Here is a 113305-nt window from a genome sequence, read left to right as displayed (position 1 = left end):
AGGTCAATTCGGGGGGTACCTTTTTTCCCGCCTTTTACCTCTATTTCTGCCATGGTTGTATTTGTTTAATTGAGTTAAAATTGAATGTACTCAGGCTATTCTGCAGGAGCAGGCTGGCCGGCTCTTTCCGCAGCGAGGGCGGTACCCGGAGGTACGCCTTTCATATCGGTAATGAAGCTGAACCGGAAAACCTTTTGCTTGCCCAGCGTGCTGATCACCTTGCTGATATTGGGATAGGAAGCTTTACCATCCGCTTTGATCGCGATACGGCCTTTGCCGTTGTCCACGTGGTAGCGGGCGGTTTGCACCCAATAAGCCAGCTCGTTGGTAGTAAAGTCGCCGGTAGTATCGGTAGGGATACCGGGCGCTTTCTTATCATATTCCGCACGCTGGTTAGGTGCCAGGGCGAGGTAAGACTTCAGCTGGGAAAAAGGAACGCCCACACCGGAGCCGTTCACGAAATTCTGCTTTTCAATATCAGAAAGGCCCAGTTTTTTATCATCATTGATCTGGTTGATGATATCTCTTTTGGCATTGACATTGTCTACAGCAAAGAATACGCGTCCGTCCTTATCCAGTGTGATCTGCATAAAGCCCTCGGGAATCTGCTTGGTGGATGTGGACGCAGGCGTCGTCACCACTACAGGCTCGTCGGGTTTGAATTTGGTAGCCAGCATAAAGAACGTCAGCAGCAGGAACGCAACGTCGCACATCGCGGTCATGTCTATATGCGTGCTTTTACGCGGCAGTTTAATCTTAGGCATCTTCTGGTAAATTTAATGTTAGACGAAGAAGGAAATCATTTCCACAAAATTTTTCCGCTCTTATTTATAAGAGGCAGCAAAGCTTTGTGTTAATGTAAATCCGCTTTCATCAATGCTATAGTTCACACCATCGATCAGGGTGGTGTAGAAGTTATAGGCCAACATTGCGCAGAAGGAAGTACCGATACCCAGTGCGGTATTGTACAGAGCTTCGGAGATACCGGCAGCCAGACCACCTGTATCAGGAGCACCGGCATCAGCCATAGAAGAGAATGCCGTGATCATACCTACAACCGTACCCAGCAGACCCAGCAGGGTTGCAGCGGAAGTAATGGTAGACAGAAACACCAGGTTTTTCTCCAGCATCGGCAGCTCCAGTGCGGTAGCTTCTTCGATCTCGTTCTGGATGCTCAGGATCTTCTGATCGGTAGTGAGCTCGGTGTTGGTGATCATTTCTTTGTACTTATGCAGGCCGGCTTTCATTACGTTACCTACAGAACCGCTTTGCTTGTCGCACTCGGCCAGGGCAGCATCGATATTTTTGTTGGCCAGGTGATATTGTACTTTACGTACGAACTCACCGCCGTTGATCTTGCCTTTAGCTTTTATTACTGTAATTCCTCTTTCGATAACGAAGGAGAGCATAACCAGGAACATGGCAATCAGGAAGGGAACGATGTAACCACCCATGTACATGTTACCCAGGAAGTTTTTCGGGTGATGCTTTTCTGCATCCGAGAAGTTGTCGGGATTGCCCAAAACAAATATCCGGATACACCAACCAACGATAACGCACACCAGTACTATCACTAGATTGATCCAAAAGTTGTTTGAATTTTTGGGTTTACCCGCTGCACGAGGAGGAGTACCTGATGGTCTTGCTGTGGCTGTTTTTACGTCTGCCATAATCTGATTTTTTACAATTGTTGTTTTTAAAAAATTGATACTTAAAATAGTCGCGGCAAATTTATGTTTTTGAACAAAAAAAACAAATGTCAACCTGAAAATTTACCACTAAGTTAATTTAACGTCAAATGTAAGGGTATATACGTCTATCCCCAAATTGAATCTAAATGAATTATTCATAATAAATTTTCCAGTCCTTCCCGTGGCAGCACGGTAAATACACGCGCCCCGTCGGGTGCGTATTGTGGCTGGTTGCAGGCAAACAGCTCGTCTATCAGCGCCCCGGCCGCCTCTGCCGATAGCAGGCCGGGTTGGGCCATGCGCCGGGCCACCGTGCGCAGCAGGCGTTCCTGCTGCTGATCCTTAAGCTGGGCCTCATGCTTCAGCTGTTCCAGTATTTCCTCCAGCAAGGTCTGCTCCCTGCCGGCCGGCACATCGGGCGGCGCTCCCTGTACTGCGTAGGTATGACTCCCGAAGGGCGAAATGTCATAACCCAGCTTGCGGAGAAATGGAAGCAGCTCTTCCAGCAGCGCTGCGTCGGCAGGGCTCAGCTGCAGGGTAGCAGGGAACAGCAATTGCTGGGTGACCGTATGTTCGTGGTTGATCCTTTCCAGTAGACGTTCATATTGTATCCGCTCCAGGGCACGCTTCTGGTGCATGATCAGCAGTCCCGATTTCATGGTGCTGATCAGGTAGTCGCGCCATTGCAGCACCGGCTGCTGATGGTTAATGCCCTCGTCAAATGACAACTCACTTTGCATTTTCCCTGCTTCGGTATCCGCGCCGGGAGGCATTTCCGGCAGATCGGGCAGCGAAGGCAAAGGACTGAACAGCTTCTCCCGCTGTTCCTGCCACTGCCGGCGGTCATCGCTTTTCTCCAGGAAATGCGCCTTGCCGCCCTGGCTGAAGGACTGGTAAAGATAGCCCTCTCGGGTATTGTCCTTTTGCGCGGGGCTTTGCGGCAGGCGCAAGGCTTCCAGGTTCTGGATCTCGGTATTGAGCGTAAAGTCCAGCGATGGTGCGATATTGAACCGCGCCAGGGCATGCTTTACTGTCGATTGTAAATAGGCATAGATGAGCCGGTCGTCGTCAAATTTGACCTCCTGCTTGGTGGGATGCACATTGACATCCACGCGCTCGGGATTCAGCTCCAGGAACAGCACATAGAAGGGAAAGGCCTCTTTGTCGATCAGCCCTTCAAAAGCGGTGGCTACAGCATGATGCAGGTAGGCATTGCGGATAAAGCGCCCGTTGATAAAGAAGAACTGGTTGCCGCGGGTGCGCGCCGCCGATTCGGGCTTGCCGATAAAGCCATGTATGCGCAGCAGCTCCGTATCTTCTTCTACCGGGACCAGCATCTTTTCTACCTTACTGCCCAGCAGCTCTACAATGCGGGTCTTCTGGTTGCCGGCCGACAGGCGGAACTGTTCGGCATTGTTGTGGAACAGCCGGAAGGCGATATGGGGAAAGGCCATTGCTACCCGCGTAAACTCATCGATGATGTGCTTGTATTCCGAGGTATTTGACTTCAGGAATTTCCGCCGGGCAGGCACATTGTAGAACAGGTTGCGGATGGAAAAGCTGGTGCCGGGCGGGCAGGCTGCCGGTTCCTGCTTCAGCACCTCCGAGGCTTCGATCACCAGGTGGGTGCCCACCTCATCCAGTTGCGGCCTGGTTTTGAGGTCTACCTGCGCTACAGCCGCAATAGAAGCCAGGGCTTCGCCGCGGAAGCCCATAGTACGTATGGAGAACAGGTCGTCGATATGCCGGATCTTTGAAGTAGCATGCCGTTCAAAGCTCATGCGGGCATCCATAGGGCTCATGCCTTTGCCGTTGTCCACAACCTGGATCAGCTCTTTGCCGGCATCCTTGATGATCAGCTGGATCTCTGTTGCCCCGGCATCTATAGCGTTTTCCAGCAGCTCTTTTACGGCGGAGGCCGGCCGCTGGATCACTTCTCCTGCCGCGATCTGGTTGGCCAGGTGGTCGGGCAGCAATTGAATAATATCGGGCACTGATCAGAATTTAAAAAAAGGATAAATAAGATTCCGCTTTCTTCTTCGGGAATGCGGAAAGCGAAATTAAGAAAAGCCGCACAAAGCGCTCAATAAACCAGCCCTAATCTTCTGCCGGCGGGCGGTTGCTGATATTGACTTCGTTTATCGTCCCGCTCTGTACAATTTCCTGCTGTACTACCGTAGCGCCTTCGGCTTCGCCGGGCGACGAAGAGAACTCGAGACGATACACTTTAATGAGCAGGATGAAATAGGCCAGCAGCAACGGCCCGAAAATAAGGCCCATAATGCCGAACAGCTGCAGACCTACGATTACACCAAATACGGTGATCAGCGGATGCACATCACCAATCCTTTTGAGGATCGTAAAGCGCAGCACGTTATCGATATTGGATACAACGACGGCACAATACAAAGCCAGGCCGATACCCATGCCCACTTTGCCGCCGGCGATCACCACGATACATATCGGCACCCATACGATCATCGTACCCACCATAGGAATAATAGAGGCCACGCCGGTGAGCACACCCCATATCAAAGGCTGCTTCACCCCGAATATCCAGTAGCCGATCACGGCAATAAGGCATTGGCACAGCATCAGCACCGGTATGCCGATCGCGTTGGAGATAACCATGTTCCGGGTCTCGGACCAAAGCGAATTGATGTTGGCATCTTTAAGCGGCAGCAGGCGCACCATACGGCGTTCCATTTCCCTGCCGCTCAGCAGCATGAAATAGAGAATGAAGAAGGCTGTCAGTACATTGATCATCACGCTGGTGGTCGCATTAAGTGTAGCGGAAAGAAAGGTGGGGACGACCATCGCCGCGCGCTGAATGCCTTGCTGGATCTGCTGATCGTCGATCTTAAGCCGGGGGAGGTATTCTTTTACCAGCGACAGGAGGCGGTTGCCCTCCGCTACCAGCTCACCGGAATGCTGGAAGGCGTAAGTGAACTGGGGAATCAGTAGTTCGACCAGCAGCCATATCGGCAGCACAAAAACGATCGCGCAGGTAAAGATGAGGGTCACGGCAGCTACCCATTTTTTCCAGCGCCGCTTGATGGTAAGCCGGAAATAATACTGCCGCAGCAGGATGTACAGGGTGATCGCTCCCAGGAAGCCCGGGATAAAATATTGCAATTGCCATATCAGCACAATGCCGATAAAGGCGATAAGCAGCAACAGGGTTACCTGTTTCAACCCATTTGTCTTTAAGATATCCATAAGCCGGTCGGAAAATTGTTTGCTATAACCATGAAGTGCTGCAAAAGTTGTACGGTTGCCAGCGATGTCTCTAAGATAAGAAGAATATTTATTAGCCGGATTATCCTATCTTTACTTGCCGGCGGCAGTTAATATTTTGTTCCGTACAGACTGCGGTCTACACTGGTTAAAGTGAATGATCCGTATGCAAAAGGCTGGAGGCGGCGATATCCCGGCGATCCCTTGTGACGGCAAGGCATTGACATGATAAGCGGTTGCCAGCTAAGGGGTTATGAATTTTGTCGCAAAATGATAAGGTTTTATTAAAAGATACGGGCTTCCGAACAATCTTGTTTGAAGATTGTAGTTTTGTCTGTAGTCCAATTCAAAAATTTCACAATTAAAATCAATTAGTTATGGCAAACAATGCAGGAAAAACAGTAGCGACTTTGTTAATCGGCGCGGCCGTTGGCGCTGCCGTAGGCTATGTTCTGGGTACCGACAAGGACAAACGCCAGGAGCAGGTCGACCGCCTGAAGAACAGCATCGACAGGCTCAAAGCGAAGCTGGGCCGCAAAGCATCTGATATTGAAGACGAAATTTTCAGCGCTTAAGTCATATAAAACAAAAGCATTTTGAAGAATCCTATCAGTTCGCTTAAGGAGAAAATAACCCAATACATACAGTTGCGTTTCGAGCTTGCCCGTTTGGAAGTTATCGAGCGCCTCGTGAATGTAATGGGTTATTTCGCCTTTATGATCATTGCCATTTTCCTGGTTTTCCTGATCATCTTCTTTGTCTTCCTGGCTCTGGCTGAGCTTTTCAATCAATGGTTCAACAGTTATGCGCTGGGGTACTTCTGTACCGCCATTGTGATACTGATCTGCTCTGTGTTCGTCTTTATGGCCAGCAAGTCTATTATCCGGTTCTTCGCCGGTAAGCTGGCCTGGTTGCTGACCAAGCAAAAGGATGAAAAACGGATGAGAGACGATGCGGATGGCAGCAACGCTTAACGGCTGCGGCTTCCGGTGTTTTGCAACGACAATGATCCCCCTACAACTATGGCTAGAAAATATACGCGGAAACATGTGAACAGTCTGAAGGATCTGGACCTGGAGCAGGAACGTATTAAGTTGAAGATGCGGCGCCTGGAAGACGATGTGCTGGGCATTGTTAACCCGCAGCAGCTGGCCATTTCGTTGATTGGAAGCTGGCTGAAGCGTCGGGGTAAACGGTCATCTACCGAACCCGCTTACCTGGCGGGAGATGTAAAAAGGAAAAAGCTGAAAAAGACGAAGAGTGGCGTAAGCCGTTTGCTGGCAAAGCCAGCAGTCAAAAATACCGCGAAAAAGATCGGCATATCCTTCCTCCGCTGGCAGGCCTTTAACCTGGCCTGGTTCCTGGGAAAGAAGCTATATACAACACTGAAACATAGAAAAAGAGCCCCGGCCCGTCTACCTGGATAGGCTAAAATGACGCAATACTTATCTGCCGGCTGAATAGCCGGTTTTTTTATGCCGATCAGCCGGGCGAAGACAAGATTTTTCTGGGATCAAGCGTAAAAATTGGAGAGGATACAATATAAGTATGCTCTGAGGAAGTCCGGAGCATCGGTTCAGAACCCAGAGGATGGAATGCTTCAGTACTTATGGGTGAGTTTGTACCGCAGCTGCACGGCCAGGTCGGTCGGGGACGTGCAACGGCCTGAACGGCGGCTGGATGCATATCCTTTTCAGCAACCCTCGTTTTGCTCCTACGGAGCAAAGCTATGTTTGTTCCTGCTGGCGCTACAAACCTTTGGCTCCTACGGAGCCTATAGCGCGGGTAGCTATAGGATCTTCTGCAGGCCTTCCCGATCCTGTGGGGCCGGGAAAGTTTGAGTATAAGCAGTACAGGCCCGGACTGCGCTGTCTTGTCCTATCGTATGATTGAAGCTCTCATAGCTCATTCCGTACACCTCCTGTAATCCCCCATATTTTCCACTTGATCCACAATTTTCTGAAGATAGCTACGGCTGCATTGTACGTTCTTCGCTCCTCCGCCCTGCGTTCCCTCCCAAATGCACGATTAAAATCTCATCACCGGGCCGCTGCATAGATAGTGCAGTGGTGGCCGCTATATTTGCATTTAACTAAATCCCAAACGCAAAAGCATGAAAAAAAGAAACATTAATCTCAGAAAATTAGCCCTGAACAAAGAGAACCTGGGTAGCCTGGATGCCGGTCAGCAAACCAAGGTAGCTGGCGGCGCCCGTACCGATGTTCCCCAGGATTCCATCTGTGTTTTCTGCACACCGACATTCACGCAGCAACCTGTGGATTCGCTATGCGTTTTTTGTACACCCACTTCTACGCAACCTGGCTATACCGTGTGCTAAAGTCGCGGCAGCTAAGCAGAAAAAGAGACCGCCTTCTAACTATGAGGCGGTCTCTTCTCTTTGTGCACAAACTTCCTTCGCTGGCGTACGTCCTTGCGTGTGCCTATTGATATTATTGCGCATAACGCGACGCAGGTTTTGCCCCTACAGGGCAGTTTCATAAATTGTCATTTATTTACCTACAAACCTTTTGCCTCTACAGGATAAAGCGACTACGGAATAGTTATAAAACACCACTTCGCGTCTTTGAGCCTCTGTGAGTAAGCCTGTCACTGTTCAGATCGCTATCGCGCTCCAACCGATCCGCTGCGTCGCTGCTGGAAGGACAAAAAAAGTCCTTCCGCCGGAAAGCAGAAGGACAAAGATATCTTAAGCCGGTAATGCCGGCTTTTGCTGTGCCAGGCGGCAGGCGCTAGCGTACGTGATGCTTCACAAAGTCGCGTATCTTGCGGGTATAATCGAAATACCCGGCTTCCATACGCAGCCAGAAGATAACGAAGATCAGCAGCCCTACTCCGATCATGGCCAGGGAAGGCCAGTAGCTTTCCGAAGGGTTCATAACATAGAAGAGGCTGGCGCCAAGAATGCAGAACAGGCAGAAGATGATGATGAGGTAGGGGCCGCCTACATCGATCTTCCTGGGCTTGGAGGTAACAATTACCTTAGTGCCGGAAGTGCCCATGCCCTGCATTTCCACATGTGTAATCGGTAAGGTCTTAATGCCGTTGGCATCCTCGGCGTGAGGGATGATCTTCAGCATTTGTTCCCTTTCCAGTATCTCAAAATCTAAATGATGAACTTGTATATGCTTTCCTAAAAGACGCTGCCTGATGTCTTCCGCAGAAAGCGGAGTATTGTAACGGTAAGTACGTTGAAAGAGCATAGTACATTTTGTTTAAGAGTGAGTAATGTGTACTGCAATTAAAGAACAAGATAAAATTTAATATTTTTAAAAACAAAGAATATCTGTTGTTTTTTTCTAAATTGTACTTACCACTATCCTCCTATTAAAAAGACCTGTCTTTTCAGGCGGGGGTTGGGGTCGAGATAGTTAATAACAGTTAATATTAATTAACGCCTGAATTTGTATTTTTAGTACTCAAATCCTTACTGGCCAAGGTTTAACTACGATTTATGAGAAAGATTTTTACGCTGGGTTTAACATTATGTTTTTCACTCTCCGGCTTATGGGCCCAAACCCTTGCGCCAAGGGAGCTCAGGTTGCAGCTGCCGGGACGAAATATCCCGCTAGCGAAAGACAAGGTGATGCTCCGCCAGGAATTGCAGGATGGACTGAAGGAAAAGGGGAGTGTACAGCTTTACCTGCACTTTGACCGGCCGCCTGACCGGAAGCTGCTGACGGCGGTGGGCATAAGTCTTGAATGGCCAGTGCAGGCTAATGTCTACCTTGCGGTCTGCACCAGCGCCATTCTACCCGAAACCACGGGCATCGACGGCTGGGCTGTTGTTGCGCCAACCGATAAAATTCATCCGATGCTGCAGCCCCGCGGGAATTACGGCGCCGGCCTGCAAACCGTTCTGATCTCTGTCTTGAAAGGTACAAGTGAGGCTGAGCTGAGGGAAAAGCTTTCCGCCTATGGCTTACATCCCGATGCTCAGCAAAGCTGGCGTGCGCAGGACCTGTGGCAGGTATCGCTCGCTGCAGATCAGCTGGCGGCGTTGGCGACGGAACCTTTTGTCCGCTTCATCAACCCTTTATTTACCCCCCAGACACTCAATAACCAGGCCATAGGCTTTACCAATGCGCAGCTGATGCATCAGCCTGTGGCGCTTGGCGGGCGCGACCTGCACGGCGAAGGCGTTACCATAGGTGTAGGCGATAATTCTGACCCCGATCATATCGACTATATCGACCGGATCAGAAGCTTTAATCCTATTATTACCACGACGCATGCTTTTCACACGACCGGTACCACGGCAGGTAATGGCATCAGGGATGAGCGGTATAAAGGCTTTGCCCCTCGCGCCGACCTGGTGGAAGATTTCTTCAGCCAGATCATTGCCAACGGCGCTACCTATAACCAGGATTTTGGTATGGTCACCTCCAACAACTCCTACGGTAATATCCTGGGCGATTGCAGCTATGCCGGCACCTACGATGTGTACACGCAATACTGCGACCAGCAGATGCGCGATATGCCCGAGCTGCTCACCATCTTTGCCGCAGGCAATGACGGTAAAATGACCTGTAGCCCTTACCCTACGGGCTATGCAACCGTGGCCGGCTCATACCAGGTTTCGAAGAACGTGCTGACTGTAGGCGATATCGGCAAAACGCCGCTCCTGGAGCACCTCACCAGCGCGCGCGGACCGGTAAAGGACGGGAGGCTGAAGCCCGAGATCACGGCAGTAGGGCTCAATGTGATCTCCACGATCGACAACAACAACTACCAGACCAACTCGGGTACCAGCATTGCCTGTCCCAATGTCACCGGCGCCGCAGCGCTCCTGTACCAGCGGTACCGTCAGCTGCACAGCGGCACCAATCCTAAAAGCGCCCTGGTCAAAGCCCTGTTGATGAACGGCGCCACCGATCTTGATATCCCCGGTCCCGACTTCCGCTATGGCTTCGGCCTGATGAATGTGGGCCATTCGCTGACCATGATGGAAGGCAATCAATATTTCTCAGGTACCATCAATACCACCCAGGAGCAGAGCTTCACCGTCAATATCCCTGCAGGCATCAGCAAAGCGAGGATCATGCTGTACTGGAATGATCCCGCAGCAGCCCCGCTCAGCGCCAGCAACCTGATCAATGACCTGGACCTCACGGTAACCACGCCCTCGTCGGCCACAGTACTCCCGCTGGTGCTGAATTCCGCACCCGGACAGGTAACAGTACCTGCTGCACCCGGGGTAGATCGGCGGAATAACGTAGAGCAGGTAACGCTCGATAACCCTGCTGCCGGCGCTTATACGGTCAAGGTAAAAGGCTTCAACGTGCCGGAGATCAACCAGGAATTTTTTGTAGCTTACGACTTTATTCCCGACGGCGTCACTTTACAATATCCCTTTGGCGGAGAAGCCATCGATGCCGCCGATTCCATGCGCATTTACTGGGAAGCTTCCGCTGGCGCTGATCCTTTTACCTTGTCCTACTCGACCGACAATGGCGGCAGCTGGAATACGATCGCCAATAATATCGGCGCCGGTATCCGGAACTACGTCTGGTATCCGCCTGCCGGTATCGCCTCCAGCCAATGCCTGGTAAAGGTACAGCGCAGCAATACAGCGCAGCAATCGCAGAGCAGGGCCTTTACTATGGCCGGGAGGCCGGTAGCCACGCTAAATCCGCAGAGCGAGCAATGCCCGGGTGCGATTAAGATCAGCTGGAACGCCATTGTCGGAGCCGGTGGCTATCGTATCTATAAAAAATCGGGCGTGGACATGATACCGTTAACTACGGTGACCGCCACGAGCTATACCTACACGGGCCTGGATCCCGATAGCGTCTATTGGGTGGCCGTAGCCCCGCTGATCAATGGCAGCACGGGTATCCGCTCCGTAGCAATCAACCGCAGGCCATCCGACGGGCAATGCACCGGAACGACAATCCACGGCGACCTGCGGCTGGCGCGCATACAAGCGCCGGGCAGCGGAAGGCAATTCACCGCAAGCAGCCTGGGCGCCGCGCAGCCCCTGGTGGTGCTGATCAGTAATCTTGACGATCAAATGGCTAACCAATATCGCGTAGCTTACCAGTTGAACGGCGGCGCCTGGCAAAGCCAGGTGTATACCGACCCCATAAGCCCTGCCGGGAACCGGCAGATTACCCTGGGCAATATCGATCTGTCTGCCGTAGGAAGCTACCAGCTCCGTGTCGCGGTAAGCAACCTGGCCCTGGCCGATCCGGTGGCGGTTAACGACACTGCGGTCATCTCCATTAAACAGATCGCCAACCCGGTAATGAACCTCAGCAACGGCTATGACGAAGGGTTTGAAGCAACCGGCAGCCAGTCCGTTACCGGCCGCAGTATCATGGGCATCGACGGCGCCGACAAGTGGGACTTCACGCAAAGCAAGCCCAAGGGCCGTCTGCAGACCTTTGTGAACAGCGCCGTTACCATATCGGGTAACCGCTCGGTCAGCATGGACAATGCCGGCAACCAGATGTACGATATTGCCGGCAGCAGCTACAACACCCTGACCGGCACTTTTAACCTGAGCCAGTACACTACGAGCAACTGGGAAGTGCGCTGCGAGTTTGACTACCTGCTGCATGGCGTACCTAAATTCGATACCGGTAACAAGGTATGGGTACGGGGCAGCGAAAACGATCCCTGGCTGCCTTTGCTCGACTACCAGATCGATACCAATAACCTGGGTATGGTATACCATTCGGGATCGCTTTCCCTCACAGATGTGCTGTCTGCCGGCGGGCAGAATTTTTCATCCGGCACGCAGATCCGCTTTACCCAATATGATACCTCCCGTATCGCCGCTACCTATTTTGGCAATGGCTTTACCATGGATAATTTCAAGCTCTACCTCGTAACGGATGATGTGCAGCTGCTGGCAATAGATTCCCTGTATCATTACAACTGTGCCTTAGGCGACCAGGTGCCCATGAAGATCAGGGTGCGTAATGGGGTCAACAATACGGTATACAATGTTGCCGTATTTTACCAGGTGGATGGCCAGCCTGTAGCTTCCGGTCTTATTGATTCGATAAGAGGAAAAGATACGGCCAGCTACACCTTCAGCCAGCCGATGAATCTGTCGGCTACAGGCACCCGTTATAACCTTTCTGCGTGGATCTATGTGGCCACCGATACCTATCGTCTCAACGACAGCATTATGAATTTTGGCGTTCGCAATCAACCTGTGATCGCGGCTTTTCCTTACCTGCAGACCTTTGAAGACAATGACGGCAACTTCTACGCTGAGGGCCGGAACAGCAGCTGGGCCTACGGTACCCCTTCATCGCCGCTGATCAACCATGCAGCGAGTGGCGCCAAAGCCTGGAAAACCAACCTGAGCGGCAGCTATAGCCGGTTGGAGAACGCCTATCTGTACAGTCCCTGCTTCGACATCTCGGGTATGGCACAGCCGATGCTGAGCTTTAACCTGGCTACGGATATAGAGGATCCCGATGGAAACAATATTTTTGATGAGGCTTATGTAGAATACAGCAATGATGGACAGACCTGGAAAAGGCTGGGCGCTTCGGGGCTGGGCACCAACTGGTACGACAACGAAGTGGCGCAGGCCTGGGCCCGTTCCCGCCAGGACTACTGGCATGTCGCCACCATACCGCTGCCAAAAGACGGGCCGGTGATCTCTATCCGCTTTGTGCTGCAATCCGACCAGGGCACCGAACGGGAAGGCATAGCGGTCGACGACATTCATATCTACGATCTGCAGCACCCGATCTTTGACCAGCAACAATTTCCCGTCGCTATCAGCAAGGACATTGCTGCGGGCCAGCAGGCCGATTGGATCAGCGGCACCGCTATAGGGTTAGGGCTCGTCAACGGCACCTCAGCTTTGGGCAGCACAACCGTGCAGGATTATAAGCATACGCAATTCATCAACGACGACAGCACACAGTATTACCTGCCCAGAAATTTTGTGGTACAAACCGCACAGGCGCCAGGAGACAGTGTACTGCTGCGCTTCTATATACCTGACGAAGCCATGGGTATCATTCGTGATGATGAGCAATGCTACTCCTGCAGTAAACCACGGGAGGTGCAGGCGCTGGGAATCACCAAGTACGATGATCCGGATAAAACGGTTGAGAACAATACCCTGACCGATAACCAGAACGGAAGCTATACTTTTATTGCCAAAGAAAAGATCAGGTGGGTTCCTTACGATATCGGCTATTATGCGGAGGTCAAGGTGAAATCCTTTTCTGAGTTCTGGTTCAATGACGGAGGTCCTACCGGCGATCAGCTCCTGCCGGCCAACCTGTTCGATTTTGTTGCCCAACACTACGGCGCCCGCCAGGCGCTGCTCAGCTGGACCTCCTATATCGATGTACAAACAGTACGCTACGAAGTGCAGCGCGCCGATGCTACGCTTGCGTTCGAAACCGTCGCTACCGTTAATGCGGTAGGCCAGAACGGTCAGGGCTACAGCTATATCGACACCCCGGTGCTCAACGGTCCGGCGGCATACTACCGCATCCGCTACACTATGCAGAATGGCAGGCAATATGTAAGTCTTATCCGCAGGGTGGACTGGAGCGATGCCGATGGTTCCGTGATCGTATATCCTAACCCTGTACGCAACGGTATTCTGAACCTGGACTGGTTCAAAGGTACCGGCGATGGTCTGCAATGGTCGCTCTTTACATCCGTAGGGCAAAAAGTATACTCGGGCTATGCCAACGACAATAACTACAGCGGCAAGTACAGCTTCGATCTGTCGAAGATACCGCTGACACCGGGGTTGTATATATTGCGTGTAGTGAGCGGTAAGGACAAATGGGAGTTTAAGGTAGTCTTCCAGTAGCCTGAAGGATACGCATAGCGAAGGGCCCGCTTAGCCGGGCCCTTCGTCGTAAAGAAGGCAATAAACGAGGTAATGGCGCGTTAATAAATCAAAATCCCCTCGTCCATGAATCCTAAAATGCTTATAGCATTTGTGGCCGCTTTCGGCTGTCTGTATGTTTCCTGCAAGCGGAACAATCCTGCCCCTGAAGAGACCTATGAAAGTTATGCGGCGCTGAAAGCGGGCAACTATTGGATCTACCAGATCTTTGATGTCGACAGTTCCGGTAACGGCAACCCCACAGCCGAATACGACAGCTGCTATGTCGGCGACGATACGGTAGTAAGGGGGCAGACGTATCATTACCTGGGATCTGTAATGGGGCCAACTGGTGGTTATACCTGTGGAAAATGGCTACGGGACTCGCTCAGTTTTATCATCGATATAGAAGGACGTATCTGGTTCTCTTCAGAAGAAAATCAATCTCCTTTTGCCTCTTACCCCATACAGCTGGGCGGAAGCCCGGATACGGTGGCCTGGGTCACCGACCAGATGGACAGCGCTTATCGTACGACAGCGGTGCCTGCAGGGCTTTTCCTTACCCTCGATTGCAAAAGAACAGTGGAAATATGGCCCCTTGTTAATGGCACTGGAAAAAAGCTTTATGCGCACCGGCGTTACAGTCTGCATGTCGGTATCGTTTCCGAAACCCTGCCGGTTTATCTTATCGCGACGAGCACTTTCCGGGAAAAGCGCCTGGTGCGGTTTCACCTCAATTAAGACTGCAACAGCATTTCAAATATCTTGCTTTCCTTGATCTCTTCAAAGCCGAGCCTCCGGTAGAACCGGTGGGCCTCAATCCTGCGTACATTGCTCCGTAGGCAAACCTTATGGCAACGCCGGTCGCGGCACCATTGCAACGCGGCGTTCACCAGGCTTTCGCCGGCCCGTTTGCCGCGTTGCTGTTCATCTACCACCAGCCCTGCTATCTCTGTGAAGGTGCCGGCTTCGAGCCAGGTGATCTCCAGCGCATGCAGCCAGCCGATCACGGTATCCCTATCGGTGGCTACCAGCAGGCAATGTGTTTGCTGCGGCAACAGCCGGGCGATATGTTGTTCCGTTGCTTCGATAGTATCCGGATAGCCCAGCTGCGCTGCCAGCCGGTTAACGGCGGCAGCATCAGACATTTGCATGGGTCTTATCTCGATGCTCATGAGTGGGATAGTTGAAACTGCTGTAGTTTACGGAGCGCTTGTCGTCTTACTTTATTTTTCAGGAAGGGCGACCATCCCAGCAGCCATCCGGGCAGTCCCAGCGCCTGCTGCGACCAACGGTAGAAATTGAAATGATCGGTATGCCTGATGATCTTGCCCTCACGAAATACAAAGGACGCCTCGACCCGGTTCACAACCGTTCTGCCCGTTTGGCTGAAGCGGTAATGTGCTTCCCAGCGTGCGCCGCCTTTATCACCTTCGGCCCACACATGGTCAAAAACAAGCTGCAGCCCCGGATTGACCAGCATGCGCCACATATCGCCGGCAGCTGCTCCTTCGAGCCGGCCGAAAGCCGGATCCTGGAAAACGATATCCGGTGCATAGCAGGCCACCATGCCTGCTGCATCGGCCCGGGCAAAGGCCGAATAGAATTGTTCAATCAGTGTCTTGTGGTCCATAGGAAAAGATAAAGCGGAAAGCATTGTCTATGCGCTATTGCAAAGTATACTTATTGCCATGGTATGAAGTTAAGAGAAACCCGGATAATGTGATAAGGCTGCAGCAGCATAATTTACCGGATTCCGGGTATAGTTCATTCTGGCGTGGCGTCCTAATTTTACCCTGTAAAGCATAGGCGTGTCAGCCTGGTGCAAGCTGAGCAAAGCATTGCAACGAAGCAGGAGGTATGTGTACAGAGGGCAACTGTTTGGTTTTAGGAAAATGCATTTTGTACAATGCCTGTTGCAATGCAAGCTATGCCTTTACAATGTGCAGTTGATTTGTGTATATTTCCCTGAAGTGCTGAGCAGGAGCGCTTCGGGGAAATTTGTTTTTGGTGGGATCCATCGGAACATTTGGGGAATTGCATTGTTTACGCCGGTGATAACACCGGCAGTAGCGGATAGGGTTTTGAGGGCGGAGGTATATAGCATTTACAAAACATAAGCTTGCTCCGCAGGAGCAAAACCAGGAAGGCTAAATAATAGCTGCAGCCAGCCGATGTTCAGGTCTTTGGAAACTTTATTGCCGGAGGCAGCTTAAGTATCTTCCGGGGAAAAAATCTTCCTTAACTTCCCTTGTCAAGAGATAATGCCCAGAAATAAATTTCATGAAAAAATATCATTTAGTACGCGCAGCTTTAAGCCTGGCCTTAATCACCCAATACGCCTGTGTACATCGTCCGGCCAGGGTAGCTTCGCAGGCGACGACAGTGGCGGGCGCAGAAGAACGGCTTAATATTCAGACCACTTCATTCGAGGAGATCGGCCACAGCGGAATACTGATGTTCCACCTGGGTATGGGCGAGCACGTGCGCAAAGGCGGCAGTGCTTCTTACAAAGAGATGCCTTATGCTACAGACTGGAACCTGCTCTTCCTGGATACCCGGACGAATACGCATCATCTGCTCGGCGATCACAAAATGCTGATCCACGGCGTATATACCGGTGAGGGAAATGGTACAGCAGATAGCGCAGTTCCGCCCTATATCTTCTACCGGATCACGGCCGAAGATCACGATACAGATAAGTTGTTTACGGATAAGGACCCGGTATCCCTTTTCTTTACCGACAGGGAAGGTTATCATATGCGCCGGGCTTCTCCGGCCGGAGGCCATGTGATCGGCTGGACATATATCGCAGCTTCCGGTAAGGTCTTCATGACGGTGCAGCAGGATAGTAATCACGATCTTGTTTTCGACGAGGATGATGAGGTCGCAACCTATGCCATCCGGCCGGAAACGGATAGTATTCCCTATGAAGTGTTTCCCGCAGCTGTAAAAGACTCCCTTAAAACGCGCTATGCCCGCGATTGGCGGCGCTTAAAGAAGTGATGCGCCGGCGGGTATGCTGCCCTGCCGTTAATTACTGCAAATGGCAGTTCTCCGGTGTGAAGCAGCAACAGCAGCGGTGCCGGGCTTTACCTGGTCCGTATACAGCAACCATGAAAACCCTTGAAAACGCAGGATTAATATCGTAATTTTGCCACCCGGACAAGTCATTTCTTGGTCAGTTTTTGTTTTTATGTCATATACGCCTCAAAATAAGATTCGTATTGTTACCGCCGCGTCGCTGTTCGATGGCCACGATGCTGCCATCAATATCATGCGCCGCATTATGCAGGCCAATGGCGCCGAAGTGATCCATCTGGGACACGATCGCAGCGTGCAGGAAGTAGTGGATTGCGCCATACAGGAAGATGCCAATGCAATCGCCATGACCAGCTACCAGGGCGGTCACGTAGAGTATCTTAAGTACATGTACGACCTGCTGAAAGAGAAAGGTTGCAGCCATATCCGCATCTTTGCCGGTGGTGGCGGCGTCATCCTGCCTACCGAGATCGAGGAGCTGCATGCGTATGGTATTACGAAGATCTACTCGCCTGATGACGGCCGTGCTATGGGCCTGGAAGGCATGATCATCGACCTGCTGCAGAAGAGCGACTTCCCTACAGGCAACCGTCTGAACGGCGAGGTGGGGCATATCTACGATAAGAATCCCCGCGATATCGGTAAGCTGATCTCTGCCGCCGAGAACTTTTCGGAGCTGCCCGAGACACAGGCTATGCTGAAAAAGATCGATGAGCAAGCCAAAGAAAGCAAAACACCGATACTGGGTATTACCGGTACCGGCGGATCGGGCAAAAGCTCGCTGGTCGACGAGATCGTACGCCGTTACCTGCTCGACTTTAAAGACAAGACCATCGGTATTATCTCTGTCGATCCTTCCAAGCGGAAGACCGGCGGCGCCTTGCTGGGCGACCGCATCCGCATGAATGCCATCCGCAATGAGCGCGTATACATGCGTTCCATGGCGACCCGTCAAAGCAACCTGGCAGTATCTAAATATATTCACGATGCGGTGAATATCTTAAAGGCCGCTCAGTACGATCTCATCATCCTGGAAACCTCGGGTATCGGTCAGAGCGATACGCAGATCACCGACTATTGCGACCTGAGCATGTATGTAATGACGCCTGAATACGGCGCTGCCACCCAGCTGGAGAAGATCGACATGCTTGACTTTGCTGACATCGTAGCCGTAAATAAGTTTGACAAGCGCGGTGCTATGGATGCCCTGCGCGATGTGAAAAAGCAATACCAGCGCAACCATAAGCTATTTGATAAAGATGCTGACAGCATGCCGGTGTACGGCTCCATCGCTTCCCAGTTCAACGACCCGGGCACCAATACCCTGTACCGTGCGCTGATGGATGTGATCGTAGCCAAGACCGGCGCCGATCTGAAATCCGACTTTCATCCCAGCGAAGAGCTGAGCGAGAAAATCTTCATCATTCCGCCGGCGCGCACCCGCTACCTGAGCGAGATCGCGGAGAACAACCGTGGTTACGATAAAAAGGCACAGGAGCAGGCCGATATCGCGCAGAAGCTGTTTGGCATCCGCAAGACTATTGACACCCTGCAAGCTGCGCAGATCGAGGATAAGGACCGCCTGGTGAAAGAGCTGGAAGAGCTCTATACCAAAATAACCCTGGAGATAGATCCTAAAAACCTGCAGCTGCTGCAGAACTGGGAGGCCAAGAAGCGCCACTACCAGGATGAGTTCTACGTCTTCAAAGTAAGGGATAAGGAGCTGCGCATCAAAACACATAGCGAATCCCTGTCGCATACGCAAGTGCCCAAAGTGGCCGTACCCAAGTTTGAAGCCTGGGGTGAAATATTGAAATGGGCGCTGACTGAAAATTTCCCCGGCGAGTTTCCTTATGCCGCCGGTATCTATCCTTTCAAGCGCGAAGGTGAAGATCCTACCCGGATGTTTGCCGGCGAAGGTGGCCCCGAGCGTACCAACAAACGATTTCATTATGTGAGCAAAGGTTTGCCCGCCGCCCGTCTCAGCACAGCCTTCGATAGTGTGACCCTCTACGGTCAGGATCCCGACCATCGTCCCGACATTTACGGTAAGATCGGCAACTCAGGCGTAAGCGTCCCCACACTGGACGATGCCAAGAAGCTGTATAGCGGCTTCAACCTGGCCGATCCGAAAACGTCAGTATCGATGACGATCAACGGTCCTGCACCTACAATCACCGCCTTCTTTATGAATGCGGCCATTGATCAGCAGTGTGAGCTGTACATCAAAGCCAATGGCCTGGAAGAGGAAGTGAATGCGAAGATCGATGCGATCTATAAAGAGAAAGGCGTGCCCCGTCCTTATTACAGCGCCAATGTAGGCGCCGGTAAGCCGGCCGAAGGTCAGGCGGGCACATTGCCCGAGGGCAACAATGGCCTGGGCCTGATGCTGCTGGGTGTTACCGGCGACCAGGTATTGCCTGCCGACATTTATGCAAAGATCAAGACCGATACCCTGAAAGCCGTACGGGGTACGGTTCAGGCCGATATCCTCAAAGAAGACCAGGCACAGAACACCTGCATTTTCTCTACGGAATTCTCGCTGCGGGTAATGGGCGATGTGCAGCAATACTTCATCGACAAAGGCGTACGCAATTTCTATTCGGTATCCATCTCCGGCTATCACATTGCTGAAGCCGGCGCCAACCCGATATCGCAGCTGGCCTTTACGATCTCCAACGGGTTTACTTTTGTAGAGTACTACCTGAGCCGCGGTATGCATATCGACGACTTTGCTCCTAACCTGTCTTTCTTCTTCAGCAATGGTATTGACCCTGAGTACAGCGTGATCGGCCGTGTGGCCCGCCGTATCTGGTCCAAGGCAATGAAGCTGAAGTATGGCGGCAATGAGCGCTCGCAGATGCTGAAATACCATATTCAGACTTCGGGCCGTTCCCTGCATGCGCAGGAGATCGACTTCAACGATATCCGTACCACACTGCAGGCCCTGTATGCGATCTATGACAACTGTAATTCCCTGCATACAAACGCCTACGATGAGGCGATTACTACACCTACTGAAGAAAGTGTGCGCCGGGCTATGGCCATACAGCTCATCATCAACAAAGAGCTGGGCCTGGCCAAGAATGAGAACCCGCTGCAGGGCTCTTTTATCATTGAAGAGCTGACGGACCTGGTGGAAGAAGCGGTATATGCCGAATTCGACCGTATTACCGAGCGCGGCGGTGTGCTGGGGGCTATGGAAACCATGTACCAGCGCGGCAAGATACAGGAAGAAAGCCTGTACTACGAAATGCTGAAGCATACCGGTGAGTTCCCTATCATCGGTGTGAATACCTTCCTGAGCGCCAAAGGCTCACCTACGGTGATCCCTTCGGAAGTCATCCGTTCGACCACGGAAGAAAAGGAATTCCAGATACAGAGCGTACAAAGCCTGTGGACCCGCAGCGGCGACCAGGGCGCGGAAATGCTCCGTAAGCTGCAGCAGAAAGCGGTACACAATGAGAATATCTTCGAAGAGCTGATGGAGACGGTGAAGTACTGTTCCCTGGGACAGATCACCAAAGCCTTGTTCGAAGTCGGTGGTCAGTACAGGAGGAATATGTAAGATGAAATCTTGAAGTTGAGTAAAGCTACCCGGCCAATGGCCGGGTAGCTTTTTTTGTGTCTTTCCGTAATTGCTCCGATAATTTCGGACTTTCAAAAAATATGCTCCATTTTTATGTAGTATTTTTATTTTTATTTCTAAGCAAGTTGTAATTAGCTATTTGTTAATAATTTAATTACATAAAATATGTTCACGCTTTAAGGCGCCCCGCTATTTTTGCCCCGATATTTTTTTCAAACACTTAAAACTTTTACAAAATGAAAATCAAACAATGGTTAATTACCGGCGCATTGCTGACCGGCGGCAGTATGGCGGCACAGGCGCAAAACCCTGCATTAAACTGGAATACAGGTGGCACCGAAGGACCATGGACGTCAATATACTCTGCTAATGGCCGGAATCGTCCGGTTGCTATTCCGGCGGAGTTGTATTTATACCACTATTCTCAGAACCCATGGGTCAGCACAGTTGATCCTACGTTAGCTAATTATCGGTATGTGTTTAAATACGACGGTTTTTATTCGCAAAAACCGATCTATGCAAGTGGCGTTATAATATCAGATAGTCTAAGGTCAAAATATACAGCTGTTGCACAGTACTTTATGGGCGATAGTCTTAAGATTACAGGTAAGATAACTGGTAAAAGTCTGGTTGCTGATAGCATTTCAATTCAGAAATTTAACTTAACTGGTAATCTTGGTTTGGGTATGCCGGCAGATCTGTCCGGAGCCACAACCAATACGCCTGATGCCGATATCGATCGTCTGGCCGTCAGAGGCAGCCTGATCGCCTACCTGGGTACTACTGACGCGGCAACAAGCTCTTCCTACAAGATGCTGAAGCTGCATAATGCCAAATCGGGCACTACAGATTCCTGGCACATTGGCTTTTCGGCTAATACCAATAATACCAACGGTACCGGCTATCAGGAGCTGGTCCAGCTGCGTACAAAAAAGACGGCCACAGGTACTGTATTTGCTATCGCCTCCGATGCGTCCGGTACTATGACCGATCGCCTGCGCGTGCTGCAGAACGGCAATATAGCCATCGGCCTGGATACCGCTGTAGAAAAGCTGGCCGTAAACGGCAGAGTAAAAGCAACCGGCTTTGTGACCGACGCCTCCTCTTTCCCCGATTATGTGTTTGCTCCTTCCTATAAGCTTCGCTCCATCGATGCCCTGGCGGGCTTCGTGCAGGAACATCACAAGCTGCCCGGTATGCCTTCAGAAAAGGAAGTGCTGAGCAAAGGATTGAACCTGGCTGAAGTGAGCGTATCGACCTTGGAAAAGGTGGAAGAGCTGAGCCTATATATCATCCAGCTCAATGATCGGATCAAGCAACTGGAAGCGAAACTGGCTGCTGCCGCACAATAATCCTCACCTTCTTAAAAATAAGATCATATGAACTATTTTGTATATCGCGTCAGCCTCCTGCTGATGCCGGTATGGCTATGCCTGTTCGTGCTTCCGTCGGCCAGTGCACAGACCGTACCAGATATTAAGTTTCCGGAACTATATCCCGGCCAGCAGATCAAAGGCCTGGTCATTATACATAGGAATGTTGCGAAAAGTGCCAGAGCGCCATTTGTTGGTGATGAAGTTTTAACCAATGAGCATTTTGATGAAAGTACCCATCATTACATAATGTTCAGAAAGCAAAATGCCAGTTACATCCCCCTGCAATACCAGCTTTGGTTCCTGGTCCAGGATTATAACCAGGGGGCTTTTGCATTAGTTAGCGCGGCGGATAAAAATTGGATAGGTTTTGCCGATGATAATCAGAATGGCCTTCCGCACAATGCCAGACTTTACGAAGCTCCTGAATTGGACCAGAATGGCTATGAGACCAATCCGGGGGTGGCCCATTATCTGAACTTTTTGATACCCCGTTACAACATGGTACACAATATCGGGCCGGCAGCCAGCGATTCCGCTTCGGTCGATTGGACCATTCCGGGACGAAAATTGTGCGCTTTTTCCATCGCATCCAAGCCCGGTCATTATCTCAAAACAGCAGATCAGATGCCTCTCGTATGGTGCTATGATTGTGATCTTACCGACTTTGCGGCAGGAAGTCAGCAGGAAGCAACTTATAGAGTAGAATCCTATAGTTATCCCGGTGGCATCAGCCCTTTTCAGTCAGTGCCCTTCCAGCCCTCAGCTTATCATAATATTGTGCTTAGTTTAAATGCAGGGGAGAAGCTTACCCGGATCAGCCGGAATACACAAGCCGGTAATAAGGCTAAGGATGTGCTGCTTTCTTATCATGCCTTCGTGCGGGACCTGAAGAACGATACCCTGCTGAAGGTGGACCTGTCGGGAGCCGATAATGCCTATATCGGCTGGCTGTCGTACGAAAAGGTGACCTATAGCCAAAGCACGCTGCAAAACAATATAGGCGACCGGGCGGCTTTGCCCCGTTTCGGTATCGGGGTAGCCAATAACAAAGTCTATGCTATAAAAGACGGCTTTACCGATACGCTGAGCACAGCCGGTACTTTCCTGAAAAACTATCCCCTGGTCGTATCTGTAGAGGGCGGTAAGATGAAGGTGAGCCAGTCGGTCAGCGGGACCACCTCCTCTACGGTCTTCTACGATGTGCCGGTGCACAGCATCATGTCGGAAGGCCTGGGCAGCAAAGCCGGCCTGGTAGCTCGCTTGCAGATTCAGGATACGATACTGGTCGGCTATAAACCTGGTAACTGGCTGTTCTCCAATAGCACGGCGGGTACCCAGGCGCCCTTCATTACCGCTACCAATCCCGATCTGCCGCTGTCGCCTGATGCCGGAGGCATGATCAATAACTTCGACTGGCGGTCGCAGACCTATAAGCTGCGTTACAAAGCGAATGGTACTGCGGTAGCCGAAACGGTGAACAGTCCTTTCTTCAATAATTACCCCGAATTCAAAGGTATATCGGCTCAGTACAATGCCTCCGGTAAACACCTGGGCGGTGAAGGCAATAATCCCTATTCCGGCTGGGAGCTTATCAAGGCCGACCTGGGCTATAAGAACGACGGTTCGGAGATCGCAGTCAACAACCTGAGGGCAGAGCCGTATATGATCCTGTATAACCGCTACCGGGGTACATTGCGGGTATTCGTCTACCTGAACAATAACTCCATTGCCAACAATTACAAGCTCACGCTTTCGGTAGCGAACCTGGGCATGTACGGCGACAATGGTAACGGAACCAATGGTAAATATAAACCCCCTTTCCTCTGGAGCAGCTACCTGCAGGGCAAGCCGCTTGATGATATAGCGTTGACTGCACCAGACTATTATAAGGCCCAGCAATTGAATTCTACTTCGTCGGGCCGTTTCTATTATACCGATTTCCAGATGAACTACGATCCCTGTGTGGCCTTCTTCGAATCGGCCATACAGGTAAAGGTCGATAAGCTGACGCAGGGCACGATGTCGATTGTAGGCCGTTCGCTGGGTGGCAGCATTCCCGGTAGCGCTGCCATCAATGACTGGATGTCGAAGAACGGTAATTTCCTCGCGGGAGCGCTCAATGGCACTTACGGCAACCTGAGCCAGTCCATGGGCGATCTTACGTTCAACAATTACCGGCAATGGGGTATTGACAGTATGAAAAACTATGCGCGGTTTACCCTGCCCGGTAAGAAGGTATCGCCCTGGGAGCGGGAAGAGGCTTATCTGAAATGGACCAGCGAGTCGGTTAAGGCTACCGGTACTTTTATCGTGGCCAGCGGTACGCTCATCGGCGGCCTTGGCGAAATGGCGGATGCGAGTATGGGACCCTTCTCCCTGTTGACCGGAGGCAGTCCCGGAAAAGCGATGAAGGCTGCCGGAAAGTTAGTGGAAGCTGCCGGAAAATATACGGAGGCCAGTGGTACGGCGATGTCGGCCCGATCATTACAGCTGCGTTATGAGAACCTGAAGGATCAACCGGACCAAAACATCCGGGTCAGTATGCCCGATCCCCAGCCAAGCCTGGTCTATTCGGATCTGGCGCTCCAGGGTACACTCAGCATCCAGAGTCCTGTCTTCAACAATGTATTCTTTACTACACCAGGATCTAAAAATGCGAAGTTTGCGCCAGAGTTCCGGCCGGGCAGCGGGGCTAAAGGCGACTTCCCTATGTACAACGAACCCATGGGCCTGTATAACCTGCTGACGACACCTGTGGCAGGTCTTGCTGTGTCAGGACATACCGCACAGGTAGCGCTGAAAGAATACCCTGTAATTGCAGCCAATAGCCGGATTGCCGGGGCCTTACAGATGATGCCCGGCGTACAGCTGGCGGTTACTACCTACGATACCGGCGGTGTGGCCCGGAATAGCGGCGCCACGCGTGCCTATGTGCTCAGCAACAGCGAATCGGCCCTGGATAGTTATGATCGCCTGCCCGCAATATCGGATGTGAGTACCCTGGTAGACTGGGAAACCATCGACAGCAATATCGTAAAAAGCGGCGGCAACCTGAGCGACGCACAATACACGGCCAGGCTGTCTAACTGGATTAAGGTAGCGTTGGTCGTAAACTTCAGCCTGCTTGCAGGCAAATCGCCCGACGGCAATTATGAAGGCTCCGCTACGACCATGAGCTTTCCGGCGCAAATCACGATCAGGGCCAGCCTGAATGGCGCGACACCGGTGGAAACGCTGGCGGCACAGTTTAATTACAGCCGTGTTAATAATACGTTTTTCGGCAGTAATCACGTACTCAACGGCAGCGATACGGCAGCGGCTATCAGAAGCCTGATGAATACCTATTGTAATACCCACCAGCCTGGTCAAATCAGTTCGGTCGCGAATACGTCGGGCCGGCCTGCCGCTCCCGCCGACAGCAGCGAAACTGTGTCCGGCAAGGTAACGGGCATCAGTGTTGCCGAAGGGATGAAGTTGTATCCCAATCCTACGCAGGATGAATGTAAGATGGTTTACCATGCCAAAAGCAAAGGCCTTATCCTGATCGAGCTGTTTGACCTCAACGGCCGAAGCCTGGTACGGCACCGCGATAGCGCTGCACAGGACGGCGAACTTAAAGCGGCCACGATACACCTGGGACCCTTGCCTCCCGGAGTGTATGCTGTGAAAGTTCTTTTCAGCAATAATACCTACTATACGGGTAAGATCGTAAAGCGGTAATGACCCTTGGGCAGAGACATACTTCAACGGCAGCGCATCGTTGCTGCCGTTTTAGCTGGTACCTGCCGCCGATGTAAAGCGATGCAATGTATACCGCAGACTGTGTTTTGTATTCCTGCAAAAGAATGGCTATTTTATCCCGAAACGGGATGCTTCGCGTGAAGGAACATCCTGACTGTTCTATAAATATTTCCAGGTAAGAAATAAAGAAGCGCTCCATGTTGGAGCGCTTCTTTATTTCTATAGTCTAAAATCTGATATCCAGCTGTTAAAAAAACTAGCCCCTCCCCATGTCCCGCAGGAAATTGACATGTGCCAGCACGGCTTTGCGCATGGTGGGATATTCGATGTATTCCAGCTTGTATTCCTGGCATACTTTCTTCACGATCTTGCTGATCGCAGGGTAGTGAATATGAGAAATCTTGGGAAACAAATGGTGCTCGATCTGGAAGTTGAGGCCACCCACAAACCAGTTGATGATCTTATCCTTGGTGGCAAAATTGGCTGTGGTCTTGATCTGATGCGCGGCAAACTCATCGGGCATCTTATGGGTCTCCTGGTCAGCTACGGGAAAATGCGCATCTTCCACGGTATGCGCCAACTGAAAAACGATGCTGAGGATAAAGCCCCCCACCAGGCTCAGTGTGAGGAAACCGATCAGCCATTCGAGCCAGCCCAGCACGATGATCGGGATCACCACGAATACCGCGGCATGCCACAGCTTCACGATCCAGAACCGCAGGTGATCAGCTGCGGACATCTTTTTTAAAGGCATATCGCCGATCTTACGGGAAAAATATTTGTTGTAATCGCTGAAGAACACCCAGAAGATATACATCCACATGTACAGGATTACAAAGTAGATATGCTGGAAACGGTGCAGCTTATAGTGCTTCTGCGTAGGCGCCATGCGCATCAGCGCACCGATCTCGATATCATCGTCCACACCATCGATATTGGTGTAGGTATGATGGATCATGTTGTGCTTCATGTTCCACATGAACTGGCTGGCGCCCAGCATGCTGCTCGACCAGGAAGCGATCTTGTTGATCGTCTTGCTCTCGCTGAAGCTGCCGTGTCCGCCGTCGTGCATCACGTTAAAGCCGATAGAGGCAATAATGCAGCCCAGCACAGCACATTCGAGGATGCCCCAGTACCAGGCCGGCTGGAAAATGAGCAGGTGCAGGTACAGCGCCACAAAGCCCAGCACCAGCACGATCGCTTTATGCCATAGCGCGAAATTTCCGGTCTGCTTCAGGTTGTTCTCCGTAAAGTACTGCTGTACACGGTGTTTCAGTTCCTGATGCAGGGAATGCTTTGTGCCTGGAAATTTAGGAAGCGCGTTTGTTGTGCTCATGAATACGGTTAACCTGGAATTAATTTTGCGGCACGAATGTCGGAAAAATTTCCCGTAGTTCCTCATTTACATGCATCGAATATTCATATAGCCCAACGGTAATCCCTGTTATTGATGGCGGGCATCAGCTATCCCCTGCCACTACCGTAATGGTCAGCGAACTGGATAGGGCTGGACAATAATGGTCTTTGTGCTGTCGCTGCTCCTGTAAAAAAGAGTATCGCTTTTCATGGTAATGTATTTGCCTTCGTAATACGAATAACCCCGGCCTGTGCTGTCGTAAATAACCGACCTGCAACGATGGATGCGGCAAAGGGAATCGCGCATACGGCTTTCATCCAGCTTATCGGGCTCAGTAAGCCGGCATTCGGCAATCAGGGCTTCGACATAGCTGTCGGTAGAAAGGTCACCTGCCTGGCAGGCCTGCTGTACCAGGGGCAGACAAGCCTTCAGGTACTCCGGCTTGTCGAGATTCAGGATCATCGACATTTGCTTTTCTGCTGCCGGGCCGATCGCAGATCTGGTGAACAGCTTTTGATTGTCCTGCAGCAGCGCCATAAACTGGCCGGACCATTCGTTCATGGCTTCATGGTAGCGTTCTTCAGCCTGCGGCAGCTGTTCTTTAGGCAAATGCTTTTTCTCGTAGGCATACTGGTCGCGGCATCGCTGCAGCTGCTCATCCAGCAGCATCAGCTTCAGGCCGGTGCTGCGTTCGGGATAGTAATCCAGGGACCGGTAGTAATCCGATAGCCGCATTGTGATCAACCGGTTCAGGAAAGTATCACCGGCCAGCGCCGGCCCGAAAGTATAATCGCGGAGCATGTGGAAGGGATCGCCTCCGCCGCCGCTGAGCTTCATGATGTAGTCCGCGCTGTTCTGTACATAGAGGTAAGCAGTAGAGCGGTCGTTCTTGTACCAGCAGGCAGTAGCCAGCGCCAGCTCCAGCGTGCTGTAATCCAGAAGGCTCTCTTTCCGCGCCCGGTTGCAGAACCGAATGGCCGAATCGTATTGGTGAGCGGAGAACAAGGCATTCAGCTGCGCGATGGCCTCGTTCTCTTTTTTGTAGCGGGCTTCATCCCGCGACACCACGTAGCGTTTGCCCTGGAACGCCAGGCACATACTTGCAACGATCAGCAGACCGCATAGCGACAGGCTTTTTGTCATGGATAGGTGTGATATTGCCAGTCCAATTTAGGAAAATCCGGTAAGCAAATAAAAACTACTTTTGGATTTCGTCGTGATGGCGCTCATGAACCGGTATCTGTTATTTTTCCTCCTGGCAGTCTGTCTGCATTGGCCCTCCGGCGCATCTGCCCAGTCTGTGAAGCTGGTGCTGGAAGCCGTGGATACACCCGTGCTGTCGCTGGATAAAAAGCCGGTACCAGCGCAGCAGTATTTTGACAATGCTGCCGAGGCTTATGCTTATCTCAGAGCACTGGTGCCCCGCATCCGGGAACAAGGTTACCTGGCCGCTTCGGCCGACAGCATCATTTATTCCGATAGCGCAGCTCATGTACGGCTATACCGGGGGCCTTTGTACCGCTGGGCCCGGCTCTCCTTCGATAAAATACCGGCTGCTTTGCTGACCGATATGGGCATTGCGGCCAGGGACTGGGAAGGGCGGGCTATAGGGCCCGGACGCCTGACTGCGCTCAGCGAGCGCATGCTGAAATACTGCGAAGACAATGGATACCCTTTTGCCTATACGACCTTCACCGATATAGAAGGCCGGCCGGGAGAGCTGAAAGCCTCGATGCTGCTGGAGCGGGGGGAGCCGGTGCGCTACGATACGCTCATCATCGAAGGCGATGTGGATGTGTCGCGCGAATTCCTGCAACAATACCTGGGTGTGCGGCAGGGTGACCTGTACAACGAAAGCCAGCTGCGCCTGCTGAGCAAGCGCTTGAGTGAGCTGCCTTACCTGCAGGAGTTGCGTCCCTGGCAAATGGAATTCAGTGTGGTCGGAAATAAGCTGTATCTCTACCTGAAAGAAAAAAAGGCCAACCAGCTGAACGGCCTCATCGGCCTGCAGCCCAATACGGTAGAGACCGGTAAATTCCTGCTGACTGCCGATGTGCTGCTTGCGCTGAAAAATGTGCTGGGCTATGGTGAAAGCATTGCGGCGACTTACCAGAACCTGCAATATAAATCGCCGCGCTTTCATGCCGATGCCGGCGTGCCTTACCTGCTGGGCACGCCTTTCGGGCTGGAGGGAAGCTTCGACCTGTTCAAAAGAGATACGACATTCCGACGCACTTCCTTCGACATCGGTATCCGGTACCAGTTCAATGCGACGGATTACGTCAAGGTGGGTTACCAGACGTTCAGCAACCGGCTCATTACGGCCGATACCAATTATGTACGGCTGAATAAGAAATTGCCGGAGAACCTGGATGTGACCACCAAAGGTGCCATCGTGGAGTTCAATATGGATCGTACCGATTACCGGCTCAATCCCAGCAAAGGATGGCAGGCCAGGGTTTCCGGATCTGGTCTCGTACGCTCCGTATTGTCCAATGATGCCATAACCGGTATCAGCGACGGTTCGGGATTTAACTATGAAGGGCTCTATGATACGGCCAATACGGATAAATACCAGTACCGGGTTTCGGGTTCGGGGAGCTACTATTTCGCGCTCTTCCGGAATGTGAGCCTGAAGCTGGGCTATAGCGGCGGTTACATCAGCGGCAAAAAACTTTTCCTCAACGAGCTGTACCAGCTGGGCGGCTTTAAGCTGTTGCGCGGTTTTGACGAGCAAAGCATTTATGCCAGCCAATACCATGTAGGTACCCTGGAGCTGCGGTTGCTGCTGGGGCGCAATTCCTGCTTCTACCTGTTCAGTGACAATGCTTATATCCAGGCCATTTATAATGATCTCCGGCGCGACGATTACCCGGTGAGCTTCGGCGCGGGGCTTACTCTTGAGAACAAATCGGGCATCTTCAATATAGCGATAGGCCTGGGCAAACGCAGCGGCGAGGATTTCCAATTCCGGCAGACGCGGCTGCATTTTGGCTATACCGCCTTTTTTTAGCCGGAAAAAGGAAAGAGGTTGTATTGACATAAAGGGCTGCCGGGAAGCCCCGGCAGCCCTTTATGTAGCGGGATGCAGCAGTCTTTAATTGATGCCCAGCAGTTCTACGTCAAAGACCAGTACCGAGTTGGGGCCGATATCGCTGCCCATCTGGCGGGCGCCGTAGCCCAGCGCTGCCGGTATGAAGAAGCGGTATTTGCTGCCGAGGCTCATGAGCTGCACCCCTTCCGTCCAGCCGGCGATCACCTGGTTAAGCGGGAAAGTCGCGGGCTGGCCACGCTGTACGGAGCTGTCAAATATCCTGCCGTCGATCAGGGTTCCGTGGTAGTGGCAGGTAACCCGGTTGCTGGCGCCGGGCTTCGGGCCTTCACCTTCCTTCAGCACCAAGTATTGAAGACCGCTGGGGAGCGTTACCACACCCTCTTTGCTTTTGTTCTCTTCGAGGAAAGCCTCTCCGGCTTTCAGATTGGCTTCCGCTTTTTCCTTGTTTTTGGATGCCAGTATATCTGCTATACCCATATAGATGTTTTGCAGCGAAAATAAGCAAAATGCAGCATCGGCGGGCATGTCAACCAGTACCTATGTGTTCCCGTGGCGATCCGGTTAACATTATCACAGCTTTAACCAACATCTTTGCTCCTGAGCTGTTGTATATAAGTATTCAGTGCGACAACGCAACCTGGTTGAAAGATACTGGCAGCACCGTAATCCAGTAGAGTTGTTTTGTGATGCGTTTTTTTTAGCGGTGCTGTTAGTGTTTTGATTGTGAAAGCCCTCGTTTCTTTTCAGGAACGGGGGCATTTTTGACTGTTTGACAGAATTGCCGGCAGCCTGTATCTCCTGTAAAAGCAGTAAGGATCGCCTTTGGCGATCCTTACTGCTTAATATGCGCGATGAAATTAATCTTCGCTCTTGTCTTCTTTGCTATCTTGCTCCATTTCCTCTTTCTCCATGCGGCTGCCATGATTCATTTTCATGTGGTGGCCTTTGTGGCGGCGACCGCAGGCGAAGTTCTTGGATACGCCGATGTTCATCTGGTTGCCGAAGGTCAGCCCGAAATGAGTGCTGGTGCCTTTAACACCGGAAACCTTCATGGTCTCAAACTCTGCTCCACCGAAGGAGAAGTTGAGGGCAAAGCCTTTATGTACCATGATCGCGATAGCGGGTACTACATTTGCTTTAAAGCCATTGCTCTTGATCGATTTGCTGCCGGAAGCAGTGCTGCCGTCGCTTTGTCCCTGGTACAGGGCTTCTGCCTGGCTGTAGAAGGCGAAGATCTTGCTGATGGGCATAGTGTAACGGCCAAAAACGCCGGCAGTGTAGGTATTGCTGAAACCCCATTCCTTAGCGCCTTTGGGCTTGGACCTGTTGGTGCCGAAAGAGCCGGTAACGCCTAATGTCCAATGGTCGTCGAACTGGTAGCCGACACCGGGATGGATGTTAAAGCCGAAAGATTTATTGTCGTTGGCATCTTTGGCGGTATTAATGCCCAGGTCGCCGAAAACGAGTACACTGTTGGCTTGCGCCTGCGCAGCCACTGCTGCGCCTCCGATCAGTAATGCAGAAAGGATAATTTTCTTCATAAAATTGAGGGTTGTTAAATGTATTACGCCGTAATATTGGAATTACGGCGTAATACTACTACGAAGATTTGGATTTTAATAGCAAGGTGCATGTTTTTTTCTCGTTAATGCCCTCGTATTCATAGTTTTGCTTAAGTTATTAGCTTAATTCATTTTCTATAGCAGTGTCATATTGCACTTTCCATTCAGGTATAGTGCCCCATCCGGCGCCGTCTATCAGGATATCGCCGGCGGTTACCGTGCCCAGGTGCTCCATGGGATGATCGCCCACGACAGCCTCGAACGCCTTCTGCTGATCGGGGCGTACGCTTACCACTACGCGGCTCTGCGCTTCACCGAAGAGAAAGGCATCTTTACGCAGGTCTTTATGGAGCGCAATGGAGAATCCTTTGCCGTTTACAGCCGCACTTTCCAGCAGGGTAGGGAACAGGCCGCCTTCGCTTACATCATGCGCCGAACGGATCAGCTTGTTCTTAATGAGTTCGGCCACCTTGTTTTGCAGCGCTGCTTCTTCCTGCAGGTCGAAGTGCGGTGCGGGGCTGTGCGTAACGTTGTGCAGCTTGAACAAGTATTCCGACCCATTGATATCGTTGCGGCTGCGACCCAGCAGGTAAATATGATCGCCTTCATTTTTGAAATCCAGCGTCATGGCGTCGGCGATATTATCCAGCACGCCTACCATGCCGATTGTCGGTGTAGGATATACCGGGCCGTCTTCCGATTGGTTGTAGAAGCTCACATTACCGCCGGTAACCGGTGCGTCGAACTGGATGCAGGCGTCGCTCATGCCGCGAAGGGCATGTACAAACTGGTAATAAACTTCAGGATTATAAGGATTACCGAAATTGAGGCAGTTGGTTACGCCCACAGGCTGGCCGCCGCTGCAGACGATATTGCGGGCCGCTTCGCTCACGGCGATCATACCACCCACATAAGGATTGAGGAACACATAGCGGCTGTTGCAGTCTACGGTTACTGCAAGCGCTTTTTCTGTACCGTGGATCCGCACGATAGCCGCATCAGAAGGATTATTGGTAGAAGCGTTGGCAGTACCTACCATTGAATCGTATTGCTCGTATACCCAGCGCTTGGACGCGATATTGGGCAGGCGGATGATCTGCTCGGCAACCGCTTTAAGATCTTGCGCCTCGGGAATGCTGTCCTGGTCAAAAGCATTGACCTGCGCAAAATAGGCGGGTTCTTTATACTCCCGCTCGTATACCGGGGCGCCGCCGCCCAGCACCAGGCTTTCTCCGGGCACATCGGCCATCAGTTCGCCGTTGAGGTAGTATTTCAGACGCTCTTCCTTGGTCACCTCGCCGATCTGCTCGCAGTGGATATCCCATTTGTCGAATATTGCCTGCACTTCTGCTTCCTTACCTTTTTCGATCACGATCAGCATGCGCTCCTGGCTTTCGCTTAGCAGCATTTCCCATGCTTTCATATTTTCCTGCCGGGTAGGCACCTTGCTCAAGTCGATCTTCATGCCGTGCTGGCCTTTGGCGCTCATCTCGGAAGTAGAGCAGCTGATACCGGCCGCACCCATATCCTGCATGCCGATCACCAGGTTTTTGCCCACCAGCTCCATACAGGCTTCCAGCAGCTTCTTTTCTTCGAAAGGATCGCCTACCTGCACTGCAGGCAATTGCTCGGCGCTGTCCTCCGTAATATCGGCAGAAGCAAAAGAAGCGCCGCCGATACCGTCCTTACCGGTAGCAGCGCCCACGATGAATACCGGGTTACCTTCGCCATAGGAAGTTGCGGAAAAGGTTTGTCCCACCTTTACGATGCCCACACTCATGGCATTCACCAGGGGGTTGGTCTGATAGCAATCCTCAAAATAAACCTCGCCACCTACGGTCGGTACGCCGAAGCAGTTGCCGTAGTGGCTGATGCCTTTCACGATGCCTTTCAGCAGGTGCTGGGTTTTGGGATGCTTCAGGTTGCCGAAGCGAAGGGAATTGAGCGCTGCAACGGGACGTGCGCCCATGGTGAAAATATCGCGGTGGATGCCGCCTACACCTGTAGCCGCGCCCTGGAAGGGTTCGATGGCCGAGGGGTGGTTATGAGATTCGATTTTGAACACTACGGCCAGGCCATCGCCGATGTCGACCAGGCCCGCGTTTTCTTCACCGGCCTTTACCAGCAGCCGGCTGCCTTCGCGGGGAAGCTTCTTCAGGTATTTGATGGAATTCTTGTAGCTGCAATGCTCGCTCCACATCACGGAGTACATCGCGGTTTCGTTGAAATTGGGCGTGCGGCCCAGGATCTTCTTTATTTCTTCAAATTCTGCTTCCTGCAGTCCCAGCTGCCTGGCTTGTTCGAGTGTTGCTTCCATTATGGAATGTGCGGATTGCGATTAAAGAATTACGGTAGCCCGTACCGTATTTTTTGGAATTGCAAAAGTAGGTTAAGAAACGAAGAATTTAAAATGCAAAAGTAAAAAGCGGAGTGTTCCGGCCGTGATTTTCCCTTCAGCAGTGTCAAAAGCGGGAAGGCCCGTAGCAGGCTCTGCCGGGAAGTGCCGGGGGCTGCTGCGCCAGTACTTATCCTATCCGGGGTCAAAAAGAATCAGGCATAAGCTTCAGGAGCGCAGACGCTGCTCGATACGCCGCGCCTCCTGCTCCAGCGCGCCATCGGGGTAGCCCACGGTAAGGCATTCCTTGAGGTACTGTTCCAGGAAAGCTTCGAAGCTGCCGAGGCGTTCGTATTGCATGGTATGAACGAGCTCATGTATGAGCAGGCCACGGTCGTGGCGCCGGTCGTTCCTGATGAAGATGCCGTAGCGGAAAGTAGTGCCCGCCGTGCCCGACCACAGCAGGCCCGAGCGCTCCGTGGCTGCTTTCAGCTCAGGTAAGGCCGGTTCCGGAGCCTGGTCGGCATACCAGAGCCGCACTTTTGTGATCTCTTTTACGCCGGCCAGGTAAGCGTCGATCTGCTGGTCCTCGTTCAGGGGCGTACCCTTATCGAGTATCCAGCTCTCCTGCTGCTTTGCCCAGGCGCAGGCCATCGGGAATATCCTGATGAATTCTTCATTCGTCATAAAGCGCAGATGTTCTGTTGCTACCGGTATAATAAATAAATGAAGGCAGGTAAAGGTTCATGAACGAACATTATAAGCTGATAACCAGGGAGGTCAGGTCTTTCTAAAGCACCAGGGCTGCCCAAAAGGCAGCCCTGGTAAAGATACAGCGATACACTTTAGCCGGCCAGCTCATTCACGATCTCCAGCACATTGGTCGTAATGTAATTCAGCTCATCGTCGCTCAGCTCGGTATGGATTGGCAGGGAGAGCACGCGTTTGTTCAGGTAGTCGGTGATCTCCAGGTTATAATCTGCTCCACCCAGGTCAGCAAACATCTTCTGCTTGTGGCTGGGTACGGGATAGTAGATCATCGAAGGAATACCTTTTTCGGCCAGGCGGCGCTGCACTTCGTCGCGGTCTACCTGGTCCAGCTGGATCGTGTACTGGTGAAAGACATGATGGCTGTAATCGGCACGATAGGGTGTGGTGACCAGCTCATGCCCGGCAAAAGCGCGATCGTAATAATCGGCGGCGATACGGCGGGCATCGCAATATTGGTCCAGCTCGCTCAGCTTAACGCGCAATACGGCAGCCTGTATCGAATCCAGGCGGCTGTTGCAGCCCACCAGCTCATGATAATACCGCACCTTCTGGCCATGGTTGGCGATCATCTGCATTTTTTCATACAGGGCGCTGTCATTGGTGAAGATCGCGCCGCCGTCGCCGTAGCAGCCCAGGTTTTTCGAAGGGAAAAAAGACGTGGTAGCGATCGTGCCCATGGTGCCGTTGGCTTTACGCTGGCCGTCGGGGAAAGTATAATGGCCACCGATGGCCTGCGCATTATCTTCGATCACCGGGATCTTATACTCAGCCGCGATGTCGAGTATCTCTTTCATATCAGCGCTCTGGCCATAAAGATGAACCGGGATGATGGCTTTGGTCTGAGGCGTTATGGCCGCCCTTATGGCCACAGGGTCGATCGTGAATGTACGGGGATCTACTTCTACAAAAACGGGTTTGAGGCCCAGCAGGGCTACTACTTCCACAGTAGCAATAAAGGTGAAGGAAGGGGTGATCACTTCATCGCCGGGCTTCAGGTCGAGGGCCATCAGCGCGATCTGGAGAGCGTCGGTACCATTGGCGCAAGGGATCACATGCTTTACGTCGAGATATTGCTCCAGCTCCTGTGCAAACAGCTTGACATCTTCACCATTGATAAAGGCGGTGCTGTCGATCACGCCTGCGATCGCTTCGTCGATCCTGGGCTTTATTTTCTGGTACTGGCGTTTCAGATCCACCATTTGTAAGGGTTCCATATACTGCGTTGAATTAGAAGGTAAGCGGTTATTTTTTTGTGTTGCAGCGGCTGCAGGATAGAAAACGGCTTTTTCGCGGGAATAGTATGGCGGTTGCGGATTTAGCTCAGCGCTTCTTCCTTTTTCCCGGCAAGCAGGTACAAAACGGCCATTCTTACAGCTACGCCGTTCTGGACCTGGTCCAGGATAATGGATTGTTTGCTGTCGGCCACGTCGCTGTTCAGCTCCACGCCGCGGTTAATGGGGCCGGGGTGCATGATCACGATCTCTTTGTTGAGCGAATCGAGCAGCGCTTTATTGACGCCGTAATACAACGAGTATTCCCGGAGCGTGGAGAACAGGGGCTTGTTCTGGCGTTCGAGCTGTATCCGCAGCACATTGGCTACATCGCACCAGGCAAGGGTTTCGCGTACATTGTACGATACCCTTACCCCCAGCTTCTCAATATGCTTGGGGATCAGTGTGGGCGGGCCGCAAACGGTAACCTCGGCGCCCATTTTGGTCAGCAGGTAAATATTGCTGAGCGCTACCCTCGAGTGCATGATGTCGCCCAGGAGGGCTACTTTTTTTCCTTCAAGGCCGCCCAGCCGCTCTCTTATGGAAAAAGCGTCGAGCAAGGCCTGGGTGGGATGCTCGTTGATCCCATCGCCTGCATTAACGATGCTGGCATTGATGTGCCGGGACAGGAAATGCGGTGCACCGCTGGCCGAATGCCGCATCACCACCATATCCACCTTCATGGAAAGGATATTGTGTACCGTATCGATAAGCGTTTCTCCCTTAGACACAGAGCTGCCCGAAGCTGCGAAATTGATTGTGTCGGCGCTGAGTCTTTTTTCTGCCAGCTCGAAAGATATGCGGGTGCGGGTAGAATTTTCGTAAAATAAATTAACTATGGTAGTGTCGCGGAGGGTAGGGACCTTCTTGATGGGGCGTTGCAGCACGTCTTTGAACTGATCTGCCGTACGGAGTATCAGGTCTATATCTCCCGGCGTCAGATCTTTGATGCCTAACAGGTGTTTTACGGATAATGACACTATACTGTTCTGTTTTTATTGAGCTTTAATGATGGGTGATCGCTAATCCAGCATCACCACTTCGTCCTTTTCATCTTTTTCTTTCCACAGCACTCTTACTTTCTGCGTCGCTACTGAATCTACCGTCATGCCCACATAGTCGGGCTGTATGGGCAGCTCGCGGCTGAAACGGCGGTCGATGAGCACCAACAGCTCTACCGACTCCGGCCTGCCGAAATCAAGCAGGGCGTCCAGGCCTGAGCGGATCGTGCGGCCGGTGTACAGCACATCGTCGATCAGCACTACCTTCTTATTTTCCAGGCTGAAGCTGATATCCGTTTCCTGGGCGACATGCAGCTCACTGGAGGTATTGAAATCGTCGCGGTAAAAAGTAATGTCCAGCTTGCCATAGGGGATATGCGCCCCGGGCAGCAGGGCATTCAGCTTCCGGTGAATGCGGTCGGAAAGATAAATACCCCTTGGCTGAAGACCGATCAGCACGGTGTCGGAAAAGTCAAGGTGATTTTCCAGCAACTGGTGGGCCAGACGCTCTATCGTGATCTGTAGCTGCTGCTGGTTGAAAAGCGATTTCATAATATCGGTTATGCAGCGCTGCCGGTTTTGATGGCAGGTTGCAGGTAATAATAGGGTTTAGGGTGCAATACGGAATTTTTCCCAGGGGCCATAGCCGGGCAGGGTATCTTCGCCATTGTCGGTCTCCGGCTCTCGGAAAAATACGATACGGTCGTGAAGACGGTTTTTGCGGCCCTGCCAGAATTCGATCTTCTCCGGGATCACTTTATAGCCACCCCAGTGTTCCGGGCGAGGTATTTCGCTTTCGGCATATTGTGCTTCCAGCTCCTTCACCCTGCGCTCGAGCTCTTCCCGGCCGTCGATCACCTGGCTTTGCGGCGATACAGCTGCGCTGACCTGGCTGCCTTTAGGACGGGAATGAAAATAGGCGTCTGAATCGGCGGCCGGAATTTTACGGGCTACCCCTTCGATCCGCACCTGGCGCTCCAGCTCTTTCCAGAAGAACAATAAGGCTACGGAATCTTCCTCGGCGATCTGCCGGCCTTTATCGCTTTCATAATTGGTAAAGAAGGTGAAGCCTTCCTCGTCGAGACCCTTTAGCAGCACAATGCGTGCTGAAGGAAGGCCCCATACATTGGCCGTAGCCAGGGTCATCGCATTGACTTCTGTAATGCCTGCCGCTTCGGCTTCGGTAAACCACTTTTGAAAAAACAGAAGCGGATTGTCGCCCACTTCTGTTTCATTCAGCATTGCCTTCTGGTAGTCGGCACGTATTTGTGCAATATGTCCGGAGATATCAGTCATTCAGATCGGAAGTATTCAGGTATTTGAACATTACCCAGATCCATACGATCGCCATCACAATAACAAGGGTGTAAGTTGCGATCTCTCCGATCTTATTACCGGCATCATAAACGTTGAGCAGTACAGCGGTCATATAACAGTATTTGTTTTTTCAGACTTTGATTTAATGTTGGCAAAGGTATTACAAAACCGGTTACGATCAAAGCCGGCTTCCGAAAACAGCTGCCGGATAATGGAAATCCGTGATGTGCCAAAATCCGTGAATTCCCTTAGCAGCCGGAGCGGTCTTCTTGCTACCTTGTGGTCTAAATCAAACCAGCAATGAAAAAGAAAAACCAAAGCCCCAAGCTCGATCTGGCAAAAAAGAGCCTGTTACCCTTAACCGCCCGCGGCCTTATCGGCGGCGCGGGTTCAGCAGCCTGTAATAAGTACACTGCCGTTAATTGTTTGACGGTAATCGAGATCGCCTGCGGCATCACCTTTATGTGTATTGAGACCCGCAATCCCAAATGTTAAGCCTGGCTATGCAATAAGCATAGTGTACGGTGCCGGATCACAAACGGTCCTGTCAAGGCATCTGTTTGTGATTTTTTGCATATCCAATTCTTAATTAATGCAAATGTTGGATTAAGTGATGTGTAGCCGTATTATATTTGTTTTTAGTTTCAACATTGGCTTTGATACGGCCAGAGTTCTTCTGTTTTCTGTTTCGCTCCGGTAGTTCTACCGGAGCTTTTTTATATGATTACCCTGCGTGTAAGCAAAAGCATTATATCCGCTTTGGAAAAGGATACGATCAGGGCGGGCGCGGCGACCAAATCCACCAGGCGGTCCTTCCCAGCCTTGCGGTCCTTGTGAGCTGTCGCAGGTAAATCTTACGCTGTGCCTGCAGAACAGTTTTCCCGATTGGTGCGTCCAGACAACACAAGGAGCAATGCCCTTAAATCGGCATGGGCGATTGTCAGCAATGAAGATATTACCGTGTACTACCTTGTAAAGAAAGTAATACCGGAAAAGGTTCTTCAATTTTTTAATGGTTGCTATAATGCTTATAGCTTTAGTGTCAATTTCATGTTCTTCATCAGTAGTGAGAGTGTTTTTCCTGAATAGAAAGGAGAGCTCAATTATGGTATTAGAAGTGAGCTCCAGAATGTGTTTTTTGTATTGCCACCAAAATCTAAATCCATTAAATGAACTGAAGTTTTCTTTAGCCTTGTATTCTATAGCAGGGAGGTTGTCAGGAGCATTAACAAGCTTTATCTTACCTGATTTATCTATATCTATAAAAGGTCCAGGCGCGCTTTCCCATTTGACTTCATGAATCTCATAGATTACATCTGCTTTTTGTAGTTCTTGCGCCCAGGCATCAAAATGTTTCAATTCCATTTAGCTTTCACTTTGTAGCAAATTAAATTCTTTTATTCAAAATACCTTACCTACCTTACCCAATAAGGTGTATATAGATAAGGTAGGTAGGCTTTTGTATAACAGTGAAAATGTTGTATCTTTTATGAGAAAATTTTGCAGAATGCAATCAGATTTTGAAAGTCAACTAAGTTTATTTGAAGTAGCATCTCATTCTCTTTTATAATGCAGCTGAATTCACTAAAGGGAAAGAGAATTAGATGATTTTCATAATAGTTTGAATGTTTTTGTTTCCACTCTTTTATTGCATTAATACATAAATGCTCAACTTGAGAATATTCATGCATAGCCACTTTACAGTATACTTCATGCTGGTAATATTCAACCAACCTTCTAAAAGATAAAATAAGGTTGTAAAAAGCTACTTTTTCGGCTGGATGACTCAGCCCATAAACCTTTATAGGAAATCCTTCATTCTTTGCTAAAAGGTACTGCCAGTAATATGTGTACTTATCTAGCCAGCTTTCAATAAAAGAGATTGGAATTGGTAACCTGTGTTGTTGTAGTTCCTGAATGGCTATTTTGTAAATGGGAGGCATTGTTGAACTTCCTTATTTAATATAAAAACTTATTGGGTTTTGAATTTACATTCTAATTGATGATTCTTTTTATATTCATCAATCACCTCTCTAAAGAATGCAAGTGGAATACTTTCTCCAAATTCATATTGTTCAAATCTCTTTTCCCAATGTGAGAAATGATTTATATTTTTTTGTATCCACTTTACCACATCTGGATACCCAATGTAAAACCAATCTGGATTTCCTGGGGCTCTAAAATCTTCTTCTGAGAAATACTTTTTAAAGGTTGGTGATGGTCTGATTGGAATTATACTTTCTAGGTCACTATCATGTTCATACCCTGAATGTGGTCTCCATAGGGACATAAGTTTGTTATTAGCCCTGTTGTTTTCCATATACAGCTCAAAATCAATATTATCCTTAATGAAAAATCCATCTATAACCCTCTTCATATAAGCTGATGATTCTTCTCCCCATTGTATCATCCATTGTCTTTTGTTGCGATTAAATAAAGTGCTGAAAAGTCCCATAATGAATATTTTAGAGGTCACCTGCCATTGCTTTAGCAAGCTGGGTTTTGAGTTGCTTAATATTGTCCTTGAATATTTGATCACTATCTGCATACTTGCTTCTTTCAATAAATTCTTCTAAGGGAAAGCTTAATATCCTAGCACTGCTATTGGGGGCTGTGGCAGAATTGATATGCCTTTTTGCTATAGGTTCTCCTGCGCCAACAAACTCTTTGACAACAAAATCTGTAAATACATATCTGTATTCCTGGTCTTTTACATAAATCTTATAAGAGAAGGTAACAACAAACCTTTGTTTTCCTCGATATTCGAAATCAAAAAAACCATTACCAAAAATCTTGCCTTGTTCCTCATCCTGATATGTTATGGGAGTGGTTATTACAATGGTTGTATAAAATACTTTTCTCATTTTGGTTTTAGTAGCAACTTCTCGATTAAAATTCTGGCTAGCGACAAATTGTAATCCATATTTAAAAAGGTTGTGTTGTGTGCCTGCTACTGTTTTTGTTTTTTCATAGGTTATCTTTCCTGTTTCTTTATCTACAGGGTAATTGTACTCATTGTCTTGGGCTGATGCTATTACTGCCCCACATAAAAGAGCAATAAGAAGCTTTAAGGTTTTCATTATAGGTTTAGTTTTTGTAAGCAAATGTATTGAGTAAATCAAAATATAGCAAATTTGCTATGGTTTTAGGCCTGCTAAAGTATTCATTTTGGCAGGTGAGTTACTATAAAGACATAAAAGGTATGAAAGCTGTGGGAGAGAGGCTAAGGGAACTTAGAAAGGCTAAGAATCTTTCCCAGGAAGAACTAGCTAATCTTTGTGATTTGCCTCCCTCCCAAATCAGCAGGATTGAAACTGGCACTATAAATACCAGTATAAGTCATATTTTTCTTTTGGCTGAAAAGCTAAAAGTGCATCCTAAAGAGTTTTTTGGTTTTATTTTCCCTTTTGAAACTTAGCTAATGAAATTTAGTCAGCGAACTGGTTTTATCCCTGTAGGAAAAGATATTCAAATTGAATCGATTGATAGTGATCTTAAGAATACACTATGGAATGTTTTTGACATTTTTGTTGTTGGTAGGCTAAAATTGGAAAAAAATATCACAGTTTTTTACAGAGACTATTTGTGGTCTGAGTATTTTAAGAACACTATTGATACTGCCCCTAGGACCCTTTCTCAGTTAATAAATCACATAAGAAACTATTTTTTTTCTTGTCAATGGTATGAACTTTATGACTTTATAGAATTCACTGTTTTTCAGCTTGGGAGTGAGCACTTTGATAACTTCTTCGAAGTTAAGGGTATGGTTAGTATGTTTAATAGAGCTTTAAAGAAAGAAGCTTCAGGTTATAGATTTGTAAATAATAAAATAGCTCCTATTGCTAATACAGAAGAGATAAGCGAATATGAATTGGCAGTGGGACAGACTATTAGCTATACAGCTTTGAAGGGTGCCAATATTCATTTAAGAGATGCAATGCAAAAATTGTCAGATAGGAAAAATCCAGACTATAGAAACTCCATCAAGGAATCTATTTCAGCAGTGGAATCTTTAGCTAAGGTCATATCCAATGGTGCAAAAGATTCACTTGGTGGAGCTTTAGATAAGATCAAAGGAAAGATTAAACTTCACCAGTCTTTGGAAAGAGGATTTAAGCAGATATATGGTTATACTAGTGATGGTGATGGTATAAGGCATAGCCTAAGTGATGAACCTAATTGTGACTTTGATGATGCAAAATTTATGCTAGTATCATGTAGCGCATTTATTAACTATTTAATTTCAAAATCAATTAGAGTGGGGGTTGACTTTGCTAGAGCAGACACTTGATATAAGTTGTTGATTAAAGTTTTCTATAGTAGTCTTCTTTTAATTTTATACCACATTGAATTTCTCTGATTTTAGGATGATTCAGTACATAATTATCGAAACCAATCCACTTTAAAATTAACATATTTAGGAGAGTATAAAATCTCATTGAGGCATAGTATAGGTCTTGATTTATTCTATCTAAAGATCTTGTTGCACCTTCGTTGGTGAAGTCAGGGACTCTTCCATGCAAGAAATCATTTCTACTTTCTAAGACTTTTATATCTTCTGGTAAAAGAGATATTCCTAGTTTTTTAAATGGAGCTCTAAGCCTTTCCTTATTTGTTGTTTGGTTTATTTGCTCTATTCTACCTAGCAAAACTTTTAAATCTTCGCTTGAAATTGATGCACTGTACTTTTGAACTACGTCAGTACATTCTTTTCTAATTGTTTTGCTAAGATTTTTATCTTTTATTGGTGCTAATTTAAGTTTATCATCAGCCATAATAATGTCTGATAGATTTTCCAAAACAATTGCAAACCCTCCAGGCATGAATAGGAGAGTTGCAAGGCAAGACTCTAACATTAATAAAATTGCTGATGAAAATTCTAAAGAATCATAAAGCCTTTGGCACAGAATGCTAAATTGATGAAAAGAAACAGGCTGTAGGGTCTTATTTTTGTAATATTTTTCAGCTAGGTTCTTCTTTTTATCTAAATATCCATAAGGGTTTGTATGCAGAGGAGTGTAAATGCTTCTGATAGGTGGCCTTATATCATGGTAGCCATAGTATTTTGGTATTTCCATCTTTTGTTTTGAATATACAAAGAAGTAACCTTCTCCTCCTGCTAGATGTCCACATAAATAACCAATCCCCTTTTGAACAGCAAAAGCTTTATCACTGAATTCTTCAAATGTCTGTTTCAGCTGAGATTCAATAGATAGATAATATCTCTTGGGGCTGCCTTGATGAATTACATTTGCGTATATAGTCTCACTATTAATTAGTGCTTTAACCCCAGTTCTAGAAACATATCCTAAGTCTGTGTTGAATGTGCAGTCCTCTAGATTAAAGTGAAAAGCTATTTCCTTTTCTAGAGGGATAATTAGTCTATGGTAGTAAGCTTGCTTCACTGTAAATCCTTTGGAGTAAAAGGCATTAATTGCCCCTTCATAATCCCCATCAAGATTCGTACTATTTAGAAAAAGACTATCAATTATAAAAGTGTCTTTCTTTTCTATAAATTCAACCTTTTTAATTACTTCACCAACAAGATTGGAAGTAATTGGCCTGTTTAAACTGAATGTTAATTTGTAGCCTTTATTATTATGGATAAGCTTAGAATTTAGGTCAGTTGCTAAAAGACTTTTTTTGTTGATTTTGCCATTCACGTTCTTTCTGAAATACTCAACTATCTCTAGTGGTTTCTTGTGGAATAGCAGAGGTTTCAGATAAGTTGGTATGTGCTCTTTCTTTTTCATTCATAGTGATTTAATAGGGTTATAGATTGCCTCTGTCAGTTTAAGACAAATTTAAAATAGTATTTACTTTATCCATTTCATTTCCCAACTTTTTCAATTCGACTTGTGCATAATGCTGCTCTGTAATTAGTACAGAACTATGTCCCATAAGCTTGCTTACTACCTTCATGGGTACATCATGAAATAATAGGAAGGAACCAAATGTTTTCCTGGCTACTTTATGGGATAAAGGGCTTATTGATGCTTACAATTTCTGCAATCTCTTTTAAATAGCTATTGATTTTCTGGTTGCTGAACCTGGGAACAATTTCATCTGTTGTGCTATATTTCTGCTTAAAAAGCAAGATCAGCTTTTGAGTCCTTTCTAGTATTGGAATGTGAATTTCAACATCTGTTTTTTGTCTTGTATAACAAATCCAAAATTTCCCATCTACCCCTTTAATGATATTGCTGTTTCTAAGGCTCATGGCATCCATATAGTGCAGTCCTGTATATACAGAGAACAGGAATATATCCCTAACTAAAGTAAGTCTGTCTTGGGCAAATTTGTAGTGCTCCAGTACAGCCAGTTCATCCATAGTAAGAAATATTACTTTAGGCTTTTCATGCTTGAATCTGTGGTTAGGGAATGCAGGCCTTTGAATTGTCCCATAATCAAAAGCAAGCTTCATCATTGCCTTAAGTTTCTGTATAGTCTTATTATAAGATGCTACAGCCATATTCCTGTCTGACTTTAGATAAAGCTCAAATTCATTAAGAAATTTAGTGTCTACCTTGGTTACTGGAATATCATTAATGCCTTTTACCTTTTTCAGAAAATTTCTTACTGAATTTTGCATTTGGACACATTTTATTATAGTAGATGTCTTGTATGCCTTTCCTTCAAGTTCTTTCATCTGCTTATACTTGTAGTCATATACCTCCATTAAAGTTCTGAAAGGAGTGTTATTCCTGTTGAACAGCCTGTTTAATATATCATCAATGGAGTATTCTTCTTGATCTTTTATAAGTTGTGTTTCTATGGTTTGAATTTTGTTGGTTAGCTCCTGAATTTTGGCATTGACAGAAAGGGATAAGGGAGATTTGCCAGATACCTTTTGTTTATCCTGATGCCATATATGTTTGGGGATTGTAATTCCTACAGAAAACCTTTTCTGTTGTTTATTGAGGGTTAACCTGCAATGCAATGGTACTTCTCTTTCTTTAGTTGCTCTTGAACTAAGTACCATAAATAGTATTTTTAAATTTTGTGTTGAATGCATTAGTTGCTGATTTTTAGCAACTTAAAAGGTTAAAAATGGCACCTCTTGATTTTATGTCATGGCACCTGAAAAAGCACCTGTGAGGATTATTAGAGTAGATAAAAGTTTTTATAGTAAATTTTGAGGAAATTGGCTCAAATGCAGCAACATCAACTGTTTCAACAATAAAAAAACACCTGCATTACTGCAAGTGTTTACATTGTTGTGTCCTCGTAGGGACTCGAACCCTAGACCCGCTGATTAAGAGTCAGCTGCTCTACCAACTGAGCTACGAAGACAGGGACGCAAAGGTAAGAAAACCTGTAATTAATCAAATAGTAATTATTGAATCACGGATAATTTATTTGCGACCAGCGTTGTCAACGATCCGATAACTTTTGGGCCTTAAATGCATCGAACTGCCTGCGGAAATCGGCGAGGGTATCACAGACGATAATGCGGTAACCGCTGGAGTTGAACATATTCGAATTCTTCCTGCCTTTATTCTGACCGATGACCACGGCAAAGCGCTCGCCGAGAAACAGGGCTTCAATATTGATCACGGGTTGTTTACCTGAAAGGAAGTAATATATTCTCGCCGGCAGGCCAAACTCCTTCTTCCATTTAATATAGCCGCCGATACTGGTAATCACCTTGCAGATATCCCGCTGAAGTGCTGCTGTATCCATAATGACTGATGATTAAAAAGCGTTGCAGGCCGGTCTGTGTATGCCTGTGGCTTCTAAACGCCTAATGTACAACCTTTGTTCGTAATAGAGGTGTAAGAGAAAAGATAAAGCTGGCCGAGGGTAAAAGCAAAATTCAAATTCCGGGAATCAAGTTCCAAATTCCAGAAAACCAAAATCCAATTTCTAATATCTAATGTCTAACATCTAATGTCTAACATCTCAATCACTCCTTCCACAAGAAGGGGAACAGCACGGCTGCGAGACTGACAATGAGGGCGTCCAGTCCGAACATGACCCAAACCATGCTCCACCAGCCTTCCTGCTGCACCGAGGCGACAGCGCCCAGCGCCAGGTTGCTCAGGACCATCAGCAGGGGAATGGCAATAGGAAACCCCAGGATCGCCATCAGCGCCGCATTTTGCCTCGCCTGTGCGGCAATAGCCGACAGGAAGGTAAACAGGAGCGACAGGCTGGTAGCGCCCAGGCAGGCCACACCGATAAAGGTACCCATCCTGATTACAGGGCTGCCGAGCAGCAAGTGGAACAGCAGCAGGGAGATGAACATCATCGCGGTCATCAGCACGAGACTGTAGACCATTTTGGCCAGAATATACTGCACCGGTGCGACCAGTGTGAAGTAATAGCGCATGCGGGCCTCGCCTTCCTGCAGGAAACTCTTGGCCACGGTATTTACCGTGACGAACAATTGTGCCACCCAGAACAAGGCGTTCCAGATGCGGCTTTCCGGCTGTCCGGCCATCATGTACAGCACAAACACCGTGCAGCCCACATAAAGGATGACGCCGAAAAAGGTATGCTTCTGGCGCCATTCCAGCAGGAAATCTTTACGGATGAGGGTCAGTATCTGTTTCAGGTACATGTGCAATGGTTTCGGAACTGCCCCGGAAGAGGACAGTTCCGTTCAGGGCTCAGGCCCAGACAATTTTTTCAGTAAGGGGGATATTACGCACCGCCTCTTTGCGGGGCTGATCGCTGTAACCCAGGTACAGGAAGCCGACCACCTGGTCTTCTTCCTGTAGCTTCAGGTAGGTTTTCATAGCCGGCTTCAGCGCCATGCCGCCCGTATTCCATATGGCGGCCATACCACTGGCTTCAACCGCCAGCAATACATTCTGTATCGCAGCTGCCGTCGCAGCATATTCCTCCATAAGGGGGATCTTGGTCTCCGGTGTTCGGCGCATCACGGCGACCACCAGGTGCGAGACCATATCCCCTGCATGAGCCAGGTTCTCAAAGGTCTGCTCTTTGCGGTTTTCTTCGGCCGTATGATCCCAGTAAAGCTGTGCATGATCCTGGCAAAACTGCTTCAGGCCGGCGCCGGTGAATACAAAAAAGCGCCAGGGCTCGGTGCGGCCGTGTGTGGGCGCATAATCGGCCAGCTGTAAAAGTTGTTCTATTGCTGTATCCGGAATGACCTGCCCGTTCATGGCAGCAGCCTTGGTGGTACGCCTGTCTTTGATGATCCGGGCTATGGTTTCGAAATCCTGGTTCATTGATCCTGTGGTTTTAAGCTTTTGAGAATAACGGCGCAAAAGTACTAAAGATTGAGCGGGTTTCTGATTAATTGCTATTTTTGACCATTCGCAAACATTCCGATAAATATGAATCAAAGAATCGCTGATATCATCGAGCAATCCATAAAAGTGAAGCAGCAGGTATTGGCCGACGAGCAGCTGATCGCCACCGTGAACGAAGTAACTGAGAAAATAATTACGGCGTTTTCTTCCGGGAATAAAGTATTGTTCTGTGGCAACGGCGGCAGCGCTGCCGATGCGCAGCATCTGGCGGCCGAGTTTTCGGGCCGCTTCTATACCGACAGGAATCCTTTACCCTCCGAAGCCCTGCATTGCAACACTTCTTACCTTACTGCAGTGGCCAATGATTATGGCTACGAGCTGGTCTACAGTCGCCTGCTGAAAGGTATGGGCAAAGCAGGAGATATCCTGGTAGGGCTCAGCACTTCTGGCAATTCAGCCAATATCCTTAAAGCATTTGAGCTGGCAAAGGAAATGGGTGTGATCACGGTTGGCTTTACCGGCGAAAGCGGTGGTAAGATGAAGCCGCTTTGCGATTATCTCATTAATATTCCCAGCAACGATACGCCCAGGATACAGGAATGCCATATCACCATCGGTCATATTATTTGCCAGCTGACGGAAGAACGTTTGTTCCTCGTTTCCTGAAGCGCTTTTCTCCCTTATTTTCAGCGAAACAATGGAGTGTATTATTCTGGCCGGCGGGCTTGGTACGCGGTTGAGCGGTGTGGTAAACGATGTGCCCAAGTGCATGGCGCCGGTGGCCGGAGTGCCATTCCTGTCGCATGTATTGCAATACCTGGAGCAGCAATTTGCCGATCACGTTATTTTCTCGCTCGGTTACAGATCCGAAGCGGTAATCGAATACCTGCGGCAGAAAGCATACACCTTCAAAACCAGCTGGGTGCTGGAGCCCGAACCTTTGGGCACAGGAGGTGGTATCCGCAGGGCATTGATGAAATCCAAAGAGCGTGAGGTCTTTATCCTGAACGGCGATACGATGTTTGCTGTAGACCTGCGGGCGATGAATCAGGCCTTCGATCCCCGGCACAAAGCGATGCTGGCCCTGAAGCCCATGCGGGATTTTGAACGCTACGGCGCGGTGCAGCTCGATGCGGCTGAAGAAATTACCGCCTTCGAAGAAAAGCAATTCCGGGAAGCAGGCCTGATCAACGGGGGCGTTTACCTGCTGAACAAGGGGCAGGCTAACCTGGCCGCCTTTCCTGAAAAGTTTTCTTTTGAAAAAGAATTCCTGGAACCGGAAGCGGGCAAGGGAACTTTGCAGGGCTTTGTAAGCGACACCTATTTCATCGATATCGGCGTGCCCGAAGATTATTATAAGGCACAGGAAGATTTTAAACAGTAAAGACATTATGGCATCGGCATTATTCCTGGACCGCGACGGGGTCATTAACGAAGAGAAAGACGGCAGCTATATTTTTCACAAAGACGAGTTTGTTTTCTATAACGGTGCAGTACCAGCGCTGGTGCAGCTTTCAGCCGCTTTTGATTATGTTTTCATCGTAACCAACCAGCGCGGAGTAGGTCGCGGCTATATGACCGAAGCTGCCTTGCTGGAAATCCACGATCACCTGACAGAAGCAGTGGTGCAGGCCGGCGGAAAAATCGATCGCATCTATTTTGCCCCCTCGGTCGACAGCAACCATTCTCACCGCAAACCCAATACGGGTATGGGGCTCGATGCACAAAAGGATTTCCCGGATATCGATTTTAAGCAGAGCGTGATGGTGGGCAATAACCTCAGCGATATGCAATTTGGCAGAACACTGGGCATGAAAACCATTTTTCTGCATACGACGCAGCCTGCCTTCGATCTGCCGCATCCCCTTATCGACGAGCAATACGACTCTTTATCCTCCTGGAGCCACAGCTTCAGGAGTTAAGCGCAACCTTATAAAATAGTAGGCTTGCAGCATACCTCAACCTTATACCGGGTTATCTTTTCCGGGATTTGTATCCTGCTTACTGCGACGACCTTAAGCATCTACGCCGGCTATCTGCAGGGCTATCTTACATTACATTATTCCTTCTGGCTGGAGCTGGGTATGGTCTGCGGACAGCTGCTCTTTCAGGCCCTGTGGCTGCTGAAGTCGTCCTGGCAGCGCATCGTTCAATACTGGGGTCAGCTGCTGACGGTGTCGTTGATCGGCTCTGTGCTGCTATGGCCCTATATCGGGCTGCGGCAATGGCTGCAGCTGCCGGCGCTATCCGCCCTGTGCTGGTTCTTTGCCGTGGTCGCCATTATGTTCCTGGAACACCGGCGCAGGGTTGCCCGTTTGTCGCTGCCGGCTTACCTTAGCTATACCTGGATCGGCTATCGTTTACTAATCCTGGCATTTATCATATGAAAAGAGAGAAAGTTGTCCTGGCGGGTGGCACCGGCTTTATCGGGCGGTACCTGGCCGCCCGCTTTGAAAGCGAAGGATATACAGTGGTTATTGTCTCACGGACTGAAGGTCTGTCCTGGAACGATGCCGCCGGTGTCCGCAATGCCCTGGAAGGTGCAGCCCTGCTGATCAACCTGGCCGGTAAATCGGTCGACTGCCGGTACACACCCGCCAACAAGGAGGCGATCATGCGGTCGCGGACGGAAACCACGCAGACCCTGGGGGAAGCCCTGCTTCGCTGCGAACAACCACCGCCCTTATGGCTCAACTCCAGCACGGCTACCATTTACCGGCATGCAGAAGACCGCCCGATGACAGAAGCTGGCGGTGAGTTGGGCAGCGGGTTCTCGGTCTCTGTAGCGACTGCCTGGGAAGATACTTTTTTTGCTTTCGCCTGCCCGCAAACGCGGCAGGTAGCCTTGCGCATCGCTATTGTGCTGGGTGAAGGAGGCGGTGCGATGCGCCCTTACCGGAACCTGGTGCGCTGGGGTCTTGGCGGCAGGCAGGGAAGCGGCCACCAGCGCTTTAGCTGGATCCATATAGAGGACTTGTATCGTGCGATCCGTTTCATTGCGCAGGAAGCGCACTTGCAAGGACCAGTCAATTGTTCCGCGCCTTTCCCAGTCACAAACAGGCAGCTGATGGCATCGCTGCGGCGGCAGCTGTATATGCCTTTTGGTATGCCTGCGCCGGCGTGGTTGCTTAAAGCCGGAGCGCGGCTTATTCATACCGAAACGGAACTGGTATTGAAAAGTCGCTGGGTGCTGCCGGAAAAGCTTCTGGCAAGCGGGTTCCGCTTCCGGTATCCCCGCCTGGACGCAGCATTGGCACAGATCATCAATGGCTGGCCGGCGACGTCATTGCCGGAATTGTCGTAAATTTCTGCTGCAAATGCCGAACATGCAGCCCAAGGCACGACAGGGCTGCTTTTACCAAACACCTGAAACAAATGAAAAAAGCTAAAATGAACAGGGGCCGGCTGCAGCTGGCCCGGCAAAAGATCGCCAACCTGACGTAACTCAGCGGCGGCAATGATACCGTAGGCCACAGCTTTACGATCACCCGCGAATGCGAACTCCAGAGCGGCCATCCCTGTGTCGTGGTAACCGGTACCTGTGCCCGGAGCATCGGCGCCTGCACGCTCAACCCGGCCTACTCCGGCTGCTAAGCTGCACTGGATTTAGGAAAGTCAAAAGAGCAAAGCCGAGTCTGGCTTTGCTCTTTTGTTATATGGCTGTACCGGTCAGGCCTTTAGGGGCGACAACAGGTAGTGCTGCGATACGGTCATCGCATCGCGCCATACCTTATTCAGCTCCGTATCGGAATCGAGTATGCTCATGCCGCAAAGCGGGTATAGGGCGTTGATCAGGTCACGGGCGCTTCCGGCAGCGCCTTTGGCGATGTTGTCAAAAGTGTTCTGCACTTCCGGAGCGGCTTCCCTGCCCGCTTCATAAAGCCGCCATATTTCCCCTAGAGCAGCATACATCTCAGCACGTGCGGCCAGGAAGGCCTTGCCCCGGCATTCGTATACTGAGCGGGCTGCGGGATTATTCCATAGCAGCTGGTCGCTGTGCAGCGGCTTTTTTCCAATGGCCAGCGCTTCGTACAGCTCCATAAAGCGCAAGGCAATACCGGTAAGCATGCAGGCCATGTCGATCACGGCCAGCCGGGCAAAAGGAAAACGGTACAAGGGCCCGCCGGCGAAAGCCGAAGCCTGCTGCAGGTTGAATACCTGCGCATCGGGGACGAATACATCCTTGATCTCGAAATCGTTGCTGGACGTGCCCCGCAGGCCTATGGCGTTCCAGTTGCGGTGATTCAGCGCCTGGCCCGCAGGTACGATAAAGGAGCGGAACGCTGGCTGTCCTTCCTGTTCTATAGTCTTTCCCCCCTCATCGAGCAGCCAGGCGTTGGCCGTAAAATGCGTGGCGTGATTGGCACCGCTGGCATACTTCCAGCGACCGCTGAGGCGGTAGCCGCCTTCGGCGCGTGTGGCCCTGCCCGACACAGCGCCGCTGCCGGCGCAGCAGGTATGCGGATCGCTGAAAATGCTTGTTGCTGTAGCGGCATCGAAATAGCCGGCAAACATATTGGCGCCGGCGCCCAGGTTGACGCACCAGCCGGTATTGGCTTCGGCCCAGGCCAGCGCTTCGAACAACTGCACGGCTTCCGGGAGGCTCGTCTCCAGCCCGCCACAGGCACGGGGAACCATCAGCTGAAACCAGCGACGCGCATAAATAAGATCCAGCACCGCAGGCGGCAGGCTGCGGTTATGCTCGGCCTCAAAGGCGAGCGACCTCATCAGGCGCAGGCTCCCGGTATCGATCAGGCCGGCCGGGTGCGCCATAGCCTGCTCTGAGAGAAAGGAAGAGCTTGTCATGCTAAAAGCGGATATTAAGCGCTAGCAGGAAATTGGTGCCAGCTTGCGGGAAGTAATAATTTTCGGTGGTCAGCGTACCATCGGCTTTATAGCTGAAGGTATAGCCGCTGCTTTCATATTTTTTGTTCAGTACATTGTTGAGGGCCAGCGAAAGACCGATCTCTTTTACAAAAGAAGGCTGTATCGTATAGCGCAGGCGCAGGTCGCAAAGGCCATAGGGATCGATGCTGCGGTCTTTATTGGTCGTGTTGTCGAGGTACTGGCGGCCTACATATTTACCGATCACATCGATGTAGAGCTGCTGCTTTTGCAGCAGCTTGCGCAATGGCTCGAAGGTGGCTGTGCCGCCTGCGATCACCGAAGGCGCGAAGGCAATATCGGTCTCTTTGTAGCTGTTTTTGATCTGGATATTGGTATCGTAGTCATCGATGTATTCTTCAAAATCCAGGATGCGGTTGCGGGAGAAGGTGGCGTTGGCTTGTATTTGCAGCCAGCCGGCCGGTGTAGCGGCAGCCATCAGCTCGATGCCGGCGCGATAGCTTTTGGGCGTATTGGTGCGGGTAGCAGTACCCACATCGTTGATCTTGCCGGTAGGTATCAGCTGGTTGTGGTAGTACATATAATACAGGTTGGCGCCAGCCTCCCATTTCTTGCCCTGGTACTGGTAGCCCAGCTCGCCGTCGTACAAGGTTTCCTGCCTGGGCGCCTGGGCAGGTGAGGCTTCGAAGTCGTCGCGGTTGGGCTCTTTGTTGGCTATGGCAAAGGAACCGTAGATCTTGCTTTCGGCATTATTGGCATGGTTGAGGATATAGCTGAGCCCTGCTTTTGGGTTAATAAAGTTGAAGTCCGTACGAGGCATCAGGTCCGGGTTTTTGCGGAAGCCGTTGATCTCGTAGCGCACGCAGCGGTATTGCAGATCGCCAAAGACATAGAGATGCTCGCCGACCTGCTGTTGCAGCTTGGCATAAATATTGAAATCGCCTTTGAAGGAAGTAAGGTTGTACCAGCGGTAATCTACCGGTACACCGTAATCGGCCCAGGTCACGAAGCCGTAATGCTTGCCGTCGTAACGGGTGTAAGCGCCGCCCAGTATGAATTGTGTCTTTGCTGTTTTATAGCTTAGCGAATAAATGCCGCCGTAGTAATAGTTGTCCAGCCATAGCCTGCGGGTCAGGTCTGTGGTGCCGAAGGTGTCGCCTTTCGGCGTAATGAATGGCGGGCGATTGTATTCCGAAAGCTTGTCCTGGAGCCGGTATTCATTGTAAAAGCCTTTTCCGCGGGTAAGGAACAGGCCGGCATGAATGCTCCAATGCTCGTCGAAGCGATGATCGAAGAACAGCTGGTAATAATCCTGCTGATAATTGTCCGTTTGGTCATTATAATAGCTGCCGTCCGCCATCAGTCCCAGGCCATTGAAGCGACGATTGGTCTTCAGCGAATCCTTCGGGATCCCGTTCCAGGCCTGCTGTGTACGCTCGGTGCCGGTAAACAGGTTGAACTTAAGCGCCGTCCGTTCATCTTTGGATGTCCATCCGGCAATGAACTGCAGCGCCTTCAGGTCGGAAGCTGAACGGTCCACATAGCCATCCGAGCCAATCTTCGAAGCCCGAACATCAAATTGGAAGCCGCCTTTCAGCAGGCCGCTCCCGGCCCGTACCGTATGTTTCCAGGTGTTGTAGGAGCCATAGCTGTTGTTGACTTCTGCATAGGCTTTCTTTTCCTGCAGCAGGTTGCTCAGGTTTACCGATGCCCCGAAAGCCCCGGCGCCATTGGTTGAAGAGCCCACACCGCGCTGTATCTGAATGGAGTTGGTCGAGGAAAGCAGGTCGGGAAAATCAACGAAGATCGCGGCCTGCGACTCCGCATCGTTTACCGGTATGCCGTTAATGGTGAAATTGATCCGGGAGTCATCAGTGCCCCTGATGCGCATGCTGGTATAGCCAATGCCCGCACCGGCATTGGAGCTGATCACTACCGAGGGCGTCAGGTTCAGCAGGTAAGGGATGTCCTGGCCCAGGTTGGCGATACGGATATCTTTTTCTTTCAGGTTGGCTACGGCAAATGGCGCTTTATCGCCTACTCTCACCGCGCTTACTTCCACCGGGATCAGCTCCTGGACACGGTTCAGGGAAGAGGCGCTGTCGGTTTCCTGCGCGCCGGCTGTAAAAGCGGTGCAGAAGCAGCTCAGCAGGCAAAGGTTTCTGGATCGGATGTTCATTATGGTCACAAATTGATATACTTGTTCTCCCTTCCGGCAGCCGGAACGGTACTCACAGCCCATAGTGCATGGTGCAGCAAGGGCGGGATACAATAAGGTAAGTTGTGGGAAAAACCTTCGGCTTACCTTTCCTAACCGGCATTATCCGGTCCAGGTTCTACGGGTATAATCTCAGCCTGGTTAGTAAGGCACCCCGAGGTTGCTCAAGAGCAAGTAGAAAGAACAGGTATCCTGTTCCGCTGCAAAAATAGTATTTCCCGGCCGGGAATTCAAATCAACAGGCACAACAGCCGGATAGGAAACAAGTACACTCCCGTAGGGTTATTTATTGAATGAATGGCAATGGTGCTTGCCCCGAAAAGACTTCCGTAAGTATCAGGCTGCGTTCCGGCCCATAGCAATGCGTTTGCCGATACGGTAGGCCAGGTAAGAGAGCGGAATTGCAGCCACGACGTCGACGGTGTAATGAACGTGCTGTACCAGCACCAGGGAGCCGACAATGATGGTAGAGGCCAGGGCCAGCTTCTTGTCCAGCGGTTTCAGCAGGCAGAGGAAATAAAGGAACTGCGATGAAACATGACCTGAAAAGAAAAGATCCTTGGTCACGAACGAGCTTTTGTTACCGTAAAAGAAATTGGACAAAGGATCGACCAGTGGAATAAGGCCGTGAGGCGGGTTGAGCGGAATAAGCGATATGGTCAGCATCCGCATCAGGGTGAGCACGATAAAGCCGTAGAGGCCTACCAGGAACAGCATCGGGTTGCGGATGCAGCGGAAGATCATGAGGAAGGTAATGCCCCAGATACAGACGAAGATCGGTACGGATACGTCTGCCGGTTTCACATGATCGACAATAAAATCCTTCAGCAGATAGCCATCCCTTTGTTCGATATGCTGGAAGAAGAACGGGAAAAAAAACAGTATGGCGGCGAAAACAAGGGAGATCACGATCAGCCTGGTCTTAAAGCGGTCTTCTTTAACCGCTTCTTTCCAGGTTAGGGCCGGTAGGGTATTTCCTTTAAACGATAACATGCGACACACAGGATGCTTCACTTACGGACAGCTAATATTATGTCCGTATTAAATTTTAGCATGCAAAGATGCAACTAGTTTTTCAATGTTGACTGATAATATTTGCAGGCCTGCTGCAAACCGCATTGGCTGCACTTGGGATTGCGGGCGACACAAATGTATCTGCCATGCAGGATAAGCCAGTGGTGGGCCTTGTGTATTAATTCTTTAGGGAAAAAACGGATCAGCTGCTGCTCGGCCTGAAGGGGTGTTTTGGCATTGAGCGTAAGGCCGATACGCGCCGAAACGCGGAAAACATGAGTGTCTACCGCCATATTGGGTTGCTGATCAATAACCGAGGTGATCACATTGGCCGTTTTGCGGCCCACACCGGGCAGCCGTATCAGTTCGGCAACGGTAAGCGGCACCTCGCCATGATAATCGCTCATCAGCATTTGCGCCATGCCGATGAGGTGTTTGGTCTTGTTGTTGGGATAGCTGATGCTGCGGATGAGGGGAAAAAGCTCGTCGAAGGTGGCTTCCGCCAGGCTTGCGGCGTCGGGGTAGCGGGCAAAAATAGCCGGTGTGGTCATATTGACCCTTTTGTCGGTGCATTGCGCCGACAGGATCACGGCAACGAGCAGCTGGAAAGGGTTGTCGTACAACAATTCGGTCTCCGCTTCCGGAGCAAACTCCGAAAAGTAATCGATCACAAACTGGTAGCGCTCTTTCCTGGTCATTATCGAAGCGGGTTGAGGTAGCGGTCGCTGTCGAAGCGACCTGTGTTCCGGTTCGTCCTTCAGGCAAGCTCAGCGACCAGTTGGTTGCGGCTGCTGAGCTTGCAGGGGGCGACGATTTATCTTACAAGCGTACCTACATTTTTGCCGGTCACCACATCAGACAGGTTGCCGGTCTTGTTCATATCGAATACAATGATGGGCAGGTTATTTTCCTGGCACAAGGTGAACGCGGTCATGTCCATTACCTTCAGCTCTTTGGCGATCACCTCGCTGAAGCTGATGGTTTCGTAACGGGTGGCATCGGGGTTCTTTTCCGGGTCGGCAGTGTAGATACCATCTACCCTTGTGCCTTTAAGGATCACATCGGCATTGATCTCGATGGCGCGCAGTGAGCCTGCCGTATCGGTAGTGAAATAAGGATTGCCTGTACCGGCGCCGAAGATCACCACGCGACCTTTTTCCAGGTGGCGTATGGCACGGCGGCGGATATATGGCTCAGCGACCTGTTCCATTTTGATCGCGCTTTGCAGCCGTGTCTTTACACCCACTTTTTCCAGCGAAGCCTGCAGGGCCATACCGTTGATTACGGTGGCCAGCATGCCCATATAATCGCCCTGGGCCCGCTCGATGCCGGTCTCGGCTTCATTCATACCCCTGTAAATGTTACCACCCCCGATTACTACGGCTACCTGCACGCCAAGGTCGGCTACCGCCTTGATATCGATCGCGTACTGGGTCAGCATCACCGGATCAAGTCCGAAGCTGCGGTCGCCCATTAAAGATTCTCCTGAGAGCTTAAGTAGTATTCTGTTGTACTTTGGTAACATGTGCGTAAAAAAGTCTGAATCGATTAGGTTAAGAAAGATATACGTTATAAAAATTTGTCGCCTTTGTTGCGTTTGACCTCGGCCAGGTAGTCTTTGATCTGCTGCTCTTTGCTGCGCTCGCAGATCAGCAGCACTTCCGGGGTGTCGATTACGATGTATTGCTCCAGTCCCTGCAGGATCACCAGCTTGTGATCGGGTGCTTTGACCATGCTGCCCGAAGCATCTATGATCATGACGTTTTTGCCGTAAACTGCATTGCCCAGGTAGTCTTTTTCAGAATGCTCGTAGGCCGATTCCCAGGTGCCCAGGTCGCTCCACCCGAATCTGGAAGCCAGGACATACACCGTACGTACTTTTTCCATGATCGCATAATCAATGGAAATATTGGTGCATTGGGCATACAGCATTTCCATGGCCTTAGCCTCCTTGGGGGTATTGAGCACATCGCGGGCCTGGATGAACACATCGTTCAGCTCGGGCAGGTGCTCGTCCAGCACTTCCAGGAAGGTCTTGATATTCCAGGCAAAGATGCCCGAATTCCAGAGGAAATCGCCGGAGCGAAGGAAAGTGCGTGCGATCTCGAGGTTAGGCTTTTCGATAAAGGTCTTTACCTTATGAAAAAGCTCCTCGCCATCGCCGGCCTCATACTGGATATAGCCATAAGTGGTATCGGGCCGGGTGGGGCGGATACCGATAGAAGCAATATGATTGTTCCTGGAAACGAAATCCAGGGTTTCGAATACCTGGCGTTCAAAGGTGCGCTCGTCGGTGATCAGGTGATCGGCAGGTGTCAGGATAAGATTGGCCTGCGGGTTCAGCGCATAGATCTTATGGGAAATATAAGCTGCGCTGGGCGCGGTATTCTTCCGTGATGGCTCCGCTACGATATTGGCAGCGGGAACTTCGGGTAGCTGCTGCTTTACCAGGTCGGTGTAAGACTCAAATGTAACCACGTAAATATTTTCCCTGGGGCATATATCCTTAAACCGGTTATAGGCGTTCTGTAAAAGTGTTTGCCCCGTACCCAACAGATCCAGGAACTGTTTGGGTAGCTTTTGCCGGCTTTCGGGCCAGAAGCGGCTGCCTACACCTCCTGCCAGTATGGCAACATAGTTGTTGTGAATACTCATTAGCCGATATTAGTAATGCTGGCCGCAAAAGTAACAAGATTTTTCGTAACAGCCGGAAGCCCACCGGTAAAGGTGGCCGGCGGCGCCATACCCGGGCGATTTAATTTGGCATCGCCGCCGGAGCGCCGTATTTTTGCATCGCTTTTTTTAAATGTATGCTGTACCGTTTATCTGATCTTAAGTCCGGCTCCAGTGGGGTGATCCAGCAGTTTGACGACAACGAAGCCAAAGTAAAGCTGATGGAAATGGGATGTATTCCCGGCGAGCCTGTGTCGATCGAGGCCATAGCGCCGCTCGGCGACCCCATTGCCATACAGGTTTCCGGCTATTGCCTCAGCCTGCGCAAGAATGAAGCCCGGCACATCTGGGTGGAGATCGCCTGAGCCCTGAACCGTATTTGCATATTTCCCGTAACTGTTCCCGATACATGAACATAGGCCTATACTTCGGAAGCTTCAATCCCATACATACCGGTCACCTGATTATCGCCAACCATGTGCTGGAGCATGCCGATCTCGATAAGATATGGTTTGTCGTATCGCCCCACAATCCGCTTAAAGAAAGCCATAGCCTGCTGAATGAGTACGACCGGCTGCACCTGGCCGAGCTCGCGATACAGCACAACAATAAATTCCGGGTAAGCAATGTGGAGTTTCACCTGCCCAAGCCTTCCTATACCATCGATACGCTGACCTACCTGAGCGAAAAATTCCCGCTGGAGCGCTTTACGGTGATCATGGGCAGCGACAGCTACCAGAACCTTCCCCGCTGGAAAAATTATACCAAAATACTGGAATACTACCGGATCGTCATTTTCGAGCGCCCGGGTTTTCCTGTAGCGTCGGAAACCCTGCATGCTAACGCATCGTTATTGAAGGCGCCCCTGCTCGAGATATCCTCTACACACATCCGTACCCAGGTCAGGGAAAACAGGTCGATACGTTACCTGGTACCCGATGCGGTGATGGAATGTATTGCTGAGAACCGCTATTACCTCAAATAATTGCTGTCGGTGGAGAACACATCTTCATCGCGCCCCCGCCCGGTAGCTGCTGTTTGGTACAGCAGCATTATAGGGAGTATTGTGTTGTAGATACGTTGCATTGCAACGTATCTACAACACAATATCTGGCGTAATAACACATTGCAGTGCATCGTTCTTCCATCTTGTGTCCTTTTCATAGTTTTGCGGTAATATAGGATCTATGTCGCCGGATAAAACAAACATACTCATCATTAATGGTTCGTTGAGGGGCGATAAAGGCAATTCGCAGGCCCTGGCGGAGCAGGCCCGGTCTCTGATCGCTGCCCGACCCGGTGCTGCCGCAGAAATACTGCCGCTTGCCGGTCTGCAAGCACGTGTGGAAGTAGTATACAGGCAGCTATGCGGCTACGATGGCTTCTTAGTGATCAGCGGTGTCTATTGGAACAGCTGGAGCTCGCCGCTGCAACGCTTTCTGGAGGTGGCCACCGCCTTCGAGCTTTCCCCGGCCTTCTGGGGAAAGCCAGTCGCCTGCGCTGTCAGCATGGACTCTGTAGGTGGCAGCGATGTTGCTGCGCGCCTGCATGCTGCTTTTTCGGGGCTTGGCTGCTGGTGCCCGCCCTGCGCTACGCTGGTATTGTCGCGCGTTGGCCAGGAGGCAATAAAAGCTTCTGAAGGGAAGGCAAACAATCCCAATGATGATGTATGGCGGCCCGACGACCTGGAGATCATCGTTGCCAACCTGGTTACAGCAGCCGCAAAAGACAGATCGGTTTGGCAGCAATGGCCGCATCTGGGACTGAAAAGTGCTAAGGGCGATTGGCCGTCACAGGGGCCGCTGGATCTGGGGGCGCCCGTGTTCCTCCCATAAACGGAATGGAGTTGATCAGTAGCCGTACTTTTCTTTCCAGCATTGGCGCAGGTATTCTCTTTGGCGCTGCTCTGCCGCATTATTGCCTGGTTCATACAAGGTGGTGCCGGTAATCTGTTCGGGCAGGAATTCCTGGTTCACAAAATTGCCCGGAAAGTCGTGCGCGTACTGGTAGTTGTCGCCATAGCCCGCTTCCTTCATCAGCTTTGTAGGCGCATTCCGGATGTGCAGTGGTATAGACAGATCGCCGGTCTGCCGTACCAGGGCCTGGGCATTGTTGATGGCCATATAAGCGGCATTGCTTTTTACAGAAGAAGCCAGGTAGGTTACGGCTTGCGAGAGGATAATACGGCACTCGGGGTAGCCGATCAGCTCAACCGCCTGGAAGCAGGAGGTTGCCAGCAGCAGGGCATTGGGATTGGCATTGCCGATATCTTCGCTGGCCAGGATCACCAGCCGGCGGGCAATAAACTTAGGATCCTCACCGCCCTCGATCATACGGGCGAGATAATACACGGCTGCATTCGGATCGCTGCCCCGTATCGATTTAATAAAAGCAGAAATGATATCGTAATGCTGCTCCCCGCTTTTGTCGTACAGGGCCATTTTCTGCTGCACGATCTGCTGCACCCTTTCGTTCGTGATCTCTTTTTGTCCCTCCGGCAAGCTCTGTACCACCAGCTCCAGGAGGTTTAGTATCCTGCGGCCGTCGCCGCCGCTCAGCTGCAGCAGGGCGCCCCATTCCGTTATCGTTACCTGCTGCTCCTTTAGCCATGCGTCCTTTTCCAGCGCCTGTCGGATAATCTGCTTCAGCTCTTCTTCACTGAAAGCTTCCAGAATATATACCTGGCAACGGCTCAGTAAGGCGCTGATCACTTCGAAAGAAGGATTCTCCGTAGTAGCGCCGATTAAAGTGATAATACCCTTCTCTACCGCCCCCAGCAGGCTGTCCTGCTGGGCCTTATTGAAACGGTGTATCTCATCAATAAACAAAATAGCCTTACCCGCTTTCCTTGCCAGATCGATCACGCCGCGTACTTCCTTTACGCCGCTTTCGATCGCGCTCAGCTGAAAAAACTGCATGTCCATCTGGTTGGCAATGATCTGCGCCAGCGTGGTCTTGCCTACGCCGGGAGGCCCCCAGAAAATAATAGACTGCAATTGCCGGCCTTCGATCATCTGGCGCAATACTTTGCCTTCGCCTACCAGGTGCTGCTGGCCGATAAAATCGTCCAGGCTGCGGGGGCGCAGCCGCTCGGCTAAGGGGATGTTATTCTTTGAAGAAGACGGCATCGAATCGCTTGTTTTACTGTACATTTGGAACCGTAAAGTTCGAAAAGCTCTGTTTAAATAACCATTCCCGATGAAAAAAATATTCTTTGCCGCAGTCTTATTGCTGACCACGGGTGCCTTTGCCCAGGAGCAGGATGCTCAATCGGCCTATCGCAATGTGGGTTCGGCTATACCGGCATTGAAAATTGTCGATACTACAGGAAAGATCTACACCGACGAAACGTTCCGGAATAATAACCATTTTTTTATGTTCCTGTTCAATCCGACCTGCGGTCATTGTATAGAGATGGCCAAGCTGGTCGGAAAAAATATCAGCCTATTTAAAAAGAACGCTGTGCTTTTTATGGCCGGTCCGGCTATGCTGCCCTATATGGGTAGCTTCTACCAGGCCAGCGGTATCGGGCACCATCCCGAAATAAAAGTGGGCGTCGACAGCGCGGGCGCTGTCGATAAGCTGTATACCTACAGCACCTTACCGCAGATCAATATCTACGACAAGGATCGTAAGCTGGTCAAGATATTTCATGGTGATACTCCCCTGGACTCTTTAAAGAAATACATACCTTAAACCAGTATCGCATAAAAAGGCCCGCAGCATTGCGGGCCTTTTTATGCGTGGTGATGCGATGGCGTAAAACCGCTATTGCTCGTAAAGGAATTGCAGCAACGTTTGCCCTACTGCTTTCAGCGTTGCCTTGTCGATCACGTTCATGTTGTCGTTATGGGTATGCCAGTGCGGCGGAAAGCCGGTGGCCGACCCGGCAGGCAGGTGGATAATATCGATGGTCGGTATCTTAATGATCTCGTTAACCGGCACGTGGTCGTCGGTAATAGTGCCGCCATTTTCATAAACAAAGTAGGACGAGTAACCGGCCTGGCTGGCAGCCGTCCACACTTCTTTCTGCAGGCCCGCGGCAAATTTCTGGGAGTTGCCTTCGAGCGGGAAACGGGCATTGCGGCCGCCGACCATATCGAGCAATATACCGCCTTCGGCCTTATAGCCCGGTACATGCGGATGCTGCGCCCAGTATTGCGTACCTAAAGCATAGGAGTTATCGCCCCATTCCGATTTGCCATAGTCTTCCACATCGGTCAGCAGGATGTCTACACCAAGATCGGGATTGCCGGGTGGCTGGCTCTTCAGCACATTGGCCAGCTCGATCAGCACACCTACACCGCTGGCGCCGTCGTCGGCGGCATCTACAGGCTTGTCTTTATCCGTAACATCCTGGTCGGCCCAGGGGCGGCTGTCCCAGTGCGCCAGGAAAAGGATGCGCCTTTTTGCCTGCGGCCTTATCGAACCGATAATATTGATGCAGCGCAGCTTTGTCTTCTTATCGCCCGCCGTTACCTGTGTTTCCTGGCGGTAAACCGTATCGCAATATTGTTTTAGCTGTTCCTGCATCCAGGCAGCGCACTTCAGCTGCGATTCGCTGCCCGGGGTACGCGGGCCCATGGCTACCTGGGTGGCCACATGGTTATACGCGTTGTCCGCACTGAAGGACGGGACCTTTACCTGGGGCTCCTCCGTAGTGGCAGCGGTTTCCTGTGTTTGTTCGGTAGTATCGGAATGGCAGCTGTAGGTCAATGCCATTAAGCTGAGCGAGCAGATGCCGAGGGCAATTTTTTTCATTGTAGTCAGGATACAGTCTTTGCAAATAAAAGGTGTACAGGAGCGCCTTGCGCAGCTCCCGCTTTATGCAAAGTAATAGAATTGTTGGCTAAAAAAAACATGCTGCCCAAGAACGGCTGAAAGCGTACCGGTTTAAGCAAAAAAGCGAAATAAAAAAAAGGAATTTCTTGTTTTTAAGCCACGACCTTTTTTTATTTTTGCCTTTTCGCATTAAAATTTCAACATGGTTGACGTATTAATTGGTTTGCAGTGGGGCGATGAGGGTAAAGGAAAAATAGTAGACTACCTCGCTGCAAATTATGATATTATTGCCCGTTTCCAGGGCGGCCCCAATGCCGGGCATACTTTGTATGTAAATGGCCAGAAGGTAGTGCTGCGCACGATTCCCTCAGGTGTGTTCCAGGAGCAGACCCTGAATCTTATCGGCAACGGTGTTGTTATAGACCCGGTTACCCTTAAGGAAGAAATCGAGGGGCTGAAGCGCCTCGGTGTACAATTGGAGGGGAACCTGTTCATTTCTCATAAGGCACATCTGATCCTGCCTTCGCATCGTGCATTGGACGCGGCTTCTGAGCATGCCAAAGGAAAAGAGAAGATCGGTTCCACGCTTAAAGGCATCGGTCCTGCTTATATGGACAAAACGGGCCGGAACGGATTGCGGGTAGGCGACATTATGGCGCCCAACTGGGACGAACGTTACCTGCGCCTGAAAAGCAAGCACATGGATATGTTGCGGCTCTACGAGGAAGTGCCGGAATGGGAAGCCTGGGAGGCCGATTTCTTTGAAGCGATCAACTACCTGCGTTCTTTGAATATTGTCAATGGAGAATACTGGCTCAACGATCAGCTGAAGCAAGGCAAAAAAGTGCTGGCCGAGGGTGCGCAGGGCAGCATGCTGGATGTGGATTATGGTACTTATCCGTTTGTGACCTCATCTAACACTATTGTCGCCGGTGTGTGCACAGGGCTGGGCGTAGCGCCTTCCAGAATCGGTGAGGTATATGGTATTACCAAAGCTTATTGTACCCGTGTGGGTAGCGGTCCTTTTCCCACAGAGCTACACGACGAGACCGGCGAACGCCTGAGGGCCGCAGGACACGAATTCGGCGCTGTAACCAAGCGCCCGCGCCGCTGCGGCTGGATAGACCTTGTTGCTTTGCGTTATGTTTGTATGCTGAGTGGTGTTACACGCCTGATCATGACCAAGGCGGATGTGCTTGATGATTTTGAGGAAATCAAAGCCGCCACTGCCTATGAGATCGACGGACAGCAAACCGAAGAGTTTCCTTTCGATATCTGCGACCGGAATGTAGTGCCGGTATACAGCACGTTCAAAGGATGGGACACTCCGATCAGCAGCTGTGCCAGCACAGAGGCGCTTCCCGAAACTTTTAAGAAGTATTACAGCTTTGTCGAAGATTATCTACAAACAAGAATTCAATTTATCTCAAACGGAACAGGTAGGGATCAATTGCTGACTTTGTTTTAAATTGCGTCGGCTTGACCAACCGACGAGGCAGAATAATTTTTTCAGAAAAATTTTGCCAAACCAAAAAACTGATAAAAATTTACACTACTAAATTATAGAACCTGTTAACAGTTCGTGTGTTATGAAATCTAATTCAGAAAAAAAAACAGCGGCGAAAAAGGCCGCTCCTGCGAAAAAAGAAGCTGCGCCTAAAAAAAGCGCCAAGGTAAAGAAGGAAGAGGACGAATTGGAAGATGGAGAAGAGGGTGAGCTTTTTGAGGATGAGGCCCCCAAGAAGAAAGCGGGCGCCAAAGCAGCCAAGGCTGCACCCAAAAAAGCCAAGCGCGATGACGATGAGGATGACGACGACGATGATGAAGATGATGATGACGGAGATGATTTTGAAGATGATGACGATTTCAATAAAGATGAGTTTGCTGATGAAGATCCGGATTTCGAAGAGTTTGATATTCCCAAGTCAAAGAAGAGCAGTGGCAGCACAGGCGCCAAGAAGAAAAGCGGGGATGACTTCGATGACGATTTCAGCGACCTCGGCTTTGACGATTTCGGCGGCGGTGGTGGTGGCTTTGACGATGACGACGATGACGATTTTTAATTTTTTTGCTTTAAGATAATGACTGCACGCACTTCCGTTACTTATTCTTTTGCGGAAGAGGACCTGCCGCTACTCAAGAATAAAATGCTGAACTGGCTTCGCCCGTTCAGCATTTTTACTTATCTGGATAACAATGGCTATAAGCATGCGCCGGTGCGCTACGAATTGCTGGCCGGCGCGGGAACAGCCGCTGTCTGCGACCATGTGCCGGAAAGTACGGCAGATTGGTATTTCGGCCATTTGTGCTACGATTACAAGAACAAGGTGGAGCCGCATTTATCCAGCAATCATCCCGACCGTACCGGTTTTGATACCGTCTTTTTCTTTTGTCCCGAGACTGTAGTTTATATCCTCTGCGATAGCTTTACGCTGCATATAGAAACGCTGCATGCTGATGCCGCGTCCATACTGGCGCAGATACTGGCCATGCCGGCAATGATCGCCGCTGAAGCAGCTACTTTGTCGCCGGTGCGCTGGCAATACCGTTTTAGCCGGGAAGACTATCTCGGCAGCATCGGGCGCATCAAGCAACATATTGAAGAAGGGGATTGCTATGAGCTGAACTTTTGTACAGAGGCTTATGCCGAAGTGCCACAGCTTGATCCCGTCTATACCTTCTCCTGCCTCAATGCCGTGAATCCCGCGCCCTTTGCGGCCTTGTACCGTAACGATGCTTCCTGGCTGCTGTGCACCAGTCCGGAACGTTTTTTGCACCGGGAGAAAGAGCAGCTGCTCTCGCAGCCCATCAAAGGAACAACACGCAGGGACGCAGATCAGGGTGCTGATGAATCCCTGAAGCAAGCCCTGAAGGCCGACAGGAAAGAACGTGCTGAGAATGTAATGATCGTAGACCTGGTACGCAACGATCTGGCCCGCAGCTGCAAGCCTGGCACGGTCACTGTACCCGAGCTTTTTGGCGTCTATACTTTTCCGCAGGTGCATCAGCTCATCTCTACCGTAAGCGGGGAATGTCTGCCTGGTAGCACCAACAGGAAGATCATTGACGGCGCTTTCCCTATGGGTAGCATGACCGGCGCGCCCAAGGTGATCGTCATGGAACTGATCGAGCGGTACGAACGTTCGCGGAGAGGCCTGTACGCCGGCACGGTAGGCTATATCAGGCCGGGAGGGGATTTCGATTTCAATGTTGTGATCCGCAGCCTGCTCTATCATGCGGCCGACGGTTACCTGTCTTACCAGACCGGCGGAGCGATCACTTATGAAAGCTATGCGCCGGCCGAATGGGAGGAGACCCGGCTGAAGGCAAAGGCCATGGAACAAATTTTTTTATAACAGTTTCGGGTTACCTTTGTACCCTGCATCCAATCACAAAAAACCAAATTGATGAACGCACAGGTCAAGACCATCCTGCTTACCATCCTTACCCTGTCTCTTTTTACCATCGCCATTATCGAGCTTACCGGTGTCAGCTCCCGTGCTTTGTTCAATAAGTATGGCATAGGTACGTCGCCTGCACATGCAACAGAGCTTGAAGAGCGGAATGCCCGGAGCGAAGAAGTGAAGAAAATGCCCGAGACCACCATGTCCTTTGCCGAAGCGCACTACGATTTCGGTAAGGTCAAAGAGGGCGGAAAAATAAAGCATGCCTTTAAATTTAAAAATACAGGGAAGCAGCCGCTGATGATATCAGACGTGATCACCTCCTGCGGCTGTACCGTACCTTCCTTCTCCAAAGAGCCGGTGCTGCCCGGGCAGGAAGGAGAGGTGATTGCGGAATTCAATACCAAAAAACGTGTGGGTAAGAATCATAAGAACCTGATCGTAGTATCAAACGCAAACCCCAATAGGGTTTCCTTGTCTTTCGAAGCTGAAGTGACTGAATAAACAGCCAGTCTTAATAAAGAAAGTATCATGAGCAATACACAAGCTATGCCGCGGCAAGCCTCTCTTATTGGCAAGTATCTTTCGCTGGTTAAGTTTAGCCATACCGTATTTGCCCTGCCCTTTGCGCTGATCGGGTTTACCCTCGCGGTTGCCTATGAGCGGCAGACTTTTCATTGGCATTTGCTGGGGCTGATGCTGCTGTGCATGGTCTTTGCCAGAAGCGCTGCGATGGCCTTCAACCGTTATCTCGACCGTCGTTTCGATGCGTTGAACCCGCGTACCGCGATCAGGGAGATCCCGGCGGGTGTGATCGCACCGCGTCATGCGCTGATCTTCACTATCGTCAACTGTGTCCTGTTCGTGGCGGCTACTTACTGGATTAATATGATCTGTTTTATGCTGTCGCCGGTGGCGCTGTTCGTTATTCTTTTTTACAGCTATACCAAGCGGTTTACAGCCCTATGCCACCTGGTGCTGGGTGCAGGGCTGGCGCTGGCGCCCATTGGCGCCTACCTGGCCGTGACCGGCTATTTCAGCCTGCTGCCCCTGCTGTTTTCCTTCACGGTTTTTACCTGGGTGTCCGGTTTTGATATTATCTATGCCCTGCAGGATGAAGAGTTTGACCGTGGACAGAAGCTGCATTCCATACCTGCAGCCCTGGGCAGGCGTAAAGCCTTATGGGTATCTAACCTGCTGCATGTCTGCTCTGCCTGTTTCGTTATTGCCGCCGGCGCGCTCGGGCAGTTCGGTATCCTGTACTGGATCGGAGTCGCCGTGTTCTGCGGGTTACTTATCTACCAGCACCTGCTCGTTAAGCCTGATGACCTGAGCAAAGTGAATATGGCCTTTGCCAATACCAACGGCATTGCCAGCATTGCCTTTGCTGTTTTTACCATACTTGAGCTATTGCTCTGATGCGGCGGCTAGGAAACGGCAAACTACAATGCTTTTATCATACGGAGGAAACAAAGTTTCCTCCGTATTTTTGTCCGCTCCGGCTGAAGAAATAACGAGATGAACCCGATCAAAGACCTTTTACAGCAATACTGGAACTACAGCAGCTTCCGTCCTTTGCAGGAGGAGGTGATCGGGACCGTGATCAACGGCGGCGATGCCTTTGCTTTGCTGCCGACCGGCGGCGGTAAGTCCCTGTGCTATCAGCTGTCCGCGCTGGCACAGCCGGGTTTCTGCCTGGTGGTAAGCCCGCTGATCGCGTTGATGCAGGACCAGGTGATGCAGCTGGACCGGCGGGGTATTCCTGCTGCTTTCCTGCATTCGGGTATGTCGGTCCGGCAAATGGATACGGTGCTGCAACAAGCCGCGGCAGGCGAGCTGAAGCTGCTGTACGTTTCGCCCGAACGCTTGCAAACAAAAGCCTTCGGGCAATACCTTGGCGATTTTGAGCTGAACCTTATCGCTGTGGACGAAGCCCACTGTATCTCTCAGTGGGGACACGACTTCCGGCCGGCCTATCGCCGTATAGGCCTGTTGCGGACAAGCTTTCCCAAAGTGCCGGTACTGGCGCTCACGGCTTCGGCCAACGAGGAAGTGCAGCTGGATATCATGCGGCAGCTGCAGCTTAAGGAGCCTGCGGTATTCCGGCAGAGCGTTGTGCGCGATAACCTGTTTTATCATATCCGCTATACCGAGAATAAACCCGGCGATACGGAAGCCTGGCTGCATAAGGTGACCGGCAGCAGCATCCTGTATTGCAGGAGCCGCAAGCGTTGTACGGAGACCGCGATCAGGTTGCGGCAGGAGGGATTTGACGCAGGCGTTTACCATGCCGGCATGTCACGGGAAGAACGGGAGCAGGCGCAAAAACAATGGATGGCGAGCGGACAACGCATCATGTGCGCCACAACGGCCTTTGGTATGGGTATCGATAAGCCTGATGTACGTACAGTGGTCCACTACGATGCTCCCGAGCATATAGAGGCTTATTACCAGGAGGCCGGGCGAGCGGGACGCGACGGGCAGAAGGCGCATGCGGTCTTGCTGTATGATCATAAAGACATCAGCCGCCTGCAGGAGTCGACGGAGATCAGCTATCCGCCTGAAGCGTATATCCGCAAGGTGTACCAGCTGGTGGGCGATTACCTGAAAATGCCTGTGGGCGAGGGAATGGAGCAGCTGCAGGCTTTCGATGCCGTGGCCTTTGCCCATGCCTTCGGACTGGAAACGTTGAAAACGCTGAGCGCTATCCGCCTGCTCGACCGGGAAGGCTTCTGGCAGTGGCATGAAAATGCCAATATGCAAACCCTGGTCCAGTTTACAACGGACCGGAGGACCCTCAATTATCTTGAGCGCAGCGAGCCTAAGCTGGCTTACGTAGCCACAAGCCTGCTGCGGCTGTATGGCAGCATCTTCCACTATCCTACCGTGATCCGGGAGTTTGAGGTCAGTAAGCTGTTGCGTATCGAAAAAGAGCAGCTGGACCGTGCACTGCAACGGTTGTCGGCACTGGGTATTATTGCTTATCAGCCCGCTGTTGCCGGCGGTACCCTGTACTGGATGCATCATCGTTTCGCACCGGCGCAGCTGCGCCTGGATACCCGCCATATCGACCAGCTGAGGCAGGCGCATGAACGGCGGGTAGAGCACATGATTGCCTATGTACAGGAAGAAGAGGTGTGCCGCAATATACTGCTGGCGCGCTATTTCGGCGAAGCGGAGCCGCAAGCTTGCGGCGGCTGCGATGTATGCCGGCGTAAAGCACAGCAGCCGGGTACGAAGGATGTACGTGACGCCATACTTGAATTGATACGCCGGCAGCAGCAGATCAGCGTTGCAGACCTTACTGCTGCTTTCCCCGGTGTGGCGGCGGCGCATGTGATAGAATATGTGCGGCTGCTGCACGATGAAAGTTTGTGCCGCGTTTATCCTACAGGAATTATATTTGCTACTTGATTACCTTTGCCTGTAAGCCTGTTTGTTATGATTATTGGTGTAGCCGGTCCATATTCAGCGGACACTGAAGCGCAGCGGCAGGCCAACCTGGACCGGATGACTGCTGCAGCAGTGCAGTTGCTGAAAAAGGGGCACACGCCTGTGATCGGCGTACATGCCGCACTGGCTATTGCCGATCAGGCCGGGCCGGACATCGACCGTTACCGGGCCATCATGGATATTTCCCTGGCAGTGATCGGTAGCTGCGAAGCCTTGCTGCTGCTGGCGGAAAGCCCGGGCGCCAACAGGGAGCGCGACCTGGTTGCAGGCAAAGGATTGCCGGTCTATACTCATATCGATGAGATAGCGCCGGCCTGAATTGTTTAAACCGCCCCCAAGGGGCAAACCGGAATAAAACCGAATGATAAAATTTGCCATAGTAGGATATGGGCATATCGGTAAGCGACATGCCGAACATATACTTAATAATACAGAATGTAAGCTGGTCGCCATTTGTGATGCAGATACCGCTACCGTAGACCAGCTGCCGGATAAGGAAATTTCTTATTACCCCAAAATAGAAGATCTTCTTTCGGCTACTACAGCCGATGTGGTGTGCATCTGCACGCCCAATTACCTGCACTGCGCTCATGCCGTAGCGGCGTTGAATGCGGGGAAACACGTAGTGGTAGAAAAACCGATGGCCCTTAGCGAAGCGGAATGCGACGAAATGATCGATGCGGCCAACAGGAACCGCAGGATCGTCTTTGCCGTCAAGCAAAACCGCTATAATCCGCCGGTAGTGGCTGTCAAGGAGCTGATCACTTCGGGCAGGCTGGGTAAAATATTTATGATGCAGGTGAACTGCTTCTGGAACCGTAGCGACAACTATTATGCGCAAAGCGACTGGCGGGGAAAGAAAGATAAGGATGGTGGCTGCCTGTTCACCCAGTTCAGCCATTTCATCGATATCCTTTATTACCTGAATGGGAATATAGCAACGGCTTCGGGCACACTCGCCAACTTTGCCCATCACCACAATACGGAATTTGAGGACAGTGGCAGCTTCATCCTCAAAGCGACGAACGGGGCGGTGATCAACTTTAATTTCTCGACCTGCGCTTACGAGAAGAATATGGAAGGGTCGATCACGATCCTGGCCGAGAACGGAACGCTCAAAATTGGCGGACAATACCTCAATACGCTGGAATACCAATGCATACAGGGAGAAGAGCTGCCGCAGATCAATATTGTAGCCAAGGAAAATGATTACGGGCTGTACAAAGGGTCGATGAGCAACCATGATAAGGTGATCCAGAACGTAGCCGATGTGCTCAACCACAACCACCCGGTAATGACCGGCGCCGAAGAGGGCAGGGAAGTGATCCGCATTATTGAAATGATGTACGCTGCTGCCCGCTAATGCTTACATTCGTATCATGAACATTCAATATGTTTTTGAGCTGGTCGGTACCGGCTTCTTCGCGGTATCCGGTGCGCTGGCTGCCAACGAGAAATCCAACCCTGATTGGTTCGGCGTGACTTTTATCGGCTTTATTACTGCGATCGGCGGCGGTAGCATCCGGGATATGCTGCTGGGCAGCTATCCCCTGGTATGGATCGGCAATGTGCAGTTCCTGTATGCAATACTGATCGGCGTGGTGCTGGCGAGCCTGTTGTACACACAGCTCAGGAAGCTGCGCAAGACCTTGTTCATCTTTGATACTTTTGGTATCGCCCTCTTTACGATATTGGGTACGGAAAAAGCGCTGATCCTGGGCGTGCATCCACTCATAGCGGCCATTATGGGCATGTTCTCGGCGATTATGGGCGGCGTGATCCGCGATGTGCTGACCAACCAGACGCCCATCCTCTTTCATAGGGAGATCTATGCTACAGCCTGCCTGGCCGGTGCATTTGCCTACCTGCTGCTGGATCATTTCGGGCTGGACCGCAACCTTAACTTTCTGCTATCGGGTCTGTTGATCCTCGTTGTGCGCGTGCTGGCTGTAAAATACCGACTGAGCTTGCCTAAGTTCAGGGAAGAATAATATACACCAGGGCAAAACAAATCAGCCGGGTCCATATGGCCCGGCTGATTTGCTGCTATCGTTTTGTATCGCGTCTTATATTTTCATTGCATCCATGATACGCTCCAGGTCTTCATCATTGTAGAAGTCGATCACGATGGTTCCTTTGCCATTCTTCTTCCTGTCAAGGGATACTTTCGTGGCGAAATGGGAAGCCATGCTGTCCTCGATACGCTTGTAGGCCGGAGGTAGCTTATTGGCTGCCGGAGCGCTTTTGTCCAGGGGTTTCTTTTCCTGCAGCATGTTTTTCACCAGCTGCTCCACCTGCCTTACCGATAAGCCTTTCTGCGTGGCTTCGCGGTAGGCGTAAAGCTGCTCTTCCACATTTTCCAGGCCAATGATGGCGCGCGCATGGCCCATGCTCAGCACGCCGTCGCGTACTGCTTTCTGGATATCGGGGGGAAGCTTGAGCAGGCGCAGATAATTGGTCACTGTGCTGCGCTCTTTCTTCATTCTTTCAGCTACCTGCTCCTGAGTGAGAGCGCATTCGTCCATTAGCCTTTTATAGCTCAGCGAGATTTCGATCGCGTTGAGATTTTCCCGCTGCAGGTTTTCCAGCAGCGCCATTTCCAGCAGCTCCTGGTCGTTGGCCGTGCGTACATAGGCCGGGATATCTTTAAGGCCGGCCATTTTGGAGGCCCTGAACCGGCGTTCGCCGGAAATCAGCCGGTATTTGCCGTTCGCCATTTTGGAAACGGTGATCGGCTGGATAATGTCGTGCAATAAAATACTTTCCGAAAGCTCTTTCAACGCCTGCTCATCGAAGTCGTGGCGGGGCTGCTTGGGATTTACCTCGATCTGGTCGATCGGGATGCGGCCGCCCACTGCTGCTGCCGTCTTGCCCGACGCGCTGGGTATGGCTTCCGCTGTGGCTTTCAGCTCCTCATCAATGTTGTTGAGCAAGGCTTTGATACCCATGCCCAATGCCTTCTTCTTATTGTTGGAATTTGTCATGTTCGCGTTTTCTTTCCCCTTGTCAACAGTACTAGTTGTTTGTTCCATGCTCGTCCGCTTCGAATATTTTGTCTTCGTTCTTGATCTTGGTCAGGTTGTTCTTTTGCAGTATTTCCTTGGCCAGGTTGAGGTAATTGATAGCACCTGTGCTTTCCGTATCGTACATCAGTGCCGGCTTGCCAAAGCTGGGCGCTTCACCCAGCTTGGTATTACGGTGAATGATCGTATTGAATACCAGCTCTTCGAAGTGGTTCTTGATCTCTTCTACTACCTGGTTGCTGAGGCGCAGGCGTCCGTCGTACATTGTCATCAGGATGCCTTCGATCTGCAGTTCGGTATTGATGCGGGTCTGCACGATCTTGATCGTGTTCAGCAGCTTGCCCAGACCCTCGAGGGCAAAGTACTCGCATTGTACCGGGATCACCACCGAGTTGGCGGCTGTGAGCGCATTCACGGTGATCAGGCCCAGGGAAGGAGAGCAATCGATAATGATAAAATCGAATTCCTTGCCTTCTTTTTCCAGGGCATGCCGCAGGATATGCTCGCGGTTGGGATGGTTGATCAGCTCGATCTCGGCGCCCACCAGGTCGAGGTGTGATGGGAGCAGATACAGGTTAGGCGTTTCTGTTTCCAGCATGGCCTGGGATACGGGCATCTCGTTCACGATGCAGTCGTATAGGCTCACCTGGATATTCTTCAGGTCGAAGCCGTTGCCCGTAGTGCTGTTGGCCTGCGGATCCGCGTCGATCAGCAGGGTCTTATATTCCAGTACAGCCAGGCTGGCCGCGAGGTTGATCGCCGTGGTCGTCTTTCCCACACCGCCTTTCTGGTTTGCTATTGCTATTATCTTTGCCATCTACTCAACTCCTTTCAGAGTATATTTAAATATTAAACTATAAACATGTTGCGGCCAGGGTCAGTATACCTGCCAGCAATCAAAAAAAGACAATACCTCTAAGAACACTTCCTGCATAAGCTTTCCGGTTCAAGGCCCACAGAAGAAGGGGCAACAGAACGGATGCTATGACCATACCGGCCTTTAAAGCGCTGGTCAGCGCCTGATGTTCTTCCGGTAGCCTGGTCGGACCGAGGGCGATGATAATGCATCCGCGCCTTTGAAGCATAGCCAGGTAATACCTGCAAGCAATAATACAAAAAAGGATAAGCCGCATCCTGCGCTGCGGGTCGTTCCATTTTTGTGGTATCGTTCAATTTACAAGGTTATGGTTTTCCCGATCTCCGGCAGGATCAGCTCCTTGCCAGCCGCGGCGAATGTCGCTTTGGCCTTGTCATGATCGATCACAATATAACCAAAAGTATCGAAGTGGACACCCACTACTTTATTGCATTGTACAAAGTCGGCCGCGATCACGGCTTCTTCCGCATCCATGGTAAAATTACCGCCGACGGGCATGATCGCTACATCCAGCTTCGCATAACGGGGTATGAGCTGCATGTCCATCGTGAGGCAGGTGTCGCCTGAAAAATAGAAGCTGATCTCGCTGGTACGGATCACAAAACCGCCCGGATTGCCGCCGTAGCTGCCATCGGGCAGGCCGCTGCTGTGCTGTGCCGGCACGTAATGTACCTTGCCGAAGTCGAATTCGCGTGCGCCGAAATTCATCGGATGTACCTTCTCATATCCTTGCTGCGCTACCCAGGTAGTAATTTCTGCATTGGAAATTACGGTTGCACCGGTATTTTTCGCAATGGCGAGCAGGTCGCCCACATGATCGCCGTGACCATGGGAAACCAGGATATAATCGGCTTCTATCTTATTGATATCGATATTTTTAGCCAGCTCGTTTCCCGTAATGAACGGATCGAAGAGCAGCTTCTTGCCGGAAACTTCCACAGCAAAACAAGCATGGCCATAAAATGTGAATTTCATCTTTCTTCCTGGGAATTTTTTGTTTTCCCGTCTCATCGGGGGAGGCGGGCCGTTAAGGGTTACAAAAATACGTTCAAAGAATGAATTTTGTGGTGTTTGTGGATAAATTACAAATTTTCAGAAGGCAAAAGAGGGCAAATTTTTGCGGAATTGCCCTGAAACTGTATCATTGCAGTCCCGTTCACGATCTATAGTAAATAATGGTCATTTGTGCGGGCTTAATCTGAAAAAGAGCTTATGAAACACGCCTACATTTTTCCCGGACAGGGAGCGCAGTTCCCGGGTATGGGCAAACATCTGTATGATAACAACGAGGAGGCGAAAGCCCTGTTTGAGCAAGCCAACGATATTCTGGGCTTTCGCATCTCCGATATTATGTTCTCCGGTACCGAAGAAGAGCTGAAGCAGACCAGGGTAACGCAGCCCGCAGTATTCCTGCATTCCGTGATCGCCTACCTGGTAACGCCTGAACTGAAGCCGGACATGACTGCCGGGCATTCCCTGGGCGAATTTTCGGCCCTGGTTGCCGCGGGAGCGCTGAGTTTTGAGGATGGTTTGAAGCTCGTTGCCCAGCGTGCGGCTGCCATGCAGAAGGCCTGTGAGCTGACGCCATCTACCATGGCGGCTATCCTGGGCCTGGAAGATGCGAAGGTAGAAGAGATTTGTGCCGGTATTACTGATGAGGTTGTCGTACCTGCCAATTACAATTGCCCGGGCCAGCTTGTGATCAGCGGCAGTATAGAAGGCGTCAACAAAGCCTGCGAGGCGATGAAGGCAGCCGGCGCCAAGCGCGCCCTGGTGCTGCAGGTAGGAGGCGCTTTTCACTCACCCCTGATGGAGCCGGCCCGGCAGGAGCTGAAGGCCGCAATTGAACAGACAAACTTCAAAGTGCCGGTATGCCCTGTGTACCAGAACGTGGATGCCCGTCCTTATACCGATCCGGATCAGATCAAAGTCAACCTGATCAACCAGTTGACCGCGCCGGTACGCTGGACACAGACCGTAGAGCATATGGTAGCCGATGGCGCCACCGAGTTTACTGAATGCGGTCCCGGCAATGTGCTGCAGGGCCTGGTGAAAAAGATTCATCGCGAGTCTGTTACCTCCGGTATCAATTAAGCATATAACGACCTGGATGCCCGGTCGTCGATAGGATATAACAAAACCGCCTGCTGCGAACTGCTCGGGCGGTTTTGTTATAGGGCGTATAGTAATATGAATTGTTATAGACGTTGCTTTGCAACGTCTGTACAATGGAGAACACAAGGCTGCGCAACCTAAATCAGCGTTTTAAAGCTTCATAAAGTAATGCTATATGGCCTGAGGATGTCAATACAAGGATTGTAATGTAAAATCGTTACAGACGTTGCATGCAACGTCTGTAACGCGGGGATAATAATGGTGTCTCTACAATGTCTGTGCAATGCAGCGCATTTTCTGCGCCGGAATTCCAGGGGTGTACGAAAAATATTTATTTGCCTCTGGTCAGGTCACGGAAGGCTTCTTCCAGCGACTGGCTGCTGTTTTGCAAGGAGAGGATAGCAATATCTTTTTGCAGCGACCAGGCCATCAGCTCTTTGCGCAGCGCTTCGGGCTGGGTGGTTTCCAGCAGCCAGCGTTGCTGCCCGACTTGCTTTAATTGCCGTACCTGTTTCAACGCGCGGAGATCAGCTTCGGTAACATCCTGGTCAAATTCGACCAGCAGACCGGTGGCAGCTTTTTCAGCCGACTGGATATTACCGATAGCATCGTCAGCCACGATAGTTCCGTTATTGATGATGATCACGCGGCTGCACATAGCCTGCACTTCCTGCATGATGTGTGTGGACAGCAATACGGTCTTGTCTTTGCCCAGGGTAATGATCAGGTCGCGGATATCCATGATCTGGTTAGGGTCAAGACCGCTGGTCGGCTCATCGAGGATGAGCACCTTCGGATCGTGGATCATCGCCTGGGCCAGTCCTACTCTTTGCTTATATCCTTTTGATAAAGCACCGATCTTCTTTTTGATCTCCTTTTGCAGACCGGTCATCGCGATCATTTCGTCGATGCGGCTTTTTTTTCGGGCGCCCAGCTGATGAATGCCTGCAGCAAATTCGAGGTATTCCCTTACATACATGTCATAGTACAGGGGATTGCTTTCGGGCAGGTAGCCAACCTGGCGCCGTACTTCCATCGACTGCCGCTCCACATCATACCCGCATACCAGGGCTTTGCCCGAGCTGGGATGGATGTAGGTGCTCAGCATCTTCATGGTGGTAGACTTGCCTGCACCGTTGGGTCCGAGGAAGCCGACTACGCCATGGTCGATGGTAAAAGAAATATGATTGACGGCTTTTTGCTCGCCGAATACTTTGGTTAAATGCTCTGCTTGAATAGACATTTTTTCTGCTTTAATATGCCGGCCTTGCCTGCTAGCGGATATCCTGGAAACGGCCCAGGTTCAGGTTGCCGCTTTCAAACCCTTTTTTAAACCAGTACATCCGCTGCTGGGAGGTACCGTGCGTAAACGCGTCGGGTACCACGTAGCCCTGCGCTTCTTTCTGGAGCTTGTCGTCGCCGATGGCATTGGCCGCGGTGAGCGCCGATTCCAGGTCGCCGGGTTCCAGGATGCCGCGCATCTGGTTGGCATGGTAAGCCCAGACACCGGCCAGGAAATCGGCCTGCAGCTCCAGCTTCACAGACAGCTTATTGTAATCGGCTTCGCTCAGCCGGCTGCGCTGGCGCTGTACCTGCTCCGAAATACCCATCAGGTTTTGCACATGATGGCCCACCTCGTGAGCGACAACGTAAGCAATGGCAAAATTGCCCGGCGCGCGGAAACGTTCTTTCAGCTCATTGCAAAAGGAAAGATCAATATATACTTTCTGATCGGCAGGGCAGTAAAACGGCCCCATAGCTGCCGAAGCATTGCCACAAGCGCTTTGTACGGCATCGTCGAACATGCGCAGCTTGGGCTGCTGGTACTGCATATTGTTGTCCCGGTAGATCTTGTTCCAGACATCTTCAGTGCTGGCCAGCACTACGCTCACAAACTGGGCTGTCGAATCGTCGGCCCTTGGTGCGCGCGGTCCGTTGTTTGCAGATTGGGTAACCGAAGGGTCCTGGGTGGTGCTCAGCAGGCTGGAAAAGTCTTTGCCGGTAAGCAGGCCGATGACCAGCACGATAATGGCGCCGATACCGCCGCCGATAGCCACTTTACCGCCGTTGCCCATACCGCGGCTGTCTTCGATGTTGTCGCTTTCGCGTTCGCCTCTCCAGCGCATAGAAAATAGGTTTTAGAATGTGCGTTGCTTAAACTATGAACAAATGTACAATACTAACGCATTAATTTCTCATACTCTTTCCTGCTGATGATGCGATAGCCTTCAGGCACCTGGAATACCGAATTGGCTACCGGCTCAAGGCTGAGGGCCTTCAGCTCAAAATGGGTAGTAAAGCCATTGCTCCCCGGGATATCAAACTGTGCCGGGATACCTTTCAGCTCCGGGCTGCGTTCAAACACCTCGGGATGAGCCAGGGTATACTGATCGACATAATACAGCGGAAAGGAGCTGCCGTTCTTGTATTTCAGCGTGGCTTCCTGCGCCTCAAGCTCGCCGATCTTTTTACGGTTCCGGCCTGCTTCAAGGGTCGCATCCATAAAAGACATGTTCTTTTTCCGTTCGTCTTTCATGCCCACTTCGATCGCATAACGCGTCGTGTTGATCGTTTGCAGGATAATGTCTTTATCGGTGGTATAATTGCTGATGCGGGAGTAGGTGTAGCCGTCTTCCAGCTTAATATCCTGCCGCACATAGTTATCTTTTACATAGATCAGGAGCGTGCCTGATTTGGTTTCTGTCAGGGCCGGCTCGTTTGCCGGCGTAGGCACTTTTCCGCTGATGGTGAGGGCATAGGTCAGCACGCCCTCGCTGAGCTTTTCCTGACCATAGGTACCTGCGACTAGTGAGCACAGGCACAGGGACAAGAGGATTTTTCGAAGCAACATTTACGCAGATAATGATTTAAGGGCCTAAAAATACGAAAAGGAAGCAACATGGCTCCGGGAACAGCACTTTGACCGGAATTCCTTTTGCTGGAAATATGCATATCTCTGTGGTAATTGATTAGCTTTGCACCTGTTTTATCCACTAAAAAAATATTCAAAAATAACCAGGAGCACATATGTCCAGCAAATCATTCTACACCCGCATTCAGGGCGAAATCGACGAGATCAAAGCCGCAGGTCTTTTTAAGAGCGAACGCCGTATCGATTCCGAGCAAGGCGCCGAGATCATGGTGAACGGCAAAAAAGTGCTCAACTTCTGTGCCAATAACTACCTGGGTCTCTCTTCTCACCCTAAGGTGCTGGAAGCAGCCAAGAAGACGATTGATGAGAGGGGCTATGGTATGAGCTCGGTAAGGTTTATCTGTGGTACGCAGGACATTCATAAGCAACTGGAGCAAAAGCTGGCTACCTTTCTGGGTACGGAAGATACGATCCTGTATGTCGCCTGCTTCGATGCCAACGGCGGTGTATTTGAACCCTTGCTGGGAGAAGAGGATGTGATCATCTCCGACGAGCTCAACCACGCCTCTATTATCGATGGTGTAAGACTGTGCAAGGCTAAAAGAGCCCGTTACAAAAACTGCGACCTGGCTGAGCTGGAGCAAAGGCTGATCGAGCATAAAGATGCGCGCACCCGCTTTATCGTTACCGATTCGGTATTCTCAATGGACGGCACCATTGCCCCGCTGGACAAGATCTGCGATCTGGCCGATCAGTACGATGCGATCGTGATGATCGACGAAAGTCACTCTTCCGGCTTCATGGGCAAAACCGGCCGTGGCGTTCACGAGCTGTGCGGCGTTATGGGGCGTGTAGATATCATTACCGGAACTTTGGGTAAAGCGCTGGGCGGCGCTTCCGGCGGTTTTACCAGCGGTAAGAAAGAAGTGGTTGAGATGCTGCGCCAGCGTAGCCGACCCTATCTATTCAGCAATACGGTAGCACCTTCCGTAGTCGGCGCCTCCATAGCAGTGCTGGATATGCTGAGCGAAACCACCGAGCTGCGCGATAAGCTGGAAGCCAACACCCGCTACTTCCGCAGCAGAATGACCGAAGCCGGCTTTGACATTAAGCCCGGTACGCATCCCATTACGCCCATCATGCTGTACGATGCCGTATTGGCGCAAAAAATGGCCGCCCGCCTGCTGGAAGAAGGCGTGTATGTGATCGGGTTCTTCTTCCCCGTAGTACCGAAAGGCCAGGCCCGTATCCGTGTGCAGATATCTGCCGGGCACGAGCAGCATCACCTCGACGCAGCCATTGCCGCCTTTACCAAAGTGGGCAAGGAATTGGGCGTGATCAAATAAATCTTAATCCATATCCGATAAAACAATAAATCCCGGAACATGAAAAAAGTAGGATTGGTCGTATTGTCCCTGTTGCTTGCCGCACCTGTGCTGCAGGCTAAAGACAAGGAAGAAGACTATAAAGTGGTGGTCGTGCAGGGCGAGAACGGCAATTACCAGTACGAGCAAGTGGTGAATGTAGAAGGTGTGAGCAAAGAAGAAATGTTCAAAAGAGCCAAGAGCTGGATCATCGCGAATATGAAGACGGAGGATAACAATATCCGCTTCGACGAAGCTGACCTGAGCATTACCAATACCGCTACCGTAGTGATGAAAGCGGCTTCCGGCTTTAACTGGGCCATAACCCACGGTCTCGTGAACTTCAAGCTGAACCTGATGTTCAAGGAGGGCCGCTATAAGATCATTATCGACAACATCGCCGTCCAGGCGGCTTACGCCGACGGTATCATCGAAACGCTGGGCTACGATCAGCTGCAGCGCAACAATAAGCCTGCCAAACACATCCGCAAGGAAGTGAACGAAAAGCTGCTGAGTGTGGCTACCCAGCTGGAGAATGCTATTAAAAGCGGTAATAAGGCTAAGGACAACTGGTAGTAAGTATCTGGCTCATGAGACCTGATCGCAAATTGCCGAAGTTCGACGTCTAATATCTAATATCTAAAGTCTAACATCTAGTACCTGATGTCTAATAACGTATATGTAATTGACGCTGTCCGTACGCCGATAGGCAAGTATGGCGGCACTTTAAGCACCGTGCGTCCCGACGATATGCTGGCGCATGTAATCAAGGCCCTGGTGGCCCGCAATCCTTCAGTAGATGTCAATGCGATTGAAGATGTGATTGCCGGTGCAGCCAACCAGGCCGGTGAAGATAACCGTGATGTCGCCCGCATGTCAGCGCTGCTGGCCGGTCTGCCGATCTCTGTTGGCGGCAATACCGTGAACCGGCTTTGCGCCTCGGGGTTGCAGGCCATTATGGATGCCAGCCGCGCCATCCAGTGCGGCGAAGGTGAGCTGTTTATCGCCGGTGGGGTGGAAAGCATGACCCGTGCACCTTTCGTAATGGGCAAGGCAGAAGGCGCCTACGGTCGCAACCAGCAGCTGTTCGATACCACCATGGGCTGGCGTTTTGTCAATCCCAGGTTATCGGCCCTGCATCATCCCTACACGATGGGAGAGACTGCCGAGAATGTAGCGAAGCAATGGAACATCAGCCGGGAAGAGCAGGATCGCTTTGCTTTCGAAAGCCAGGATAAATACCAGAAGGCGCATGATGCCGGAGCCTTTGCCGATGAGCTGGCACCGGTAACCGTCGAGCTGGGTAAAGGTAAAACGATCTCCTTTGAAAAAGACGAGCACCCGCGTTTATCGCCGGTGGAAAAGCTTGCCGAGCTGAAGCCCGCGTTCATTAAAGACGGAACGGTAACGGCCGGCAACAGCAGCGGTATCAACGATGGCGCGGCAGCATTGCTGCTGGCCTCTGAACATGCCGTGAAGCAATATAACCTTAAGCCGCTGGCCCGCATCGTGAGCCGTGCGATCGCCGGTGTAGATCCGGCCATCATGGGCATAGGCCCTGTACCGGCTACGGAGAAGGCCTTGAAGCGCGCAGGGCTTACCATTAACGACCTGGGGCTGGCCGAGCTGAACGAGGCCTTTGCTTCGCAGTCGCTGGCGGTGATCCGCGACCTGAAGATCGATCCGGCGATCGTAAACGTCAATGGCGGCGCCATCGCGCTGGGCCACCCTCTGGGCTGCAGCGGCGCCCGTATTTCTGCTACCTTGCTGCACGAGATGAAGCGCCGCCAGGTGCGTTATGGCCTGGCTACGATGTGCATCGGGGTAGGACAGGGCGCTGCGATCATCTACGAGCGGGTATAAATGAGTTATCCCTGTGAAATGGAAGCCGCCGGCAAAGGTGCCGGCGGCTTTTTCATTTTTTATTATCTGCCCTGATAGAACCAGTTATGGAAACTTTCTCTTTATTTTCTTGTTTTTCCTGTTGGCAGAGGATCAGGATACAGATTGCAGTCAGGGAGCGGGAGAAGCCAGCATTACTCCTTACACTGTACTGCTCAACGGGAGTAATTATGTTCCATTTACACCTGCAGTCAATAATTATTTTTCATTTTTCTCTCCAGTTAAAATGCCCTGAGATCTTCTTTCCTAAAGGCCCATTCCGGCGTATAGATATCACCTTCGGCCCGCATCGAATACCAGGGCGAAAGCTTCGGATCCATGGGATTGCGCAGGATATGAATGTCCTGCGCCGGCATATAGCTCTGCGACAGCAGGAAGATCGTATCACCTGTGCCGGGATGATGGGCCATATCCATTACCGTCACGGCATGCCCGTAAGGCTCACCGGTCTGTATCAGCACCTGCCCGGAAGTGAGAGATGCAAAAGGAACCGGTTTTAGCTGGCTGTACAGCGACCGGGTGCCGGCATAGCTGTAGACCAGGTCGAGGTACCGGCGGAAGCCTTGATAGGAGCGATCTGCAGGCTGCTGCTTTACCCAGGCGCATCGATTATCTTTGACCGACAGGCGATAACCTTCGGCATAATGCTGGTAATCGCAAAGGAAGCCATTGCTGAAGCGGAAAGCGATAGCGCCAGGCTGCTGCTGTTCCAACAAATATTCCGCGCGCAGGCGCATGACGGCATCGGCACATTGCTGCAGGTCCTTGTCGCCTACGTCAAGGGCCAGCACAGCGTATTGTGCCCGTTGGTTGTGCTTCCTGTGGCCATTGTACAGGTACACGGTCCTGTCCTTCTTCAGGAGAAGCATGCGAAGGAAAGCTGCATAGCTATGCGGCCCTGCCTTTATCCTGACATAACCGGAAGGTAGTGGGATATCGCCTACCCTGGCAGGAACTACGGGTGCCGGCGGAGCGGGGGATACCGGCGATTGCGGATCGGATAGGGTATTGCAGGCGCCCAGCCAGAGCGCCAGAAATAAACACAAAGCCGGCATACGCATCTCATTTCAATAAAGACGTATGACCAGCTTTTTTCCATAAAATCCTCATCAGGAGGTTTTATTCAGCAGTACGATATTGAGGTTTTCTTTTTCTGCGTTGATGGTGCGGTACATCTCCTGGTATTGCTCAAAGTCCGCAGCATCATATACGCCTTCGTTTTGCTCATATTCCCTGATGAGCGACATTTTATTGCCCGTCTTTTCCAGTTTGATCCGGTATTCGGCAAAAGCAGGCTTCGCAGGTTTCCTGCTCTTTGTTCTTTTACGCTTCAAACATTCCTACATTTACCCGCTCCAGCACATTATAAATGATGAAGCCGGGCATAGCCCTTCGTATTCCGTACACAGCTTAGGATAGTTGCCCTGAAAATTCCATTCCGGTATAGTAATCGTGTTCGCGGATGTAGGTATATAGCTGCTGCCTTTCTCGTACAATACTACCGCCTGTGCCCCCGTGTCGATGGAGAATTGGGACTGTTCCAGGTACTGACGTAGCAATTGCTCATTGTCAATCACACTGCGGTTATTGGCCATACCCGACATTGCGGAAAAAAGCGCCAGCAGGATAATAGTGTAGGGTTTCATTGTATGTTTTATTTCAAAATAGGTTAAAGGTGTGCAAAAATAGCGGAATTAAAAGTGAAAAACACTTCCTGGGAGAAAAAAATCTATATAAAAAAAGTAGTTTTATAGTTGAGAAATAGCCAGGGTTGTGGTCCTGTGCTGTGGATTTTTTTCCTCAATCAAGCGTTAAAGTAAGAGAATAAGGGATGGCAGTTAGGCAAAAAAAACTATCTTTGCTTTATTGCTTCATTTAATAAATTCTTTTTAATGGCTATTTCATCAATGAACTTCCCGATGTTATTGTCTATGCCCAGTGGTATGGAGTGGTTGTGGATTGTACTGGTTGTGATCATATTATTTGGCGGCAAGAAAATACCTGAACTGGCGAAGGGCATTGGTAAAGGCATCCGCGAATTCAATGATGCCAAAGATGGTATCAAAAAAGAGATTGAAAGCGGTATGAAAGAAACTCCTTCTTCCAACAGCACCAACATTCCTGCTAACCAGCAGCAAACCAACGCTTAACCAGCACCATCAGAAATTTTCTGTTTTTAGCTATAGCAAAATAAAATTATTATTATTATTTTGTGAAGCCTACCTGTCGGAATTATTTCCGATTTAAGATGTAAACAGCCGGTTTTTTCAAGAAAGATCCGGTTGCATGTGTAACCGCTAAAACAATAACGATTAGCCCATGCAATGGAAATCACTTTTGTGTGCAGTATGGATATTGTCACCATTGAGCCTTATCGCTCAGGTATCCCGCAAGGGAAATACGGACGGTAAGAAGATCGCGATGAGAGAAGCCGGAGAAACCAGGTTGGTTGGCCGGCCGGGCGCAGCAGATAGCATTAAGCCGATGCCATTTACCATGAACGGTAATGGTAAAGTGATCAGCATTAACCAGGACGCCAGGACTAAAATTGCCCGGGGAAAAGATGACGAGAACAGCGGTGTGAAAACAGACCTGCCCAAGGCGCCCAAGCTGGCGTTGGCTCCTGCCGCCGCCCGCCCTCTTGACAGGATAATGGAGGTAAACGATAAATTCAAATCAGTTCCCCTCGCCGGCGAAACAGATTACTTCGGCAACATGAACGGCTATATGGTCGACTATGTAAAGAAGTATATGACCAACTTCGGCGACCGCCTGAACCACGTAAGCGGCAGAGGCGCCTCCACTTTTGAAGTGATCGACCGGGTGCTGAGATCACACTCTATTCCCAAAGAGCTGAAATACCTCGCCGTGATCGAATCGGCGCTGAATAAGAACGCCCGATCCCCTGTAGGCGCTGTAGGCTACTGGCAGTTTATGGAGTCCACCGCCCGGTTGATGGGGCTTTCTGTCAATGGCCGCCGCGATGAACGTACCGATCTTTCCAAATCAACACATGCCGCTGCCAAATACCTCAGCTATCTTTATGATCAGTTGGATGACTGGCTGCTGGTGGTTGCCGCCTATAACAGTGGCCCGCGCCCGGTGATCAATGCTATGAAGCGTACCGGCAAAGAAGACTTTTGGTCGATCAAATCTTATCTGCCCAAAGAAACACAGAACCACGTGCTGGCCTTTGTTGCCACGGCTACGATTATGGAGCGCCTGAATCATTTTCTGCTGCCGGGCATACCCAGCAATTTCGACTGGAGCTCGCTGAATGTAAGCGGATCCGGAGCTAAGGTGAAAAAAGCCGCCAATCCCCTGTTGTCCAAGTTTACCGAAGATGAAGTGAAAAGAATGGCTATTGTGCGTATCAAAGCGCCGCTGGATCTGGAGGTGGTATCCCAGATGCTGGAAACTGATCGTCGCCAGCTGGGCCGCTGGAACTACGACTATTTTGATTACCTGGAAACTTACAAAACTGGTAATGTCTACAACTTCCGTATTCCCAAGGACAGGCTGGATGTTTTCCTCGAAAAGCTGGACGCTATGGAAAAAGCTTCCGCAAAAGTTCAGTACTAAAAAAAAGTTTTAGAATTAATAATCTTTTCATACCTTTGCAGTCCTTAAATAAAGAACACAAAAGATAATTAGTAAAAATGGCAAATCATAAAGCTACAAAAAAGGATGCTCGTCAAAGTTTGAAGCGCCGTGACCGTAACCGTTACTATGGTAAAACAACCCGTAACGCGATCCGTGAAATGTTGAAAATTACAGAGAAAGGCGCAGCTGAGGAGCAGCTTCCTAAAGTAATTTCTATGATTGACAAATTGGCTAAGCGCAATGTTATCCACAAGAACAAAGCGAGCAATTTGAAATCCCAGCTGGCAAAGAAAGTAGCAACCCTGGCTTAAGGCCTTGGTGCAAATAACCATATTGAAAAGACAGCAGCCTCAAAGGTTGCTGTCTTTTTGTGTTGTTGCTTATTTCGCCTTCCTCCGCAGCGCAATGTGGCAGAGTTGCGTAAGCGGCCGAAAACTGCTGGTATCAACAGCGTGCCGACGTCATTAAAGAAATATCTTTCTTTTAAGGCAGGCGAGCAATATCCCTTAATAGGAATTATTGTTCACATTGCGCGACCTACGGGGAGGGTAAACAAGGAGGGGCAGGCTTGGCCGGTTAGGGCATGCAACGGCCTGAACAGCGGCTGGATCTGTATTTTCTTAGCAGCCCTGATTTTGCTCCTGCGGAGCAATTTATGTTGATTCTGGGCGGTGCTATAAAGGTTCGGCTCTTACGGAGTTCCATTGCGGAAAGCTACAAATCTTCCGGTCGCACAGGACCGGAAAGAGCTGAGTATAAATGGTGCGCTGGCCCGGACACTATTATCTTGTTACTCTGCTGATACGGTTTACTACATGAAGCCTTGCCAGCCCCAAAAGCTAAAGCCCCGCAGGAATTGCTGCGGGGCTCCGGGCATAAAGTTAATGCCGTTGAGATAAAATTATTTAGCTGTGGCTTGCTTTTTCTCCTTGATACGGGCAGATTTACCAAAGCGTTCACGCTGATAGTAAAGCTTGGCACGACGTACACGGCCACGTTTATTAACAACGATTGACTCGATATTGGGAGAATAAAGGGGGAACAAACGTTCTACGCCTACGCCGTCGGATATCTTACGGACAGTGAACGTTTGGGTACCACCCTGGCCCTGGCGCTTAATTACGTCACCTTTGAACGACTGGATACGCTCTTTGGCACCTTCTACAATCTTGTAGTTTACGGTGATATTGTCACCAGCTTTAAAAGACGGGAATTCTTTTTTTGTATTGAATTGCTCGTGTACAAATGCAATAGCTTCCATCGGAAATGATTTTTCTAATATGATATAATTGCTGTCCAAAGGACAGTAGCGGCGCTAAGCTATTTTACTTCAGCAACCAGTTTTTTAAAGCTTTCCGGCTCATTCATCGCCAGATCGGCCAGTACTTTGCGGTTCAGCGCAATGCCTTTCTGATTCAGCTTATTCATAAATACGGAATAGCTCAGGCCTTCTTCGCGAACAGCAGCGTTGATACGGGCGATCCACAGTGTGCGGTATTCGCGTTTCTTTAATTTCCGGCCTACATATTTGTAACCAAGGCCTTTTTCTAATACGTTTTTGGCAACCGTATAGACGTTTTTGCGTTTGCCATAGAATCCTTTCGCTTGCTTAAGAATCTTTTTTCTTCTCGCGCGTGAGGCTACGGCGTTTACTGAACGTGGCATAATTTATTGTTTTTAAATGAAATAACTACTTGCTTCTACAGGAGCATTGCTGCTTAGCGCATGTTCAGCATACGCTTAACCAGCTTCAGGTTTGCACTGTGTACAAACACGGAACCGTCAAGGCTACGCCTGCGTTTGGCCGATTTCTTTGTCAAAAGGTGCTTACGGAACGCTTTACGGCGGGTAATTTTACCTGTACCGGTAACTTTAAACGTTTTTTTAGCCCTTGAGTGTGTTTTTACTTTTGGCATGATATCTAATTTGGGAGTGCAAAGGTAAATAAAAAAACAAATCAGAGGTGAAAAATGGAAAAATATTTGAAATATTTATTTCCTGATCAATCTCCCCACAAACATCAGCGGGGTATTTCAGAGAAATACCCCGCTGGTATAAAATGAAATAGCAATTCTTTTCTTACTCTACGGTGACCGATTTGGCCAGGTTGCGGGGCTGGTCTACATTGGTGCCGCGCATCAGCGCAATATGGTACGAAAGCAGCTGCAGGGGAACTACCGTAAGCAAGGGGCTCAGTATTTCTTCAGTCACTGGTATTTCTATCGTGTAATCGGCCAGGGAAGCGATCTCCAGGTCGCCTTCGTTGACCACTGCGATCACTTTACCGTTGCGGGCCTTTACTTCCTGGATATTGGATACGATTTTATCGTGGGCGCTGGCATTGGTCGCAAGCACCACTACCGGCATCTGGTCGTCAATAAGGGCAATGGGACCATGCTTCATTTCGGCCGCAGGATAGCCTTCGGCGTGGATATACGAGATCTCTTTCAGCTTCAGAGCACCTTCGAGGGCAACAGGGAAGTTGACGCCGCGGCCCAGGTAGAGAAAATTGCTGGCATCTTTGAACTTAGCGGCGATCTCCTGTATCTGCTTATCCAGCTTCAATGTTTGCTTAATCTTTTCTGGTATGTTTTTCAGCTCATACAGCACCTGGCGCAGGTAAGAAGTAGAGATTGTGCCTTTATGCTGCGCGATCTGCAGCGACAGCAGGGTCAGGATGACCACCTGCGTTGAAAAAGCCTTGGTGGAAGCGACGCCGATCTCGGGGCCGGCATGCGTATAGGAGCCGGCATGGGTAGCGCGGGCTATAGAGGAGCCGATCACATTGCAAATGCCGTAGATCAATGCCTGGCGCTCCTTGGCGAGCTCGATTGCGGCCAGGGTATCGGCGGTTTCGCCCGATTGGGAGATCGCCAGCACCACGTCATTTTCTGTAATGATAGGATTGCGGTACCGGAACTCGGAGGCATATTCAACCTCTACCGGTACCCGGCTCAGCTCTTCGAGCAGGTATTCGCCCAGCAAGCCGGCATGGTAAGAAGTGCCGCAGGCCGTAATAATAAAACGTTTGGCCTGATTGATCCTGTTGATGTATTCCGATACGCCGCCCAGCCTGATCCAGCCTTCTTCTGCGCTCATACGGCCTCTTACCGCATCAGCGATCACTTTGGGCTGCTCATAGATCTCCTTGAGCATAAAATGGTCGAAGCCTCCTTTTTCAATGGCTTCAAGATCCATTTCCAGCTCTTCAATGAACGGTGTTTTTTCAATATTGCCCAGGGTCCTGATCTGCATTCTCCCATTGCGGTTCACCACCACATACTCCTGGTCGTCGAGGTACACCACATTTTTCGTGTACTCGATAATGGGGGAAGCATCTGAAGCGATAAAGAACTCATCTTTACCAACGCCTACGACCAGGGGGCTGCCTTTGCGTGCTGCGATAAGGCAGTCGCTGTCTTCGCGGTCGATGATCACAATAGCGTAGGCGCCTACCACTTCATTCAGCGCGATTCGTACAGCATCTTCAAGCGCTACCTGTTCCTGCTTCTGCACCTCTTCAATAAGGTTGATGAGCACCTCGGTATCGGTATCCGAATGGAAGGTGTAACCCCTTTTCTTCAGCTGCTCTTTGAGCGAAGCATAGTTCTCGATGATACCGTTGTGGATGATGGCAAAGCGGCCTGAATTAGAAACATGGGGATGTGCATTGGTATCGTTGGGGACACCATGTGTAGCCCAGCGGGTGTGCCCGATGCCGATATTGCCCAGGATATCATGCTCCTCGGCATACTGTTGCAGGTTCTTTACCTTACCTGCTTTTTTATACAGGTTGAAGTCGCCGGATTGCAGCATGATAACACCGGCGCTGTCGTAGCCGCGGTATTCCAGTCTTTGTAATCCTTTTATCAGAATAGGGTAGGCTTCTCTGGGGCCTACATAGCCAACGATACCACACATAGTATAATGGTCTTAATTGAGTTTAGTATAAATAACATTAAAGCTGAGCCGGGTATCAGTATTGGCGCTCCGCGGGCCGTCAGCTACAAGGCGGTAAGCACCCTGGTAAGCTGTCGGTACGATCAGGCGCAGCTTTAGCTGTGTCTGGCCGGCAGAAACGGCTTTCTGGAACTCCCGGGGTATGTTGAATGTATAGCGTAAATAGGTGCTTCCGCCGATCAGCACCGGGAAAGCAGTAGCACCTACGAAGGCTGCGCCGGATGTATTGGTCGTGGAATCATCGCCGTTGAGCAGGTCGGCAATAGGTCTTTCCTGGCCATTGTCGTTTACCCCCCGGATAATGAGCTGCGGCGGAGCGCTGAAGCGGGCATCGTCGCCCACCTTAAGCACCGTCATCGTAAGGGTGGCTTTGTTGATGATGGAGGGCGGAATTGCAGCTGGGTCGATAGGAACAGTAATATCGGAACGGAAGCCGGGATAGCCCTGCAGGACCACAGAGTCCCGCGATGCCTGCTGGTTGGATAGGTAAGCTTGCACCGGGGCGCCGGTATAATTGTGATAAATACCGTTAAAGAAGGAGCACAGCAGACTATTGTACGGGAACAGCGCCCGCTTCACCGTATCGTTGGTTGATGTGTGATAAAAGAATTCCATCTGTGCGCCCGAGTATAAAAGATTGGTACTGGCGCCGGCAAGGGCAAATGAAGCTATCGTATTTTGCTGCACAGTAGAATCCGGGCCCAGGTAAATGCCCCTGAAGAAATCCAGGAAACTGGCGTTGGTTGCTGTGGCGGAGGCCGGCATGCTGCGGAATTGCTCGCAGAAGGCGTCGCTCAGCCGCATGCGCAGCAGGCCGCCTATAGTATCCGTCCTGAATACGGGAACAGTATCCCTCAGCGATTTCAGGGTAAAGGTCTTGGCGCCGATTGCCGTCGGCTTGTAGCTTACCCTGTTGAAAGCATAGTACTTGCGGGTGCCGTCGCCCAGGGCAAAAGGATCGGTAATCTCATAGGCTTTCAGGCTGAGTGTGCTGTTGCTTGCGGTATCAGCATACTTGAAATTATTGAACGGCAGCGATACGAGGGCAGAGTCGATAATAGTGCCCGTAGGAAAGGCAAAGCCTTCGGAGGGCGGAAGAAACTGGATATAAAGGCCTGCCTGCGTCTTGCCAAAGAACGGATCGTTGCTGAGGGCGCCGATGCTGACAATCCGGTAGTCCTTGTCGTTCGTCCAGATGGAGTCGTAATACAGATTATTCACGGTCATGTTAAAATCCTTGACCTCGAAAGTGTGTATGTTATCCACGGGCGGAATAAGGTCGGGTTTTACGATACTTTTTTCCTTACAGGCCGCCAATGAAAAAAAGCCTGCACAGAGCGTAAAGGCTTTTAAATTTTTATAGAATGTGGTCTTCAACGATTTCTGTTTCTGTTGTGATCAATAATTTAGTCCTGGGATAGATTCTGGTAAAGCTCGAAAAGCGGTTCGGTATTCTCCATCCAGTCCGGGTTGTAAGGGATTACCTTTTTTCCTTTCCCGGGTTTGAATTCAGAAACGATCTCTTTGTTCAGCCCTTCTTCGCCGTGGATAATCACATCGGCATATTTACAGGCTCCATAAATTAACGCTTCGTTGTTGCTTTTATTATAGGGCTCCACATCTTTGTCTTTCAATGCGGCGCTGTTCATGACCATTTTGAGGAAATCGGCGCCCAGCGACTCGGGAAATTGCTCTTTCTGAGCAGTGTAGATCGACTTCGAATGGGCAAAAACGGGTTCCTTTTTATAAGAGGTCTTCAGGAACATCGGGATCAGGGAAGTCATCCAGCCGTGGCAGTGGATCACGTCGGGAGGCCAGCCGAATTTTTTAACGATCTCCAGCGCGCTTTTGCAGAAAAAGATCAGCCGTTCGGTATTGTCGTCGAAGAAATGCTCATGCTCATCGCGAAAAACAGCTTTCCGCTTAAAGAAGTCTTCGTTGTCCATGAAATATACCTGCAGACGGGCATTGGGCAGCGACGCTACTTTAATCAGGAGCGGATGGTCGTCCTTATCTACTACCACGTTGATGCCCGAAAGCCTTACCACCTCATGCAAGCGATGCCTGCGCTCATTGATAATGCCAAAGCGGGGCATAATCACCCTGATCTCCATACCGGAGTCAAAGGTTTTTACAGAAAGCTTATTAAGGATATGGGCAAAATCGGTAATTTCAAGATAAGGGGATAGCTCGTTGGTGATAATGAGTATGCGCTTCTTACTTTGTACTGACATGAACAAGTTGATTGTTTCCTGAAGAAAGTTTAGTTGTCTTTGCTTGAATAAAAAAATCCTGCGCGCGTCGGGAAAACACGGCTTTTTCCTGAAAAATCTTTCCTGTGAAAACAGAAAAATCCCGTCATTTTCCCGTAGGTTTGGCGGCAAAGGTACGTAATTATTATAAAATAACGGAAACCTTGTCGCAAAGAGGCCTTTCATGGCCTTGCCGCTGTACGATTTTATTTATTTCATTATGTTCATTTTCAAAACAGTAAAAGATATTGCAGCCTACCTGGATGCTCAGCGGGCCCAGGGAAAGATCATTGCCTTCGTGCCGACTATGGGTGCGCTGCACAAAGGGCATCTTTCCCTGCTGAAAGCAGCGCAGCAGGTACCTGCCCTTACGGTATGCAGCATCTTTGTCAATCCCACCCAGTTCAACAACGCCGCTGACCTGGAAAAATATCCCCGTACCACCGAGCAGGATATCGCCCTGCTCACAGAAGCCGCCTGTGATGTGTTGTTCCTGCCAGATGTAGCGGAAGTATATCCCGATGGCCGCGATATCCAAGAGCCCTACGACCTGGGCTACCTGGAAAGTGTGCTGGAAGGTGCTTACCGGCCAGGCCATTTTCAGGGTGTGGCGCAGGTGGTAGAACGGCTGCTGCGCATCGTAAAGCCGCATAAGCTTTACCTGGGACAAAAAGATTTTCAGCAGGTGGCTGTGCTGCGGCGCCTCATCGATATACGCCACCTGGACGTAACCCTGGAAAGCGTGCCCACCACCCGGGAGCCCGATGGCCTGGCCATGAGCTCCCGCAACCGCAGGCTTACCGAAACGCAGCGTAGCCTGGCCGGACTCATCTACCAATGCCTGGTATCCATCCAGTCCAAAAAAGGAATGCAATCCTTCTCCGTTGTGCAGAAGGAATGCCGTGAACTGCTGATCCATAAAGGCTTCCGGCCCGACTATATCGAGCTGGCCGATGCTGCTACCCTCGAGCTGCTGCCCGATTACGACCCTTCGAGGAAAATGGTAGCCCTTATCGCCGCTTATATCGGTGAAATAAGACTGATCGATAACCTGGTCTTGTAAAAGGAAGGGGCTTATCGTTAAAAAATGTTAAGGACGCAGGAATTATTTCGCTTTCACAAACTCATTTTCAAAAAAATAGAGTTAACTTCGCAATCCAAAATTTATTTTTTTACTCAAAAACAATTTCCATTTCTATGGCGGTTAAACTCAGAATGCAACGCCACGGGTCCAAAAAACGCCCGTTCTATTTCATTGTAGCAGCAAACAGCACCTCTCCCCGCGATGGTAAATTCATCGAGAAGCTGGGTACTTACAACCCGCTTACTGTTCCGGCTACAATCCGTATCAACAACGAAAGAGCACTGGATTGGCTGCATAAAGGTGCACAACCGACCAATACCGTTCGCCGCATCCTTTCTTTCAAAGGCGTGCTGTATATGAAGCACCTCATGCGTGGCGTGTCTCTTGGTCTGTTTGATGAAAAGACAGCAAACGAAAAATTTGAAAAGTGGAATGCTGAGCACGAGCAGCTGGTTGCCAAGCGTGAAGAAGCGCACCGCAAGCACAAGCAGGAAAAACGTCACAGCGTTGCCCAGGAATCTGTACGTCGCGTAGAAGAGAAGAATGCTGCTAAAGCCGCCGCAACTGCTGCTGCACAAGCTGAAGCGCCTGCCGAAGGTAATGACGAAGCAGCTCCTGCCGAAGAAGCAAACCAGGAAGGTTAATCTCCTTGAAGGTAAATCAAAAAGAGAGCGGAACTACAGCTGTAGTTCCGCTTTTATATTGGCTATGGGTTGGAGGCCCTGTTGTTTCTTTTCTTAAGAATTACCGGCCCCAGGCGGCAGGCGACAGGCGCCACTGCGCCAGCTTATCCAGATCGGCAGCCTGAACGATGCCCTGGGTCTCGGCTACTTCAATGAGCGCATTGTAATTGCTGAGCGTAATCAGCTTTACCCCCGCTTTTTCGAAGGCTTCTGCAGCCTGGGGGAAGCCATAAGTAAACAACGCGCACATACCGATCACTTCGGCGCCGGCATGGCGCAGCGCTTCCACTGCTTCCAGGCTGCTCATACCGGTCGATACCAGGTCTTCGATCACCACCACTTTCTGACCTGCCGTCAGGACACCCTCGATCTGGTTGCTGAGACCATGTTCTTTGGGCTTGCTGCGCACATAAACAAAAGGAAGGCGTAGCAGGTCGGCAGCCAGGGCGCCGTGGGGAATACCCGCAGTAGCCACACCGGCCAGCGCCTCAGCATCAGGAAAGTGTTCCATGATGGTATTGGCCAATTCACTCTTGACATAATCCCTCACATGAGGATAGCTAAGGATCTTACGGTTGTCGCAATATACCGGCGACTTCCAGCCGGAAGCCCAGGTAAAGGGCTGGTCGGGCATTATTTTTAATGCCTTGATGTGGAGCAGTTTTTCTGCAAAAAGGGAAGCTGTACTCATGAGGCGCAAACTTACAGCTTTATCCGGCAGGGTTGCGATTATTTATTATTTTTTTTAGCTGCTTCATTTGCTACCTTCGCGGGAGGCGATCCATCGCCTTCTATCCAGATACCGACCGTAATCCATGCACTTCTCCCGTAAAATATATATCAACAACCGGCCCTTGATCCTTACCAATTCAGCCGGTCAATACATTGCCGATCATCCCATTGCCGCAGGCTATCTTTTGCTCACCGGCGCCTTTCCCCGTAATTTCAGGCAGGCCAAAAAACACCTGGCCGGCCTGGTCAGCCTGGGCGTTATTATCGAAGATATATCGGTAGACGCGCTGATCCGGGAGCTGAACAGTACTTATGAGCCTATTGAAGCTGCAGGTGGTGTGGTTAGCAATCCCGAAGGTGGCGTGCTCATGATCTACCGCAGAGGTAAGTGGGACCTGCCCAAAGGAAAACGCGACGACGGCGAGGCCATTGAAGACTGTGCCGTAAGGGAAGTGATCGAAGAAACAGGTCTGCCTAAGCTCAATCTCGGCGACAAGATCTGCGAGACCTACCATGTCTACGACCAGGGGGGCACCGAATTGCTGAAGACCACGCATTGGTACCATATGAAGACCGACAAGGCCTTTGAACTGTATCCGCAAAAAGAGGAGAATATCCTGGAAGCCCGCTGGGTAGCCGAAAAGAAGCTCGGCAGCTATGTGCATCATTCTTACGAAGCCATCAAGGAAATCCTTTTTGAATCGGGTAAGCGCTGGCAGTAAGCCGCCGCATTACCTCGTCCCTTCATACCCGGTGCGCCTTTTGCGTGTCAGGACCGAAACCAGCAGCAGCGCTATCAAAAAGGCTGCAATAAAAGAAACGATGACATGACCTGCCGCTAGATTCCCCTGCGCTGCGAGGAGGCGCATAGTTACAATAGCTATCGTCAAAAGGCCTATGCCCGGCCAGTAATATATGGCGGTATCCCCATCCCATTGTGGCGTAAGAACAGGAAGATGCAGCAAACACCAGGCGATCACGAGCAAACCGGCAACGCTGCTTCCATGCTGTAGTAGCTTATATGCTGGTAGGGCTACATTCCCAAAGTTCACGATTACACCAAGCCACGGCCAGTGTTGCACAAAATACCCGCCGGCATGCGTAAACCCATCCCATGCCAGATGAGAAATAGCGCCCGGCAGGGTCGAAAGAATAACGATATACCAGCGTATGCAGAAATACCGGGCCCAGTCAAAAGATAGATATGCCTTGAGCCTTCGACGCAGCAAAGGCGGCAGGTGATGGATCAGCGGATCCCGGACGATAAGATGGAACAGGAAAGCGCACAACAGGGCCAACGGCAGATCGAACCAGAATACCCCTGCCAGGCTATGGCTGTAAATGCTGAGCACCCGGAAGCGGATAAAATATTCTGCATCGGGCACCATACTCCCGGCTATTAATCCTGTGAGTGATACATATTTCGGCGGGAAGCGACCCAAAGGCAATACGATCGCCGGATGTGCAAAGGTGAAGGGCACGAGACTACCATTTCACTGCCTCGGGAATAAACATATCGACCTTGCCGTGGTTACGGATCACATCCCGCACCAGCGTGGACGATACTGTTGAGAATTCCGGGGAGCTGGTCAGGAAGACCGTTTCCAGCCCGGGTTCCAGCATACGGTTCATATCGGCGATCGCTTTTTCATATTCGAAATCGCTTACATAACGGACTCCGCGAAGAATAAAATTGGCGCCTACGCTTTTGCAAAAGTTGACGGTAAGGCCTTCGTAGGCAGACACTTCAATGCGGGGATCTTCCTTAAATATCTCGCGTATCCAGCCTACTCTTTGTTCAGCGCTGAACATGGGTTGTTTGTTGGAGTTGATACCTACGCCGATCACTATTTTGTCGAACAGGGCTATGGAACGTTGGATAATATCGATATGTCCCTTGGTAACGGGATCGAAAGAGCCTGGAAACACGCAGATACGTTGCATGAAGGTTGGGTTTGAAGTCTGCAAGGTAAGAATTCCTTTTTTATCCGGCACGATGCTCCGCCAAAGCATGTCGATTTCCTTTTGTAATTTGGCACACAAAATTTTTGAGGTATGGCAACGATGATCAAATGCCCCAGCTGCGGCTCCGAATTCCCGCTGGAAGAAGCATTGAACGATGAGCTGAAGGAAAATATTGAAAAAGAGAAGCAGGTGCTGCGCAAGCAGATGCTCGATTATAAAAAGCAGAAGGAAGAGGAGGCGCAGCGGAAGGACGATGAATTCCGCAAAATGCAGGAACAGCAGGAAACGCTCTTCCGGCAGCAGCTGGACAACGAGCTGAAAATGCAGCAGGTGCAGCTGGAAGAGCAGGTGCGCAAAAAATTGTCGTCGGATTATGAAACACAATTGAAGGTGCTGCAGCAGTCGGCCGAGGAGAATGAAGAAAAGTTGAAGGAAGCCCGCAAAAAAGAGCTTGAATACCTGCAGCGGGAAAAGGCGCTGAAAGATAAGGAAGAAGAGCTGGAACTGCAGCTGCAGCGTCAGCTGATCCAGGAACGCGAACGCCTGAAAGAGCAGCTGCAGGCCGAGCAGGCCGAGCGTATGCAGGTGAAGGACCAGGAATACCAGCTCCGTACCCGTGAGCTGGAAAAGCAGATCGAAGACCAGAAAAAGCTGGTGGACGAAATGAAGCGTAAAGCCGAGCAGGGCAGCATGCAGCTGCAGGGCGAAGTGCAGGAGCTGTTACTGGAAGAGCTGCTGCAATCGACCTTTCCCTTCGACCAGGTAAGCGAGGTGGGCAAAGGCGTGCGTGGCGCCGATTGTATCCAGGTGGTGCGCAATCACTACGGACAGGAAGCCGGTAAGATTATTTACGAGAGCAAACGGACGAAGGAATTCGCCATCGACTGGATCGAAAAGCTGAAAGCCGATATGCGCCAGCTGGGCGCCGATATAGCCGTGATCGTGACGCAAGCCTTTCCCCGCGATATGGACCGCTTCGGCGAAAAGGACGGTGTGTATATCTGCTCTTTTGCCGAGGTGCGCAGCGTGGCCCTGCTGTTGCGCAACGGTTTGCTGAAAGTAGCGGAAACAAGGAAAAGCGGTGAGAACAAGGGAGACAAAATGGTGATGCTGTACGACTATCTCACAGGCCACGAATTCGGAGAGCAATGGAAAGCTATACGTGAAGGCTTCCTCAATATGAAGCTGAGCATACAAAAAGAGCGCGATGCGATGGAGCGCCTCTGGAAAGCGAGGGAAAAGCAGCTGGAGAAAGTGCTGCTGAATGCCGCCCACATCAGAGGAAGCGTAGAAGGTATTGCCGGCGCCGATTCGGTAAACCTGAACCTGCTCGATGAAGGCGATGCGGAGCTGCTTGAATAATCTTTCCCTAAAGAAAGGGGAATAATGGCTCTATGTTGACAGTGTCTCATTGGGCTGCATCTTGCACGCTTTGATGCTTTTCTGGCTGGTCTGAAAACAATTCTGGCAAGGCCGGAAAGACACCATAAGAATAAAGCAAAAAAATGTCCCGGAAAGCAGGTGCTTGTTGTCACTATAAGCGGTAACCTTATTATTTCAAAAAAGTAAAGCAACGACAATGAAAGAATTTCTGATGCTGATCCGGGAAGACCTGGACAACTATGGCAAAATGACCCCGCAACAGATGCAGGAAGATATCGAACGCCATGTCAAATGGGTGGAAACGCTGGTACAGCAAGGGCATTTTAAAGGCGGTAACCCGCTTACACCCGCAGGGAAGTACATAAAGAGCAGTGAACGCATGATTACCGACGGCCCTTACATCGAGGCCAAAGAAGGCGTAAGCGGCTTTTATTTCCTGCTGGCGCCCTCGCTGGAGGAGGCCACGCGTATTGCCCGCGGCTGTCCTTCCCTCGATTATGGCGGTATGGTCGAAATAAGAGAAGTGATCCTGACCGAATAAAAGCTGACTATGCCACACACAGATCCTATACCACAGCTGGCAGCTCATCTTTTCCGGGAACACTCGGGAAAGATGGTTGCCGTATTGTCGCGCCTGTTTGGTCTGCAGGATATTGACAAGGTTATGGATATCGTACAGGATACCTTTGAGGCCGCGTTGACGAGCTGGCGTTTCTCCGGCATGCCCGATCACCCCCCGGCCTGGCTCATGCAGGTAGCCAAGCATAAGGCGATCAATTACCTGAAGCAGGAGCAAAGACGATCGTCGGCGCATGCGTCGCTGCCGGCAATTCAAGGTATTGAACAAGAGATAGAACCTTTTTTTGCCCCGGGTGAAATACGGGACAGTCAGCTAAAGCTTTTGCTCCTGTGCTGCCATCCGGTGCTCTCTCCCCGCAACCAGATCGCGCTTACGCTGTATGTCCTCTGCGGCTTCGGCGTACCGGAGATCGCCAATGCCTTACTCATACAGCCGGAAGCTGCCAAGAAGATCCTGACGAGAAGCAAGGCCCTCCTTCGCAGAGAAGCACTTCCTGCTCCCTTCAGTTTGCCTGTCTTGTCGCCGGAACGGCTGCATACGACGCTCATGGTGCTATACCTCATGTTCAATGAAGGATACAAAAGCACGAGAAAAAAAGCAACTATAGACAATGACCTGTGCTACGAAGCGTTGCGGTTGGCAAAGCTGGTTGCGGAACAAGCCGGTACCGGCGGTGAAGCTGAAGCCCTGATCGCGCTGATGTTCTTTAACCTGTCCCGTTTTCCTGCCCGGTTCAGCCTTACCGGCACGCAGCTTAGCCTGGAAGAACAGGACCGCAGCCGTTGGAACAAGGTCTTTATAGAAGAAGCTTATTACTATCTCGGAAGGGCTATGCCGCAGCAGCCCAATCGCTTTTACCTGGAGGCGCTTATCGCATCGCAGCACTGCCGGGCTGCCTGCTTTGCCGATACCGATTGGCCCGGGATCGCGGCGCTGTACCGGCAACTGGAACGCCTGTATCCTTCTTCGATGGTAACGCTCAACCGTATCCTGGCCGAAAGCTATCTACCTGGCTCCCGGAGCCTTGATGATCTGCGTGGGCTCCGGAGCAGTGATCTGGAAGCTAATTTCATGCTGCCCGCGGCTGAAGGCGATATTTGCCGGCGTATGGGGTTGATGGCTGATGCTTGTGATGCTTATACCCGTGCCCTGGCGCTCGCGGCCACGCCCGCCGATAAGGAGTTCCTGGCACAGCGTATAGCGCAATGCCGGATGCTTTTTTCATAAGGCTATTCAGCCACTGCTCCGCGTTATGTGTCCCGATCAACGGACCGCTTTACCCATAGGAGCAAGAGGTTTGTAGGGAAACACAATCACCCATGAAATTGCCCCGTAGGAGCAAGAGGTTTGTAGGGAAACACAATCATCCATGAAATTGCTCCGTAGGAGCAAGAGGTTTGTAGGGAAACACAATCATCCATGAAATTGCTCCGTAGGAGCAAGAGATTTGTAGGGAAACACAATCATCCATGAAATTGCCCCGTAGGGGCAAAAGGTTTGTAGGAAACACAATCATCCATGAAATTGCCCCGTAGGAGCAAGAGGTTTGTAGGGAAACACAATCATCCATGAAATTGCTCCGTAGGAGCAAAAGGTTTGTAGGGAAACACAATCATCCATGAAATTGCTCCGTAGGAGCAAAAGGTTTGTAGGGAAACACAATCATCCATGAAATTGCTCCGTAGGAGCAAGAGGTTTGTAGGGAAACACAATCATCCATGAAATTGCTCCGTAGGAGCAAAAGGTTTGTAGCAAACACAATCACCCATGAAATTGCTCCGTAGGAGCAAAAGGTTTGTAGCAAACACAATCATCCATGAAATTGCTCCGTAGGAGCAAAAGGTTTGTAGCGAGTGCATGCGCCGGCAAGGGCGATGTTACAAAAGAAAGATCAGACATGCTCCTCTTCCTCGTAACCGAAGAAAGAGAACAGGGTGGTGCCGTAATTTTTTACCTTAAGGAAATGCGCATGCTCTTCGTAATTGTTGCGGGGCGTATGTTCCAGGATAAACAGGCCATCGGACCGTAGTAATTTCCGTTCGAAAATGATGTCCGGGATGCTATCGATCTCTACCAGGGCATAAGGTGGGCCGGCAAAAATGAAATCGTAGTGGTCGGTACAGGATTTCAGGAACTTGAATACCTCGGTCTGCAATAGGTGTATCTGGTTGAAACCAAATTCAGCCGCGCTTTTGCGGATAAAAGCAGCCATGTGCTTGTCCCGTTCGATAATGGTAAGATCGGCTGCACCCCTTGAAGCCAGCTCGTAGCTGATGCTGCCGGTACCGCCGAAGATATCCAGCGTTTTAATGCCCTCAAAATCGATCTGGTTCTGTAAGATATTGAACAGCCCTTCCTTGGCCACATCTGTTGTGGGCCGTGTGTGAGGCATATTGGTGGGAGGATGGAGCTTCCTGCCGCCGTGTGTGCCGCCTATGATGCGCATGATATCAGCTTGCTTAATAGAGTAAAAGAGGCAAATTGTTCCGAGCCGGGCACCGTGATCCTGGGAAAGAACTGCCTTAGTTCTTCCAGCACCGTATCGGAAAGGCAAAGCCCGGAAACCGTTACCCTCAGCTCTTCTTGCTGCAGGCTATGCTCCTGGCAGATGAGGGCCAGGCGATAGAGCAGGTTATGTACATCGCTCATCTCCATTACCTGGTGCAGCAGCAGCTTGTCCTTGCTGCCGGCGCTGAGCAGCACTACGGTGTCGAGGAAAACAAGGTCGGCATAATCCTGTGGCGTGGGCTCCTGGCACAGGATCGCCCCCGAAAGGGCTTCTATATGCCCCTCGGCAAAATATTTCTGTACCAGCTGTGCCAGCTTTTCCTGCACCGGGTAGCTGACAACAGCTGCCAGTACCTGGGCCACGGGTGTGGCGTGCACGTGCTCGCCCGCCTCAATAAAATGAAAGCGGCGCAGCCAGGAGGCAGCAGCTTCTTTTTCGTACAGCGGACGGGGAATAACTATGGTTCTTTCGTCAGCGATCCAGATATGGGTAACCGGCTGGGGGCCTGCTACCAGCGGCTCATTAATGAAGATAGATTCGATGGCGGCCATATTCCATGGCGCATAATGGTATACTTTAGCCGTGAGCACATTGCTGTTTGCATCGTAGCCCGCAATACACAAGCCTTTATCCCATACGATCAGGTGCAGGGTTTCTATATTGGTCAACGGGTCGTCGTGCATGTTGAAATGCCTGACGGGTTGCAGTATCTCTTGCTTGATGAGGGACATTGGCTGGGATATTGAAATATTTTCAGTGCAAAAATGTGCTGCGCAAAATTAATAGAATAATTTTGTCCGCGGTTCAACCGACAACTGCAGCCCCGGATTAATGCAATTCACCGCCTCTAGACGACAAATATTGAAGCTGGCAGCACCCATTTCACTGTCCCTGCTCATTCCGCAGATCAGTTTTATGGCCAATGCCGTATTCCTCGGGCGGCTGGGCCAGCTGGAGCTGGTAGTCAACGGCCTCACCAGCATTTACTACCTCCTGCTCACTTATATCGGCTTCGGCCTTTCCAACGGGATCATGGTGCTCCTGTCGCGACGGGCGGGTGAGAATGATATGCAGGGATTGAGCCGGACCTTTACCAATGGTCTTTTCCTTTCCGCCATGGGCTCGCTGCTGCTCATGATGCTTTCGTTCTGGTTTACGCCTTTGCTATTCGGCTACAGTCTGAAGGATGAGAACATTTTCTTTGCCACGATCGATTTCCTGTACCTGCGTATATGGGGCTTGCCTTTCCTGATGCTCACACAGCTGGTCAATGCCTTTTACATTGCCACCAATCGTTCGCGCCTGCTGATTTATGGCGCCCTGCTGGCCAACCTGGTCAATGTTGCCCTCGACTATGGCCTGATCTTCGGCAACTGGGGCCTGCCCCGCATGGGGCTCAAAGGCGCTGCCGCAGCTTCTATCGCGGCAGAGGTTATTTATTGCCTTGTGATGTACAGCCTCTTTTTTCTTAAGGGACTGCATCGCCGCTATCCCGTTACCCGTTACCTGCGGCCCGACAGCCGTATTTCGATACAAACCCTCAAAGTTGCCGCACCACTGATCCTGCAATACGTTTTCAGCATAGGCGGCTGGCAGATCTTCTATATCTACGTTGAGCACCTGGGTGTAACCCAGCTGGCCACCTCGCATATCCTGCGCAGTGTGCTGGGCATTGTCAGCATCGGTACCTGGGCCCTTGCTTCTACCTGCAATACAATGGTCAGCAATATTATAGGGCAGGGGCAAACAGAGCGTGTGGTACCGCTGGTCAAAAAGATCATCACCATCAGCTTCACCTATACGATCTGTATTTCGCTTTTCCTCTTTCTCTTTCCCAAAACCTTCCTCGGCGCCTATACCAGCGATACGGCAGTGATCGCTATGGGTGTCAACAGCCTGCGGGTGCTGGCGATCTCCTCGCTCATTATGTGCATGGCCACCATCTGTTTCAATGCCGTGATCGGTACCGGCAATACCCTTATTAACCTCTGTATTGAAGTCTTCTGCGTTTGCGTCTATATCGTGTATATCACTATCGCTGTAGAGCGGCTGCGGGCTTCCCTGCATGTAGCCTGGGCCTCTGAATTTGTTTACTGGGGCTGCCTGCTGCTTACTGCCGGCGGTTACCTGCTCAGCGGTCGCTGGAAAGGCAAAATGATCTGATGTATAAGCAAGAAGTCAAGTTTTTAAACTTGACTTCTTGCTTATACACGCTGTCGTATATGAATCATTGTTGTTGTTCGGCCTTCAGTGCGCTTCTGCGTTCTTTGCGCATTTCTTCCAGCTCTTCTTCCCGCTCGTTTTCTTTGTCGTAAGCGGCAATTACTGCTTTAACCAGCCTGTGGCGGACCACATCGCTGCCGCTAAGCTCGATATGAGCAATGCCGGGGATATTTTTGAGTATTCTTACAGCCTTGCCCAGGCCCGATTTCTGGTTCTTGGGCAGATCGACCTGGCTCAGGTCGCCGGTAATGATCGCCTTGGCTGAAGGCCCGATACGGGTCAGGAACATTTTCAGCTGCAGGTCGGTGGCATTCTGGGCCTCGTCAAGAATAATGAAAGCATTGTCGAGGGTGCGTCCGCGCATATAAGCCAGCGGGGCGATCTCGATCACGCGGTTGGCCATAAAATAGCTCAGCTTGTCGCTGGGGATCATGTCGTCCAGCGCATCGTACAAAGGCCTCAGGTAAGGGTCGATCTTTTCTTTCAGGTCGCCGGGCAGAAAACCGAGGCTTTCGCCAGCTTCCACCGCGGGACGGGTCAGGATGATCTTTTTGATCGCCTTATTCTTAAGCGCCCGTACAGCAAGGGCTACAGCAGTATAGGTTTTGCCCGTACCCGCCGGTCCTATGGCAAAGATGATGTCATTTTTTTCCGATACGGCAGCCATTTTCTTCTGGTTCTGCGTTTTGGCGCGGATCACCTTGCCGTTAGGACCGAAAACCAGGATATCGTTGCCGTCGATGATATTGGCATTGTCGCCGGTACCGTCACCGTCGTCTTCGGCATCGCCGAGTATTTGTGCAAAGTAATTTTCGGAGAGATTACCGTTGCGCTCCAGGTATTTAACGATAAGGTCGATCTTTTCACGTGCGGCTTCTACTTCTTCCGGTTTGCCCGCAAGTTTTAATTGCGTACCGCGCGATAATATTTTTAAGAGGGGAAATTTTTTCTTCAGGATGTCAAATTTGCTGTTGTTTACACCGAAGAATTCAATCGGGTTTACGGTCTCGAGATTGATGATGATTTCTGTCAAAGTCTGTCAGTTTAATGTACGTAATAGTGGAACTGGTCATTCATAGGCCACGGGAGGCGCTATCCGGGTGGCGCGTTGCTTAAAGTTATGTATAAATCAGTTTTTTCAAGCCATTATTTTATTGTTAGCCATAGTTATCAACTTTCATTGATGGATATGTGGAAAAATAATTTAATCTTCGCACCTGGTTGTTTTTGGATTCTTAGCAGTGGCAATTTACGATGTCGTGATCATTGGCTCCGGGTTGGGCGGTTTGCTCAGCGCAGTTTTCCTGGCGAAGGAAGGTCTGCACGTTGCTGTAATAGAACAAAACAAACAGGTCGGTGGTTGTCTTCAGACCTTCTCTTTTGAAAAAAAACTTTTCGACTCCTGCGTGCACTACGTAGGGGCGCTGGACGAAGGACAAAGTCAGCACCGCTTATTCCGCTATGCCGGTATCCTCGGCGATCTCGGACTGAACAAGCTCGATGAGAACGGCTTTGACCAGGTTATCTTCGGCGACGATCAGCAGGCCTACCCCCATGCCCAGGGGCTGAACCATTTTGCCGAGGTGCTCAAACCCTATTTCAGGGGTTCGGACGGCGCCCTCGACGACTACGTTCAGATCCTGCAGCAGGTAAGCGACAGCTTCCCGCTGTACAATCTCCGGAACGGCGACGCTTCCGAAAAGGAAGCAGTGAGCCATTGGACCATGCAGGATATGATGCAGCGCATTTCCGATGAGAAGCTGCAGCATGTGCTGATGGGCAACAACCTGCTCTATGCCGGTTCCCGCGACAAGACTCCTTTCTACGTCCATGCCCTCGTGACCAAAAGCTATATCGACAGCGCCTATAAGATCAGGGGCGGCAGCTCGCAGATATCAAAGCTGCTGTGGCGCCGGCTGCAGGAGCATGGCGGTGTTATTTTCCGCAATGAAAAAGTCACACGCCTTACCGAAAAAGACGGCCTGATCCATAGCGCCGTTACGGCCACAGGTGCGGCGTACCGGGCAAAGCATTTTATCGCTAATGTACATCCTGCTATGGCGCTGTCCTGGATCGATTGCAATCTCATCAAGCCGGTATACCGCAAGCGTATCCTGGCTGCTGAGAACTCGATATCGGCCTTTATGGTCAATATCGTATTGCAGCCGGGCAAGATCCCGTACCGCAATCACAATATCTACTGGAACCGCAGCGCTGATGTATTTGCAGCGGTTGCTTATCGGCCCGGTGAATGGCCGGCCAACTATGCGCTCTATTTCGGCGCCGATGATCAAAACCCCGGCTATGCCGATACCGTAGCGATACTGACCTATATGCATGCTGCAGAGCTGGATGCCTGGAGCCATACCCGAAACATTACGGCAGAACCTTCAGCGCGCGACACGGCATATCATGCCTTCAAAGAGAAAAAGGCGGCCTTGCTTATCGACACGGTGGCGCAGCGTTATCCTGAGCTGAAGCAGCATATACAGGCTTTCAAAGTAGCGACACCACTTACCTTCCGTGATTATATGGGTACCTCCGACGGCAGCATTTACGGTGTGATGGCCGATGTGCAGAATCCTGCCGGTACCCGTATTCCCATCAGGACCAAGATCCCTAACCTGCTCTTTACCGGGCAGAATATAGGCATTCATGGCGTGCTGGGTGTCAGCATCAATGCTGTCGCAGCCAGCGCGGAGCTGCTGGGGCTCGATTACCTTTTAGAAAAGATCCATAAAGCCTGAAACCGATGAACGCAGAGTCCATAAGAAGCTATTGTCTTGCCAAAGAAGACGCCGAAGAAGGCTTCCCCTTCGGCGAAGGTGCGCTGGTATTTAAGGTCGCCGGGAAAATGTTCCTGCTGCTGAGCCTCGATGCGATGCCCGTGTCTTTTAATGCCAAATGCGACCCGGACCGGGCGCTGGAGCTGCGCGAAGAACACGAGAGCATCATTCCCGGCTACCATATGAACAAAAAGCACTGGAATACGGTGATCGTCGACGGTAGCCTGGGCGATAAGCTGATCAAAGAGCTGATCGATCACTCCTACGACCTGGTGAAGCCCAAAACAAAAAAGAAATAAGGTTAAGCGGCGTATAGTCAGGTAAGGTTATAAAGGCCGGTTAGCAAAGTGATTGCCATACCGCTTCAGAAAAGGCTTCCAGGGTAGGCAGCTTTACATCGGCCAGGCCGAAGCGCGCATCATCATACCTTGCGGGTTCAGGCACCACGATCACCTTCATACGCGCGGCTTTGGCCGAGATCATCCCGTTCACCGAATCTTCCAGCGCCACGCAATTCCAGGGCGATTCCGTAAGCGCATGCGCACATTGAAGATAGACTTCGGGATGCGGCTTGCCGAACAATGCCGTATCTGCAGAAGTGAGCACCGCGAAATATTCGTTGAGCTTAAAATGGCCGATCAGCTCATTGAGCATACGGGTGGGGGAGGAGGTGGCCAGCCCCGTTTTGACATCATGCTGCTGCAGCCATTGCAGGCAGGCTTCCGCGCCGGGCATCACGCCGCCTTCCGCTTTGGACAAGGCTATAATATCGTCCAGGATATCCTCGGCCAGCTGCTTGGCGGTGGTATTACCCGGCCAGCCGAATTTTTCCTTCCAGAATTCGGTAACCTCGTATATTCTTAAGCCGGTAGTAAACTTGAAAAAATCGGGGCCGACGGGCACCTGGTAATGTGTGGCTACTTTGAGCATGCTTATGCCCCATAACGGTTCTGTGTCGAGCAACAGGCCGTCCATATCGAAGATCGCTGCCATTAAAATAGTACTGGATTGAATTTGCGCCGCAAAGATACGCTTAATCCGGCTGCCACAAGCCTTCCAGATGCGAAGGACATTTGTAGGTCTTCAGCTGGAAAGAAAAGGAGAGCTGCACCATCAGGTACTGGTCCTTGCTGGCATTGTCGCCCCTTTGCTTGCCCGCACGGCCCAGCTTTTGCCCGTCAACCGAGAGGGAGCGGTCCTGGAGCTGGGATGCCACGCTTGGGTTCATAGGGTTGGAGATGAAGCGATCGGCGCCCACATAAGTATGGCTTACATCATCTATATAATCGGTAAACGTAAAGCGGTTCACGATCTCGAAGCTGCAATTGAAGCCCGGTCCCAGCCAGTATTTGATCCCTGCGCCTACCGGCAGGCAAATGCTGTAAGGCTTGTATTTGCGGTCTTTGAACTCTGCGGTATTCTGGCCTTCGGTGCCCAGGGGGCGCAGGTTGTAACGAAGTCCGTTAAAGGTCGTGTACGGTTCATAGTAGAACGCGCCGATACCGCCGGTAAGATAAGGCGTAAAACGATGCTGCGGATCGCCGGTAGAGAACCAGAAAAAGTTGAACTCAGCCATCAGATTAGCCTCAACGATATCGGAACGGAAGCTAAGGTTGCGCTGCTGCTGGTAAGGGTTGGAGGTGAATTTGTCGTCGTAGCCTACCTTAGTATAATTGACAGCGCCACGCACGGCGATATAGGGATTCAGGTGGTAGCGAAGGAAAAGCCCGCCGGCCGGCCGGATGTATTTTAAGCCGTAGTTGGGATTAATATCGCCGAAATAAGTGGATGCCCCTAACAATACGCCGTATTCCGTCGACTGGTAAAACTCCTGCGCCGGAGCTTTGATCATCCCGGAGAGGAATAAGGCCGGCAGGAAGATTTTCTTTAAGGGTAAAAACATGTCTTTTTTCACTGCGATTCAGTGGTTAAACGCTAAAATAAGCTATTTTATTATAGCGCCGGTAATCGCTAAAACAAATTTGACAAACCGCTTGGTTTGTCAAATTTGTTTTAGCATTTGCGCTGTTATTTTTTAAGATACATCACCTCTTTAACCAGGTTCACCGTGCGCGGCACATCGGGCAGGTAAGCCGCCACCAGGTTGGGTGCATAGTGCATATTGGTATCGGCCGAGCAGATGCGGCGTATTGGTGCATCCAGGTAATCAAAAGCATCCTTCTGCACCCTGTAGCTGATCTCGGAAGAAACCGAAGCGAAGGGCCATTGCTCTTCCACGATCACGAGACGGTTCGTCTTCTTTACCGAGTTGATAATGGTTTCGCTGTCCAGCGGACGAATCGTACGCAGGTCGATCACCTCGGCGCTGATACCTTCTTTGGCCAGCTCCTCAGCGGTGCCCAGGGCCACTTTCATCATCTTATTGAACGAAACGATCGTTACATCGGTGCCTTCTCTTTTCACAGCGGCCTTACCCAGGGGGATCAGGTACTCGCCGTCGGGCACTTCGCCCATATCGCCGTACATCAGCTCCGACTCCAGGAACACTACCGGATCATCGTCGCGGATAGCCGATTTCAGCAAGCCTTTGGCATCATAAGGGTTCGAAACCGATACGACTTTAAGGCCGGGGATGTTGGCATACCAGCTTTCAAAAGCCGAAGAGTGCTGCGCGCCCAGCTGTCCGGCCGAGCCATTGGGACCCCTGAATACGATAGGGCATCCAAACTGGCCGGCACTCATGGAAAGCATTTTGGACGCATGGTTCATGATCTGGTCAAGGGCCAGTACGGCGAAGTTCCAGGTCATAAACTCTACCACAGGCCGGAGACCATTGCTGGCAGCGCCCACGGCAATAGCGGTAAAGCCGAGCTCGGCAATGGGCGTGTCGATCACCCTGCGGGGCCCAAACTCATCGAGCATACCCTGGCTCACTTTGTAGGCGCCATTGTATTGAGCCACTTCCTCACCCATTAAGAACACCCTTTCATCCCTGCGCATCTCTTCGCTGAGCGCTTCGCGCAAGGCCTGCCGGAAAGCTATTTCTGCCATAAAATTATTGATCTGTTTTTAGCGGGGGTAAAAATAGTTTATTCTCCTGAATTAGAAAACAAAACTACGCCTTCCTGTAGCGGGAAGGCGTAGCCAGTTATGAATCTTGACAAAAGTTATTTTTTCTCTTCGGCTTTCTTTTCAGCAACCTTGTTTTCGCCGGCAGCTTTCAGGTTGATGTACATGATCTGCTTTTCTTTGCCCACCTTAAAGCGCATTTCAGAAGCGCTGATCTTTTCGATATTGATGGTATCCGGCTTGTTGGGCATACCTGCTGGAACGTTTATCGGCGTTACCACCAGTTTTTTGTCATCCGTCAGGGTATATTTCAGGGAATCCTTACGGCCACTGCCTTCTTCATTGATCATAAAGCCGTCTTTGGTGAAAGTAAGGGTGCTTTCTTTTGCGGCTTTTTCATATTCTTCCTTCTGTTGCTTGATCTGCTTCTTGAGCAGCATCTTGAAGCTATCTACATTAAAGGTGCCCACATACATAGCCATATTGCTGTCTACGACAGTAATGGTGTCTATGGAATGTTCCTGCACCTTCGCCATAGAATCCCTGAAGGGGCTTTCGAAGCTATCTATCTGCCATTTGCGCACGATCTGATCTTTGGGAGATTGGCAAGCTGCCAGTAAAAGCAGGCAGCTGCCTGCAACGAATAAGCGGTTTTTTCGTGTCATGGGCGCAAAGTTATTATTTTCGATAACAACTCGCAATTTTTGTCATTTCTTTCTTTTATATGCTTCCTCATGTATGCAAGAGGATACACATAGCTGCCATTTTCATGCAGGCCATTATTAAAAAAAGGTTACCTTTAGGCGTTTTTTAAAAAAATTAATTATTAATCATGTCTGAAGTTAAAGAAAAAACAACAGCAGTGAACACAGAAACACTTGGATTAGATGCGGCGGCCAAAGCCCGCCTGGAGCAGATAAAAACAGTAATCGTGATTGGCGCCGGCACCATGGGTAACGGTATTTCCCATGTATTTGCCCAGTATGGCTGCAAAGTGCATATGGTTGATATTTCAAGGGAAGCCCTGGAAAAAGCCGTGGCTAAGATTGGTACCAATATGGATCGCCAGGTGGCTAAGAACCTGCTTACTGCTGAAGATAAAACACAGGCACTCTCCCGTATCGAACTATTTACCGATATGGCCGATGCTGTAAAAGACGCTGACCTGGTTGTGGAAGCCGCTTCCGAGAACATCGACCTTAAGATCAAGATCTTCCAGGAGCTCGATCGCCTCTGCCCCGAAAAGACCATCCTGGCCAGCAATACCTCTTCCATCTCCATTACCCGCATCGGTTCTTTCACCAAGCGCCCCGGTAAGGTGATCGGTATGCACTTCATGAATCCTGTACCGGTAATGCGCCTGGTAGAGATTATCAACGGCTATGCTACAGATAAAGAAGTTACCCAGACTGTATTCGATCTGACCAAGATGCTGAATAAAGTTCCCTGCGTGGTGAACGATTATCCTGGCTTTATCTCCAACCGTATCCTGATGCCGCTGATCAACGAAGCGATCCTGGCCCTGCAGGAAGGTGTTGCCGGTGTGGAAGAGATCGATACCATCATGAAGCTGGGTATGGCGCACCCGATGGGCCCGCTGCAGCTGGCCGATTTCATTGGTCTCGACACCTGCTACTCTATTATGAATGTGCTGCACATGGGCTTCGGCAACCAGAAGTATGCACCGGCAACCCTGCTGTGCAATATGGTACAGGCAGGCTTCCTGGGCGCCAAAAGCGGCGAGGGCTTCTACAAGTACACACCCGGCAGCAAAGAGCTGGTTGTAAGCGAACGCTTCGCCGGCAAGCAATGGAAGATGTAACGGAGCTGAATCTTCAATAAGATACGAAATATTGATAAAAAATGGCATTGATCTCGAAGGATTAATGCCATTTTCTTTTCCGTAAAATGCATGGCTATTCTTGCCTTAGCCACACTGCCGCATATGGGCCTTCGCAAAACAGCAGGTCGAGTATAGAACAATCGCTCTGGAAACCGGTCCGGTCGGCAAATACCTGGTAGTATTCCGGTACGGCAGCAGGCTGCTGTGGCCTGAGGCCGTGGCGCAGATCGGTAATATCGTCCGGGTACCGTTCGATAAATTGCCTTGTCTCATCGAAGATCAGGGGCAGCTTCAGCAGCTGCGTCACCAGAATTATGCCTGCTTTATTAAAGTCATGCAGCAGCGCGAACGGCTGCCGGAACAAAGGTTCCAGCTGATGGGAAAAATGTTCGAAAAAAGGAGCGCGGCCATAAAGCGATACGATCGTCTTCCAATGGTTGTCCTGCCAGACATCGCGCTCCGATAGCCTTACTTCCTGCACCGGTATCCGTTGGTTGCGCCCTTTTTCCAGGGGCAGGCTCATCAGCATTTTGCCCGCAGGCGCGGCCAGATAGTACCGGTTTCGGTAGCTCATTTTCTGGTAATGCTCTGCCAGGTCAAAGGTGATGTGCTGCGCGCTACTGGCCTGTCGCCACCAGCTTACCGGCGGGAAAGGCATAGAGGAAGAGATCATTCGTTATCGGGAGAAGAAATAAACATTGTGGTTGCAATGGCAAAGATACTATTCGCCACTGGCTTCGATTCGTTCTACCTTGGTAATACCTTTGATATTGCCTAGTCTGCGGCACAGCTCATCCAGCTCCTCGCGGTCGTGCACAAATACCATGATAGTGCCCTCGAACACGCCGTCTTTCGAGTCGATGCTGATCGAGCGCATGTTCATATGCAGCTCGCCGGTAATGACATTGGTAATGCCCTGGATAATGCCCACATCGTCGAGGCCCGTAAGCTTGACGCCGGTGAGGAAAGAGATCTCCTTGTTCTTGGCCCATTTGGTCTTCACGATACGGTGCGCATAGTTAGCCATCAGCTGCGCCGCATTGGGACAGTCGGTGCGGTGCACTTTCAGCCCTTCACCCGAAGTGATAAAGCCAAATACGTCGTCGCCGGGAATAGGCTGGCAGCATTGCGCCAGCTTGTACAGGATCTTGTCCGAGCTTTCGCCGAAGATGATCAGCTCCGCACCCTTGGCCGTCATTTCCTTTTCGTGCTCATGGTGCGGTACCGGCTTGGCTTCAGGTTTGGTCTCCTTCTGCGGCTGGAACAGCCTGTCGCCCGTAACGGTAAAGGATTTCAACGGTTTCAGATCAATGGAGCCCACTGCAATACCATAATACAGGTCCAGCGGCGAGGGCAGCTTGAAATAAGCGCAGAGCTCATTCAGATTCTGTACCGAAGGCGTAACATGCATATGATCCAGCTTGCGGTACAGGATCTCTTTGCCGTCTTCGGCAATGTTCCTTTTTTCTTCTCTTAAATAGTACTTGATCCGGGATTTGCCTTTTGCAGTCACCACGAAATTGAGCCAGTCTTCCGAAGGCTTTTGCTTGGAAGAAGTAATGATCTCTACCTGGTCGCCGCTTTTCAGCTCCTGGCTGATGGGCATCAGCCGGTAATTGATCTTGGCGCCGATACAACGGGCGCCCAGCTCGGAGTGGATATCGAAGGCCAGGTCAAGCGCGGTGGCGCCTTTGGGCAGCACGCGCATGTCGCCTTTGGGCGTGTAGACATAGATCTCTTCGGTAAAGAGATCCAGTTTGAAGTCCTGCACAAAGTCCAGGGTATCGGTATCCGGGTTGTTCAGCACTTCGCCGATGTGCTTGAGCCAGGCATCCAGCTTGCTTTCATTATGGGCGCCTTCCTTATATTTCCAGTGTGCAGCCAGGCCTTTTTCGGCGATCTCATTCATGCGCTGGGTGCGGATCTGCACCTCCACCCAGCGGCCGCCGGGGCCCATCACCGTGGTATGCAGCGCTTCGTAGCCATTGCCCTTGGGCATACTGAGCCAGTCGCGCAGCCGCTCGGGGCTGGGCTGGTAATAATTGGTGATAATGGAATAGACCTTCCAGCAATCCTCCTTTTCCCTTTCCCTGGGCGAATTCAGGATCACCCTGATGGCAAACAGGTCGTACACTTCGTTAAAGCTGACATGCTTGGTACGCATCTTGTTCCATATGGAATGGATGGACTTGGGTCGTCCGTAAATTTCGAACTCGATGTCCTGCTTGCCCAGCTCTTCCTTCACCGGTTTGATGAACTCATTGATATAGCGGGTACGGTCCCGTTTGGTCTCCTTCAGCTTGCGTACGATGTCGAGGTAGACATCGGGCTGCGTAAACTTCAGCGCAAGGTCTTCCAGCTCGGTTTTGATCTCGTACAAGCCCAGGCGATGCGCCAGCGGGGTGAAGATATAAGTGGTTTCGGAGGCGATCTTCAGCTGCTTTTCCCGGCTCATGCTGTTGAGCGTACGCATATTGTGCAGGCGGTCGGCCAGCTTGATCAGGATCACACGGGGATCTTCGGCCAGGGTCAGCAGGATCTTACGGAAATTTTCGGCCTGCATCGAAGCCGAGGCTTTGATATCAACTACATTGGATATCTTGGTCAGGCCGTCGATAATACGGGCAAAATTGGTGCCGAATTCGGCGGCAATGTCTTCCAGCGAGATCTCTGTATCTTCCACCACATCATGCATCAGGGCACAGCAGGCCGAGGTAACGCCGAGACC

At 50.6% G+C, this 113305-nt stretch carries 114 protein-coding genes, 1 tRNA gene and 1 riboswitch (2 of these 116 running past the window's edge); of the genes, 50 read left to right on the top strand and 65 right to left on the bottom strand.

Going from position 1 to position 113305, the window contains the following annotated elements; translation table 11 throughout:
* The 5 genes from DZC79_RS09355 to DZC79_RS09335 all read right to left on the bottom strand — a co-directional run.
* Positions 1 to 53, bottom strand: partial view of an ExbD/TolR family protein gene (locus tag DZC79_RS09355; protein ID WP_118951290.1) — the 5' end (the start) only. It extends 502 nt beyond the left edge of the window; the window shows 53 of its 555 coding nt (coding positions 1-53); the start codon lies at positions 51 to 53; its stop codon lies beyond the left edge, outside the window.
* A gap of 42 nt (positions 54 to 95) precedes the next feature.
* A complete protein-coding gene (locus DZC79_RS09350; RefSeq protein ID WP_118951289.1) occupies positions 96 to 764 on the bottom strand; it encodes an ExbD/TolR family protein in 669 nt (222 codons plus the stop codon).
* Between the two features lie 60 nt (positions 765 to 824).
* Complete coding sequence (locus tag DZC79_RS09345) at positions 825 to 1523, bottom strand: MotA/TolQ/ExbB proton channel family protein (RefSeq protein ID WP_232831799.1); 699 nt, start codon at positions 1521 to 1523, stop codon at positions 825 to 827.
* Positions 1524 to 1846: 323 nt separating this feature from the next.
* Entirely contained in the window at positions 1847 to 3685 is a 1839-nt protein-coding gene (gene mutL / locus DZC79_RS09340) for a DNA mismatch repair endonuclease MutL (RefSeq protein ID WP_118951287.1), read from the bottom strand.
* Between the two features lie 103 nt (positions 3686 to 3788).
* Positions 3789 to 4910, bottom strand: coding sequence for an AI-2E family transporter (locus DZC79_RS09335; protein WP_118951286.1), 1122 nt, complete (start codon positions 4908 to 4910; stop codon positions 3789 to 3791).
* A gap of 395 nt (positions 4911 to 5305) precedes the next feature.
* Here DZC79_RS09335 and DZC79_RS09330 point away from each other — a divergent pair, with 395 nt between their 5' ends.
* From DZC79_RS09330 to DZC79_RS09315, 4 genes are all read left to right on the top strand, one after another.
* The gene (locus tag DZC79_RS09330; protein ID WP_118951285.1) at positions 5306 to 5503 is read left to right on the top strand and encodes a YtxH domain-containing protein; all 198 of its coding nucleotides are present in this window, start codon (positions 5306 to 5308) and stop codon (positions 5501 to 5503) included.
* Positions 5504 to 5524: 21 nt separating this feature from the next.
* Positions 5525 to 5902, top strand: a complete 378-nt coding sequence (locus DZC79_RS09325; RefSeq protein ID WP_157977032.1) for a phage holin family protein — start codon at positions 5525 to 5527, stop codon at positions 5900 to 5902.
* Between the two features lie 48 nt (positions 5903 to 5950).
* Positions 5951 to 6355 (top strand): hypothetical protein, encoded by a 405-nt coding sequence (locus DZC79_RS09320; protein WP_118951283.1) that lies wholly within the window; start codon positions 5951 to 5953, stop codon positions 6353 to 6355.
* Positions 6356 to 7041: 686 nt separating this feature from the next.
* Positions 7042 to 7266, top strand: coding sequence for a class I lanthipeptide (locus tag DZC79_RS09315; protein WP_118951282.1), 225 nt, complete (start codon positions 7042 to 7044; stop codon positions 7264 to 7266).
* Between the two features lie 412 nt (positions 7267 to 7678).
* Here DZC79_RS09315 and DZC79_RS09310 read toward each other — a convergent pair whose 3' ends face one another.
* Positions 7679 to 8149, bottom strand: coding sequence for a hypothetical protein (locus tag DZC79_RS09310; RefSeq protein WP_118951281.1), 471 nt, complete (start codon positions 8147 to 8149; stop codon positions 7679 to 7681).
* Between the two features lie 251 nt (positions 8150 to 8400).
* Here DZC79_RS09310 and DZC79_RS09305 point away from each other — a divergent pair, with 251 nt between their 5' ends.
* Together DZC79_RS09305 and DZC79_RS09300 are read left to right on the top strand one after the other, a co-directional pair.
* On the top strand, positions 8401 to 13746 hold the full coding sequence (locus DZC79_RS09305; protein WP_118951280.1) for a S8 family serine peptidase: 5346 nt from the start codon (positions 8401 to 8403) through the stop codon (positions 13744 to 13746).
* A 105-nt stretch (positions 13747 to 13851) separates the two neighbouring features.
* Positions 13852 to 14505 (top strand): hypothetical protein, encoded by a 654-nt coding sequence (locus DZC79_RS09300; protein WP_118951279.1) that lies wholly within the window; start codon positions 13852 to 13854, stop codon positions 14503 to 14505.
* Here DZC79_RS09300 and DZC79_RS09295 read toward each other — a convergent pair.
* Positions 14502 to 14939 carry a GNAT family N-acetyltransferase gene (locus DZC79_RS09295; RefSeq protein ID WP_118951278.1) on the bottom strand — a complete coding sequence of 146 codons (438 nt, stop codon included), beginning with the start codon at positions 14937 to 14939 and terminating at the stop codon, positions 14502 to 14504. The genes DZC79_RS09300 and DZC79_RS09295 overlap by 4 nt on opposite strands.
* Positions 14936 to 15397 (bottom strand): nuclear transport factor 2 family protein, encoded by a 462-nt coding sequence (locus DZC79_RS09290; protein ID WP_118951499.1) that lies wholly within the window; start codon positions 15395 to 15397, stop codon positions 14936 to 14938. Before DZC79_RS09290 ends, DZC79_RS09295 begins: the two co-directional genes overlap by 4 nt.
* A gap of 650 nt (positions 15398 to 16047) precedes the next feature.
* On the opposite strand from DZC79_RS09290, the gene DZC79_RS09285 reads away from it, so the two are divergent.
* The 4 genes from DZC79_RS09285 (at position 16048) to DZC79_RS09270 (ending at position 25491) form a co-directional block, all read left to right on the top strand.
* The gene (locus DZC79_RS09285) at positions 16048 to 16770 is read left to right on the top strand and encodes a hypothetical protein (RefSeq protein WP_118951277.1); all 723 of its coding nucleotides are present in this window, start codon (positions 16048 to 16050) and stop codon (positions 16768 to 16770) included.
* Positions 16771 to 16960: 190 nt separating this feature from the next.
* Positions 16961 to 20374, top strand: coding sequence for a methylmalonyl-CoA mutase family protein (locus DZC79_RS09280; RefSeq protein WP_118951276.1), 3414 nt, complete (start codon positions 16961 to 16963; stop codon positions 20372 to 20374).
* A 707-nt stretch (positions 20375 to 21081) separates the two neighbouring features.
* Positions 21082 to 21747, top strand: coding sequence for a hypothetical protein (locus DZC79_RS09275; protein ID WP_157977031.1), 666 nt, complete (start codon positions 21082 to 21084; stop codon positions 21745 to 21747).
* Positions 21748 to 21774: 27 nt separating this feature from the next.
* Entirely contained in the window at positions 21775 to 25491 is a 3717-nt protein-coding gene (locus DZC79_RS09270; protein ID WP_118951274.1) for a T9SS type A sorting domain-containing protein, read from the top strand.
* Between the two features lie 277 nt (positions 25492 to 25768).
* Here the strand turns inward: DZC79_RS09270 and DZC79_RS09265 are convergent, their stop codons facing one another.
* Together DZC79_RS09265 and DZC79_RS09260 are read right to left on the bottom strand one after the other, a co-directional pair.
* Positions 25769 to 26848, bottom strand: a complete 1080-nt coding sequence (locus DZC79_RS09265; protein ID WP_118951273.1) for a fatty acid desaturase family protein — start codon at positions 26846 to 26848, stop codon at positions 25769 to 25771.
* A gap of 153 nt (positions 26849 to 27001) precedes the next feature.
* Positions 27002 to 28012, bottom strand: coding sequence for a hypothetical protein (locus DZC79_RS09260; RefSeq protein WP_118951272.1), 1011 nt, complete (start codon positions 28010 to 28012; stop codon positions 27002 to 27004).
* Between the two features lie 61 nt (positions 28013 to 28073).
* On the opposite strand from DZC79_RS09260, the gene DZC79_RS09255 reads away from it, so the two are divergent.
* Positions 28074 to 29882 (top strand): BamA/TamA family outer membrane protein, encoded by a 1809-nt coding sequence (locus DZC79_RS09255; protein WP_157977030.1) that lies wholly within the window; start codon positions 28074 to 28076, stop codon positions 29880 to 29882.
* Positions 29883 to 29966: 84 nt separating this feature from the next.
* On the opposite strand, the gene DZC79_RS09250 is transcribed toward DZC79_RS09255, so the two are convergent.
* The 9 genes from DZC79_RS09250 to DZC79_RS21165 form a co-directional block, all read right to left on the bottom strand.
* The gene (locus tag DZC79_RS09250) at positions 29967 to 30401 is read right to left on the bottom strand and encodes an FKBP-type peptidyl-prolyl cis-trans isomerase (RefSeq protein WP_118951270.1); all 435 of its coding nucleotides are present in this window, start codon (positions 30399 to 30401) and stop codon (positions 29967 to 29969) included.
* 380 nt (positions 30402 to 30781) lie between these two features.
* On the bottom strand, positions 30782 to 31465 hold the full coding sequence (locus tag DZC79_RS09245) for an outer membrane beta-barrel protein (RefSeq protein WP_118951269.1): 684 nt from the start codon (positions 31463 to 31465) through the stop codon (positions 30782 to 30784).
* A gap of 139 nt (positions 31466 to 31604) precedes the next feature.
* Positions 31605 to 33803: a phosphoribosylformylglycinamidine synthase subunit PurL gene (purL, locus tag DZC79_RS09240; RefSeq protein WP_118951268.1), complete on the bottom strand. Its 2199-nt coding sequence runs from the start codon at positions 33801 to 33803 to the stop codon at positions 31605 to 31607.
* Positions 33804 to 34049: 246 nt separating this feature from the next.
* Positions 34050 to 34508, bottom strand: a complete 459-nt coding sequence (locus tag DZC79_RS09235; RefSeq protein ID WP_118951267.1) for a hypothetical protein — start codon at positions 34506 to 34508, stop codon at positions 34050 to 34052.
* A 158-nt stretch (positions 34509 to 34666) separates the two neighbouring features.
* Positions 34667 to 35806 carry a DegT/DnrJ/EryC1/StrS family aminotransferase gene (locus tag DZC79_RS09230; protein ID WP_118951266.1) on the bottom strand — a complete coding sequence of 380 codons (1140 nt, stop codon included), beginning with the start codon at positions 35804 to 35806 and terminating at the stop codon, positions 34667 to 34669.
* A 101-nt stretch (positions 35807 to 35907) separates the two neighbouring features.
* Positions 35908 to 36843, bottom strand: coding sequence for an aspartate carbamoyltransferase catalytic subunit (locus DZC79_RS09225; RefSeq protein WP_198666834.1), 936 nt, complete (start codon positions 36841 to 36843; stop codon positions 35908 to 35910).
* Between the two features lie 42 nt (positions 36844 to 36885).
* Positions 36886 to 37416, bottom strand: a complete 531-nt coding sequence (gene pyrR / locus DZC79_RS09220; protein ID WP_118951264.1) for a bifunctional pyr operon transcriptional regulator/uracil phosphoribosyltransferase PyrR — start codon at positions 37414 to 37416, stop codon at positions 36886 to 36888.
* Between the two features lie 57 nt (positions 37417 to 37473).
* The gene (pdxH, locus tag DZC79_RS09215; protein WP_198666833.1) at positions 37474 to 38160 is read right to left on the bottom strand and encodes a pyridoxamine 5'-phosphate oxidase; all 687 of its coding nucleotides are present in this window, start codon (positions 38158 to 38160) and stop codon (positions 37474 to 37476) included.
* A complete protein-coding gene (locus tag DZC79_RS21165; protein ID WP_157977029.1) occupies positions 38153 to 38293 on the bottom strand; it encodes a hypothetical protein in 141 nt (46 codons plus the stop codon). Before DZC79_RS21165 ends, pdxH begins: the two co-directional genes overlap by 8 nt.
* A 188-nt stretch (positions 38294 to 38481) precedes the next feature.
* Here DZC79_RS21165 and DZC79_RS09210 point away from each other — a divergent pair, with 188 nt between their 5' ends.
* Positions 38482 to 38676 (top strand): hypothetical protein, encoded by a 195-nt coding sequence (locus tag DZC79_RS09210; RefSeq protein WP_118951263.1) that lies wholly within the window; start codon positions 38482 to 38484, stop codon positions 38674 to 38676.
* A 207-nt stretch (positions 38677 to 38883) separates the two neighbouring features.
* On the opposite strand, the gene DZC79_RS09205 is transcribed toward DZC79_RS09210, so the two are convergent.
* The 4 genes from DZC79_RS09205 to DZC79_RS09190 form a co-directional block, all read right to left on the bottom strand.
* Entirely contained in the window at positions 38884 to 39546 is a 663-nt protein-coding gene (locus DZC79_RS09205) for a hypothetical protein (RefSeq protein ID WP_118951262.1), read from the bottom strand.
* A gap of 122 nt (positions 39547 to 39668) precedes the next feature.
* A complete protein-coding gene (locus DZC79_RS09200; RefSeq protein WP_118951261.1) occupies positions 39669 to 40124 on the bottom strand; it encodes a hypothetical protein in 456 nt (151 codons plus the stop codon).
* 29 nt (positions 40125 to 40153) lie between these two features.
* On the bottom strand, positions 40154 to 40636 hold the full coding sequence (locus tag DZC79_RS09195) for a hypothetical protein (protein ID WP_157977028.1): 483 nt from the start codon (positions 40634 to 40636) through the stop codon (positions 40154 to 40156).
* Between the two features lie 10 nt (positions 40637 to 40646).
* Complete coding sequence (locus DZC79_RS09190; protein WP_118951259.1) at positions 40647 to 41261, bottom strand: hypothetical protein; 615 nt, start codon at positions 41259 to 41261, stop codon at positions 40647 to 40649.
* A 59-nt stretch (positions 41262 to 41320) separates the two neighbouring features.
* On the opposite strand from DZC79_RS09190, the gene DZC79_RS09185 reads away from it, so the two are divergent.
* Both DZC79_RS09185 and DZC79_RS09180 read left to right on the top strand, forming a co-directional pair.
* Positions 41321 to 41599, top strand: a complete 279-nt coding sequence (locus DZC79_RS09185) for a helix-turn-helix domain-containing protein (RefSeq protein ID WP_118951258.1) — start codon at positions 41321 to 41323, stop codon at positions 41597 to 41599.
* Positions 41600 to 41602: 3 nt separating this feature from the next.
* Positions 41603 to 42472 carry an AbiJ-NTD4 domain-containing protein gene (locus DZC79_RS09180; RefSeq protein ID WP_118951257.1) on the top strand — a complete coding sequence of 290 codons (870 nt, stop codon included), beginning with the start codon at positions 41603 to 41605 and terminating at the stop codon, positions 42470 to 42472.
* Positions 42473 to 42485: 13 nt separating this feature from the next.
* On the opposite strand, the gene DZC79_RS09175 is transcribed toward DZC79_RS09180, so the two are convergent.
* The 7 genes from DZC79_RS09175 to DZC79_RS09145 all read right to left on the bottom strand — a co-directional run bounded on the left by DZC79_RS09175 (position 42486) and on the right by DZC79_RS09145 (position 47378).
* Positions 42486 to 43934: a hypothetical protein gene (locus tag DZC79_RS09175; protein WP_118951256.1), complete on the bottom strand. Its 1449-nt coding sequence runs from the start codon at positions 43932 to 43934 to the stop codon at positions 42486 to 42488.
* Between the two features lie 40 nt (positions 43935 to 43974).
* Positions 43975 to 44103, bottom strand: a complete 129-nt coding sequence (locus DZC79_RS21840) for a hypothetical protein (protein WP_394342493.1) — start codon at positions 44101 to 44103, stop codon at positions 43975 to 43977.
* 49 nt (positions 44104 to 44152) lie between these two features.
* Positions 44153 to 45163: a phage integrase SAM-like domain-containing protein gene (locus DZC79_RS09165; RefSeq protein ID WP_198666832.1), complete on the bottom strand. Its 1011-nt coding sequence runs from the start codon at positions 45161 to 45163 to the stop codon at positions 44153 to 44155.
* A gap of 238 nt (positions 45164 to 45401) precedes the next feature.
* A tRNA-Lys gene (locus DZC79_RS09160) sits at positions 45402 to 45474 on the bottom strand.
* An 81-nt stretch (positions 45475 to 45555) separates the two neighbouring features.
* Positions 45556 to 45864 (bottom strand): hypothetical protein, encoded by a 309-nt coding sequence (locus DZC79_RS09155; protein ID WP_118951253.1) that lies wholly within the window; start codon positions 45862 to 45864, stop codon positions 45556 to 45558.
* Between the two features lie 223 nt (positions 45865 to 46087).
* Positions 46088 to 46744, bottom strand: a complete 657-nt coding sequence (locus DZC79_RS09150; RefSeq protein ID WP_118951252.1) for a heme exporter protein CcmB — start codon at positions 46742 to 46744, stop codon at positions 46088 to 46090.
* 49 nt (positions 46745 to 46793) lie between these two features.
* A complete protein-coding gene (locus tag DZC79_RS09145) occupies positions 46794 to 47378 on the bottom strand; it encodes a nitroreductase family protein (protein ID WP_118951251.1) in 585 nt (194 codons plus the stop codon).
* A gap of 108 nt (positions 47379 to 47486) precedes the next feature.
* Here DZC79_RS09145 and DZC79_RS09140 point away from each other — a divergent pair, with 108 nt between their 5' ends.
* The 5 genes from DZC79_RS09140 to DZC79_RS09120 are packed head-to-tail and all read left to right on the top strand — an operon-like array spanning position 47487 to position 50706.
* Entirely contained in the window at positions 47487 to 48068 is a 582-nt protein-coding gene (locus tag DZC79_RS09140) for a D-sedoheptulose-7-phosphate isomerase (protein ID WP_118951250.1), read from the top strand.
* A gap of 31 nt (positions 48069 to 48099) precedes the next feature.
* Positions 48100 to 48786: a nucleotidyltransferase family protein gene (locus DZC79_RS09135; protein WP_118951249.1), complete on the top strand. Its 687-nt coding sequence runs from the start codon at positions 48100 to 48102 to the stop codon at positions 48784 to 48786.
* Between the two features lie 7 nt (positions 48787 to 48793).
* Positions 48794 to 49324, top strand: coding sequence for a D-glycero-alpha-D-manno-heptose-1,7-bisphosphate 7-phosphatase (locus DZC79_RS09130; protein WP_118951248.1), 531 nt, complete (start codon positions 48794 to 48796; stop codon positions 49322 to 49324).
* Between the two features lie 24 nt (positions 49325 to 49348).
* On the top strand, positions 49349 to 49789 hold the full coding sequence (locus DZC79_RS09125; protein ID WP_118951247.1) for a hypothetical protein: 441 nt from the start codon (positions 49349 to 49351) through the stop codon (positions 49787 to 49789).
* Entirely contained in the window at positions 49786 to 50706 is a 921-nt protein-coding gene (locus DZC79_RS09120; protein ID WP_118951246.1) for a TIGR01777 family oxidoreductase, read from the top strand. The genes DZC79_RS09125 and DZC79_RS09120 overlap by 4 nt, the downstream gene beginning before the upstream one ends.
* Positions 50707 to 51071: 365 nt before the next feature.
* Here the strand turns inward: DZC79_RS09120 and DZC79_RS09115 are convergent, their stop codons facing one another.
* The 6 genes from DZC79_RS09115 to DZC79_RS09090 form a co-directional block, all read right to left on the bottom strand.
* Positions 51072 to 52208 (bottom strand): acyl-CoA dehydrogenase family protein, encoded by a 1137-nt coding sequence (locus DZC79_RS09115; protein WP_118951245.1) that lies wholly within the window; start codon positions 52206 to 52208, stop codon positions 51072 to 51074.
* Position 52209: 1 nt separating this feature from the next.
* Positions 52210 to 54426 carry a TonB-dependent receptor gene (locus tag DZC79_RS09110; RefSeq protein ID WP_118951497.1) on the bottom strand — a complete coding sequence of 739 codons (2217 nt, stop codon included), beginning with the start codon at positions 54424 to 54426 and terminating at the stop codon, positions 52210 to 52212.
* Between the two features lie 111 nt (positions 54427 to 54537).
* A riboswitch (TPP riboswitch) is annotated at positions 54538 to 54632 on the bottom strand.
* A 169-nt stretch (positions 54633 to 54801) separates the two neighbouring features.
* A complete protein-coding gene (locus DZC79_RS09105) occupies positions 54802 to 55458 on the bottom strand; it encodes a phosphatase PAP2-related protein (protein WP_118951244.1) in 657 nt (218 codons plus the stop codon).
* 74 nt (positions 55459 to 55532) lie between these two features.
* Entirely contained in the window at positions 55533 to 56177 is a 645-nt protein-coding gene (gene nth / locus DZC79_RS09100; RefSeq protein WP_118951243.1) for an endonuclease III, read from the bottom strand.
* Positions 56178 to 56293: 116 nt separating this feature from the next.
* Positions 56294 to 57004 (bottom strand): UMP kinase, encoded by a 711-nt coding sequence (gene pyrH, locus DZC79_RS09095; RefSeq protein WP_118951242.1) that lies wholly within the window; start codon positions 57002 to 57004, stop codon positions 56294 to 56296.
* A gap of 44 nt (positions 57005 to 57048) precedes the next feature.
* The gene (locus DZC79_RS09090) at positions 57049 to 58134 is read right to left on the bottom strand and encodes a mannose-1-phosphate guanylyltransferase (protein ID WP_118951241.1); all 1086 of its coding nucleotides are present in this window, start codon (positions 58132 to 58134) and stop codon (positions 57049 to 57051) included.
* Positions 58135 to 58289: 155 nt separating this feature from the next.
* Here DZC79_RS09090 and DZC79_RS09085 point away from each other — a divergent pair, with 155 nt between their 5' ends.
* From DZC79_RS09085 to DZC79_RS09075, 3 genes are all read left to right on the top strand, one after another.
* Positions 58290 to 58517, top strand: coding sequence for a FeoA family protein (locus DZC79_RS09085; protein WP_118951240.1), 228 nt, complete (start codon positions 58290 to 58292; stop codon positions 58515 to 58517).
* Positions 58518 to 58561: 44 nt separating this feature from the next.
* The gene (nadD, locus tag DZC79_RS09080) at positions 58562 to 59137 is read left to right on the top strand and encodes a nicotinate (nicotinamide) nucleotide adenylyltransferase (RefSeq protein ID WP_118951239.1); all 576 of its coding nucleotides are present in this window, start codon (positions 58562 to 58564) and stop codon (positions 59135 to 59137) included.
* A 202-nt stretch (positions 59138 to 59339) separates the two neighbouring features.
* Positions 59340 to 59987: a flavodoxin family protein gene (locus DZC79_RS09075; RefSeq protein WP_118951238.1), complete on the top strand. Its 648-nt coding sequence runs from the start codon at positions 59340 to 59342 to the stop codon at positions 59985 to 59987.
* A gap of 15 nt (positions 59988 to 60002) precedes the next feature.
* On the opposite strand, the gene DZC79_RS09070 is transcribed toward DZC79_RS09075, so the two are convergent.
* Entirely contained in the window at positions 60003 to 61304 is a 1302-nt protein-coding gene (locus DZC79_RS09070) for a replication-associated recombination protein A (protein ID WP_232831798.1), read from the bottom strand.
* Positions 61305 to 61350: 46 nt separating this feature from the next.
* Here DZC79_RS09070 and DZC79_RS09065 point away from each other — a divergent pair, with 46 nt between their 5' ends.
* On the top strand, positions 61351 to 61848 hold the full coding sequence (locus tag DZC79_RS09065; RefSeq protein ID WP_157977027.1) for a hypothetical protein: 498 nt from the start codon (positions 61351 to 61353) through the stop codon (positions 61846 to 61848).
* Between the two features lie 72 nt (positions 61849 to 61920).
* Here DZC79_RS09065 and DZC79_RS09060 read toward each other — a convergent pair whose 3' ends face one another.
* The gene (locus tag DZC79_RS09060; RefSeq protein WP_118951236.1) at positions 61921 to 62913 is read right to left on the bottom strand and encodes a M28 family peptidase; all 993 of its coding nucleotides are present in this window, start codon (positions 62911 to 62913) and stop codon (positions 61921 to 61923) included.
* 223 nt (positions 62914 to 63136) lie between these two features.
* On the opposite strand from DZC79_RS09060, the gene DZC79_RS09055 reads away from it, so the two are divergent.
* The 9 genes from DZC79_RS09055 (at position 63137) to DZC79_RS09015 (ending at position 71782) form a co-directional block, all read left to right on the top strand.
* Positions 63137 to 64402, top strand: coding sequence for an adenylosuccinate synthase (locus tag DZC79_RS09055; RefSeq protein ID WP_118951235.1), 1266 nt, complete (start codon positions 63137 to 63139; stop codon positions 64400 to 64402).
* A 121-nt stretch (positions 64403 to 64523) separates the two neighbouring features.
* The gene (locus tag DZC79_RS21160) at positions 64524 to 64997 is read left to right on the top strand and encodes a hypothetical protein (protein WP_157977026.1); all 474 of its coding nucleotides are present in this window, start codon (positions 64524 to 64526) and stop codon (positions 64995 to 64997) included.
* 18 nt (positions 64998 to 65015) lie between these two features.
* A complete protein-coding gene (locus DZC79_RS09045) occupies positions 65016 to 66290 on the top strand; it encodes an anthranilate synthase component I family protein (protein ID WP_118951234.1) in 1275 nt (424 codons plus the stop codon).
* Positions 66291 to 66341: 51 nt separating this feature from the next.
* Positions 66342 to 66842, top strand: coding sequence for a DUF1573 domain-containing protein (locus tag DZC79_RS09040; RefSeq protein WP_118951233.1), 501 nt, complete (start codon positions 66342 to 66344; stop codon positions 66840 to 66842).
* Between the two features lie 27 nt (positions 66843 to 66869).
* A complete protein-coding gene (locus DZC79_RS09035; RefSeq protein WP_232831797.1) occupies positions 66870 to 67757 on the top strand; it encodes a UbiA-like polyprenyltransferase in 888 nt (295 codons plus the stop codon).
* 99 nt (positions 67758 to 67856) lie between these two features.
* Positions 67857 to 69752 carry a RecQ family ATP-dependent DNA helicase gene (locus DZC79_RS09030; protein ID WP_118951232.1) on the top strand — a complete coding sequence of 632 codons (1896 nt, stop codon included), beginning with the start codon at positions 67857 to 67859 and terminating at the stop codon, positions 69750 to 69752.
* A gap of 27 nt (positions 69753 to 69779) precedes the next feature.
* The gene (locus DZC79_RS09025) at positions 69780 to 70109 is read left to right on the top strand and encodes a DUF4406 domain-containing protein (RefSeq protein ID WP_118951231.1); all 330 of its coding nucleotides are present in this window, start codon (positions 69780 to 69782) and stop codon (positions 70107 to 70109) included.
* A gap of 43 nt (positions 70110 to 70152) precedes the next feature.
* Positions 70153 to 71154, top strand: coding sequence for a Gfo/Idh/MocA family protein (locus DZC79_RS09020; protein WP_118951230.1), 1002 nt, complete (start codon positions 70153 to 70155; stop codon positions 71152 to 71154).
* A 16-nt stretch (positions 71155 to 71170) separates the two neighbouring features.
* On the top strand, positions 71171 to 71782 hold the full coding sequence (locus DZC79_RS09015) for a trimeric intracellular cation channel family protein (protein ID WP_118951229.1): 612 nt from the start codon (positions 71171 to 71173) through the stop codon (positions 71780 to 71782).
* A 75-nt stretch (positions 71783 to 71857) separates the two neighbouring features.
* Here the strand turns inward: DZC79_RS09015 and DZC79_RS09010 are convergent, their stop codons facing one another.
* The 3 genes from DZC79_RS09010 to DZC79_RS08995 form a co-directional block, all read right to left on the bottom strand.
* Positions 71858 to 72775 carry a ParB/RepB/Spo0J family partition protein gene (locus DZC79_RS09010; protein ID WP_118951228.1) on the bottom strand — a complete coding sequence of 306 codons (918 nt, stop codon included), beginning with the start codon at positions 72773 to 72775 and terminating at the stop codon, positions 71858 to 71860.
* A gap of 31 nt (positions 72776 to 72806) precedes the next feature.
* Positions 72807 to 73631, bottom strand: coding sequence for a ParA family protein (locus tag DZC79_RS09005; protein WP_118951227.1), 825 nt, complete (start codon positions 73629 to 73631; stop codon positions 72807 to 72809).
* 357 nt (positions 73632 to 73988) lie between these two features.
* Positions 73989 to 74666, bottom strand: coding sequence for a metal-dependent hydrolase (locus DZC79_RS08995; protein ID WP_118951494.1), 678 nt, complete (start codon positions 74664 to 74666; stop codon positions 73989 to 73991).
* A 237-nt stretch (positions 74667 to 74903) separates the two neighbouring features.
* Here DZC79_RS08995 and fabD point away from each other — a divergent pair, with 237 nt between their 5' ends.
* Positions 74904 to 75785 (top strand): ACP S-malonyltransferase, encoded by an 882-nt coding sequence (gene fabD, locus DZC79_RS08990; RefSeq protein ID WP_118951225.1) that lies wholly within the window; start codon positions 74904 to 74906, stop codon positions 75783 to 75785.
* A gap of 352 nt (positions 75786 to 76137) precedes the next feature.
* Here fabD and gldA read toward each other — a convergent pair whose 3' ends face one another.
* The 3 genes from gldA to DZC79_RS08975 are packed head-to-tail and all read right to left on the bottom strand — an operon-like array spanning position 76138 to position 78657.
* The gene (gldA, locus tag DZC79_RS08985; RefSeq protein ID WP_118951224.1) at positions 76138 to 77049 is read right to left on the bottom strand and encodes a gliding motility-associated ABC transporter ATP-binding subunit GldA; all 912 of its coding nucleotides are present in this window, start codon (positions 77047 to 77049) and stop codon (positions 76138 to 76140) included.
* Positions 77050 to 77080: 31 nt separating this feature from the next.
* Positions 77081 to 77932: a KPN_02809 family neutral zinc metallopeptidase gene (gene ypfJ / locus DZC79_RS08980; protein WP_118951223.1), complete on the bottom strand. Its 852-nt coding sequence runs from the start codon at positions 77930 to 77932 to the stop codon at positions 77081 to 77083.
* 53 nt (positions 77933 to 77985) lie between these two features.
* Positions 77986 to 78657, bottom strand: a complete 672-nt coding sequence (locus DZC79_RS08975; protein WP_157977025.1) for a hypothetical protein — start codon at positions 78655 to 78657, stop codon at positions 77986 to 77988.
* 176 nt (positions 78658 to 78833) lie between these two features.
* Here DZC79_RS08975 and kbl point away from each other — a divergent pair, with 176 nt between their 5' ends.
* The 4 genes from kbl (at position 78834) to DZC79_RS21155 (ending at position 82179) form a co-directional block, all read left to right on the top strand.
* Positions 78834 to 80024: a glycine C-acetyltransferase gene (kbl, locus tag DZC79_RS08970; protein ID WP_118951221.1), complete on the top strand. Its 1191-nt coding sequence runs from the start codon at positions 78834 to 78836 to the stop codon at positions 80022 to 80024.
* Between the two features lie 39 nt (positions 80025 to 80063).
* Positions 80064 to 80618: a DUF4468 domain-containing protein gene (locus DZC79_RS08965; RefSeq protein ID WP_118951220.1), complete on the top strand. Its 555-nt coding sequence runs from the start codon at positions 80064 to 80066 to the stop codon at positions 80616 to 80618.
* 87 nt (positions 80619 to 80705) lie between these two features.
* The gene (locus DZC79_RS08960) at positions 80706 to 81905 is read left to right on the top strand and encodes a thiolase family protein (RefSeq protein WP_118951219.1); all 1200 of its coding nucleotides are present in this window, start codon (positions 80706 to 80708) and stop codon (positions 81903 to 81905) included.
* A gap of 13 nt (positions 81906 to 81918) precedes the next feature.
* Positions 81919 to 82179: a hypothetical protein gene (locus DZC79_RS21155; RefSeq protein ID WP_157977024.1), complete on the top strand. Its 261-nt coding sequence runs from the start codon at positions 81919 to 81921 to the stop codon at positions 82177 to 82179.
* Here the strand turns inward: DZC79_RS21155 and DZC79_RS08955 are convergent.
* Genes DZC79_RS08955 through DZC79_RS08945 form a run of 3 tightly spaced genes read right to left on the bottom strand, consistent with a single transcriptional unit; the run spans position 82166 to position 83590 of the window.
* Complete coding sequence (locus DZC79_RS08955; RefSeq protein WP_118951493.1) at positions 82166 to 82999, bottom strand: DUF4846 domain-containing protein; 834 nt, start codon at positions 82997 to 82999, stop codon at positions 82166 to 82168. The genes DZC79_RS21155 and DZC79_RS08955 overlap by 14 nt on opposite strands.
* A gap of 54 nt (positions 83000 to 83053) precedes the next feature.
* Positions 83054 to 83278 (bottom strand): hypothetical protein, encoded by a 225-nt coding sequence (locus DZC79_RS08950; RefSeq protein ID WP_118951218.1) that lies wholly within the window; start codon positions 83276 to 83278, stop codon positions 83054 to 83056.
* 12 nt (positions 83279 to 83290) lie between these two features.
* Entirely contained in the window at positions 83291 to 83590 is a 300-nt protein-coding gene (locus DZC79_RS08945) for a hypothetical protein (RefSeq protein ID WP_118951217.1), read from the bottom strand.
* A 246-nt stretch (positions 83591 to 83836) separates the two neighbouring features.
* Between DZC79_RS08945 and DZC79_RS08940 the strand changes: the two genes are divergently transcribed.
* From DZC79_RS08940 to rpsT, 3 genes are all read left to right on the top strand, one after another.
* Positions 83837 to 84094, top strand: coding sequence for a Sec-independent protein translocase subunit TatA/TatB (locus DZC79_RS08940; protein WP_232831796.1), 258 nt, complete (start codon positions 83837 to 83839; stop codon positions 84092 to 84094).
* A 169-nt stretch (positions 84095 to 84263) separates the two neighbouring features.
* Entirely contained in the window at positions 84264 to 85526 is a 1263-nt protein-coding gene (locus tag DZC79_RS08935; RefSeq protein ID WP_118951215.1) for a lytic transglycosylase domain-containing protein, read from the top strand.
* Between the two features lie 77 nt (positions 85527 to 85603).
* The gene (gene rpsT, locus DZC79_RS08930; protein ID WP_118951214.1) at positions 85604 to 85858 is read left to right on the top strand and encodes a 30S ribosomal protein S20; all 255 of its coding nucleotides are present in this window, start codon (positions 85604 to 85606) and stop codon (positions 85856 to 85858) included.
* Between the two features lie 590 nt (positions 85859 to 86448).
* Here rpsT and rplS read toward each other — a convergent pair.
* The 6 genes from rplS to DZC79_RS08900 form a co-directional block, all read right to left on the bottom strand.
* Positions 86449 to 86808, bottom strand: coding sequence for a 50S ribosomal protein L19 (gene rplS, locus DZC79_RS08925; RefSeq protein WP_118951213.1), 360 nt, complete (start codon positions 86806 to 86808; stop codon positions 86449 to 86451).
* A gap of 59 nt (positions 86809 to 86867) precedes the next feature.
* Complete coding sequence (rplT, locus tag DZC79_RS08920; protein WP_118951212.1) at positions 86868 to 87212, bottom strand: 50S ribosomal protein L20; 345 nt, start codon at positions 87210 to 87212, stop codon at positions 86868 to 86870.
* A gap of 53 nt (positions 87213 to 87265) precedes the next feature.
* Positions 87266 to 87463 carry a 50S ribosomal protein L35 gene (gene rpmI, locus DZC79_RS08915; protein WP_118951211.1) on the bottom strand — a complete coding sequence of 66 codons (198 nt, stop codon included), beginning with the start codon at positions 87461 to 87463 and terminating at the stop codon, positions 87266 to 87268.
* A gap of 163 nt (positions 87464 to 87626) precedes the next feature.
* On the bottom strand, positions 87627 to 89468 hold the full coding sequence (gene glmS, locus DZC79_RS08910) for a glutamine--fructose-6-phosphate transaminase (isomerizing) (protein ID WP_118951210.1): 1842 nt from the start codon (positions 89466 to 89468) through the stop codon (positions 87627 to 87629).
* 12 nt (positions 89469 to 89480) lie between these two features.
* Complete coding sequence (locus tag DZC79_RS08905) at positions 89481 to 90824, bottom strand: DUF4270 domain-containing protein (RefSeq protein ID WP_262607301.1); 1344 nt, start codon at positions 90822 to 90824, stop codon at positions 89481 to 89483.
* A gap of 89 nt (positions 90825 to 90913) precedes the next feature.
* Complete coding sequence (locus DZC79_RS08900; RefSeq protein WP_118951208.1) at positions 90914 to 91741, bottom strand: glycogen/starch synthase; 828 nt, start codon at positions 91739 to 91741, stop codon at positions 90914 to 90916.
* A gap of 202 nt (positions 91742 to 91943) precedes the next feature.
* On the opposite strand from DZC79_RS08900, the gene panC reads away from it, so the two are divergent.
* Positions 91944 to 92822 carry a pantoate--beta-alanine ligase gene (panC, locus tag DZC79_RS08895; protein WP_232831794.1) on the top strand — a complete coding sequence of 293 codons (879 nt, stop codon included), beginning with the start codon at positions 91944 to 91946 and terminating at the stop codon, positions 92820 to 92822.
* A 134-nt stretch (positions 92823 to 92956) separates the two neighbouring features.
* A complete protein-coding gene (gene rpsP / locus DZC79_RS21770; protein WP_118951207.1) occupies positions 92957 to 93487 on the top strand; it encodes a 30S ribosomal protein S16 in 531 nt (176 codons plus the stop codon).
* Positions 93488 to 93587: 100 nt separating this feature from the next.
* Here the strand turns inward: rpsP and pyrE are convergent, their stop codons facing one another.
* Complete coding sequence (gene pyrE / locus DZC79_RS08885) at positions 93588 to 94217, bottom strand: orotate phosphoribosyltransferase (protein ID WP_118951206.1); 630 nt, start codon at positions 94215 to 94217, stop codon at positions 93588 to 93590.
* A gap of 124 nt (positions 94218 to 94341) precedes the next feature.
* On the opposite strand from pyrE, the gene DZC79_RS08880 reads away from it, so the two are divergent.
* A complete protein-coding gene (locus DZC79_RS08880; RefSeq protein WP_118951205.1) occupies positions 94342 to 94980 on the top strand; it encodes an NUDIX hydrolase in 639 nt (212 codons plus the stop codon).
* A 9-nt stretch (positions 94981 to 94989) separates the two neighbouring features.
* On the opposite strand, the gene DZC79_RS08875 is transcribed toward DZC79_RS08880, so the two are convergent.
* Positions 94990 to 95739 carry a DUF4184 family protein gene (locus tag DZC79_RS08875; protein WP_118951204.1) on the bottom strand — a complete coding sequence of 250 codons (750 nt, stop codon included), beginning with the start codon at positions 95737 to 95739 and terminating at the stop codon, positions 94990 to 94992.
* Positions 95740 to 95743: 4 nt separating this feature from the next.
* Positions 95744 to 96202, bottom strand: a complete 459-nt coding sequence (gene coaD, locus DZC79_RS08870) for a pantetheine-phosphate adenylyltransferase (RefSeq protein WP_118951491.1) — start codon at positions 96200 to 96202, stop codon at positions 95744 to 95746.
* Between the two features lie 111 nt (positions 96203 to 96313).
* Between coaD and DZC79_RS08865 the strand changes: the two genes are divergently transcribed.
* The 3 genes from DZC79_RS08865 (at position 96314) to DZC79_RS08855 (ending at position 99413) form a co-directional block, all read left to right on the top strand.
* Positions 96314 to 97585 (top strand): DUF2130 domain-containing protein, encoded by a 1272-nt coding sequence (locus DZC79_RS08865; protein WP_118951203.1) that lies wholly within the window; start codon positions 96314 to 96316, stop codon positions 97583 to 97585.
* A 217-nt stretch (positions 97586 to 97802) separates the two neighbouring features.
* On the top strand, positions 97803 to 98147 hold the full coding sequence (locus DZC79_RS08860) for a YciI family protein (protein ID WP_118951202.1): 345 nt from the start codon (positions 97803 to 97805) through the stop codon (positions 98145 to 98147).
* Between the two features lie 9 nt (positions 98148 to 98156).
* Entirely contained in the window at positions 98157 to 99413 is a 1257-nt protein-coding gene (locus DZC79_RS08855) for an RNA polymerase sigma factor (RefSeq protein ID WP_118951201.1), read from the top strand.
* Between the two features lie 664 nt (positions 99414 to 100077).
* Here DZC79_RS08855 and DZC79_RS08850 read toward each other — a convergent pair.
* Together DZC79_RS08850 and DZC79_RS08845 are read right to left on the bottom strand one after the other, a co-directional pair.
* Positions 100078 to 100632, bottom strand: coding sequence for an RsmD family RNA methyltransferase (locus tag DZC79_RS08850; RefSeq protein ID WP_118951200.1), 555 nt, complete (start codon positions 100630 to 100632; stop codon positions 100078 to 100080).
* Positions 100620 to 101426: a DUF3822 family protein gene (locus DZC79_RS08845; protein WP_118951199.1), complete on the bottom strand. Its 807-nt coding sequence runs from the start codon at positions 101424 to 101426 to the stop codon at positions 100620 to 100622. The genes DZC79_RS08850 and DZC79_RS08845 overlap by 13 nt, the downstream gene beginning before the upstream one ends.
* A 100-nt stretch (positions 101427 to 101526) precedes the next feature.
* Here DZC79_RS08845 and DZC79_RS08840 point away from each other — a divergent pair, with 100 nt between their 5' ends.
* The gene (locus DZC79_RS08840; protein WP_118951198.1) at positions 101527 to 102858 is read left to right on the top strand and encodes an MATE family efflux transporter; all 1332 of its coding nucleotides are present in this window, start codon (positions 101527 to 101529) and stop codon (positions 102856 to 102858) included.
* A 64-nt stretch (positions 102859 to 102922) separates the two neighbouring features.
* Here the strand turns inward: DZC79_RS08840 and DZC79_RS08835 are convergent, their stop codons facing one another.
* Entirely contained in the window at positions 102923 to 103951 is a 1029-nt protein-coding gene (locus tag DZC79_RS08835) for a PhoH family protein (RefSeq protein ID WP_118951197.1), read from the bottom strand.
* A gap of 208 nt (positions 103952 to 104159) precedes the next feature.
* Here DZC79_RS08835 and DZC79_RS08830 point away from each other — a divergent pair, with 208 nt between their 5' ends.
* Together DZC79_RS08830 and DZC79_RS08825 are read left to right on the top strand one after the other, a co-directional pair.
* A complete protein-coding gene (locus DZC79_RS08830) occupies positions 104160 to 105665 on the top strand; it encodes a phytoene desaturase family protein (protein ID WP_157977022.1) in 1506 nt (501 codons plus the stop codon).
* 5 nt (positions 105666 to 105670) lie between these two features.
* Positions 105671 to 106003, top strand: a complete 333-nt coding sequence (locus DZC79_RS08825; protein WP_118951195.1) for an MmcQ/YjbR family DNA-binding protein — start codon at positions 105671 to 105673, stop codon at positions 106001 to 106003.
* A gap of 40 nt (positions 106004 to 106043) precedes the next feature.
* Here the strand turns inward: DZC79_RS08825 and hxpB are convergent, their stop codons facing one another.
* The 4 genes from hxpB to DZC79_RS08805 form a co-directional block, all read right to left on the bottom strand.
* Positions 106044 to 106697: a hexitol phosphatase HxpB gene (gene hxpB, locus DZC79_RS08820; RefSeq protein WP_118951194.1), complete on the bottom strand. Its 654-nt coding sequence runs from the start codon at positions 106695 to 106697 to the stop codon at positions 106044 to 106046.
* A 40-nt stretch (positions 106698 to 106737) separates the two neighbouring features.
* The gene (porG, locus tag DZC79_RS08815) at positions 106738 to 107607 is read right to left on the bottom strand and encodes a type IX secretion system protein PorG (RefSeq protein ID WP_118951193.1); all 870 of its coding nucleotides are present in this window, start codon (positions 107605 to 107607) and stop codon (positions 106738 to 106740) included.
* 125 nt (positions 107608 to 107732) lie between these two features.
* A complete protein-coding gene (locus DZC79_RS08810) occupies positions 107733 to 108716 on the bottom strand; it encodes a pyruvate dehydrogenase complex E1 component subunit beta (RefSeq protein WP_118951192.1) in 984 nt (327 codons plus the stop codon).
* Between the two features lie 116 nt (positions 108717 to 108832).
* Positions 108833 to 109399 (bottom strand): hypothetical protein, encoded by a 567-nt coding sequence (locus DZC79_RS08805; protein WP_118951191.1) that lies wholly within the window; start codon positions 109397 to 109399, stop codon positions 108833 to 108835.
* Positions 109400 to 109566: 167 nt separating this feature from the next.
* Between DZC79_RS08805 and DZC79_RS08800 the strand changes: the two genes are divergently transcribed.
* Positions 109567 to 110556: a 3-hydroxyacyl-CoA dehydrogenase family protein gene (locus tag DZC79_RS08800; RefSeq protein WP_198666831.1), complete on the top strand. Its 990-nt coding sequence runs from the start codon at positions 109567 to 109569 to the stop codon at positions 110554 to 110556.
* 94 nt (positions 110557 to 110650) lie between these two features.
* Here DZC79_RS08800 and DZC79_RS08795 read toward each other — a convergent pair whose 3' ends face one another.
* Both DZC79_RS08795 and DZC79_RS08790 read right to left on the bottom strand, forming a co-directional pair.
* Positions 110651 to 111250 (bottom strand): WbqC family protein, encoded by a 600-nt coding sequence (locus DZC79_RS08795; protein ID WP_118951190.1) that lies wholly within the window; start codon positions 111248 to 111250, stop codon positions 110651 to 110653.
* Positions 111251 to 111298: 48 nt separating this feature from the next.
* Positions 111299 to 113305: the 3' portion of a RelA/SpoT family protein gene (locus DZC79_RS08790; RefSeq protein WP_118951189.1), read on the bottom strand. Its footprint extends 240 nt past the window's final position; the window shows 2007 of its 2247 coding nt (coding positions 241-2247); its start codon lies beyond the right edge, outside the window — the gene reads right to left on this strand; it ends in the stop codon at positions 111299 to 111301.

Origin of the sequence: Taibaiella helva (assembly GCF_003545695.1) — a bacterium.
In the GTDB taxonomy this organism is placed as follows: Bacteria; Bacteroidota; Bacteroidia; order Chitinophagales; family Chitinophagaceae; genus Taibaiella; species Taibaiella helva.
Note: the sequence above shows the minus strand (reverse complement) of the source record. Positions and strands in the feature narration are given on the sequence as shown.

Coding starts and splice junctions, on each gene's coding strand:
- DZC79_RS09350 (WP_118951289.1), bottom strand. CDS start 764: ATGCCTAAGATTAAACTGCCGCGTAAAAGCACGCATATAGACATGACC.
- DZC79_RS09335 (WP_118951286.1), bottom strand. CDS start 4,910: ATGGATATCTTAAAGACAAATGGGTTGAAACAGGTAACCCTGTTGCTG.
- DZC79_RS09330 (WP_118951285.1), top strand. CDS start 5,306: ATGGCAAACAATGCAGGAAAAACAGTAGCGACTTTGTTAATCGGCGCG.
- DZC79_RS09320 (WP_118951283.1), top strand. CDS start 5,951: ATGGCTAGAAAATATACGCGGAAACATGTGAACAGTCTGAAGGATCTG.
- DZC79_RS09315 (WP_118951282.1), top strand. CDS start 7,042: ATGAAAAAAAGAAACATTAATCTCAGAAAATTAGCCCTGAACAAAGAG.
- DZC79_RS09310 (WP_118951281.1), bottom strand. CDS start 8,149: ATGCTCTTTCAACGTACTTACCGTTACAATACTCCGCTTTCTGCGGAA.
- DZC79_RS09305 (WP_118951280.1), top strand. CDS start 8,401: ATGAGAAAGATTTTTACGCTGGGTTTAACATTATGTTTTTCACTCTCC.
- DZC79_RS09300 (WP_118951279.1), top strand. CDS start 13,852: ATGAATCCTAAAATGCTTATAGCATTTGTGGCCGCTTTCGGCTGTCTG.
- DZC79_RS09295 (WP_118951278.1), bottom strand. CDS start 14,939: ATGAGCATCGAGATAAGACCCATGCAAATGTCTGATGCTGCCGCCGTT.
- DZC79_RS09290 (WP_118951499.1), bottom strand. CDS start 15,397: ATGGACCACAAGACACTGATTGAACAATTCTATTCGGCCTTTGCCCGG.
- DZC79_RS09285 (WP_118951277.1), top strand. CDS start 16,048: ATGAAAAAATATCATTTAGTACGCGCAGCTTTAAGCCTGGCCTTAATC.
- DZC79_RS09280 (WP_118951276.1), top strand. CDS start 16,961: ATGTCATATACGCCTCAAAATAAGATTCGTATTGTTACCGCCGCGTCG.
- DZC79_RS09275 (WP_157977031.1), top strand. CDS start 21,082: ATGCCGGCAGATCTGTCCGGAGCCACAACCAATACGCCTGATGCCGAT.
- DZC79_RS09270 (WP_118951274.1), top strand. CDS start 21,775: ATGAACTATTTTGTATATCGCGTCAGCCTCCTGCTGATGCCGGTATGG.
- DZC79_RS09265 (WP_118951273.1), bottom strand. CDS start 26,848: ATGAGCACAACAAACGCGCTTCCTAAATTTCCAGGCACAAAGCATTCC.
- DZC79_RS09260 (WP_118951272.1), bottom strand. CDS start 28,012: ATGACAAAAAGCCTGTCGCTATGCGGTCTGCTGATCGTTGCAAGTATG.
- DZC79_RS09250 (WP_118951270.1), bottom strand. CDS start 30,401: ATGGGTATAGCAGATATACTGGCATCCAAAAACAAGGAAAAAGCGGAA.
- DZC79_RS09245 (WP_118951269.1), bottom strand. CDS start 31,465: ATGAAGAAAATTATCCTTTCTGCATTACTGATCGGAGGCGCAGCAGTG.
- purL (WP_118951268.1), bottom strand. CDS start 33,803: ATGGAAGCAACACTCGAACAAGCCAGGCAGCTGGGACTGCAGGAAGCA.
- DZC79_RS09235 (WP_118951267.1), bottom strand. CDS start 34,508: ATGACGAATGAAGAATTCATCAGGATATTCCCGATGGCCTGCGCCTGG.
- DZC79_RS09230 (WP_118951266.1), bottom strand. CDS start 35,806: ATGGAACCCTTACAAATGGTGGATCTGAAACGCCAGTACCAGAAAATA.
- pyrR (WP_118951264.1), bottom strand. CDS start 37,416: ATGAAATCGCTTTTCAACCAGCAGCAGCTACAGATCACGATAGAGCGT.
- pdxH (WP_198666833.1), bottom strand. CDS start 38,160: ATGACTGATATCTCCGGACATATTGCACAAATACGTGCCGACTACCAG.
- DZC79_RS21165 (WP_157977029.1), bottom strand. CDS start 38,293: ATGACCGCTGTACTGCTCAACGTTTATGATGCCGGTAATAAGATCGGA.
- DZC79_RS09210 (WP_118951263.1), top strand. CDS start 38,482: ATGAAAAAGAAAAACCAAAGCCCCAAGCTCGATCTGGCAAAAAAGAGC.
- DZC79_RS09205 (WP_118951262.1), bottom strand. CDS start 39,546: ATGGAATTGAAACATTTTGATGCCTGGGCGCAAGAACTACAAAAAGCA.
- DZC79_RS09200 (WP_118951261.1), bottom strand. CDS start 40,124: ATGCCTCCCATTTACAAAATAGCCATTCAGGAACTACAACAACACAGG.
- DZC79_RS09195 (WP_157977028.1), bottom strand. CDS start 40,636: ATGGGACTTTTCAGCACTTTATTTAATCGCAACAAAAGACAATGGATG.
- DZC79_RS09190 (WP_118951259.1), bottom strand. CDS start 41,261: ATGAAAACCTTAAAGCTTCTTATTGCTCTTTTATGTGGGGCAGTAATA.
- DZC79_RS09185 (WP_118951258.1), top strand. CDS start 41,321: ATGGTTTTAGGCCTGCTAAAGTATTCATTTTGGCAGGTGAGTTACTAT.
- DZC79_RS09180 (WP_118951257.1), top strand. CDS start 41,603: ATGAAATTTAGTCAGCGAACTGGTTTTATCCCTGTAGGAAAAGATATT.
- DZC79_RS09175 (WP_118951256.1), bottom strand. CDS start 43,934: ATGAAAAAGAAAGAGCACATACCAACTTATCTGAAACCTCTGCTATTC.
- DZC79_RS21840 (WP_394342493.1), bottom strand. CDS start 44,103: ATGAAGGTAGTAAGCAAGCTTATGGGACATAGTTCTGTACTAATTACA.
- DZC79_RS09165 (WP_198666832.1), bottom strand. CDS start 45,163: ATGGTACTTAGTTCAAGAGCAACTAAAGAAAGAGAAGTACCATTGCAT.
- DZC79_RS09155 (WP_118951253.1), bottom strand. CDS start 45,864: ATGGATACAGCAGCACTTCAGCGGGATATCTGCAAGGTGATTACCAGT.
- DZC79_RS09150 (WP_118951252.1), bottom strand. CDS start 46,744: ATGTACCTGAAACAGATACTGACCCTCATCCGTAAAGATTTCCTGCTG.
- DZC79_RS09145 (WP_118951251.1), bottom strand. CDS start 47,378: ATGAACCAGGATTTCGAAACCATAGCCCGGATCATCAAAGACAGGCGT.
- DZC79_RS09140 (WP_118951250.1), top strand. CDS start 47,487: ATGAATCAAAGAATCGCTGATATCATCGAGCAATCCATAAAAGTGAAG.
- DZC79_RS09135 (WP_118951249.1), top strand. CDS start 48,100: ATGGAGTGTATTATTCTGGCCGGCGGGCTTGGTACGCGGTTGAGCGGT.
- DZC79_RS09130 (WP_118951248.1), top strand. CDS start 48,794: ATGGCATCGGCATTATTCCTGGACCGCGACGGGGTCATTAACGAAGAG.
- DZC79_RS09120 (WP_118951246.1), top strand. CDS start 49,786: ATGAAAAGAGAGAAAGTTGTCCTGGCGGGTGGCACCGGCTTTATCGGG.
- DZC79_RS09115 (WP_118951245.1), bottom strand. CDS start 52,208: ATGACAAGCTCTTCCTTTCTCTCAGAGCAGGCTATGGCGCACCCGGCC.
- DZC79_RS09110 (WP_118951497.1), bottom strand. CDS start 54,426: ATGAACATCCGATCCAGAAACCTTTGCCTGCTGAGCTGCTTCTGCACC.
- DZC79_RS09105 (WP_118951244.1), bottom strand. CDS start 55,458: ATGTTATCGTTTAAAGGAAATACCCTACCGGCCCTAACCTGGAAAGAA.
- nth (WP_118951243.1), bottom strand. CDS start 56,177: ATGACCAGGAAAGAGCGCTACCAGTTTGTGATCGATTACTTTTCGGAG.
- pyrH (WP_118951242.1), bottom strand. CDS start 57,004: ATGTTACCAAAGTACAACAGAATACTACTTAAGCTCTCAGGAGAATCT.
- DZC79_RS09090 (WP_118951241.1), bottom strand. CDS start 58,134: ATGAGTATTCACAACAACTATGTTGCCATACTGGCAGGAGGTGTAGGC.
- DZC79_RS09085 (WP_118951240.1), top strand. CDS start 58,290: ATGCTGTACCGTTTATCTGATCTTAAGTCCGGCTCCAGTGGGGTGATC.
- nadD (WP_118951239.1), top strand. CDS start 58,562: ATGAACATAGGCCTATACTTCGGAAGCTTCAATCCCATACATACCGGT.
- DZC79_RS09075 (WP_118951238.1), top strand. CDS start 59,340: ATGTCGCCGGATAAAACAAACATACTCATCATTAATGGTTCGTTGAGG.
- DZC79_RS09070 (WP_232831798.1), bottom strand. CDS start 61,304: ATGTACAGTAAAACAAGCGATTCGATGCCGTCTTCTTCAAAGAATAAC.
- DZC79_RS09065 (WP_157977027.1), top strand. CDS start 61,351: ATGAAAAAAATATTCTTTGCCGCAGTCTTATTGCTGACCACGGGTGCC.
- DZC79_RS09060 (WP_118951236.1), bottom strand. CDS start 62,913: ATGAAAAAAATTGCCCTCGGCATCTGCTCGCTCAGCTTAATGGCATTG.
- DZC79_RS09055 (WP_118951235.1), top strand. CDS start 63,137: ATGGTTGACGTATTAATTGGTTTGCAGTGGGGCGATGAGGGTAAAGGA.
- DZC79_RS21160 (WP_157977026.1), top strand. CDS start 64,524: ATGAAATCTAATTCAGAAAAAAAAACAGCGGCGAAAAAGGCCGCTCCT.
- DZC79_RS09045 (WP_118951234.1), top strand. CDS start 65,016: ATGACTGCACGCACTTCCGTTACTTATTCTTTTGCGGAAGAGGACCTG.
- DZC79_RS09040 (WP_118951233.1), top strand. CDS start 66,342: ATGAACGCACAGGTCAAGACCATCCTGCTTACCATCCTTACCCTGTCT.
- DZC79_RS09035 (WP_232831797.1), top strand. CDS start 66,870: ATGAGCAATACACAAGCTATGCCGCGGCAAGCCTCTCTTATTGGCAAG.
- DZC79_RS09030 (WP_118951232.1), top strand. CDS start 67,857: ATGAACCCGATCAAAGACCTTTTACAGCAATACTGGAACTACAGCAGC.
- DZC79_RS09025 (WP_118951231.1), top strand. CDS start 69,780: ATGATTATTGGTGTAGCCGGTCCATATTCAGCGGACACTGAAGCGCAG.
- DZC79_RS09020 (WP_118951230.1), top strand. CDS start 70,153: ATGATAAAATTTGCCATAGTAGGATATGGGCATATCGGTAAGCGACAT.
- DZC79_RS09015 (WP_118951229.1), top strand. CDS start 71,171: ATGAACATTCAATATGTTTTTGAGCTGGTCGGTACCGGCTTCTTCGCG.
- DZC79_RS09010 (WP_118951228.1), bottom strand. CDS start 72,775: ATGACAAATTCCAACAATAAGAAGAAGGCATTGGGCATGGGTATCAAA.
- DZC79_RS09005 (WP_118951227.1), bottom strand. CDS start 73,631: ATGGCAAAGATAATAGCAATAGCAAACCAGAAAGGCGGTGTGGGAAAG.
- DZC79_RS08995 (WP_118951494.1), bottom strand. CDS start 74,666: ATGAAATTCACATTTTATGGCCATGCTTGTTTTGCTGTGGAAGTTTCC.
- fabD (WP_118951225.1), top strand. CDS start 74,904: ATGAAACACGCCTACATTTTTCCCGGACAGGGAGCGCAGTTCCCGGGT.
- gldA (WP_118951224.1), bottom strand. CDS start 77,049: ATGTCTATTCAAGCAGAGCATTTAACCAAAGTATTCGGCGAGCAAAAA.
- ypfJ (WP_118951223.1), bottom strand. CDS start 77,932: ATGCGCTGGAGAGGCGAACGCGAAAGCGACAACATCGAAGACAGCCGC.
- DZC79_RS08975 (WP_157977025.1), bottom strand. CDS start 78,657: ATGTTGCTTCGAAAAATCCTCTTGTCCCTGTGCCTGTGCTCACTAGTC.
- kbl (WP_118951221.1), top strand. CDS start 78,834: ATGTCCAGCAAATCATTCTACACCCGCATTCAGGGCGAAATCGACGAG.
- DZC79_RS08965 (WP_118951220.1), top strand. CDS start 80,064: ATGAAAAAAGTAGGATTGGTCGTATTGTCCCTGTTGCTTGCCGCACCT.
- DZC79_RS08960 (WP_118951219.1), top strand. CDS start 80,706: ATGTCTAATAACGTATATGTAATTGACGCTGTCCGTACGCCGATAGGC.
- DZC79_RS08955 (WP_118951493.1), bottom strand. CDS start 82,999: ATGCCGGCTTTGTGTTTATTTCTGGCGCTCTGGCTGGGCGCCTGCAAT.
- DZC79_RS08945 (WP_118951217.1), bottom strand. CDS start 83,590: ATGAAACCCTACACTATTATCCTGCTGGCGCTTTTTTCCGCAATGTCG.
- DZC79_RS08940 (WP_232831796.1), top strand. CDS start 83,837: ATGGCTATTTCATCAATGAACTTCCCGATGTTATTGTCTATGCCCAGT.
- DZC79_RS08935 (WP_118951215.1), top strand. CDS start 84,264: ATGCAATGGAAATCACTTTTGTGTGCAGTATGGATATTGTCACCATTG.
- rpsT (WP_118951214.1), top strand. CDS start 85,604: ATGGCAAATCATAAAGCTACAAAAAAGGATGCTCGTCAAAGTTTGAAG.
- rplS (WP_118951213.1), bottom strand. CDS start 86,808: ATGGAAGCTATTGCATTTGTACACGAGCAATTCAATACAAAAAAAGAA.
- rplT (WP_118951212.1), bottom strand. CDS start 87,212: ATGCCACGTTCAGTAAACGCCGTAGCCTCACGCGCGAGAAGAAAAAAG.
- rpmI (WP_118951211.1), bottom strand. CDS start 87,463: ATGCCAAAAGTAAAAACACACTCAAGGGCTAAAAAAACGTTTAAAGTT.
- glmS (WP_118951210.1), bottom strand. CDS start 89,468: ATGTGTGGTATCGTTGGCTATGTAGGCCCCAGAGAAGCCTACCCTATT.
- DZC79_RS08900 (WP_118951208.1), bottom strand. CDS start 91,741: ATGTCAGTACAAAGTAAGAAGCGCATACTCATTATCACCAACGAGCTA.
- panC (WP_232831794.1), top strand. CDS start 91,944: ATGGCCTTGCCGCTGTACGATTTTATTTATTTCATTATGTTCATTTTC.
- rpsP (WP_118951207.1), top strand. CDS start 92,957: ATGGCGGTTAAACTCAGAATGCAACGCCACGGGTCCAAAAAACGCCCG.
- pyrE (WP_118951206.1), bottom strand. CDS start 94,217: ATGAGTACAGCTTCCCTTTTTGCAGAAAAACTGCTCCACATCAAGGCA.
- DZC79_RS08880 (WP_118951205.1), top strand. CDS start 94,342: ATGCACTTCTCCCGTAAAATATATATCAACAACCGGCCCTTGATCCTT.
- coaD (WP_118951491.1), bottom strand. CDS start 96,202: ATGCAACGTATCTGCGTGTTTCCAGGCTCTTTCGATCCCGTTACCAAG.
- DZC79_RS08865 (WP_118951203.1), top strand. CDS start 96,314: ATGGCAACGATGATCAAATGCCCCAGCTGCGGCTCCGAATTCCCGCTG.
- DZC79_RS08860 (WP_118951202.1), top strand. CDS start 97,803: ATGAAAGAATTTCTGATGCTGATCCGGGAAGACCTGGACAACTATGGC.
- DZC79_RS08855 (WP_118951201.1), top strand. CDS start 98,157: ATGCCACACACAGATCCTATACCACAGCTGGCAGCTCATCTTTTCCGG.
- DZC79_RS08850 (WP_118951200.1), bottom strand. CDS start 100,632: ATGCGCATCATAGGCGGCACACACGGCGGCAGGAAGCTCCATCCTCCC.
- DZC79_RS08845 (WP_118951199.1), bottom strand. CDS start 101,426: ATGTCCCTCATCAAGCAAGAGATACTGCAACCCGTCAGGCATTTCAAC.
- DZC79_RS08840 (WP_118951198.1), top strand. CDS start 101,527: ATGCAATTCACCGCCTCTAGACGACAAATATTGAAGCTGGCAGCACCC.
- DZC79_RS08825 (WP_118951195.1), top strand. CDS start 105,671: ATGAACGCAGAGTCCATAAGAAGCTATTGTCTTGCCAAAGAAGACGCC.
- hxpB (WP_118951194.1), bottom strand. CDS start 106,697: ATGGCAGCGATCTTCGATATGGACGGCCTGTTGCTCGACACAGAACCG.
- porG (WP_118951193.1), bottom strand. CDS start 107,607: ATGTTTTTACCCTTAAAGAAAATCTTCCTGCCGGCCTTATTCCTCTCC.
- DZC79_RS08810 (WP_118951192.1), bottom strand. CDS start 108,716: ATGGCAGAAATAGCTTTCCGGCAGGCCTTGCGCGAAGCGCTCAGCGAA.
- DZC79_RS08805 (WP_118951191.1), bottom strand. CDS start 109,399: ATGACACGAAAAAACCGCTTATTCGTTGCAGGCAGCTGCCTGCTTTTA.
- DZC79_RS08800 (WP_198666831.1), top strand. CDS start 109,567: ATGTCTGAAGTTAAAGAAAAAACAACAGCAGTGAACACAGAAACACTT.
- DZC79_RS08795 (WP_118951190.1), bottom strand. CDS start 111,250: ATGATCTCTTCCTCTATGCCTTTCCCGCCGGTAAGCTGGTGGCGACAG.